The 115,343-nt window shown below is 56.6% G+C and carries 98 protein-coding genes and 8 pseudogenes (1 of these 106 running past the window's edge); 52 read left to right on the top strand and 54 right to left on the bottom strand.

What is annotated here, in order from left to right:
* The 4 genes from SOP85_RS01820 to SOP85_RS01805 all read right to left on the bottom strand — a co-directional run.
* Positions 1-155, bottom strand: the 5' end (the start) of a protein-coding gene (locus tag SOP85_RS01820; RefSeq protein WP_323625879.1) for an OprD family outer membrane porin. 1,186 nt of this gene lie to the left of the window's left edge; the window shows 155 of its 1,341 coding nt (coding positions 1-155); its start codon is at positions 153-155; the stop codon falls past the left edge of the window.
* Between the two features lie 202 nt (positions 156-357).
* On the bottom strand, positions 358-1,536 hold the full coding sequence (locus SOP85_RS01815) for an amidohydrolase (protein WP_323625878.1): 1,179 nt from the start codon (positions 1,534-1,536) through the stop codon (positions 358-360).
* A gap of 4 nt (positions 1,537-1,540) precedes the next feature.
* Positions 1,541-2,830 (bottom strand): MFS transporter, encoded by a 1,290-nt coding sequence (locus SOP85_RS01810; RefSeq protein WP_323625877.1) that lies wholly within the window; start codon positions 2,828-2,830, stop codon positions 1,541-1,543.
* A 335-nt stretch (positions 2,831-3,165) separates the two neighbouring features.
* A complete protein-coding gene (locus SOP85_RS01805; protein WP_323625876.1) occupies positions 3,166-4,089 on the bottom strand; it encodes a LysR family transcriptional regulator in 924 nt (307 codons plus the stop codon).
* Between the two features lie 338 nt (positions 4,090-4,427).
* Here SOP85_RS01805 and SOP85_RS01800 point away from each other — a divergent pair, with 338 nt between their 5' ends.
* Positions 4,428-5,696, top strand: coding sequence for an OprD family porin (locus tag SOP85_RS01800; protein ID WP_323625875.1), 1,269 nt, complete (start codon positions 4,428-4,430; stop codon positions 5,694-5,696).
* Between the two features lie 494 nt (positions 5,697-6,190).
* A pseudogene (locus SOP85_RS31310) lies at positions 6,191-6,583 on the top strand (methyl-accepting chemotaxis protein); the annotation flags it as partial.
* A 20-nt stretch (positions 6,584-6,603) separates the two neighbouring features.
* Here the strand turns inward: SOP85_RS31310 and SOP85_RS01790 are convergent.
* On the bottom strand, positions 6,604-6,831 hold the full coding sequence (locus SOP85_RS01790; RefSeq protein WP_323625873.1) for a DUF2790 domain-containing protein: 228 nt from the start codon (positions 6,829-6,831) through the stop codon (positions 6,604-6,606).
* 119 nt (positions 6,832-6,950) lie between these two features.
* Here SOP85_RS01790 and SOP85_RS01785 point away from each other — a divergent pair.
* Positions 6,951-7,891 (top strand): annotated as a pseudogene (locus SOP85_RS01785) (LysR family transcriptional regulator).
* A gap of 72 nt (positions 7,892-7,963) precedes the next feature.
* On the opposite strand, the gene SOP85_RS01780 reads toward SOP85_RS01785, so the two are convergent.
* From SOP85_RS01780 to SOP85_RS01765, 4 genes are all read right to left on the bottom strand, one after another.
* Complete coding sequence (locus SOP85_RS01780; RefSeq protein ID WP_323625872.1) at positions 7,964-8,875, bottom strand: helix-turn-helix domain-containing protein; 912 nt, start codon at positions 8,873-8,875, stop codon at positions 7,964-7,966.
* Between the two features lie 166 nt (positions 8,876-9,041).
* Positions 9,042-9,584: a VOC family protein gene (locus tag SOP85_RS01775; RefSeq protein ID WP_323625871.1), complete on the bottom strand. Its 543-nt coding sequence runs from the start codon at positions 9,582-9,584 to the stop codon at positions 9,042-9,044.
* Positions 9,581-11,476, bottom strand: coding sequence for an oxidoreductase (locus SOP85_RS01770; RefSeq protein WP_323625870.1), 1,896 nt, complete (start codon positions 11,474-11,476; stop codon positions 9,581-9,583). The genes SOP85_RS01775 and SOP85_RS01770 overlap by 4 nt, the downstream gene beginning before the upstream one ends.
* A 130-nt stretch (positions 11,477-11,606) precedes the next feature.
* Positions 11,607-12,509 (bottom strand): LysR family transcriptional regulator, encoded by a 903-nt coding sequence (locus SOP85_RS01765; RefSeq protein ID WP_110753616.1) that lies wholly within the window; start codon positions 12,507-12,509, stop codon positions 11,607-11,609.
* Between the two features lie 323 nt (positions 12,510-12,832).
* On the opposite strand from SOP85_RS01765, the gene SOP85_RS01760 reads away from it, so the two are divergent.
* The 8 genes from SOP85_RS01760 to SOP85_RS01725 all read left to right on the top strand — a co-directional run bounded on the left by SOP85_RS01760 (position 12,833) and on the right by SOP85_RS01725 (position 23,583).
* A complete protein-coding gene (locus SOP85_RS01760; protein WP_323625869.1) occupies positions 12,833-14,251 on the top strand; it encodes an alginate export family protein in 1,419 nt (472 codons plus the stop codon).
* Positions 14,252-14,299: 48 nt separating this feature from the next.
* On the top strand, positions 14,300-16,021 hold the full coding sequence (locus SOP85_RS01755; RefSeq protein ID WP_323625868.1) for an arylsulfatase: 1,722 nt from the start codon (positions 14,300-14,302) through the stop codon (positions 16,019-16,021).
* Positions 16,005-16,913: a formylglycine-generating enzyme family protein gene (locus SOP85_RS01750; protein ID WP_323625867.1), complete on the top strand. Its 909-nt coding sequence runs from the start codon at positions 16,005-16,007 to the stop codon at positions 16,911-16,913. Before SOP85_RS01755 ends, SOP85_RS01750 begins: the two co-directional genes overlap by 17 nt.
* Before the next feature lie 180 nt (positions 16,914-17,093).
* A complete protein-coding gene (locus tag SOP85_RS01745) occupies positions 17,094-18,431 on the top strand; it encodes an MFS transporter (protein WP_323625866.1) in 1,338 nt (445 codons plus the stop codon).
* A 176-nt stretch (positions 18,432-18,607) separates the two neighbouring features.
* Positions 18,608-19,894, top strand: a complete 1,287-nt coding sequence (gene salA / locus SOP85_RS01740) for a salicylate 1-monooxygenase (RefSeq protein WP_323625865.1) — start codon at positions 18,608-18,610, stop codon at positions 19,892-19,894.
* A gap of 77 nt (positions 19,895-19,971) precedes the next feature.
* Positions 19,972-20,910 (top strand): catechol 1,2-dioxygenase, encoded by a 939-nt coding sequence (gene catA / locus SOP85_RS01735; protein ID WP_323625864.1) that lies wholly within the window; start codon positions 19,972-19,974, stop codon positions 20,908-20,910.
* Positions 20,911-20,958: 48 nt separating this feature from the next.
* Positions 20,959-22,104 carry an NAD(P)-dependent alcohol dehydrogenase gene (locus tag SOP85_RS01730; RefSeq protein WP_323625862.1) on the top strand — a complete coding sequence of 382 codons (1,146 nt, stop codon included), beginning with the start codon at positions 20,959-20,961 and terminating at the stop codon, positions 22,102-22,104.
* 27 nt (positions 22,105-22,131) lie between these two features.
* On the top strand, positions 22,132-23,583 hold the full coding sequence (locus SOP85_RS01725) for an aldehyde dehydrogenase (RefSeq protein WP_323625861.1): 1,452 nt from the start codon (positions 22,132-22,134) through the stop codon (positions 23,581-23,583).
* A gap of 82 nt (positions 23,584-23,665) precedes the next feature.
* Here the strand turns inward: SOP85_RS01725 and SOP85_RS01720 are convergent, their stop codons facing one another.
* The 3 genes from SOP85_RS01720 to SOP85_RS01710 form a co-directional block, all read right to left on the bottom strand.
* Positions 23,666-24,940, bottom strand: coding sequence for an MFS transporter (locus SOP85_RS01720; protein WP_110753630.1), 1,275 nt, complete (start codon positions 24,938-24,940; stop codon positions 23,666-23,668).
* 63 nt (positions 24,941-25,003) lie between these two features.
* Positions 25,004-26,158: an acyl-CoA dehydrogenase family protein gene (locus SOP85_RS01715; protein WP_323625860.1), complete on the bottom strand. Its 1,155-nt coding sequence runs from the start codon at positions 26,156-26,158 to the stop codon at positions 25,004-25,006.
* Between the two features lie 58 nt (positions 26,159-26,216).
* Positions 26,217-27,083, bottom strand: a complete 867-nt coding sequence (locus tag SOP85_RS01710; protein ID WP_323625859.1) for an IclR family transcriptional regulator — start codon at positions 27,081-27,083, stop codon at positions 26,217-26,219.
* 238 nt (positions 27,084-27,321) lie between these two features.
* Between SOP85_RS01710 and SOP85_RS01705 the strand changes: the two genes are divergently transcribed.
* From SOP85_RS01705 to SOP85_RS01680, 6 genes are read left to right on the top strand one after another with little or no spacing between them, the layout of a single operon-like run.
* Positions 27,322-28,107, top strand: a complete 786-nt coding sequence (locus SOP85_RS01705; RefSeq protein WP_323625858.1) for an enoyl-CoA hydratase — start codon at positions 27,322-27,324, stop codon at positions 28,105-28,107.
* A 3-nt stretch (positions 28,108-28,110) separates the two neighbouring features.
* Positions 28,111-29,640: a 3-hydroxyacyl-CoA dehydrogenase gene (locus SOP85_RS01700; RefSeq protein ID WP_323625857.1), complete on the top strand. Its 1,530-nt coding sequence runs from the start codon at positions 28,111-28,113 to the stop codon at positions 29,638-29,640.
* 24 nt (positions 29,641-29,664) lie between these two features.
* Positions 29,665-30,867, top strand: coding sequence for a 3-oxoadipyl-CoA thiolase (locus tag SOP85_RS01695; RefSeq protein WP_110753640.1), 1,203 nt, complete (start codon positions 29,665-29,667; stop codon positions 30,865-30,867).
* A 26-nt stretch (positions 30,868-30,893) separates the two neighbouring features.
* Positions 30,894-32,132: a CaiB/BaiF CoA transferase family protein gene (locus SOP85_RS01690; protein ID WP_323625856.1), complete on the top strand. Its 1,239-nt coding sequence runs from the start codon at positions 30,894-30,896 to the stop codon at positions 32,130-32,132.
* A gap of 60 nt (positions 32,133-32,192) precedes the next feature.
* Positions 32,193-32,942, top strand: coding sequence for an electron transfer flavoprotein subunit beta/FixA family protein (locus SOP85_RS01685; protein WP_323625855.1), 750 nt, complete (start codon positions 32,193-32,195; stop codon positions 32,940-32,942).
* Positions 32,943-32,944: 2 nt separating this feature from the next.
* Positions 32,945-33,874 carry an electron transfer flavoprotein subunit alpha/FixB family protein gene (locus SOP85_RS01680; RefSeq protein ID WP_323625853.1) on the top strand — a complete coding sequence of 310 codons (930 nt, stop codon included), beginning with the start codon at positions 32,945-32,947 and terminating at the stop codon, positions 33,872-33,874.
* 42 nt (positions 33,875-33,916) lie between these two features.
* Here the strand turns inward: SOP85_RS01680 and SOP85_RS01675 are convergent, their stop codons facing one another.
* Complete coding sequence (locus tag SOP85_RS01675; RefSeq protein WP_323625852.1) at positions 33,917-35,785, bottom strand: sigma-54-dependent Fis family transcriptional regulator; 1,869 nt, start codon at positions 35,783-35,785, stop codon at positions 33,917-33,919.
* Positions 35,786-36,098: 313 nt separating this feature from the next.
* Between SOP85_RS01675 and SOP85_RS01670 the strand changes: the two genes are divergently transcribed.
* From SOP85_RS01670 to SOP85_RS01645, 6 genes are all read left to right on the top strand, one after another.
* On the top strand, positions 36,099-36,899 hold the full coding sequence (locus tag SOP85_RS01670) for an SDR family NAD(P)-dependent oxidoreductase (RefSeq protein ID WP_323625851.1): 801 nt from the start codon (positions 36,099-36,101) through the stop codon (positions 36,897-36,899).
* Between the two features lie 126 nt (positions 36,900-37,025).
* Positions 37,026-38,705 carry a flavin-containing monooxygenase gene (locus tag SOP85_RS01665; protein WP_323625850.1) on the top strand — a complete coding sequence of 560 codons (1,680 nt, stop codon included), beginning with the start codon at positions 37,026-37,028 and terminating at the stop codon, positions 38,703-38,705.
* The gene (gene gabD / locus SOP85_RS01660; RefSeq protein WP_323625849.1) at positions 38,702-40,150 is read left to right on the top strand and encodes an NADP-dependent succinate-semialdehyde dehydrogenase; all 1,449 of its coding nucleotides are present in this window, start codon (positions 38,702-38,704) and stop codon (positions 40,148-40,150) included. Before SOP85_RS01665 ends, gabD begins: the two co-directional genes overlap by 4 nt.
* 112 nt (positions 40,151-40,262) lie before the next feature.
* Positions 40,263-41,594 (top strand): carbohydrate porin, encoded by a 1,332-nt coding sequence (locus tag SOP85_RS01655; protein WP_323625848.1) that lies wholly within the window; start codon positions 40,263-40,265, stop codon positions 41,592-41,594.
* A gap of 59 nt (positions 41,595-41,653) precedes the next feature.
* Positions 41,654-42,436, top strand: coding sequence for a (S)-acetoin forming diacetyl reductase (locus SOP85_RS01650; RefSeq protein ID WP_323625847.1), 783 nt, complete (start codon positions 41,654-41,656; stop codon positions 42,434-42,436).
* Between the two features lie 74 nt (positions 42,437-42,510).
* Positions 42,511-43,635 carry a glycerol dehydrogenase gene (locus SOP85_RS01645; protein WP_323625846.1) on the top strand — a complete coding sequence of 375 codons (1,125 nt, stop codon included), beginning with the start codon at positions 42,511-42,513 and terminating at the stop codon, positions 43,633-43,635.
* A gap of 128 nt (positions 43,636-43,763) precedes the next feature.
* Here the strand turns inward: SOP85_RS01645 and gfa are convergent.
* The 8 genes and pseudogenes from gfa to SOP85_RS01605 all read right to left on the bottom strand — a co-directional run.
* A pseudogene (gene gfa / locus SOP85_RS01640) lies at positions 43,764-44,336 on the bottom strand (S-(hydroxymethyl)glutathione synthase); the annotation flags it as partial.
* 66 nt (positions 44,337-44,402) lie between these two features.
* On the bottom strand, positions 44,403-45,512 hold the full coding sequence (locus SOP85_RS01635; RefSeq protein ID WP_060765978.1) for an S-(hydroxymethyl)glutathione dehydrogenase/class III alcohol dehydrogenase: 1,110 nt from the start codon (positions 45,510-45,512) through the stop codon (positions 44,403-44,405).
* Positions 45,513-45,579: 67 nt separating this feature from the next.
* Entirely contained in the window at positions 45,580-45,855 is a 276-nt protein-coding gene (gene frmR / locus SOP85_RS01630; RefSeq protein ID WP_103408668.1) for a formaldehyde-responsive transcriptional repressor FrmR, read from the bottom strand.
* Between the two features lie 185 nt (positions 45,856-46,040).
* The gene (locus tag SOP85_RS01625) at positions 46,041-46,391 is read right to left on the bottom strand and encodes an ArsR/SmtB family transcription factor (RefSeq protein WP_323625845.1); all 351 of its coding nucleotides are present in this window, start codon (positions 46,389-46,391) and stop codon (positions 46,041-46,043) included.
* A gap of 26 nt (positions 46,392-46,417) precedes the next feature.
* On the bottom strand, positions 46,418-47,401 hold the full coding sequence (locus tag SOP85_RS01620; RefSeq protein WP_323625844.1) for an LLM class flavin-dependent oxidoreductase: 984 nt from the start codon (positions 47,399-47,401) through the stop codon (positions 46,418-46,420).
* 35 nt (positions 47,402-47,436) lie between these two features.
* On the bottom strand, positions 47,437-48,243 hold the full coding sequence (locus SOP85_RS01615) for a TIM barrel protein (protein WP_323625843.1): 807 nt from the start codon (positions 48,241-48,243) through the stop codon (positions 47,437-47,439).
* A 15-nt stretch (positions 48,244-48,258) separates the two neighbouring features.
* Positions 48,259-49,059, bottom strand: coding sequence for a sugar phosphate isomerase/epimerase family protein (locus SOP85_RS01610; protein WP_323625841.1), 801 nt, complete (start codon positions 49,057-49,059; stop codon positions 48,259-48,261).
* Positions 49,056-50,072, bottom strand: coding sequence for an LLM class oxidoreductase (locus SOP85_RS01605; RefSeq protein WP_323625840.1), 1,017 nt, complete (start codon positions 50,070-50,072; stop codon positions 49,056-49,058). The genes SOP85_RS01610 and SOP85_RS01605 overlap by 4 nt, the downstream gene beginning before the upstream one ends.
* A gap of 158 nt (positions 50,073-50,230) precedes the next feature.
* Between SOP85_RS01605 and SOP85_RS01600 the strand changes: the two genes are divergently transcribed.
* Entirely contained in the window at positions 50,231-51,112 is an 882-nt protein-coding gene (locus SOP85_RS01600; protein ID WP_323625839.1) for a LysR family transcriptional regulator, read from the top strand.
* A 76-nt stretch (positions 51,113-51,188) separates the two neighbouring features.
* Here the strand turns inward: SOP85_RS01600 and SOP85_RS01595 are convergent, their stop codons facing one another.
* Genes SOP85_RS01595 through SOP85_RS01580 form a run of 4 tightly spaced genes read right to left on the bottom strand, consistent with a single transcriptional unit; the run spans position 51,189 to position 53,797 of the window.
* Positions 51,189-51,590, bottom strand: coding sequence for a DoxX family protein (locus SOP85_RS01595; RefSeq protein WP_323625838.1), 402 nt, complete (start codon positions 51,588-51,590; stop codon positions 51,189-51,191).
* A 17-nt stretch (positions 51,591-51,607) separates the two neighbouring features.
* Positions 51,608-52,279: an alpha/beta hydrolase gene (locus SOP85_RS01590; protein ID WP_323625837.1), complete on the bottom strand. Its 672-nt coding sequence runs from the start codon at positions 52,277-52,279 to the stop codon at positions 51,608-51,610.
* Positions 52,272-53,114 carry a DODA-type extradiol aromatic ring-opening family dioxygenase gene (locus SOP85_RS01585; protein WP_323625836.1) on the bottom strand — a complete coding sequence of 281 codons (843 nt, stop codon included), beginning with the start codon at positions 53,112-53,114 and terminating at the stop codon, positions 52,272-52,274. Before SOP85_RS01585 ends, SOP85_RS01590 begins: the two co-directional genes overlap by 8 nt.
* A 20-nt stretch (positions 53,115-53,134) precedes the next feature.
* On the bottom strand, positions 53,135-53,797 hold the full coding sequence (locus SOP85_RS01580; RefSeq protein ID WP_323625951.1) for an NADPH-dependent F420 reductase: 663 nt from the start codon (positions 53,795-53,797) through the stop codon (positions 53,135-53,137).
* Positions 53,798-53,873: 76 nt separating this feature from the next.
* On the opposite strand from SOP85_RS01580, the gene SOP85_RS01575 reads away from it, so the two are divergent.
* A complete protein-coding gene (locus tag SOP85_RS01575; RefSeq protein WP_323625835.1) occupies positions 53,874-54,773 on the top strand; it encodes a LysR family transcriptional regulator in 900 nt (299 codons plus the stop codon).
* A 19-nt stretch (positions 54,774-54,792) separates the two neighbouring features.
* Here SOP85_RS01575 and SOP85_RS01570 read toward each other — a convergent pair whose 3' ends face one another.
* Positions 54,793-55,746, bottom strand: coding sequence for an alpha/beta fold hydrolase (locus tag SOP85_RS01570; protein WP_323625834.1), 954 nt, complete (start codon positions 55,744-55,746; stop codon positions 54,793-54,795).
* Between the two features lie 105 nt (positions 55,747-55,851).
* Between SOP85_RS01570 and SOP85_RS01565 the strand changes: the two genes are divergently transcribed.
* Positions 55,852-56,760 (top strand): LysR family transcriptional regulator, encoded by a 909-nt coding sequence (locus tag SOP85_RS01565; RefSeq protein ID WP_323625832.1) that lies wholly within the window; start codon positions 55,852-55,854, stop codon positions 56,758-56,760.
* A gap of 139 nt (positions 56,761-56,899) precedes the next feature.
* Positions 56,900-57,694 (top strand): SDR family NAD(P)-dependent oxidoreductase, encoded by a 795-nt coding sequence (locus SOP85_RS01560; RefSeq protein WP_323625831.1) that lies wholly within the window; start codon positions 56,900-56,902, stop codon positions 57,692-57,694.
* A gap of 87 nt (positions 57,695-57,781) precedes the next feature.
* Here the strand turns inward: SOP85_RS01560 and SOP85_RS01555 are convergent, their stop codons facing one another.
* Entirely contained in the window at positions 57,782-58,654 is an 873-nt protein-coding gene (locus SOP85_RS01555; RefSeq protein ID WP_323625830.1) for a LysR family transcriptional regulator, read from the bottom strand.
* A 103-nt stretch (positions 58,655-58,757) separates the two neighbouring features.
* Here SOP85_RS01555 and SOP85_RS01550 point away from each other — a divergent pair, with 103 nt between their 5' ends.
* The gene (locus tag SOP85_RS01550) at positions 58,758-60,149 is read left to right on the top strand and encodes an MFS transporter (protein WP_323625829.1); all 1,392 of its coding nucleotides are present in this window, start codon (positions 58,758-58,760) and stop codon (positions 60,147-60,149) included.
* Positions 60,150-60,158: 9 nt separating this feature from the next.
* Here the strand turns inward: SOP85_RS01550 and SOP85_RS01545 are convergent.
* The 4 genes and pseudogenes from SOP85_RS01545 to SOP85_RS01530 form a co-directional block, all read right to left on the bottom strand.
* Positions 60,159-60,385: pseudogene (locus SOP85_RS01545) on the bottom strand (arsenical resistance protein ArsH); the annotation flags it as partial.
* Between the two features lie 131 nt (positions 60,386-60,516).
* The gene (locus tag SOP85_RS01540; RefSeq protein WP_323625828.1) at positions 60,517-61,131 is read right to left on the bottom strand and encodes a nitroreductase family protein; all 615 of its coding nucleotides are present in this window, start codon (positions 61,129-61,131) and stop codon (positions 60,517-60,519) included.
* Between the two features lie 70 nt (positions 61,132-61,201).
* A complete protein-coding gene (locus tag SOP85_RS01535; protein WP_323625827.1) occupies positions 61,202-61,555 on the bottom strand; it encodes a putative quinol monooxygenase in 354 nt (117 codons plus the stop codon).
* A gap of 86 nt (positions 61,556-61,641) precedes the next feature.
* Entirely contained in the window at positions 61,642-61,839 is a 198-nt protein-coding gene (locus tag SOP85_RS01530; protein ID WP_323625826.1) for a tautomerase family protein, read from the bottom strand.
* A gap of 166 nt (positions 61,840-62,005) precedes the next feature.
* Here SOP85_RS01530 and SOP85_RS01525 point away from each other — a divergent pair, with 166 nt between their 5' ends.
* The gene (locus tag SOP85_RS01525; protein WP_323625825.1) at positions 62,006-62,908 is read left to right on the top strand and encodes a LysR family transcriptional regulator; all 903 of its coding nucleotides are present in this window, start codon (positions 62,006-62,008) and stop codon (positions 62,906-62,908) included.
* Positions 62,909-62,933: 25 nt separating this feature from the next.
* Here SOP85_RS01525 and SOP85_RS01520 read toward each other — a convergent pair whose 3' ends face one another.
* The 4 genes from SOP85_RS01520 to SOP85_RS01505 form a co-directional block, all read right to left on the bottom strand.
* Entirely contained in the window at positions 62,934-64,454 is a 1,521-nt protein-coding gene (locus tag SOP85_RS01520; RefSeq protein WP_323625824.1) for an MFS transporter, read from the bottom strand.
* Between the two features lie 12 nt (positions 64,455-64,466).
* The gene (locus tag SOP85_RS01515) at positions 64,467-65,654 is read right to left on the bottom strand and encodes an efflux RND transporter periplasmic adaptor subunit (protein ID WP_323625822.1); all 1,188 of its coding nucleotides are present in this window, start codon (positions 65,652-65,654) and stop codon (positions 64,467-64,469) included.
* Complete coding sequence (locus SOP85_RS01510) at positions 65,651-67,159, bottom strand: efflux transporter outer membrane subunit (RefSeq protein WP_323625950.1); 1,509 nt, start codon at positions 67,157-67,159, stop codon at positions 65,651-65,653. Before SOP85_RS01510 ends, SOP85_RS01515 begins: the two co-directional genes overlap by 4 nt.
* Before the next feature lie 122 nt (positions 67,160-67,281).
* A complete protein-coding gene (locus SOP85_RS01505) occupies positions 67,282-67,902 on the bottom strand; it encodes a TetR/AcrR family transcriptional regulator (protein ID WP_323625821.1) in 621 nt (206 codons plus the stop codon).
* Positions 67,903-68,103: 201 nt separating this feature from the next.
* On the opposite strand from SOP85_RS01505, the gene SOP85_RS01500 reads away from it, so the two are divergent.
* On the top strand, positions 68,104-68,571 hold the full coding sequence (locus tag SOP85_RS01500; RefSeq protein WP_323625820.1) for a MarR family transcriptional regulator: 468 nt from the start codon (positions 68,104-68,106) through the stop codon (positions 68,569-68,571).
* Positions 68,572-68,676: 105 nt separating this feature from the next.
* Here SOP85_RS01500 and SOP85_RS01495 read toward each other — a convergent pair whose 3' ends face one another.
* The 7 genes and pseudogenes from SOP85_RS01495 to SOP85_RS01465 form a co-directional block, all read right to left on the bottom strand.
* Positions 68,677-69,933: an OprD family porin gene (locus tag SOP85_RS01495; protein ID WP_323625819.1), complete on the bottom strand. Its 1,257-nt coding sequence runs from the start codon at positions 69,931-69,933 to the stop codon at positions 68,677-68,679.
* A 453-nt stretch (positions 69,934-70,386) separates the two neighbouring features.
* Positions 70,387-71,031, bottom strand: a complete 645-nt coding sequence (locus tag SOP85_RS01490; protein WP_323625818.1) for a trimeric intracellular cation channel family protein — start codon at positions 71,029-71,031, stop codon at positions 70,387-70,389.
* A gap of 7 nt (positions 71,032-71,038) precedes the next feature.
* On the bottom strand, positions 71,039-72,295 hold the full coding sequence (locus tag SOP85_RS01485; protein WP_323625817.1) for a M20 family metallopeptidase: 1,257 nt from the start codon (positions 72,293-72,295) through the stop codon (positions 71,039-71,041).
* A 50-nt stretch (positions 72,296-72,345) separates the two neighbouring features.
* The gene (locus SOP85_RS01480) at positions 72,346-72,774 is read right to left on the bottom strand and encodes a MarR family winged helix-turn-helix transcriptional regulator (protein ID WP_323625815.1); all 429 of its coding nucleotides are present in this window, start codon (positions 72,772-72,774) and stop codon (positions 72,346-72,348) included.
* 170 nt (positions 72,775-72,944) lie between these two features.
* Positions 72,945-73,226: pseudogene (locus SOP85_RS01475) on the bottom strand (CoA-transferase); the annotation flags it as partial.
* Positions 73,227-73,453: 227 nt separating this feature from the next.
* Positions 73,454-73,903 (bottom strand): antitoxin Xre/MbcA/ParS toxin-binding domain-containing protein, encoded by a 450-nt coding sequence (locus SOP85_RS01470; protein ID WP_323625814.1) that lies wholly within the window; start codon positions 73,901-73,903, stop codon positions 73,454-73,456.
* Positions 73,904-74,103: 200 nt separating this feature from the next.
* On the bottom strand, positions 74,104-74,358 hold the full coding sequence (locus tag SOP85_RS01465) for a helix-turn-helix domain-containing protein (protein ID WP_323625813.1): 255 nt from the start codon (positions 74,356-74,358) through the stop codon (positions 74,104-74,106).
* Positions 74,359-74,469: 111 nt separating this feature from the next.
* On the opposite strand from SOP85_RS01465, the gene SOP85_RS01460 reads away from it, so the two are divergent.
* From SOP85_RS01460 to SOP85_RS01445, 4 genes and pseudogenes are all read left to right on the top strand, one after another.
* Positions 74,470-75,051 carry a hypothetical protein gene (locus tag SOP85_RS01460; RefSeq protein ID WP_008059057.1) on the top strand — a complete coding sequence of 194 codons (582 nt, stop codon included), beginning with the start codon at positions 74,470-74,472 and terminating at the stop codon, positions 75,049-75,051.
* Positions 75,048-76,433, top strand: a complete 1,386-nt coding sequence (locus tag SOP85_RS01455; protein ID WP_323625812.1) for a DEAD/DEAH box helicase — start codon at positions 75,048-75,050, stop codon at positions 76,431-76,433. The genes SOP85_RS01460 and SOP85_RS01455 overlap by 4 nt, the downstream gene beginning before the upstream one ends.
* 202 nt (positions 76,434-76,635) lie before the next feature.
* Positions 76,636-76,929 carry a hypothetical protein gene (locus SOP85_RS01450; protein WP_323625954.1) on the top strand — a complete coding sequence of 98 codons (294 nt, stop codon included), beginning with the start codon at positions 76,636-76,638 and terminating at the stop codon, positions 76,927-76,929.
* Positions 76,890-77,051: pseudogene (locus SOP85_RS01445) on the top strand (histone-like nucleoid-structuring protein, MvaT/MvaU family); the annotation flags it as partial. The gene SOP85_RS01450 and the pseudogene SOP85_RS01445, both read left to right, overlap by 40 nt.
* 272 nt (positions 77,052-77,323) lie before the next feature.
* Here the strand turns inward: SOP85_RS01445 and SOP85_RS01440 are convergent.
* Positions 77,324-77,743 (bottom strand): VOC family protein, encoded by a 420-nt coding sequence (locus SOP85_RS01440; protein WP_323625811.1) that lies wholly within the window; start codon positions 77,741-77,743, stop codon positions 77,324-77,326.
* 305 nt (positions 77,744-78,048) lie between these two features.
* Here SOP85_RS01440 and SOP85_RS01435 point away from each other — a divergent pair, with 305 nt between their 5' ends.
* The 6 genes from SOP85_RS01435 (at position 78,049) to SOP85_RS01410 (ending at position 85,409) form a co-directional block, all read left to right on the top strand.
* Positions 78,049-78,882 (top strand): FAS1-like dehydratase domain-containing protein, encoded by an 834-nt coding sequence (locus tag SOP85_RS01435; RefSeq protein ID WP_323625810.1) that lies wholly within the window; start codon positions 78,049-78,051, stop codon positions 78,880-78,882.
* Positions 78,872-80,080, top strand: a complete 1,209-nt coding sequence (locus SOP85_RS01430) for a CaiB/BaiF CoA transferase family protein (protein ID WP_323625809.1) — start codon at positions 78,872-78,874, stop codon at positions 80,078-80,080. The genes SOP85_RS01435 and SOP85_RS01430 overlap by 11 nt, the downstream gene beginning before the upstream one ends.
* 35 nt (positions 80,081-80,115) lie before the next feature.
* Entirely contained in the window at positions 80,116-81,654 is a 1,539-nt protein-coding gene (locus tag SOP85_RS01425) for a 3-hydroxyacyl-CoA dehydrogenase (protein WP_323625808.1), read from the top strand.
* Positions 81,655-81,795: 141 nt separating this feature from the next.
* Positions 81,796-83,109: an MFS transporter gene (locus SOP85_RS01420; protein ID WP_323625807.1), complete on the top strand. Its 1,314-nt coding sequence runs from the start codon at positions 81,796-81,798 to the stop codon at positions 83,107-83,109.
* Between the two features lie 38 nt (positions 83,110-83,147).
* Positions 83,148-83,918: an SDR family NAD(P)-dependent oxidoreductase gene (locus tag SOP85_RS01415; RefSeq protein WP_323625806.1), complete on the top strand. Its 771-nt coding sequence runs from the start codon at positions 83,148-83,150 to the stop codon at positions 83,916-83,918.
* 144 nt (positions 83,919-84,062) lie between these two features.
* Complete coding sequence (locus SOP85_RS01410; protein ID WP_323625805.1) at positions 84,063-85,409, top strand: OprD family outer membrane porin; 1,347 nt, start codon at positions 84,063-84,065, stop codon at positions 85,407-85,409.
* Between the two features lie 56 nt (positions 85,410-85,465).
* Here the strand turns inward: SOP85_RS01410 and SOP85_RS01405 are convergent, their stop codons facing one another.
* The 3 genes from SOP85_RS01405 to SOP85_RS01395 form a co-directional block, all read right to left on the bottom strand.
* Positions 85,466-86,257 (bottom strand): IclR family transcriptional regulator, encoded by a 792-nt coding sequence (locus tag SOP85_RS01405; protein ID WP_323625803.1) that lies wholly within the window; start codon positions 86,255-86,257, stop codon positions 85,466-85,468.
* A 438-nt stretch (positions 86,258-86,695) separates the two neighbouring features.
* Positions 86,696-86,983, bottom strand: coding sequence for a GlcG/HbpS family heme-binding protein (locus SOP85_RS01400; RefSeq protein WP_323625802.1), 288 nt, complete (start codon positions 86,981-86,983; stop codon positions 86,696-86,698).
* A gap of 614 nt (positions 86,984-87,597) precedes the next feature.
* Positions 87,598-88,575 (bottom strand): tyrosine-type recombinase/integrase, encoded by a 978-nt coding sequence (locus SOP85_RS01395; RefSeq protein WP_323625801.1) that lies wholly within the window; start codon positions 88,573-88,575, stop codon positions 87,598-87,600.
* A 196-nt stretch (positions 88,576-88,771) separates the two neighbouring features.
* Between SOP85_RS01395 and SOP85_RS01390 the strand changes: the two genes are divergently transcribed.
* From SOP85_RS01390 to SOP85_RS01380, 3 genes are all read left to right on the top strand, one after another.
* The gene (locus tag SOP85_RS01390; RefSeq protein WP_323625800.1) at positions 88,772-89,842 is read left to right on the top strand and encodes a DNA-binding protein; all 1,071 of its coding nucleotides are present in this window, start codon (positions 88,772-88,774) and stop codon (positions 89,840-89,842) included.
* Positions 89,843-89,845: 3 nt separating this feature from the next.
* Positions 89,846-90,046: a hypothetical protein gene (locus tag SOP85_RS01385; RefSeq protein WP_323625799.1), complete on the top strand. Its 201-nt coding sequence runs from the start codon at positions 89,846-89,848 to the stop codon at positions 90,044-90,046.
* A gap of 449 nt (positions 90,047-90,495) precedes the next feature.
* Positions 90,496-90,807 carry a hypothetical protein gene (locus tag SOP85_RS01380; protein ID WP_323625798.1) on the top strand — a complete coding sequence of 104 codons (312 nt, stop codon included), beginning with the start codon at positions 90,496-90,498 and terminating at the stop codon, positions 90,805-90,807.
* A gap of 64 nt (positions 90,808-90,871) precedes the next feature.
* Here SOP85_RS01380 and SOP85_RS01375 read toward each other — a convergent pair.
* Positions 90,872-91,318, bottom strand: a pseudogene (locus SOP85_RS01375) (IS66 family transposase); the annotation flags it as partial.
* A gap of 149 nt (positions 91,319-91,467) precedes the next feature.
* On the opposite strand from SOP85_RS01375, the gene SOP85_RS01370 reads away from it, so the two are divergent.
* The 8 genes from SOP85_RS01370 (at position 91,468) to SOP85_RS01335 (ending at position 101,899) form a co-directional block, all read left to right on the top strand.
* On the top strand, positions 91,468-93,072 hold the full coding sequence (locus SOP85_RS01370) for an ATP-dependent nuclease (RefSeq protein WP_323625796.1): 1,605 nt from the start codon (positions 91,468-91,470) through the stop codon (positions 93,070-93,072).
* Complete coding sequence (locus SOP85_RS01365; protein ID WP_323625795.1) at positions 93,065-94,132, top strand: UvrD-helicase domain-containing protein; 1,068 nt, start codon at positions 93,065-93,067, stop codon at positions 94,130-94,132. Before SOP85_RS01370 ends, SOP85_RS01365 begins: the two co-directional genes overlap by 8 nt.
* Positions 94,133-94,447: 315 nt before the next feature.
* Positions 94,448-95,053: a class I SAM-dependent DNA methyltransferase gene (locus SOP85_RS01360; protein WP_274075190.1), complete on the top strand. Its 606-nt coding sequence runs from the start codon at positions 94,448-94,450 to the stop codon at positions 95,051-95,053.
* A gap of 485 nt (positions 95,054-95,538) precedes the next feature.
* Positions 95,539-96,015, top strand: coding sequence for a 2,4'-dihydroxyacetophenone dioxygenase family protein (locus SOP85_RS01355; RefSeq protein WP_323625794.1), 477 nt, complete (start codon positions 95,539-95,541; stop codon positions 96,013-96,015).
* A 159-nt stretch (positions 96,016-96,174) separates the two neighbouring features.
* On the top strand, positions 96,175-98,541 hold the full coding sequence (locus SOP85_RS01350) for an arylsulfatase (protein WP_323625793.1): 2,367 nt from the start codon (positions 96,175-96,177) through the stop codon (positions 98,539-98,541).
* A gap of 82 nt (positions 98,542-98,623) precedes the next feature.
* Positions 98,624-99,652, top strand: coding sequence for a hypothetical protein (locus SOP85_RS01345; RefSeq protein ID WP_323625792.1), 1,029 nt, complete (start codon positions 98,624-98,626; stop codon positions 99,650-99,652).
* Positions 99,653-99,696: 44 nt separating this feature from the next.
* Entirely contained in the window at positions 99,697-100,530 is an 834-nt protein-coding gene (locus tag SOP85_RS01340) for an SDR family NAD(P)-dependent oxidoreductase (protein ID WP_323625791.1), read from the top strand.
* Positions 100,531-100,630: 100 nt separating this feature from the next.
* On the top strand, positions 100,631-101,899 hold the full coding sequence (locus SOP85_RS01335; RefSeq protein WP_323625789.1) for an anaerobic sulfatase maturase: 1,269 nt from the start codon (positions 100,631-100,633) through the stop codon (positions 101,897-101,899).
* Positions 101,900-101,996: 97 nt separating this feature from the next.
* Here SOP85_RS01335 and SOP85_RS01330 read toward each other — a convergent pair whose 3' ends face one another.
* The 7 genes from SOP85_RS01330 to SOP85_RS01300 all read right to left on the bottom strand — a co-directional run bounded on the left by SOP85_RS01330 (position 101,997) and on the right by SOP85_RS01300 (position 114,774).
* Positions 101,997-104,432 carry an efflux RND transporter permease subunit gene (locus tag SOP85_RS01330; protein WP_323625788.1) on the bottom strand — a complete coding sequence of 812 codons (2,436 nt, stop codon included), beginning with the start codon at positions 104,430-104,432 and terminating at the stop codon, positions 101,997-101,999.
* Positions 104,433-104,468: 36 nt separating this feature from the next.
* Positions 104,469-105,545: a WD40/YVTN/BNR-like repeat-containing protein gene (locus tag SOP85_RS01325; RefSeq protein ID WP_323625787.1), complete on the bottom strand. Its 1,077-nt coding sequence runs from the start codon at positions 105,543-105,545 to the stop codon at positions 104,469-104,471.
* A gap of 72 nt (positions 105,546-105,617) precedes the next feature.
* Complete coding sequence (locus SOP85_RS01320; protein WP_323625786.1) at positions 105,618-106,979, bottom strand: DUF1329 domain-containing protein; 1,362 nt, start codon at positions 106,977-106,979, stop codon at positions 105,618-105,620.
* Positions 106,980-107,011: 32 nt separating this feature from the next.
* Positions 107,012-108,838: a DUF1302 domain-containing protein gene (locus tag SOP85_RS01315; RefSeq protein WP_323625785.1), complete on the bottom strand. Its 1,827-nt coding sequence runs from the start codon at positions 108,836-108,838 to the stop codon at positions 107,012-107,014.
* A 65-nt stretch (positions 108,839-108,903) separates the two neighbouring features.
* Complete coding sequence (locus tag SOP85_RS01310; RefSeq protein WP_323625784.1) at positions 108,904-110,067, bottom strand: thiolase C-terminal domain-containing protein; 1,164 nt, start codon at positions 110,065-110,067, stop codon at positions 108,904-108,906.
* 226 nt (positions 110,068-110,293) lie between these two features.
* Positions 110,294-112,957 (bottom strand): helix-turn-helix transcriptional regulator, encoded by a 2,664-nt coding sequence (locus SOP85_RS01305; RefSeq protein ID WP_323625783.1) that lies wholly within the window; start codon positions 112,955-112,957, stop codon positions 110,294-110,296.
* A 176-nt stretch (positions 112,958-113,133) separates the two neighbouring features.
* The gene (locus tag SOP85_RS01300; protein ID WP_323625782.1) at positions 113,134-114,774 is read right to left on the bottom strand and encodes a 3-(methylthio)propionyl-CoA ligase; all 1,641 of its coding nucleotides are present in this window, start codon (positions 114,772-114,774) and stop codon (positions 113,134-113,136) included.
* A gap of 358 nt (positions 114,775-115,132) precedes the next feature.
* Here SOP85_RS01300 and SOP85_RS01295 point away from each other — a divergent pair.
* Positions 115,133-115,343, top strand: a pseudogene (locus SOP85_RS01295) (acyl-CoA dehydrogenase N-terminal domain-containing protein); the annotation flags it as partial.

Here is a 115,343-nt window from a genome sequence, read left to right as displayed (position 1 = left end):
TTATGGCCAACTTCGTGTGAATACCAGTGTCGGGTATTAAGTGTCAGTGAACTGTCTTCCAGAACCCCTTGTTCCCGGGCATTGACCTGAGAAGTAGAAACTGCGGCCGCCAGCGAGCCAGCGGTGAAAAGCGCCAAATTACCTTTGCGATACATAGACTTTGCCTGTTGTTGTTTTTAGGGCAGATAAGAAAAAAGTCGCCGAGTAATCGTTATGAAGTTATTGCACGGGCAGGGCGTGGCCCGACTTGTCCAGCAGGCCGCAAGCGGCTTGCTGGTGGTCGTTCGGATATTGGGTTGTTGGTTTAGCGGTTCGAGTCATCAGGCATCGATGAAGACGCCATCCGAGCCTGCGGCATCAGTCGAGATAATCCTTCACAAGTTTCAGCCAGCAGTCAGAGCCAATGCGAATCAGCTCGTCATTGAAGTCGTAGTGGGGGTTATGCACTGAGCAGCCATGAAACTCGCCTTCACCGTTACCCAGGAAGAAGTAGCAGCCGGGAACCTCGGTCAGCATCCAGGCGAAATCTTCTGTCGCCATGATCTTCGCCGCGTGTGGCAACAAGTGGCCGGGCTTGAACAGCGGCGCCAGGCTTTGGCGAAGCATCTGCGTTTGCGTCACGCTATTGACGAGTGCTGGCGCCAGTTGCGTGGTTTCAAGTTCGACTTTGACGCCGAACGTTAATTCATGACCTTGGGCGATTTGCGCCAGGCGCTGATTGATTTTGCCTTCGGTCTGCGCAGTGTCGGTACGCACGCTGATCAGCATCGATGCCGTGTCGGGAATGATGTTGTAGACACTGCCAGCTTCGACCATGCCGATGCTGATCACGGCGTGTTCATCGACGCAGAGATTGCGCGACTTCACTGTCTGGATCGCGTTGATCATGCTGGCCAGCACGGGTATTGGATCGACGGCGCGCTCGGGCATTGCGCCATGGCCGCCGCGACCTTTGATCAACACGCGCACGCATTCCGAAGAGGCCATGGTCGGACCTTCCTGGGCCACAGCGGTGCCCACCGGTATTCCCGGCAAGTTGTGCAAGGCAAAGATCGCGTCACAAGGAAAACGGGTGAAAAGGCCGTCGTCCATCATGGCCTTGGCTCCACCCAGACCTTCCTCGTCAGGTTGGAAAATCAGGTTAAGCGTGCCATTGAAGTCCGACGACTGAGCGATTCGCCACGCGGCTGCCAACAGGATGGCGGTGTGGCCGTCGTGGCCGCAGGCGTGCATGCGGCCCTCGATCTGGCTGGCATGGGCAAAGCGGTTTTTCTCCTGCATTGGCAGGGCATCCATGTCGGCACGCAAGCCCAAGCGGCGAGTTCCGTTGCCTCGGCGCAGTACGCCGACCACGCCATGCCCACCGATACCGCGATGTACTTCGTAGCCCCAGCTTTCCAGCTTGCTGGCCACCAACTCGGCGGTCAGCGGGGTATGCGCGCCCAGTTCCGGTTTCTGGTGGATGTCCCGGCGCAATTGGATAAAAGCGTCCAGGTCCAGTTCGGCAAGGGGCCGGGTTTGGTTTATTGCATTCATCAGGTCACTCCCGACCAGGGTTTTCGGGGAATACCGCCAGGCACGCCAGACTGAGAGCGCCGCCGGCGAGCAGGTACAGCGCCGGTGCCTGGGGGGTATCCAGGGCCGACGTAAGCCATGTGGCGATCAAAGGGGAAAAACCACCGAACAACGTGACGCCGAAGCTGTAGCTGACGGCGGTGCCCAGGGCCCGACGATTTTTCGGAAAGGCTTCCATGATCAGGGCGAAGAAGGCACCCGAACCGATACAGCCAGGCAGTACCAGAATCGCTATGACGAACATCGCCACAAACAAATCGGTGCTCAAACTGAGTACATAGAATGCTGGCCACGCCAGCAACACGGGCAAGGTGATCGTCCAGGCCAGCAGTTTCTTGCGCAGGCCGTGGCGATCGGCAAAACGTCCTGCCAGAGGCGTAATGACTGCCAGGCAGGCACTTGCCACGCAGGCGATAGCCAAGGCACTGCGTTGCGGGTAACCCAGGGTGACCGTCAGGTAGGCGGGCATATAGAAAATGAACAGGTAGATGCCGATGGTGGCGCTGGCCATCAGGCCGATCGCCAGCAGGGTGTGACGCAGATCGATGTGATCGCGCAGTCGACCGTCGCGCTTGGCCGGCTCGGCTTCATGGGTTTCCGGCAGGCAGCGACGGATGTACCAACCTAGCGGTCCGATGAGCAACCCCAGCACAAAGGGGATGCGCCAGCCCCAGCTTTCAAGGTCTTCTGCGCTCAACGCGTTGTTTAGCAATAAACCCAGACCTGCGCCTACCATGGCCGCGTAGCCCTGGCTGGCAGCCTGCCAACTCACATTGCGACAGCGATTTGCCGTAGCGCTGGATTCCATCAGGTAGACCGACGCAGTGCCGATTTCACCACCCGCCGAAAACCCCTGCGTGAGGCGGCCAGCCACTAGCATCAAGGTGCCGAACAAGCCTATGTCCTGGTAGGAAGGCGCGAAGGCAATCATCGCTGTGCCGAAAGTCATCAAACTGATCGTGAGGCTCAAAGCGGCCTTGCGGCCACGGCGGTCGGCAAAGCGACCAATCACAAGCGCGCCGACCGGCCGCATCAGAAAGCCGACGCCAAATGTAGCGAGGGACATCAGAAGCGATGCCATTGCCGACTGTGCGGGGAAAAAGTTCTTTGCAATCACCACGGCAAAGAAGCTGTAGATCGTGAAGTCATACATTTCCAGGGCATTGCCCAGAGCGCAGGCTACGGTAGCTTTCCTGGACCCGATCACGGATGGCGCAGCGGCGCGGGGGAGAGGGGGCGCTTGCAGAGTAGTCATCGATATTTCCTGTGACAGTTTTGTTGTGGGCCGAATATCCGGCAAACACTGTCACTGCGCACTTGCGCTTTTCTTCGATGATTAACTGTTGGTTATGATGTCCAGCCGTTCCAGTGAAACTCAGTGCCAGATCGGTGCGGTTTGGCCCGATTATCGAACACACGCACTGTTTGACGACAGCGACACGGTCGCTGTGCCAAGCAATTCAGGCTTCAAATACGGGGTTTGGCCCGATGTTCTTAAGGTTATGGTGGTCGGTCCCAAGGAAAAGGAACAGACTTAACCGTTGGGCATATCATTGCGTTTTTCTTAAGTCTCTCAGTTGCCGCTGCGCTCTAGCGTGACGCATCCATTGGCTGGTTCTTTGAGAGCACGTTCCTGATCGCGTAGTAAAGATCTCGGGCAGTCGTTGTCAAAGCATGGCGATCAATGCAGACCAGATAGATGGGGTACTCCGGGATGCTTTCTTCGATCATGACCTGCATCAGGTCTTCATTGAGTCCTTTGAGCAATGTGTTTTCCATTCCGGCTTCACTGAGCGTCATGAACGCACCGGCATGGTGTAACAGATCAAGCGCCAACAAGACTGATGAACACTCGGTTATCCGCTGCGGCGCAGGTATCTCGTTGTCTTCAAACATTTGATAGAACTGCGACGAGTGATCGTCGATGGCATCGAGGCTGATCCAGTTTGCGAACTGCAACTGACGCAGCGAGTGGGAGTGGCGAAGAGGATTGTTTTTTCGACAGACTACCAGGCCCCGCATGCGGCTCAACGCCTCCCAATCCAGGTTTAGCCTCTGGGTATGCTGCTGCGAGGTTATGGCGAAATCCAGGGTACCGTCCCGGAGCCGCTGCAGCATCTGGTTGGGACGAAGATTCACCAGGCGAATGCGAACACGCGGATTCTTCGCCTGGAACCCGGCAATGCATTCTCCCAGTCCTTTGAGGACTGATGTCAGGGACGTGACACCGATGGTGACCTCACCGACTTGCATATCCTTGATGTTTTCAGCCTCCAGTTGTAGGCGTCGCATGCTCTCGACGGTCAACTGTGCATGGCGAATGATGCGACGGCCTTCGTCGGTGAGCGACATTCCCCTGTGGGAGCGCTGCAGCAGAGTCAGACCCAGTTCACTTTCCAGATCCTTTATCGATCGGCTGATGGCAGGTTGAGTGACGTGCAGTACCTGCGAGGCTTCACTGATGCTTCCGGTTTGGTGGATGGCTACCAGTGCCTTGATTTGATGGAGTTTCACGTACGGACAGGTCCTTGCGGTGCGATGAAGATTCAATCGCTTGCATAGTGTCATGCCTGTCACTGCCGCAACAATGCGGTGGCAATCTGAAGAACCCCGGAACCAGTCGCTGGCGGACGCTCGTTACTGTAAGACCTATGAGCCAAAAAACCAGGAATCGTTTCTCTGGCGACATCATCCTTTGCACAAAGCGGATAGCGATATGCGCAAAGCGGATATTGCTGCTCTTAAGGTCTCAATACCCTCGATTTGCATCCTGCGTAACAGTGCTTTACATGGCGCGCAACAGTTCTTCCGCCACGCCTTGCCTTGTACATAACAACAATAAGAGCACATCGATGAAGCCTACCATTCATGCAACGCATACGCTGCTGTCCATGGCTGTTGCCGTGGGCATTTCTAGCCAACTGATGGCCGCCGAAAGCGGTTTTATCAATGATGCCAGCGTTACCTTGCAGGCACGCAATTACTACTTCAGTCGTGACTACTCGGACATTGCCGGCGCTAACCGACAGTCGAAGGCCGAGGAGTGGGCCCAGGGTTTTATCCTCAACGCCAAGTCCGGTTACACCCCAGGGCCGGTCGGTGTCGGCGTCGATGTCATCGGCTTACTTGGGCTCAAGCTCGACAGCAGCCCGGACAGGGTCAACACGGGCCTGTTGCCGGTGCACAGCGATGGCCGTGCGGCCGATGACTACAGCCGTATGGAAGGCACCCTGAAGTTGCGTTACTCGAAGACCGAACTGCGCATCGGCGAGCTACAACCCAACTTGCCGGTGCTGGTTTTCAGTGACATCCGCCTGCTGCCGCCCAGTTACCAGGGGGCGAGCATTACCTCCGCTGAGGTCAATGGCCTGACGCTGCAAGGCGGCCATCTGAGCTCCACGCACCTGCGCAACGAGGGCGGTGACGAGAAGATGCAGGCCATGCTCGGCTACGTGCCCCAGCGCCAGGTCAGCAGTGACGCCTTCAACTACGGTGGCGGCGATTACGCCTTCAACGAAAAACGCACCAGCGTCAGTGCTTGGTACGGGCAACTGGAAGACATCTACCATCAAGGCTTCCTGGGCCTGAAGCACAGCGAACCCTTGGGCAGTTGGACCCTGGGTGCCAACCTCGGCTATTTCGACGCGAGAGAGGATGGCAAGAAGCTGTTGGGCAACATCGACAACCAGGCGTTTTTCTCCCTGCTGTCGGCCAAGCACGGCGGCCATACCTTCTATGTCGGCTACCAGGGGATCTTCGGTGAAAGCGCGTTTCCTCGGGTATTTGCCAACATCTCGCCGCTGGGCAACGAAGTACCGACCTATGAATTCGCTTCCACCGACGAGCGCTCCTGGCAGGCGCGCTACGACTATGACTTCGCCGCCCTCGGCGTGCCAGGCCTGACAAGCACCGTACGCTACATCACCGGCAACAACGTCGACACCGGCAAGGGCTTCGAAGGCAAGGACCGCGAGCGCGACCTTGACCTCGGTTATGTCGTGCAGAGCGGCACCTTCGCAGGGCTTGGCGTCCGGGTGCGCAATGCCATGGCGCGCTCCAATTACCGCACCGATATCGATGAGAACCGACTGATCCTGAGCTACACCTGGACGTTGCTGTGAGTGACCTGGAGACGAGTATGAACAATAAAATCTGGGCGCGATTGGCCCTGGTTGCAGCTGGCAGCGCAGTGGTGCTGCTCGCCGTCGGCAATGACATGCACCTGATGTATGCCTGCATCATCGACCTGTTGCTATTGGCGGCGGCGGTGCTTTATCACCATCAGCCAGTGCGGGTGGTTGAAGTGCTCGTACAGCGGGAACCGGACCCGGTGATGTCCACTACGGTGGTCCCGCTACCGTCGTTGCCCGTGACGGAGCCCACTTGGCCGGGCGCTCAAGTAAAGCTGGCACTTGAACACTTGATTCAAGTGGTGCTGCAAACTGAAGAAGACATGCGCTTTGCCAACCAGTTGGCGCGTGGCGCGGGCGAGCGGGTACAGGCCAGTGCCGTGAGCATGCAGTCTTCGGCTGCCGTGCTTGGAGATCTCGATCAGTATCTGCAGCGCCTGGATCAGGTGTTCGATGAGCTGGGCAGCCAGTCGGTACGCATCGGTGCGATTGTCGGCAGCATTCAGGACATCGCCCGGCAGACAAACCTGCTGGCACTCAATGCGGCGATCGAGGCCGCACGGGCAGGTGATCATGGGCGCGGCTTCGCAGTGGTGGCGGACGAGGTACGTAATCTATCGCGTCAGGCAGCGGACTCCAGTGCGCAGATCCGGCAGATCGCCACTGGCCTGGAAAAATCCGCAGAGGATGCCCGTCAGGGACTTGAGCAGCTTACCGATTCAACGCGTTTGGGCCTGGACAGGGCCGAGGTCGCGTTGCAGTCGATGGGGGAGTTACGCAGTGGTGCGGTCGCCAGGTTGGAAGTGGTCGAGCGCGTTATGCAACGTTTGGCCAGTTTGCATGAGTTGGCACTGCAGGCAACCCGGATAGCGGTCTGAACAAAGGGCGTCCCGGTATCTCAAACGCCCGAGCACATGCCCATCACCTGGTAGGTAACTTTATGGCTTTCACCCTGGTGGTCGATGTAGACCATCGTCGCCGGCACGACGTCGCATGCAGTCGAGGTATCGGTTACCGAAATGACCTCTGCGATATCCAGGGTTTGAGGTGCCGGGGCCGGATTGCTCTCGGCAGCCATTACGGCAGTTGTGGTCAGGGCCAGCAGTACGCTCAATAAGGTTTTCATGCTTTGTTCTCCGTCGTTGTTTGATGAGTCAATTTTATTCCTCTACCGATATGGATAAAGAGGGCAGTACTTGATGCAGCGTTACATCAGATGCAACAGTCGTTGCCGCCGGCGGGTTCATGGACTTGCTTAGCAGCCTGCGTGTTTTTGTGCGTGTAGCCGACGCAGGCAGCTTTACCACCGCCGCACAGGCGCTGGACTTTTCCACCGCGCAAGTGTCTCGGCTGGTGGCTGATCTTGAGCAGCACGTGCAGGCTCGTCTGCTGCAGCGCACAACCCGACGCTTGAGTCTTACCGAAGCGGGTGAACGCTTTCTGCTGCGGGCGCGGCAAATTCTGGACGACATGGCCGAGGCCACCGCGGAAGCGCGTGGCGCTCACCTCAAGCCCAGTGGCCGCTTGCGACTGCATTGTTTGAACGGGTTGGGCGTTTTGATGACGCCACTGAATGCCCGCTACTGCGAGCTCTACCCGGGCGTGGTGGTTGAATTGACCTTGTCACAGCGAAACCCCGATCCCCTTGAAGACGGACACGACGTGGTCATCTCCATTGCCCAGGAGTTGGAGGATTCACAATTCGTTGCCCAAACGGTAGGACGTATTTTTCAGCATGCTTTGCGCATCGCCCGCGTACATTGCGCGTCGGAGCCTGCCCACTCACCCGGAACAACTGAATCAACATAGCTGCCTGCGCATGCTTGACCCATTGTACGGTGACGAGTGGGTGTTCCGTGACAAGCAGGGTGAGCATTCAGTGGTGCCCGGCAACACCTTTCAGAGCAACGTACCCGAGGCGATGGTGAATGCGTTGGAGGCCGGGATGGGGATCAGCCTGTTGGCCGTTCTACACCGCAACCCGATCGCTGCGCGAGGGCCCGTTGCTGCGCCTGCTGGGCTCCTACCGGCTCAGGGAGCGAAACGTCTATGCACTCTATCCTTCCAAGCGGTTTCTGGATGCCAAAGTGAAGACCTGGGTGGATTTTCTCAAAGCGGAGTTGCCCGGGCTTTTTTCCGGGCATGAGGTCACTGCCAATGATGTTCGGTATTGGGGAGTGGGCTAGCTGATAAGGCCAACATTCACGGACAGTGTCTGGGTGATTGGTCGACGCGCGGCTTCGTTACTGCAAGGCCGATTAGCAAAAAAGCCTGGAGGCGTTTTTCTCGCGATACTGTTTGGGCGTCATGAACAGTTTTTCCTGAAACAGTCGGGTCATATGGCTTTGGTCCGAGAACCCGCAATCCATGGCCACAGCTTTCAACGGAATATCGCGCACCGTCGACAAGATGCGCTCGGCCTTTTTCAAGCGGCGCGACTGAACGTACTGATGGGGAGATACGCCATACACCGCCCCGAACACTCGTACAAAGTAGGACGGACTCAGGTCGACGATGGCGGCCATGTCTTTGACCGAAATGGGGCAGGACAGATTCGAATCGATGTATTGCTGAAGCTGGTCGCGTTTGAGGTTTGTCAGGCGAGACGCTTGATCGCTGTCTCTGAGGTCACACCGCACGTACTGACGCAGCAGATGGATGCACATCTGTATTTCAAGCGTCTGGGCGAAGATGCTGCTCCCCGGTTCGCCACTCAGACACTCCATTTCATAGGTCGACATGAGTCTGGAGAGCTTCGCGTCGTTGACGAGCGGGCAGTGGTCCACAAAAACACCGTCAACATCCTGTTGAAAGACTTCATTGGCGACTTTGGCCATCATGGCTTGCGAGATGTAGATATGACTGACTTCGATATCGTTCATCCAGTACCACCTGGATGATTCGCCTCGGGTCAAAATGGTTACGTCGTTATCGCCAACGGACCATTTTTGCCATTGCTTGCCATCGTGGAAGCCCAGATTTGACGTGCCCGATTTCCATTTCACCAACTCGTAATCGCGCATGCACGGGATGCTGACTTCGGTTTTGTCAAAGCGGTAGCCCCGAATCGACACGCCGTTATCAGACGCGCTCTCAACGGTTCCCTTGATCGTTACTTCACCAGGGATAACGTCCAGCATTTTTTCGGGCGTTAGCAGGATGGCACTCATCACAACTCCCTTTTTATTTGTATTGGCTGTGGAGTTTTATCGGCTTTTGAACGTTGAAGGCATCGAAAACACAGATTTGAAAACTAACACATCCTTCAAATTTGTACGCAAAACAGGCTTGCCATCGATCGGGGGAATTTCCACCGCTCGTCTGGCAAGCCTTTTCTTACTGCGCCTGGATTTCGTGGTCACCCGGCCCGGTCAAGTCCGGTCGCCAGCGGCGCAGGTGAGTGTGACGCTCATAGGCTTGCGATGAGGGGTAAGTCACCAATTCAATCGTGCTTCCCCAAGGGGTGCGGGTGTACACGTAGCGATTACCAGGCCCTGCGTCCCCGCCCGGGAGGTCGCCGGGTCGGCTGAGCAGAATGCCACCGGCCTTCTCGAGGCGATCGGCGGCGGCATCAATATCATCAACGTAGATACAGATGTGCTGGATACCAAAGTCGCTCGGAACGACGGGCTGCAACTGCTGGACGCCAGTGTAGGAAAACAGCTCCAGGTTGGGGCCGTTGCCCAGACGCAGCATCCGGATTGAGGCAATCACTGCACCTGGCGGAATGCCGAGTCCCGCTTCTACCTCAGGCCCTCCCAGGGGCGCGTCGAGCATGTCGTATAGTTTCTCGGCACCAAAGGCATCGATGAAGAATCGGGTTGCCGCTTCCATATCGGGAACGGTAATACCTACGTGTTCGATTGCGCGAACATTCATGACAACTCTCCTATTTTCGCCGCCGCCCAGAAACCGGATTGGGTCGCCTCATACATCCGCCCACCACGGGACCTTGTACCGATGCTGTGGACGCGAATGTCATCGACCGACTCCTTTAGAACCGTTGAAGGCGCGCGTGCGGTCGCCATTACTACGAAACCATCATCAGGCACCTTTGCTGCTGTGTTGATCGATACGTCCAGATTCTTGAGAAGGCCGGCGAGATGCTCGCGCTGCATATCATTGGTATCGATACCCACGCTATCGGCGGGTGAAACAAGGCTGACCTTTTTGCCTTGCTCCGCCAGCCAAAGGGCAGCGAACATTGCAGTCTCGGTTTCACCAAATACGGTGACCTCGTCAGTCACAGGCAAGTTGGCGCTTGCCAGCATATCGGCAACATCCGGCCCGCGATCCTGCGCAACGGTACCGGTCGCAAGCAGTACGGTGTCCCATGGGGTCAAGTCCAAGTCAGCCGCATCTGTATTGAGTTGCACGTCGACGCCCAAGCGTTCGAGTTCGCTCTCGTAAAACTGGATCATGTTCTTGACCTCCATACGAAACGGGCTCGCAGCTGCCCACGCATGGAGCTGGCCGCCGATGCGATCCGCTCTCTCGACCAACCTCACACTATGTCCACGCTCGGCAGCCAGTATCGCGGCCTCACAACCGGCCGGTCCGCCACCGACAATCAATACTCGCTCCTGTCTGGAAGCAGGGCGGCGAGCATCACTTGCGCGACGCTCCTGTCCGAGGGTCGGATTGATCACGCACTGGGTACCTTTGCCGTTGAACATCCACCGCGAGATGCACTCATTGACCGCCAGGCAGCGGCGGACACTTTGCGGCTGCCTGCGCCGTGTCTTGTTGACTGTTTCGGGGTCCGCCAGACCCGATCGACCCAAGGCCACGAAGTCGAGTTCGCCGTCAGACACCGCTTGTGCCATCTCGTCGAACAGCCAGGTGAGCCGACCGACACCGATCACCGGGATCGATACACGCTGTTTCACTAGCTTGGCGTAATTGACTAATGATCCTGGCGGTACCATCGGCAGCAACGTCAACGCGGTGTCGTAGTTCCCGGCACTGACATCCAGGGCGTCAACGTAAGGCTCGAGCATTTCGCAAAAGGCCAGGCCGTCTTCCAGCGAGAGACCACCCTCGTAAGGCTCCATCACGCTGAGCCGATACAGAATCGGATAATCCGCACCGACCTGTTCACGGATGCCACGCACGACTTCGAGGGCGAAACGGGCACGGTTTTCCAGGGAACCGCCCCAGCGGTCAGTGCGTTTGTTTGTGAAAGGGGAGAGAAACTGGCCGAGCAGATAGCCATGAGCACCGTGCAGCTCAACGGCATCAAAGCCAGCGGCCACCGCACGTCGGGCACCCTGGACATACTTATCGATCAGTCCTGGTATTTCATGTTCTTCGATTGCACGCGGTGGGGTGCCGAATGCGCTGGTGATACCGGCTGTCGGTGCCAGTGGTGGCTCGTTGCGCTCTGTGTTGCTTTGGGAGTTCTGGCGCCCGGTATGGTGCAGCTGCACGGCAATCTTCGCGCCTTCACCGTGGACCGCGTCGACCAGGTTGCTGAGTGCGCCAATGAACCTGTCATGGTCGATTCGCATCGGGTGACCCGCGGTGCGCCCAACTTCCCAATCGATAGAGGTATTCTCGGTGATGATCAGACCAACGCCGCCTCGGGCGCGGGCTCTATGGTATTCGATGAGCTTATCGTCAACCTCACCGAAGGTGCTGGCGAACTGAGTGAAGATCGGTGCTTGCACGAAGCGATTGCGCAACTGCAAGGTGCCAATACGTCCGGGTTGGTAAAGCGCCGCGGCAGGGCCGTCTGAAATCACAAGGTTTCGGATGTCTGGGTGTGCCATTGCCATCTCCTCATTATTTTTTTTGTTTGAGGTTCTAGCATGGAATGAGCGTCGGCATGAGTATTGAACATTCATGCCGAGGCGTTGAAGAATCCTGCCTTGGCGTCGTAGCGGTACTTGTTCAGGTGGCTTAGTCCGAAAACAACTCAAACATCAGTTGGCGAAGCCAACGATTGGCCGGATCTTTGTTATAGCGTGCGTGCCAGAAGAGGTTGATTTCGATGTTCGGCAGTTCCACAGGCGTCGGTAGAACCGCGAGGCCAAAGGGTTGTTCGCAACTGCTGGCGAATCGCTCAGGCACTGTTGCCACTAAGTTGGTGCGTTGGAGGATGTGGCCAACCGCTACGAAATGGGGCACCTCCAGGCGTATGTTTCGTTCGATACCGGCCCGCGCCAGAAACGTATCGACTTCACCGTGTCCCGTGTTGGCCGCTACGACGCGAACGTGCTCATAACTGCAAAAACGCTCAAGCGTTAACGGTTCCCGGGTTGCGGGGTGATCCTTACGGCACATGCACACGTAGCGATGGTGAAACAGGCGCTGTTGAAAAAAACCGGCTTGCAGGTGCGGCAGTAATCCAACGGCGAGGTCGATCGCACCGTTTTGCAACCCTTCGGCCAGGGTATCGGAAGTGTTGCGCAGTGTACTGATCGAGCACCCCGGGGCGCGTTCAGCCAGCGCGTCCATTAGCCGTGGCATGAAGTAGATTTCGCCAATATCGGTCATTGCCATGGTAAATCTTCGATTGCTGCTGAGCGGGTCGAACGTGTCCTGTCGGCTCAGTGCGTCGCGTAAGGTCTGAATGGCCAGTGCGACGGGTTCGGCCAACTGCCGGGCATAAGGCGTGGGCTCCATTCCCTGATAAGTGCGCACGAAAAGCTCGTCGTTCAAGGTGACACGCAGGCGTTTCAACGCGTTGCTGACAGCGGGCTGGGTCAGATCGAGATTATCCGCCGCGGTCGATACCCGCCGGTCAACCAGCAGTTGGTTGAATACCAGCAGAAGATTGAGGTCAAGCTCACGTAATTCCATAACGCCTCGTGCAGATTGCGCGCTCATGAGGGCAATAGATCTTTGCCCATTATTGGGTCTGCACCGCTCTGAAATCGCCGCTGCAAGTCCCCAAAGCCTAACAAGTGCCATACGGCCGCGTCCATCGCGAGATATACGGGGCTTCTGCTCGCCCTCGATCTTTATTCACGTTCGAAATAGCGGGTATTCGACTCGCTGCATTTATCACGGCAGATGGCTTGGCCATTATCGATTCTGCAGGAGCGCAGAGTGAAATTCACATTGGCTGAATGAAAGGACGCGGACATCCAAAAATGCAATAACTAAAATAATAAAGGCTTGGCATGCACAAAAATACAAGAGCGTTTGCTAACGGCTCATTCCCTTGCTTGCTGATAGCAGCCTCTGCGTCAGTTGCGCAAGCTGATAACTTGGTTCTTCCACCCGCCGCCAGTATTCCATGGGGAGATAACCCCATTTATCTCGCCGATCCTGAAATACGTGAATCGGATTTCCTCGGCCGCATTCGTTATATCCCTCTTTCGGATAATGCCAAGGATTACCTGTCTATTGGTGGTGAGATTCGCTACCAATACCAAGACTATGAACATGCATTATTAGGGGTTGGAGGAGCGAGTAACCCCAACAGCATGCTTCAGCAGCGTTTGCGAATCAGTGGTGACCTCAACTTGAGTAATGGCTTGCGGGTGTTTGCTGAACTTGGCGATAACCGCGAGTTTCAGGCAGAACGCGAAAGTCGATTCAATCGAGATAAGACGGATATTCAGCAAGGGTTTGTCGAACTGACCACCGGTGACCCTGCTTACGGTACCGTTCAACTGCGTGCCGGCCGATTCGTGATGCCACTTGGCAGCGTCCGCCTGGTCGGCCTGCGCGAAGGGGCCAATGTTCGCTATACCTATGACGGCGCCAAGTTAACCTGGTCCACGCCGAGCAAGTCGCGTTGGGAGTTATTTTCCGTCAGCCCTACGCAGATTGATCCGTTGGAATTCGATGATCAGCGTGACAAGACCCAAGATTTTTCCGGACTGTATGGCACCAATGTATGGAGCCCGGCGGGCGGCCAGGTCGACCTGTACGCCTATACCTTCGGGCGCGACAGGGCGACCTACACCAGTAGCTCAGGCAGCGAACGACGCAACAGCTACGGCGCTCGTTTCTACGGCCAGCAGTCGCAATGGGATTATGACGTCGAAGCCGTTTTGCAAGGCGGTAGCAGCGCCGGGCAAAGCATTCGCGCCTGGGGAGTGATGTCTCAGGCCGGGTACACCTTCAATGACATGAAGTATTCGCCTCGACTTGGGTTTCGGGCAAACGCGTTCAGTGGCGATGATGATCCCAAGGACAACACATTGGGCGACTTCGTGGCTCCTGCACTTGCCTCCGGCCTGGTATTCACTGATGCAAATTGGTTCACCGCCACCAACATGATCAATATTGCACCTGCTGTACTTTCTTTAAAGTTTTCCCCGAATGTCAAAGCTGAAGTCAACGTCGACTACTTGATGCGAGAGAGCACCAGCGACGGTATTTATTATTTGCCGACCAGCGCTCCTTATGCGCCAGCTCAAGGTGATGCGCGGCATGTGGCAACCAATACCAACTTCATTTTCGATTGGCGACTTAATCGATTCACTACTGTGCATGCCATGTATACCCATGTGCAGGCGGGGCAAGCGCTGGAGGATATTGGCGGAAAAAACTCTGATTATTTCGGGGTCTACACCCAGTTTGTATTTTGACGGGTGCACAGACTGTGCGGTCAAAAAAAATAATAATGGAGAGATGCAATGCGTGAAGTATTCAAACCAAATTTAATCTGCTCACTGGCTTTGGCGGGTGGCATGAGCCTTCTCGCTGCTCCTGCAAGTAACGCCGCTCCCATCGACAGAGGCCTGCGACCCAACATCGTTTTGATTGTCGCCGATGACATGGGGTATTCCGACCTGAGTGCCTTCGGTAGTGAGATTAAAACGCCTAACCTGGACGCTATAGCCAATCAGGGCGTAATCCTGAGTAATTACCATACGGCGCCCACTTGCTCCCCGACGCGCTCCATGTTGATGAGCGGAACCGACAACCACATCGCAGGTGTCGGCACCATGGCTGAGCTGGTACTGCCTGAACAAAAGGGCAAGCGCGGTTATGAGGGCTACCTGACCGATCGGGTGGTCGCTTTTCCCAAACTGCTACAGGCCAATGGCTACCGGACAATGATGGTCGGCAAATGGCATCTGGGCAGAACCCCTGAGCTAAGTCCCGACGCGCGGGGATTCGACCAGTCCTTTGCCCTCATCGAAGGATCGGCCGACCACTTCACCCAAGGCGGAACAACGGATAAGAATCCCAAGGCCACCTATCGACTCAACGGCCAAGAAATAGAACTGCCGAAGGATTTCGGTTACTCGTCTGATTACTTCACTTCTACTGCAATCAAACAAATCGACTCAGGTAACAGCGATAAACCGTTTTTTGCATATTTGGCTTACACCGCTCCCCACTGGCCATTACAAGTCCCGGCGGCCTATCAAGAGCGATATCGAGGGTTTTACGATAAAGGGTATGCCTCCATCGCGCAGGCCCGACTTGAGCGGATGAAGGCCAAGGGTCTGGTTGCCCGGGATGTGCATATCAACCCGGGACCCGATGTCTGGCCTGGCTGGGAGAAACTCTCGACCAAAGAACAACAACTGGAAGCTCGCCGGATGGAAATTTATGCCGGCATGATCGCCAATCTTGACGACAACGTCGGGCGGCTGGTCAAACACTTGAAAGACACCGGCCAGTACGACAATACCGTATTCGTGTTTTTTTCCGATAACGGCGCGGAAGGAAGCAACCCCGAAGACGTAACGCCAAACAATGGCAAATGGATTGCCGAACACTTCGACAACTCACTCAACAATATTGGCAAGCCCGGGTCATTCAGCGGCTACGGTCCCAACTGGGCGCGAGTGAGCTCAACACCTTTCAGAATGTACAAGGCATTCACCTATGAGGGGGGGATTCGTACTGCTGCGTTCATCAAGGGGCCAGGCATGCGTCACGGAGAAGTTTCCGATACCTACATGAGCGTCAAAGACATCGCCCCTACGTTTCTGGAGCTTGCTCAGATCAAGCACCCCTCCACTGAGGATGCGAGCGTTGCGAAAATGCAGGGAAGCTCAGCCCTGAGCTTTCTGAGGAAGAACCAGACCAGCGTACATCCTGCAGATGAAGTCCAGTGCACTGAGCTGTTTGGCCGGGTCTCGCTGCTTCAGGGGAACTGGAAGATGACCTTCAGTAATGCGCCCTGGGGTACAGGTCAATGGGAACTGTTCGACATCCGGAAAGATCCCACCGAGTTACACAATCTTGCGGCTCAACAGCCACAGGTCACTCGCTCGCTGTTGAACCAATGGCAACAATGCCAGGCCCGCAACGGGATCGAATGGGATACCGAACTCGCCACAAAAATTCGATTCGGCAATGAAATCAAGCATTACGAGACGGCAGATGAACAATCACGTTGACTCCGGTCTGGTTGATCGCAACGGGGCCGTCCTGATCAGAATTCCTGAGGGCCGATTTCTGATGGGATCTCAAGATCACTACCCTGAAGAAAGCCCCGTGCGCTGGGAGGAGGTCATTGGATTTTTCATGCATGCCACTCCCGTCACCAACGCCATGTTCGCAGCGTTTATTGCTCGAACAGGTTATGTGACTCAAGCAGAACGGTGTCTGGCGCCAGAAGACTATCCCGGCGTCGCACCGGATCTGTTGCAGCCGGCATCGCTGGTATTCATGCCGCCCGACGGCCCGGTTCAACTGGACGATGTGAGCCGTTGGTGGTCATTGGTTCCGGGCGCCGACTGGTGTCACCCGCTGGGGCCCGACTCGAACCTGCAAGGTCTCGACCAGCATCCGGTGGTCCATGTTGGCCTCGAAGATGCGCATGCTTATGCCCAGTGGGTGGGTTGCGAGCTGCCCACCGAAGCGCAATGGGAATTTGCCGCGTGGGGAGGGCGAACAGGCAGCGAGTTTGTCTGGGGCGATCAACTTGTGCCGGATGGACGCCATATGGCCAACATCTGGCAGGGAAATTTTCCCTGGCGCAACCTTGCTCTGGATGGGTACGACCGGACCTCGCCAGTGGGCGCATTTCCTGCCAATGGTTACGGGCTGCAGGACATGATCGGTAATGTCTGGGAATGGACAATCACGCCATTCAACAATCCCGGACGGGGTAGCGGTAAGCCTTCCTGCTGTGCCAAAGGCGGTGGCGAGAAAAACATGAGGGTGCTCAAAGGCGGTTCCCATCTTTGCGCTCCGGATTACTGCCAGCGCTACCGCGCGCCGGCCCGTTCACCCCAAGCCCCGGATACCACCAGTTCGCATATTGGTTTCAGATGCGTACGCCGATGAGCTTTATTCACGATCGAAATAATCAGTATTCGCCTGGCTGCATTTATCCCGGCTGTGGGTTTGCCCATGATCGAGCCAATGCCCGGGTATGGGCGCATCTGCATTTCACCCTTAGGCACGTGCAGTAACCGGAGGCGCCAGATCCTCCGGCTCTATAACAATGACAAGAAGAGCGAAGCCATGCGTACGATAGATGTGTCAGCCCTGATTGACGGGGCACGGTTCAATGCCTTCCATGCGCGCGTACTGTTCTGGTGCGCGCTGATTATCATTTTCGACGGATACGATCTGGTCATCTATGGGGTCGTGCTGCCCTCATTGATGTCCGAGTGGGGCCTCAGTTCGTTGCAGGCTGGTGCGCTGGGCAGTTGCGCGCTGGTGGGCATGATGCTGGGGGCGTTGTTTTTCGGTTCACTGTCCGATCGTATAGGTAGACGTAAAACCATCATGATGTGTGTCGCCATCTTCAGTGGCGTCACAGCGATCAACGGCTTGGCGCAGAGCCCCGAGGCGTTTGCGTTGTGCCGGTTTATCGCCGGTCTTGGGATCGGTGGGGTGATGCCCAACGTTGTGGCGTTGATGAACGAGTACGCGCCAAAGAAATCGCGCAGCACCCTGGTGGCGATCATGTTCAGCGGCTACTCGTTGGGCGGAATGCTATCGGCGGGCCTGGGCATGGTGCTCATCCCGCAATGGGGATGGCAAGCGGTGTTCTATGTAGCGCTGATACCTCTGTTGGCCTTGCCTTTTTTAATACGCCAACTGCCGGAGTCGATGGATTTTCTACTGCGCACCGGGCAGTCCGTGAAGGCTCAAAATCTATTGGCACAAGCCGAGCCGTCTTACGTACCCACTCCCAATGACCAGTTGAACCAGATGGTCGCCAAAGGCACGAAAGTGTCGATTGCGCAGCTGTTCCAGGACGGCCGCAAGGTGAACACTTTCATGCTGTGGTTGGCGTTTTTCTGTTGTTTGCTGATGGTTTACGCGCTGAGTTCCTGGCTGCCGAAACTCATGACGGCCGCAGGCTACGGATTGAACTCCAGCCTGGCGTTTTTGCTGGCGTTAAACATCGGCGCGATAATTGGCGCGGTGGCGGGTGGATGGTTGGGGGACCGTATCGGGATCGCCAAGGTCTTGTTCGCGTTTTTCAGTTGCGGAGCGTTAGCCCTTAGCCTGTTGGCGCTCAAGGCGCCGTTACCCGTTCTTTATCTGCTCATCGCCATTGCAGGGGCGTGCACCATTGGTACGCAGATCCTGGCCAACGCCTGCACGGTGCAGTATTACCCCGCGCACATAAGGTCTACCGGGCTTGGTTGGGCGATGGGTATCGGGCGAACCGGTGCCATTATCGGTCCGCTGCTGGGTGGGGCACTGCACGCTTCATCACTACCACTGCAGGCCAGCTTTCTCATCTTCGCCATACCAGGATTGATAGGGGCCATCGCCATTCTGGTGTTTCTGATTCAGAACGCTCCAGGCCGTCAGGCTGCTTTATCCCGGCAACCCGCGCAGTAACTTTTGCAGAAAAAGACGAGCCCGGGGGAGGGCTCGTCTGACCGATGCCTGGCCGATCTGAAGAATAATATTCACACCCATGATGGAATGTATGGGGGTTGCGGTATTTATCAATAGCGCTCGGATGGCGATGATTTGCTTACTCCAATAACAATCAGCCTCATGGGTAACTTGCTATGCGTACTTCTCAATCCAAACTGCAAATCGGCATTGTTGGCGGCGGTATCGCCGGCGTGGCTCTGGCTTTGGACCTTTGCCGTCATTCCCACCTCGACGTGCAATTATTCGAATCGGCGCCTGCCTTTGGCGAGGTCGGAGCGGGTGTCTCGTTCGGCGCCAACGCCGTTCGTGCCATCGCGGGCCTGGGTATTGCCGAACCCTACCGCAAGATTGCCGACCAGACGCAGGATCCCTGGCAGGACATCTGGTTCGAATGGCGTCGTGGTGAAGATGCCGGTTATCTGGGCGCAAGCCTGGCCGAAGGGGTAGGGCAGTCATCGGTACACCGTGCTGACTTCCTCGATGCGCTGGCCAGCCAGTTGCCGGAGGGAATCGCTCAATTCGGCAAGCGCGCCGTCAGTGTCGAGCAAGATGCCGAACAGGCTCGCGTGGTGTTCACCGATGGCACAGAGTATCGCTGCGACTTGTTGATCGCCGCGGACGGTATCAAGTCATCGATTCGTGATCATGTTCTCAACGGTCTTGGCCAACCCCTGGTTGCGCCGCGTTTCAGTGGTACCTGCGCCTATCGCGGGATGATCGACAGCCAACAGCTGCGCGAGGCCTACCGGGCCCGGGGTGTCGATGAACACTTGATCGACGTCCCGCAGATGTACCTGGGGCTTGATGCTCATATCCTCACGTTCCCCGTCAAACAAGGCCGGCTTATCAACGTTGTAGCCTTCATTTCCGATCGCAGTCGTCCTGATCCAACCTGGCCAAGCGATGCTCCGTGGGTACGCAATGCCAGCCAGGAAGAAATGCTCTCTGCCTTCAACCATTGGGGAGACGCTGCTCGGGTGCTGCTCGAATGCATTCCATCCCCCACCCTTTGGGCGCTGCATGAACTCGATGAGTTGCCAGGTTACGTGCACGGCCGCGTGGGTCTGATCGGCGATGCTGCGCATGCGATGTTGCCACACCAGGGCGCCGGCGCAGGTCAAGGCCTGGAAGACGCCTGGCTTCTGGCGCGCTTGCTGGCCGATCCGCAGGTCCTGGACAGCCAGCCACAGGCGGTGCTCGAAGCTTACGACGCCATCCGTCGTCCCCGTGCCTGCCGTGTGCAGCGTACCTCCTGGGAAGCCGGGGAGCTGTATGAAATGCGTGATCCAGCTGTGGCCGATGACGAACAACTATTGAGCAAAACCCTCGCCGAGCGCTTCGACTGGCTATGGAATCACGACATGCAGTCCGACCTTCAAGAAGCCCGTGGCCAGTTAGGCTGGCGAGCAGTCGCGGAATGATTTGAACCGACACGAGCGAAGGGAGCACCCAGCGGCTCTCTTCGTGGGTGCATACCAATAAGATCAGGTGAATCGAAATGACAGTGAAAATTTCTCAACTGCCGCAATTGCAGCAATTCTTCCGAGAAGCCTCTGGGCTGGACAACAATGCAGGCGATCCGCGCCACAAGCAGATAGTCTTTCGGTTGCTGCAGGAAGTCGCCAGAGTGATCGAAGATCTGCAGATCAGCGACGATGAATTCTGGGGTGCCGTGGACTACGTCAACCGCCTGGGCGCCAAAAACGAAGCAGGTTTGCTGGTCGCCGGGCTCGGCATCGAACACTTCCTTGATCTGCTGGCCGATGCCAAGGACGCCGAAGCGGGTCGTACCGGTGGCACCCCACGGACAATTGAAGGCCCGTTGTACGTCGCCGGCGCTCCGCTGTGCGAGTACCAAACTCGAATGGATGATGGAACCGAGGATGGCACAGCAACGGTGATGTTTCTGGAAGGGCGTGTAACCGACCTGAACGGCCAGCCGATCGCTGGGGCCACCGTGGATTTGTGGCAAGCCAACACCCAGGGCAACTACTCCTACTTCGACAAGAGCCAGTCTGAATTCAACTTGCGTCGCCGGATTCTCACCGACGCCAATGGGTGCTACCGGGCTCGCAGCATCGTGCCTTCGGGCTACGGTTGCGATCCAGCCGGCCCGACTCAGGAATGCCTCGATCACTTGGGCCGCCACGGTCAGCGACCCGCGCATATCCACTTTTTCATTTCTGCCCCTGGGCATGAACATCTGACCACCCAGATCAATCTGTCGAATGACAAGTACCTGTGGGACGACTTCGCCTACGCGACTCGTGACGGGCTGATTGGTGAAGTTCGCTTTGTGGAAGACGAGGAACGAGCCGCCGCCATGGGTGTGGCAGGGCGCTTTGCCGAGATGACTTTCAATTTCAGCCTGCGTCCGGCCGCCAGCGAACAAGCAACCCATCGCAGCCAACGCCCGCGTGCGTTGCAGTCTGCCTGACAAACCGACGTTTTCTCGGCTTTGACGAACCACACCAAGGAGACAACGATGTCCCGGACCGATGCACAATCGATGAACATCCGTGCCGCAGTACTACGCACCTCGGGAGCCCCATTGCAAATTGAGGATGTCCTTCTCGAGGCTCCTCGTCCAACCGAAGTGCGCGTGCGTGTGGTCGCTACAGGTGTTTGCCACACTGACATGGTGGTGCGTGATCAGCTGTTTCCCACTCCTCTGCCCATCATCCTCGGTCATGAAGGTGCCGGTGTCGTCGATGCAGTCGGTTCTGCCGTGACGACCGTGCAACCAGGCGATCACGTGGTCATGACGTACATGTCATGCGGTCTTTGCCTGCCTTGCGAAACAGGTCACCCGGCACATTGTACGCACATGCACCCGCTGAACTTTGGTGGCGGCCGCCTCGATGGCAGTACCTCCGCTTGCTCATGTGGCAACGACCACGCCATCCACGACCATTTCTTTGGCCAATCCTCATTTTCCACTTACACGATCGCCAATGAGCGCAACGTCGTCAAAGTCCCAAAGCAGGCACCATTGGAACTCTTGGGGCCGCTGGGTTGTGGCATTCAGACGGGCGCAGGATCAGTTCTCAACGCTCTCAAGGTTGAGGCAGGATCGAGCTTCGCCGCCTTTGGTGCAGGTGCGGTCGGACTGGCAGCGGTAATGGCGGCGAAGGTCGCTGGCGCTACGACCATCATTGCTGTGGACGTCACTCCGAGTCGCCTGGAACTGGCTCTCGAACTGGGAGCGACCCATGTCATCAATAGTCGCGAAGAGGATCCGGTTCAACGCATTCAGGCCATCACCCAGGGCGGTGTCAATTACAGCCTTGAATGCTCCGGTCGCTCCGAGGTATTGCGCCAGGCGATCGACTCAGTCACCACGCTCGGCACCTGTGGCATCGTCGGCGCTACCAAAGTGGGTACCGAGGTTGCCTTCAATATCAACGACGTGATGATTCCCGGCAAACGGATCATGGGCATCGTGCAAGGCGATGTCGTTGCCAATGCCTTTATTCCGAAGCTGGTTGATCTCTTCCTGCAGGGCCGATTTCCCTTCGACAAGCTATGCAAGTTTTATGAGTTCGATGAGGTGAACCAGGCGATGGCCGATAGCGAGCGCGGTGTCACCATCAAACCGATTCTTCGCATGCCAGTCCCTGCTTCGGTCTAACTTTTTCGATTTCCCAAGGAACCAGCAATGACCGTTCAAATCGTAATAGACAATCAAAAGCTCGACGCCTCCAATGGCAAGACTTTCCAGCGTATCGACCCGCTCAGTGCCGCGACCGTGAGCGTAGGTGCAGCCTGCAGCGTCGAGGACGCCATCCGTGCTGCCGAGTCTTCCCAACGCGCCTTCCGGACATGGTCAAAAACCGGCCCAACCGAACGTCGTCGCATACTGCTCGCGGCAGCCGATGCCCTGGAATCGAAAATGGCGCAGTTCTGCTCGGTCATGGCCGAAGAGATTGGCGCTTCGCAACTCTGGGCACAATTCAACGTGGGTGCATCGGCCAACCTGCTGCGTGAAGCCGCGGCCCTGACCACACAAATCAAAGGCGAAACCATACCTACCGACAAGCCCGGTGCACTGTCGATGACGTTGCGCCAACCGGTGGGCGCGGTACTGAGCATCGTGCCTTGGAACGGGCCGGTCATTCTCGGCGCACGGGCTATCGCCTACCCACTGGCGTGTGGCAATACAGTGATCTTCAAGGGTTCTGAAAGCAGCCCACGTACGCATGCGTTGCTGGCCGAAGCCTTTTACGATGCCGGTTTGCCGGCCGGGGTATTGAACTTTCTGATCAGCGCGCCAGAGGACGCGTCTGCTGTGACGGAAGCACTGGTAGCTCATGACGTTGTACGTCGAGTGAATTTCACCGGCTCGACCAAGGTTGGCCGCATGATTGCTCAGACTTGCGCCAGTCATCTCAAACGATGCCTCCTGGAGCTGGGTGGTAAAGCACCTTTTATTGTTCTGGATGATGCGGATATCGACGGAGCAGTCAACGCGGCCGTTTTCGGAGCGTTCCTTTATCAGGGTCAAATCTGCATGTCGACCGAGCGTTTCGTGGTCGATGAAGCGGTTGCCGACCAATTCGTTTCTCGTTTTGCGGAACGCGTGAGATCGCTGGAAACGGGCGTTCCATCGACGTCGCCAAGTTGCGTGATTGGTCCGATGATCGGCCAGGGCTCGGTACAACGGATCAATCATTTACTCGATGACGCCATCGGCAAGGGCGCTGACATCGTGGCTGGTGGCCTGGCGGAAAATGCTTTGATGGGCCCGACACTGGTCGATCGGGTTACCCGTGAGATGTTGATTTACGACGAAGAGACCTTTGGACCCGTTACAACGATCGTACGGGTGAAGGGGGCCGAGCAAGCTCTGGAGGTCGCCAACGACACCGCGTACGGTCTTTCCTCTTCAATCTTCAGTCGCGATGTCACACGGGCATTGGAATTGGCGGGCCGACTGGATGCAGGCTGCGTACACATCAATGGCGCCACCGTACAAAACGAACCGCAGGCCCCTTACGGCGGAATGAAGAAAAGCGGCTACGGACGCTTCGATGGCAGCGCGGTCATCGAGGAGTTTACCGAGGTCAAGTGGGTCACGGTTGAACCCTCCAACCAGCCTTATCCCTTCTAAATGTGAAACCGGCGCGTAATGCGCCGGTTTTTTTCGCCACTGCGATGCCAAGCAATAGCAAGCCTGCAGGGCTTACAAAGCTCTACTGCTTTTGCGGGTCAAACTGCTTGTCCCTGATAAACAGCGCCGGAATCACGCCACAGATGAAGTAGGCCGCGCCCATCACCAGGAAGCCCACGCCGATCGAACCATGGGAGGCGAGGAACCCGATTGCGGCCGGCGCAATCGCTGCGCCCAGGCGCCCGATATTGTAGGCACCGCCGACGGCGGACCCACGAAACTTGGCCTCGAAGCTTTCGGTCATGTACGTGGCATTTACACCGTATGGAATGCCGTACAAAAAGCCGAACACCACCAGCATCCACAAGATGTTTTCCGGGCTTTGGAAAAGCACGATCACGGGGAGGAAGATCGCAGTCCCCAGGGCGCCAAAGGCGAATACGGTACGACGTCCGATACGATCAGCGGCCAGGCCAGCGAGAACCTTGCCCAGGATCATGGCGGTGTAGGTGCCGACCATGTAGCCGGTCATGGATTTGAGATTCAGGCCCAGTTCGCTTTCCAGGTACGTCGGCATCCAGTTGTTCACACCGTAGTAACCGAACTGCAAAAAGCCGGCAGTCATAGCCCAGAAGAGGAACATGCGACGAGCCTGAGGGTCACTGAAAATCAGTTTGTACATACCCTCACGCTTTTCTGAAGCCCGGCTGTGGATACCAGCAATTTTCTGCCGGGCACGCTCAGCCTGAGCGTTGATCCAGGCTTGTGGCTCCGGCACGAAATGCTGCATCACCACGGCCAGGATCACCGGGATAATCGCGACGTAGAACAGCCAGCGCCAGCCATGGCTCGGCAGTATCCAGCCCGCCAGCAGCGTCGCGACGATATAGCCCACGGACCAGCCTGCCTGCAGGGTACCGAGTACTGTCGTGCGGTAGCGGGTGGGCACGTATTCCGACATCAGGGTGTTGCACGCCACATACAGTGCGCCGATCCCCAACGAGGCTATGAATCGGGTGATCGCGAATTGCCAATAACTATGCGTAAGGCCCAGTACCGCCGTGCCTACGGAAAACAGCGTGATACTCCAGACCACCGTTTTCACCCGACCGAAACGATCGCAGGCCCAGCCACCGTAGATGCCACCGATGGCCATCCCGGCCAAGGTGAAACTTCCCAGACTGCCGGCCTCAACGTTGCTCAGGCCGAACTCGGCCTTCAGGCTGCCGAGGCTGTAGGAAAGCAGCATCAGATCGGCACCGTCGATCAGCAATCCAAGAAAACAGAAGATGAAGACCAGCACCCAGGTACTGGTTTTGGCGTGCGTAGTCACGCTCGCCTGAGCTGCAGCGTCCATGGTGTTACCTTTTTGTATTTATTGGAGGAGGGCACTTGAACCGGAAATTGAAAGCCCGTGACCTCAGCTTTGAGCGTCGCGAATCATGTTGCGCGCGATAACGATTTGCTGGATCTGGGTCGTGCCTTCGTAAATGCGAAACAGACGAACATCCCGATAGAAGCGCTCGATGGCGTATTCACTCACATAGCCGGCGCCACCATGAATCTGCACGCAGCGGTCGGCGACCCGCCCACACATTTCCGTGGAGAACATCTTGGCGCAGGAGGCTTCAGTGCTGACGTTACGTCCATCGTCACGCTTGCGTGCCGCATCCAGCACCATGCAACGACTCGCATAGATTTCAGCCTTGCTGTCAGCGAGCATGGCCTGGATCAGTTGAAACTCGGCGATCGGTTTGCCGAACTGTTTGCGCTCCATTGCGTAGCGCAAGGCGTCGTCGAGCATTCGCTCAGCAGCACCAATACTCAGGGCTGCAATATGCAGGCGCCCCTTGTCGAGCACTTTCATGGCTGTCTTGAAGCCTACGCCTTCGACACCTCCAATGAGTTGGCTGGCGGGGACACGTGCATTTTCGAATATGACGTCGCAGGTGTGTGCCCCCTTGTGACCCATTTTGTGGTCAGGCTTGCCTAGGGAAACACCGGGTGTGCCGCGCTCGACAATAAACGCGCTGATGCCGGCGGCGCCTTTGATCTCAGGATTGGTTCGAGCCATCACCGTATAGATTCCGGCGTGCGGGGCATTGGTGATGAAGCGCTTGGTACCATTGAGAATGTAGCTGTCGCCTTCACGCACCGCGGTGGTTTTGAGTGAAGCGGCGTCCGAGCCCGCATCTGGCTCAGTCAGGCAGAAGGAGCTGAGCAGCTCACCGCTGGCCAGTTTTGGCAGGTAGTGATGCTTCTGCTCGTCAGTGCCATCCAGGAGGATACCGATTGAGCCGATACCGTTATTGGTTCCGATGTAGGAGCGAAACGCCGGCGAAGTGCGACCCAGTTCGAAGGCAATATTGACCTCTTCCTCCATCGTGACACCCAAGCCACCAAACTCTTCCGGAAGCGTCAGGCCAAACAGGCCCATTTCCCGCATCTGCTCGACGATGTCCTGGGGGATTGCGTCGGTGTCAGCTACCTCATTTTCCCGGGGAATCAGCACTTCGCTGACGAACTGACGAAGGGAATCCAACAGAATCTGCAGGGTTTCGGTATCACGGATCATGTGCGCTCCTGAGGCTCGCAAGCGAGCCGTTTTGTTAGAGCGCCGTTACTCCGTTGCGTCAGCGAGCAGCGGCGCCAATGTTATTGACCATGTTGATCAGGCGAGGCCCGATATCGTCCATGAGCTGTTCACGGGGAAGCTGAAAGCTCGGTCCACCGCAGTTGAAGGTCAGTAACCCGTACTGCGGGTGCAGCAATGGCACTGCGACGGAGTTGACGTCGCGGTGCCACTCACCGATCGACAGGCAGAAGCCGTAGTCGGCGAAATCCCTGAACGCTTTGTCCAGCCCCTTACGAATGGCTGGCCACTGCTCCGATTCGCGCTGGCGAATGTGATCGAGCAGAAATTCCCGCTCGGTTTCCGGCATTGCAGCAAGGCAGGCGCGACCCACCGAACTCTGTGCCAGGGGCAAATAACTGCCGATCTGACGACGCATGGTCATGTTGCCCTGGCCCTGGACTACATCCATGTACACCATCTGCAGTCGATCGCGGGCGGCCATGGCGACGGCGGCCTGAGCGTGATTGGCCAACTCTTCCATCAAGGGATGAGCCACCGTGCGGATCGCCAGATTCGACAACATGGCGTAGCCGAAACCCAATACACCCACGTCCAACTGATACTTGCCTGAATGCACTTCACGTTTGAGGCAGCCCAACCGCATCAACGTATTGGTCAGACGCGTCACGGTCGGTTTGGGCAGCCCGGTCATTCGCGCCAGGTCCTGATTGCCGAGTACGTTTTCGCGTGGGGTGAAACACCTCATCAATTCAAGCCCGCGAGCTAACGCCGTTACGAACTGGCCACTGTTTTCGTCTTCGCTCAGCGCGCTGGCGGGATCGAGCATGCCCATTTTCAACAAGCCGATTTCATCTGTTCCTTTCGACTGGCCCACGGCCTGGTGATCTGCCTTGTTGCGACCCATGGTAGAACCTCGCTTTCAAGAAATGCAAGAAAATAAAATACAGTTTCGCTAGACGAAATTATATTTGCTGCCTTTAAAAAAACCAATCTATTTTATTTTTAAGGCGTAAACACCTGTAAACAAAGGACTAAAACAGATTTATTGGTTTTCCTGTTTACAGCGATTTAGAAGCGTATCTATGATTGATCGTAATTACGGTATTCAGTTTCGTATAGCGAAATACAAATAAGAGGTAGCTATGGACTCCCGACTCAACGCTGTAGTGGATCTGCACATTCGCGATGATGCCGTCGCTGTCGTACAGATCCAGCGGCCCGAGGCCAGGAACGCGCTCAACAGCGCAGTGCGCGAACAGCTGGCAGCAATCTTTCGCTCATTGACCAGCAATGAGCAGGTGCGCGCGATCGTCCTCACCGGTGGTGAACTGTGCTTTGTCGCCGGGGCCGACATCCGCGAGTTCGCCGAGGCCAGCCCTATCGAGATGTATCGCCGTCACACGGAGTACTTGTGGGAGGCCATCGCTCGTTGCCCTAAACCTGTGATCGCAGCGGTGAATGGTTTCGCCCTGGGAGGCGGCTGCGAATTGGCGATGCACTGCGACATCATCGTTGCCGGACAATCGGCGCGTTTCGGTCAACCGGAGGTCAAGCTTGGCCTCATGCCGGGAGCGGGTGGCACTCAGCGCCTGATTCGTGCCGTCGGCAAATTCCAGGCGATGCGTATCGCGCTGACGGGCTGTTTGGTCCCAGCCCCCGAAGCGCTTGCCATAGGCATGGTCAGCGAAGTGGTGAGTGACGAACGCACAGTACCGCGAGCACTTGAACTGGCTGCTGAAATAGCCGCCTTGCCGCCGCTGGCTGTCGCACAGATCAAGGAGGTGATGTTGCTGGGTGCTGACTTGCCCCTGGACAGCGCGCTGGCGTTAGAGCGCAAGGCGTTTCAGTTGCTGTTCGATTCCAGGGATCAGAAAGAGGGTGCCAGTGCCTTCCTTGAAAAACGTAAAGCCACCTTCTCGGGAGAGTGATTCATGACACGCGAGATCAACCATATGGCGGTTGTCGGGGCTGGCATCATGGGCACCGGCATTGCCCAGATTGCAGCCCAGGCTGGTATTGAGGTCCTGCTGTTTGATAAACGCGAAGGCGCTGCCCAGTCGGCTCGCGATAACCTGGAACAGACCCTGGAAAAACTGGTGGGCAAGGGCAAGGTCCTCGCCGCGGATGCACAGGCCGCACTCGACCGCCTGCGTGTAGCGACCGATATGACCGAGCTAAAGGATGTCGACCTGGTCGTCGAAGCGATTATCGAGCGCCTTGATGCCAAGCAAGCCTTGCTCGCACAACTTGAAGCAGTCGTCGGTGACGATTGCATTCTGGCAACCAATACCTCATCGCTGTCCGTGACCAGCATCGCGCGGGAATGTCGGCGCCCTGAGCGTGTCGCCGGGTTTCATTTCTTTAACCCGGTGCCACTTATGAAAGTCGTTGAGGTCATCGACGGGCTGGCCAGTGATCCGCAAGTAGGTGATCGCCTGCAGGCGTTGGCATCGCGCATGGGCCATCGTGGAATTCGGGCCAAGGACACACCTGGTTTCATCATCAACCACGCGGGACGAGCCTACAGCACCGAGGCGTTGCAAATCCTCAAGGAGGGCGTGACTGAGCCCGCCGAAATCGACCGAATCCTGCGTGAAGGACTGGGTTTTCGCATGGGGCCGTTGGAGTTGTTCGACCTTACGGCCCTGGATGTCTCGCATCCGGTGATCGAGTCTATCTACAACCAGTTTTACCAGGAGCCTCGATATCGCCCGGCAGCGCTGACGCGTCAGATGCTTGAGGCTGGTTATGTCGGTCGCAAGGTTGGGCGTGGTTTTTACCGATACGCCAACGGGCAAATGGTTGATGCCCCCCCGGCGCAGTCAGTGCCAGTCGTGGAGACTCTACCGCCGGTGTGGTTGGGTACCGAGAACGAGGTCGATCGTGCCAATCTGACTGCTTTGCTTGAGAAGTTAGGCGCGGAGGTAGAGCAGGGCGCCACACCGTCCAGCAAAGCACTCTGCTTGCTGGCGCCCTACGGTTTGGACGCGACCGGTGCCGTGGAACACTTTGACACTGACCCGACCCGCACGGTGTGCATCGACCCGTTGCTAGACAGCGCTCGCTACCGCACGTTGATGTTGAACCCTGCAACCCAAGTCGACATGCGCAATGCCGCGCATGCATTGCTCGCTCGCGATGGCGTAGGCGTGAGCGTGATCAACGACAGTGTCGGCTTCGTCGCCCAACGTGTACTGGCAATGATCGTCAACCTGGCAGGCGATATCGTCCAACAGCGCATCGCCAGCGTCAAAGACCTGGATGAAGGTGTTCGCCGGGGGCTGGGCTATCCGCAGGGACCGTTGGCATGGGGCGACAGTGTCGGCAGCAAGCGCTTGCTGACCATCCTGCAGCGCATGACCGAATTAACCGGGGATCCTCGTTACCGGCCGGGCCCTTGGCTACGCCGACGCGCGACCCTCGGCCTGTCGCTGTGCCACACAGAATCGACACTTACCTGACCTTTTAACGCCTAGGATACTTCCATGCTCGACGCCTATATCTTCGCTGGGTTGCGCACCCCTTTCGGTCGTCACGGTGGAGCACTAGCACCCGTGCGACCCGATGATCTTGCTGCTCACGTGATTCGAGAATTGCTTGCGCGATATGCCATTCCTGGTGACGCCATCGAGGACGTTATCCTCGGCAATACCAATCAGGCGGGAGAGGACAGTCGCAATATCGCCCGCCATGCAGCGCTGCTCGCCGGCTTACCGGTGACGGTACCAGGTCAGACGGTCAATCGGTTGTGTGCCAGTGGTCTGGCCGCCGTAATCGACGCGGCTCGTGCGGTGACCTGCAAGGAAGGTGAACTGTTTATCGCTGGCGGGGTGGAAAGCATGTCCCGCGCCCCGTTTGTCATGGCCAAGGCTGAAGCGGCATACAGCCGTGAGTTGACGGTGTTCGACAGCACCATTGGTGCACGCTTTCCCAACCCGAAAATCATCTCCGAGTTTGGCAATGACAGCATGCCCGAAACGGGCGACAACGTTGCCCATGAGTACGGTATTGACCGAACACAGGCCGATAGTTTTGCCGCAGCCTCGCAGGCGCGTTACGAAGCAGCGCGCAAGTCAGGCTTCTTCGATGACGAACTTCTGGCGGTGAGTGTACCCACTGGCCGGAAGACTCCACCCAGCCTGATCGAACAGGATGAACACCCGCGCCCGCAATCGGATCTCGCGGCCCTGGCTCGTTTGCAGCCTTTGCGCGAAGGTGGTGTGGTGACAGCAGGCAACGCTTCCGGGGTGAATGATGGCGCCGCCGCACTGCTGATTGGCTCTTCTGCCGCTGGCGAACGCCATGGGCTGGTACCCATGGTACGAATCCTGTCTGCAGCCGCGGTGGGTGTGGCGCCTCGCATCATGGGTGTGGGGCCCGTCGAGGCTATCCATAAGGCTTTGGCGCGAGCCGGACTGAGTCTGGCGGACATGGACATCATCGAAATCAACGAGGCGTTCGCCAGCCAGGTTCTGGGCTGTCTCAAGGGGCTTGGCCTTGCTTTGGACGATCCTCGCGTGAATCCCAATGGCGGTGCCATCGCCGTCGGGCATCCGTTGGGCGCTTCTGGCGCGCGATTGGCGTTGAGCACCGCACGAGCATTGCAACTAAGTGGCAAACGCTACGCAGTGGTCAGTTTGTGTATTGGCGTTGGCCAAGGGCTGGCGATGGTTATTGAGCGCGTTTGAGTGCGCGCAAACAAAGGTGGTATGAAATGGGTGCTTTGACTGGATACCGCGTACTCGATTTAAGCCGTGTGCTGGCCGGTCCCTGGTGTGGTCAGACCCTGGCCGACCTGGGAGCCGAAGTCATCAAGGTTGAACGACCGGGTGCGGGTGACGACACCCGTGGCTGGGGGCCACCATGGATGAAGGGCCAGAACGATGAGGCTACAAACGAAGCCTCCTATTACCAATCGACCAACCGTGGCAAGTTGTCGGTGGCGCTGAACTTGGCGAGCGCCGAAGGTCAGGAACTGGTGCGTGCGCTGGCTACTTCCTGCGATGTGTTGATCGAAAACTATAAAGCCGGCTCGTTGGCCAAATACGGGCTGGATTATGCCTCTTTGTCCCAGCTCAATCCGCGCCTGGTGTACTGCTCGGTGACCGGCTTCGGACAGACCGGGCCTCGGGCTGCGGAGCCTGGTTATGATTTCATCATCCAGGGGATCGGCGGGCTGATGAGCATCACCGGGGAGCGTGATGACCTACCCGGTGGCGGGCCGCAGAAAGTTGGCGTGGCGTTCTCTGACCTGATGACAGGGCTTTACTCGACGGTCGCTATTCAGGCTGCATTGCTCAGTCGCGGGAAGACCGGCGTCGGTCAGCACATCGATATGGCGCTGCTCGACGTTCAGGTCGCCACGCTGTGCAACCAGAGCCAGAACTACTTGGCATCCGGTAAATCACCAGGCCGTTACGGTAATGCCCACGCCAACATCGTGCCGTATCAGGTATTCCGCGCCAGTGATCAGGATTTCGTTATTGCCTGCGGTAACGACTCCCAGTTCGTTGCATTGTGCGAGGCTATCGGTCTGGCGGACCTTCCTTCAGAGCCTCGCTTTGCGCGCAATGCGGACAGAGTGACGAATCGGGAGGCGCTCATCGAGATGCTTGCGCAGCATTTTCTCGGCGCCACCGCCGATGAATGGGTGCGACGAATTCACCCGCAAGGCGTACCGATAGGTGTGATCAACAGTATTGCCCAGGCGCTGGATGAGCCGCAGGTGAAGGCGCGCAATATGCTGGTGAACATCCCCCATCCGCTAAAGGCGGATTTTGTTACGGTGGGCAGCCCCATCAAGTTGTCCGGCACGCCGGTGGAGTATCTGCGCCCGGCACCGATGCTGGGTGAGCATACCGATGAAGTCCTCAAGCGTCAGTTGGGACTGGACGATGAGCGCCTGGCCGAGTTGAAGGCGCGCGGTGTCATCGAGCAACTGGGTGAACGCTGATATGCATAACCTCGCACGCCACCTGAGCTGCCGGGGCAATTTTTACCATTGGAGCCTGTCATGAAAGTCCTCGTAGCCATCAAGCGCGTGGTCGACTACAACGTGAAAGTTCGCGTCAAGGCGGACAATTCCGGCGTCGATCTTGCCAACGTCAAGATGTCGATGAACCCGTTCTGCGAGATCGCCGTGGAAGAAGCCGTACGCCTGAAAGAAAAGGGTGTTGCGACTGAAATCGTCGTCGTCTCCGTGGGCCCGTCCACCGCTCAAGAGCAATTGCGCACCGCGCTGGCTCTGGGTGCCGATCGCGCCATCCTCGTCGAGTCCGCCGAAGACCTGACTTCCCTGGCCGTTGCCAAGCTGCTCAAGGCTGTTGTCGACAAGGAGCAGCCTCAGCTGGTGATCCTTGGCAAACAAGCCATCGACAGCGACAACAACCAGACCGGCCAGATGCTCGCTGCATTGAGCGGTTACGGTCAGGGCACGTTCGCCTCCAAAGTTGAAATCAGCGGCGACAGCGTAGCGGTCACCCGTGAAATCGACGGCGGCGCACAGACAGTTTCCCTGAAACTGCCAGCCATCGTCACCACCGACCTGCGTTTGAACGAGCCGCGCTACGCGTCTCTGCCAAACATCATGAAAGCCAAGAAGAAGCCTCTCGAGACGCTGACTCCGGACGCTTTGGGCGTTTCCACCGCCTCCACCAACAAGACCGTGAAAGTCGAAGCGCCTGCTGCACGCAGCGCGGGTATCAAGGTCAAGTCGGTGGCTGAACTGGTCGAGAAACTGAAAAACGAAGCGAAGGTAATCTGACAATGACTATCTTGGTAATCGCTGAACACGACAACAAAGTGCTGGCCCCGGCCACGCTGAACACCCTGGCTGCCGCTGCCAAAATCGGCGGCGACATCCACGTGCTGGTTGCAGGCCAGGGCGCTGGCGCCGTGGCAGAAGCCGCTGCGCAAGTCGCTGGCGTGAGCAAAGTATTGGTAGCTGAAAACGCTGCCTACGCGCATCAGCTGCCGGAAAACGTCGCTCCTTTGGTGGCTGAATTGGGCAAGGGCTACAGCCACATCCTGGCTGCCGCCACTTCCAACGGCAAAAACATCCTGCCGCGCGTTGCCGCTGCACTGGACGTTGACCAGATCTCCGAGATCATCTCGGTGGAAAGCGCTGACACTTTCAAGCGCCCGATCTACGCCGGTAACGCCATTGCTACCGTTCAGTCGAACGCTGCAGTCAAGGTGATCACCGTGCGTGCTACCGGTTTCGACCCGGTGGCCGCTGAAGGCGGTTCGGCTTCGGTTGAATCGGTTGCTGCTGCTCACGACGCTGCGATCTCCAGCTTCCTTGGCGAAGAACTGGCCAAGTCCGATCGTCCGGAACTGACCGCTGCCAAGATCGTCGTTTCCGGCGGTCGCGGCATGCAGAACGGCGACAACTTCAAACACCTGTACGCCCTGGCCGACAAGCTGGGCGCTGCCGTGGGTGCTTCGCGCGCCGCGGTCGACGCAGGTTTCGTACCCAACGACATGCAGGTCGGTCAGACCGGCAAGATCGTTGCGTCGCAGCTGTACATCGCGGTTGGTATCTCCGGCGCGATCCAGCACCTGGCCGGCATGAAAGACTCCAAAGTGATCGTTGCGATCAACAAGGACGAAGAAGCGCCGATCTTCCAGGTGGCCGATTACGGCCTGGTGGCGGACTTGTTCGAAGTCGTCCCGGCGCTGCAGCAGGCTTTGTAAGGATCCATCGGCAGGCGCGCAAAGAGCTCGCCTGCCGCAGGCTCAGTCGTAAGATCCTTTGCCGGGCATTTTGATGCCATGCACGTTCACTTTGCGGTATAGCGTTGCCCGGGAGATCCCCAGCTCGCGCGCGGCCAACAGGGGTTTCCAGCGGTTACGCACAAGCGTGTCGATCAACGCCTGGCGTTCCGGGCTGCCGCTGACGGTCTCCAGGCCTTTTACAGGCGCACTCGCGCTGAGCGTCACTGGCAGATCATCCACTCCGATCACCGAGCTTTTACACACGGCGCACGCGTAACGCAGCACGTGATGCAGTTGTCGCATGTTGCCCGGCCAGCTGTAATTCAAAAGCATTTCCAGCGCTGATTCGCTCAGTTCCACACGCTCGCCCGAGCGCTCGCATTCGTCGTCCAGCAGTATGTTGATCAACGCCAGTTTGTCTTTGCGTTCGCGCAGCGGCGGTATATCGAAGCGTGCGCCGCTCAGGCGAAAAAACAAGTCTTCACGAAAGCTGCCGGCTTCAACCAGCGTTGCAATATCGCGGTGACTGGCACACACCACCTGAATATCGATGGCCTGGGTGCGGGCGCCACCCAGCGGAGCCACCTCACCTTCGCTGAGTACTCGTAATAGGCGGGTTTGCAAGGCCAAGGGCATGTCGCCGATTTCATCGAGAAACAACGTGCCGCCATCAGCCTGCTGCAACAGACCCCGCATGCCTTTGGTTGAAGCGCCGGTAAAAGCGCCAGCGGCATAACCGAACAATTCACTCTCTATCAGGCTCTCGGGTATCGCCGCGCAGTTCACTGCGACAAAGGGCTTGTCTCGACGTTTGCTGGCGGCATGCAGTTGCAGGGCAAAAAACTCTTTGCCCGCACCGGTCTCACCATGGATCAGTACGGGCAAACCGCGATCCTTGACCCGTACCGCCAACTCCATCGCCTGCGCAACCTTGGGGTCCAGCGCTGATGCCGGGTTGCTGGCCAGTGGCGAGCTGATGGGGCGGCGGGGCGCCTTGAGGCGCACGTGCAACCCCATCGACAGCAGAAAGTGGATGCTGTCATCCCCAGCGGCGGGCAGCTTTGCTGAGGCGAAGGCTTCGTCAATATGGGCGGGGATTCGGCCGCAACGCTGTAACAGCAGGCGCCGCGCTGCGGGGTTAAGCGCTTCTATGCGGCCATCCCGGTCCCATGCGAACAGGCATTGCGGTTGGCTGTCGACGTAACCCGGCAGGGGGTGCGCCCGTAATACCCATAGATCTTGGGTGCTGTACATGAAGTACGCATTTTCGAGTTCGGTAGCGCTTTGAATGACCATTTGCCGAATCAAATGCTGACTACGCCGGTCATCTGGGGCACGTACTGAAGAAACGTCCAATACCGCCAGGATCTCGCCGCTGGGTGAAAATATCGGCGCCGCGGAGCAGGTATTGCCAATGAATGCCGCACGGAAATGATCGAGTTTGTGCACGGTGACCGGCAATTTGTCGATTAACACCGCGCTGACAGCTGTCGTGCCTTCTTCTTTCTCCGACCAGCATGTGCCGACGTCCATTCCGGAGCGGCGGTACTCGCCGCGCAGGGCCGAGTCGATCCGGTAGTCGACGGTACAACCGAGCGTATCAGTGAGCATCACGCAGTAGTCGGCGTCGCGAACGCGGCTGTGCAGCCGTGACATTTCATCACCTGCCAGGTGCAGGAAATCGTCAACACGCTGGCGGTGCTCATTGATCTGGTGAGCCTCCAGCACCCTAGGCCCCTGTAAGGACCCCGGGTCGAGCTTGTAATACTGTACCGAGCGACGCCAGGAATCGAGGATGGCGTTGGGCACCGGCAGAGTCGGGGCATTCTGGGCAGTGCGCAGTACGCGACTCACGTGTTCCACATGAGTCTTCGAAAAACCAGAGGACATGGTACCTCCGAAGGTTAGATCTTATTTTTCTGTTGATGGCCATTAAAGGCGGCTTGGCCAATCCCTTCAAGCTGAATTCGTCAGCCGGTGCCGGTGAGACATAACCGCTCAGCATTCGCAGCGTCCCGCGGGAGACGCGAGCGGTTATGTCTTGCGGTGGCGGGCGTGGTGGTTGTGAACAATCATGCGTTTAGCGCTCTATTCCGGGCGTTGTGGCCGAGTATCAAAATGTTGGCACCCGACTTGCTCTGTCAGTCTCAGCAGGCCGCATAGAACGGTCGCATCTCAACAACAATAAAGACAGAGGCAGTACATGAGCGAATTCAACGCTGTGAATTTCTCCCTGAACGGCAAGGTTGCCCTGGTAACAGGCGCTGGCCGTGGCATTGGCCAGGGTATTGCGCTGAGCCTGGCCCAGGCGGGCGCAGACCTGGTGTTGGCCGATTACGACTTGGGGATCGCGCAAGAGGCTGCCGCCTTGGTCCAGGCCCTGGGTCGTCGGGCTGTGGCCCTGCAAGTTGACGTCAGCAAACCCGAGAGTGTCGCCAGCTTGATTGAGCAGGTCAGGGCGCAATTTGGCCGCTTGGATGTGGCGGTCAACAACGCAGGCGTGGTCAGCCTCGGTCGGGTCGATGAGTTGGCCGTCAGCGAGTGGGACCGCATCATGAACATCAACGCCCGTGGCGTATTCCTCTGCTGCCAGGCCGAACTCAAACTGATGCGCGAGCATAACTTCGGCCGCATCATCAACCTGGCCTCGATTGCCGGCAAAGTCGGTTTCCCGGACCTCTCCCACTACAGCGCCTCCAAGTTCGCCGTGATCGGTTTCACCAACGCCTTTGCCAAGGAAGTTGCCCGCGAAGGCATCACGGTTAACGCCCTTTGCCCAGGTGTTGTGGGCACCGGCATGTGGCGAGGTGATGAAGGGCTTTCCGCGCGTTGGGCGCAACCCGGCGAAACCGAAGTGCAATCCTGGGAGCGCCATCAGTCCAGCCTGCTGCCTCAAGGGAAAGCGCAAACCGTGGAAGACATGGGCCAATTGGCCGTTTACCTGGCATGCGCGCCTCACGTTACCGGGCAGGCGATCGCTGTTGATGGCGGCTTCTCGCTCTAACTGACCCCGTTCACTTACCAAGTTTATGTCCGCTGAGTCCTAATTCAGGGGAGCGGATAAGTCTTGCCTGCAGCTTTGCTCTTGAGTTGAAGCCTGCAGGCGCACTGATCGAAACAGGAGAACATAATGACAACTACAGTTCTGGCCAAACGTTCCGTTGGCACCGACGTTATCAACTACGACGCCATTGTGATCGGCGCAGGTTTCGGCGGCATTTACATGCTCAAGAAATTACGCGATGAATTGGGCTTGAAGGTGCGCGCCTTCGACAAGGCCGGTGGCATCGGCGGTACCTGGTTCTGGAATCGCTACCCCGGCGCGTTATCCGACAGTGAATCGTTTGTCTATTGCTTCTCCTGGGACCGCGAACTGTGCCAGGAATGGGACATCACCACGCGCTACCTGACCCAGCCGCAGATCTTGTCCTACTTGAACCACGCAGTAGATCGCCACGACTTGCGCCGCGATATCCAGCTTGAAACAGGGATTAGCGCCGCCGTGTTCGACGAGCAGAGCAGCCGCTGGCTGGTCACGGCCGATGACGGTCATCAATACAGTGCCAAATACCTGGTGACGGCGCTGGGCCTGTTGTCGGCAACGAATGTGCCCAAGATCAAAGGCCTCGATCAATTCAAGGGGCACATGTATCACACCGCCAACTGGCCGGCAGATGCTGTGCTGGAAGGCAAACGCGTGGGTGTGATCGGCACGGGTTCGACGGGTTGCCAGGTCATCACCGCGATCGCACCAACCGTCGGCCACCTGACCGTGTTCCAGCGCTCTGCGCAATACACCGTGCCGGTGGGCAACGGTCCGGTCAGTCGCGAATACGCCGAAGACATCAAACGTAACTATGACGCAATCTGGCAAGAGGTGCGTTCCTCGCGCTTGGCGTTCGGCTTCCCCGAAAGCGACATTCCCACCATGAGTGTGGATGCTGCTGAACGCAAAGCCATCTTCCAACGCGCCTGGGAAGGTGGCGGCGGTTTCCGCTACATGTTCCAGACCTTCAACGATATCGCCACCAGTGAAGAGGCCAATATCGAGGCGCAAAACTTCGTTCGCGAGAAAATCGCCGAGATCGTCACCGACCCGCAAACCGCACGCAAGCTCATGCCGCGCGACCTGTACGCCAAGCGCCCGCTTTGCGACAGCGGCTACTACGCCACCTTCAACCGGCCCAATGTGTCGCTGGTCGACGTCAAGGCAAACCCGATTGACGAGATCACTGCCAAGGGCATTCGTACGGCAGATGGCGTCGAGCACGAGCTTGATGTGCTGGTGTTTGCCACCGGTTTTGACGCCGTAGACGGTAACTACAAGCGCATCGACATTCGCGGCCGCGATAACGTCTCGATGAGGGATCACTGGGCTGACGGCCCATCGAGCTACCTGTCGGTGGCCACCACCAAATTCCCGAATATGTTCATGATCCTGGGGCCTAACGGTCCGTTCACCAATCTTCCGCCGACGATTGAAACCGAAGTGGAGTGGGTCTGCGATCTGGTTGGCTTCATGGAGCAGAACGAGTTGGCCTGCGTGGAACCCTCTGCGCAAAGCGAGCAGGAATGGGGCAAGACCTGCCAGGACATCGCCGATCAGACGCTGTTCGCCAAGACCGATTCGTGGATCTTCGGCGCCAATATCCCCGGCAAAAGCAATAAGGTTTATTTCTACATGGGTGGTTTGGGCGCGTTCAGCGAACAACTGGAAGCGGTCAAGAACGATGACTACAGGGGCTTCAAGTTCAAGGCCGTGAGTATTGATCAGGCGCAATTGCGCCGCGCTACGGAGCACCTGAAATGAAGTTGAACAACCCTCAGCTCTTGCGTCATCAAGCCTATATCGACGGTGAGTGGCTCGCCGCTGACAACGAAAGCATTATCACCGTGGTCAATCCATCGACGGGCGTGACCGTCGGCCAGGTGCCGCGCATGGGCAAGGCTGAAACACGCCGTGCCATCGAAGCGGCCGAGCGCGCGCTGCCGGCGTGGCGTGAGCTTTCTGCCAAGGCCCGCGCCAATGCGTTGCGGCGCTGGTACGACTTGATTATCGAAAACCAGCACGATTTGGCTCACATCATGACCCTGGAGCAGGGCAAGCCGCTGCCTGAAGCGCTGGGTGAAATTGTCTTCGGCGCGTCCTATATCGAGTGGTATGCGGAGGAGGCGAAGCGGGTCTACGGCGATATTATTCCGGGCGCAACGGACAAACGCTTGCTGGTCATCAAACAGCCCGTGGGTGTTTGCGCCGCCATTACGCCGTGGAATTTCCCCAGCGCAATGATCACCCGCAAAGCCGGGCCGGCGCTGGCCGCGGGTTGCACCATGGTCATCAAGCCGGCCTCCCAGACGCCGTTCTCGGCATTGGCGCTGGTGTACCTCGCCGAACAGGCGGGCATCCCCAAGGGGGTGCTGTCGGTGGTCACGGGCGCCGCTGCAGAGATTGCCGAAGAGCTGACCGGCAACCCGGTCGTGCGCAAGATTTCCTTCACGGGGTCCACCGAGATCGGGCGCCAGATCATGGAAAAATGTGCCCACGACATCAAGAAAGTCTCCCTGGAGCTTGGCGGCAACGCGCCCTTTATCGTGTTCGAAGATGCCGATCTGGATGCTGCCGTTGAGGGCGCACTCGCTTCGAAGTTTCGCAATGCCGGGCAGACCTGCGTCTGCGCCAATCGCCTGTATGTGCATGACAACGTGTACGACGCCTTCGTCGACAAACTCGCATCAGCGGTGGCCGCTCTGAAGATTGGCGATGGTTTCACCGATGGTGTCACGCTCGGCCCACTGATCGATGGCAAGGCCGTCGCCAAGGTGCGCGAGCATATCGAGGATGCCTTGGCCAAAGGGGCCAAGGTGGTCCAGGGCGGCAGTGCGCATGCCCAGGGCGCCAATTTCTTTGAGCCCACCATCCTGGTGGACGTGCCGGACACCGCTCGGGTCGCCAAGGAAGAAACCTTCGGGCCATTGGCGCCGGTCTTCCGCTTCTTCGATGACGCCGAAGTCATCGCTAAAGCCAACGACACCGATTTCGGCCTGGCGGCTTATTTCTACACCGCAAACCTGAGCCGGGTGTTTCGTCTGGGGGAGGCGCTGGAGTACGGGATCGTCGGGGTCAACACCGGGATTATCAGTTCCGAAGCCGCACCGTTTGGTGGGGTGAAGGCATCGGGTGTCGGCCGGGAAGGCTCCAAATACGGGCTGGAGGATTACCTGGAGATCAAATACCTCTGCCTGGCTGGCATTTGATCTGTAGCTGCCCACTCTTCGACTGATTGCTTTCTTGAGTGACCGCTAGGGCGCTGCCTTGCGGTCCAGTCAACGCTGTGTCGTAAACATAAAAACAATAGGGTAAATCGACATGAACATCGCTTGGAAATTGCCGATGGGGCTCGGGCTCCTGTCATGCATCGCCGTGCCTGCCTCTGCCGACGATGCTTCCTCGAAATGGGGAACCGGAGATTGGGGAGGGGTTCGTAGTGAGCTACTGGAGCAGGGCGTTGACGTGATTGTCGGTTACGTCGGCGAAGCTGCCACCAATGTCCACGGAGGCTATAACCATGACCGCACGGCGCGCTACACCGCGCAATGGGCACTGGGCACTCACCTGGACCTGCAAAAGTTGCTTGGCTGGAATGACGCCGAGTTCCAACTGCTGGTAACTGAACGCAATGGCAACAACCTCTCCAACGATCGCGTTTCTGATCCACGCGCGCCGCAACTCAGTTCGGTGCAAGAGGTGTGGGGCAGGGGGCAGACCTGGCGCCTGACCCAGATGTGGTACCGCCAGAAATTTTTCGACAGTGCCCTGGATCTCAAGTTTGGCCGCGTGGGCGTCAACGAAGACTTCGCCAGTTTCCCATGCGACTTCCAGAGCCTGTCTTTTTGCAGTGCACCCATCGGCAACGTCGCCGGTGATGTCTGGTACAGCGGGCCTGTGAGCCAGTGGGGCGGGCGGGTGCGCTACAACCTCGATGAACACTGGGCGGTGCAGGTCGGGGTGTATGAGCAGAACCCGTCGAACCTCAGCACCGGCAATGGCTTCAAGCTCAGCGGCAGTGGCACCAAAGGCGCGTTGGTGCCGGTGGAGGTTATCTGGAAGCCATCAGTCGGCAAAGAAGCCTTACCCGGTGAATACCGCCTGGGTTACTACCACAGTAGTGCCAGCGCCAACGATCTATTCGACGACGTCAACGGTAACCCGCAGGTGTTGACTGGCCAGGCGCCAAAGTCGCGCAGCAGCAAACACGGCGCATGGATCATTGGCCAACAGCAGGTCACTACCCATAACGGCGATGCCTCACGCGGCCTAAGCGTATTTGCCAGCCTGACCGTGCATGACAAGGCCACCAGCGGTATCGAGAGTTTTCAGAACATCGGTGCGGTCTACAAAGGCCCGTTTGATGGGAGGCCCAAAGATGACCTCGGCGTGGGCGTCGCACGCCTGAAGGTTAACGATAACGTCACCAAGCGCCAGCACCTGATCAATGACAGCACGGGCATCAGTGACTATGACGACCCACAGTACGTTCCAGTGCAGCACAGCGAATACAACATCGAACTCAATTACGGCGTACACGTGACCAACTGGCTAACCGTGCGCCCGAACGTGCAGTACGTGCGCAATCCAGGCGGCGTCTACGAGGTGGACAATGCCTGGGTTGCCGGTATGAAGCTCCAGGCGAGCTTTTGAGCCGGGGCATTGTGTGACCAGTCTTTAACCCCCCATCACGAATAAGAAGGAACACCAGAATGAGTAAGTCCTTGGGAAAAGTTGCTTTTGTAACCGGTGCCGGCCAAGGGATCGGAAAGGCCATTGCCTTACGCTTGGCAGCAGATGGTTTTGCAGTAGCCTGCGCCGATATGAATCTTGAAACAGCCGATCAGGTGGCTGAAAACATCAGGAAAACGGGCGGCAAAGCCCTGGCGATAAAGGTCGATGTTGCCGATCGCGAGGATGTTTTCAAGGCCGTGCAGGCAGCGCTGGAGGGCTTGGGTGACCTGCATGTGGTCATCAATAACGCAGGCATTGCGCCCATTGCTCCAATCGAAGCGATTACGCCAGAGATCTATCGGCGAACGTTCGACATCAATGTGGGTGGTGTTCTCTGGGGCATACAGGCGGCAGTAAACGCGTTCAAGGCGTTAGGTCACGGCGGCAAAATCATCAGTGCTTCGTCGCAGGCCGGTCATATCGGCAATCCCGACCTGGCGGTGTACGGTGGGACCAAGTTTGCCGTGCGTGGCATCACCCAGACCGCGGCCCGGGAATTGGCTCACCTGGGTATCACGGTAAACGCCTACTGCCCTGGCATCGTGAATACACCGATGATGCGCAAGGTCGCCCAGGACGTGGCCAATAACGCGAGTCAAAGCATTGAATGGGGGATGGAACAATTTGCCCAGCACATCACCTTGAAGCGACTTTCCCAGCCTGAAGATGTGGCGGCCTGCGTTTCCTTCCTGTCCGGCCCTGACTCCGACTACATGACCGGTCAGGCCGTGATCATTGATGGCGGAATGGTATTTAACTGATTCGTCATCAGCGCAGGGGAACGCTCAAGCGTGCACACGGTGAGCGTTTTGCGCATGCGACGTGAGGGAATGAGATGACTATTACCAAAGGCATTGCATCGCCGGCCAAATTTCTGGTCCAGGCCGATGCACTGGTGGATTTAGCGATACATGGCAAAGCCTTCGGGGCCAATGCCTATTTGATCTGCGATCAATTTATCGTCGGCCGGGTTCATGAGAAAGCGATGCAGGGGTTCAAAAACGAACAACGCGCCGAGTTGGCCGTGTTTGGCGGGCAGTGTTCCGATAGTGAAATTAACAGGCACGTGGAAGCGGCGCGTGGGGCTGATTATGTCGTCGGGATAGGTGGTGGAAAAACCTTGGATACCGCCAAGGCGGCGGCACACTTCCTGGAAAAACCCGTGTTGATCCTGCCTACGTTAGCCTCTACGGATGCTCCCTGTACGGCGATTTCGGTTATTTACAACGACGACGATACGTTTAATCGCTATTTGTTTTTATCCAAAAACCCGGACGTTGTTTTAGCCGACACACGTATTCTGGCCGAACAACCCCCGCGCTTTTTTGCAGCGGGCGTGGGTGACGGTCTGGCCACGTATTTCGAGGCTCGGGCGTGCTTTGCCGCGCAACGCGACAATCTGATCTTGGGCAATGACGGCAGGATGCTCAAACCCACATTGATCGGGTTTGCGATTGCCAAAGCGTGCTACGAGACCATCAAAAAGTATTCGGCCCAGGCGGCCTTCGCGGTGCAGAAGAAAGCCATTACTGCCGCCCTGGAGAATACGATTGAAGCCACTATTTACATGTCCGCTGTCGGGGCTGAGTCGGGTGGTTGTGCCGCTGCGCATGCGATCCATAACGGGATGACCAACGTGCATGATCTGCACAGCGCACAACACGGCGAAAAGGTCGTGTTCGGCCTGTTCACCCAGCTCGTGATGGAAGCTGCGCCCATGGCTGAAATTGAGGAGGTGGTGGATATTGCAATGGCAGTCGGTTTGCCACTGACGCTCGAAGACTTGGGGCTCAAACACTTCAAGGAAGCGGAGTGGAGAAAAGTGGCCGAGTTGGCCTGCGATAAAAACGACACGATGCACAACATGCCTTTCACGGTGACGCCGGACCTGGTGTATGACGCGATCGTGGCGACTGACGCATTGTTGCATGGCTTCAAGAGACAAAAGGCTGTGCATTAGCCCCTTGATTGAGTACCCGTTTTGAGGCGTCCGTAGCGCTCAAACGGTTTGGCGCCGTCAATCGTTCAAACGGATTGGCGGCGCCTTTTTTTGAACATGGCACTGAGGGTGCCAATATTACCTGGCCTGGCCTGCGCTGCGCCTTTGAGCTTGGCGACTTGGGTTGCCAATACATCCATCAAGTCCGGGGACAGGCAGTCGTAGGTCTCCAGTCCGATTGACCGCAGACGCGTGCGGATGCCCTTCATCTGCTCAGGAGGCGTGCCGGTTTCTATGATCGAAGAAACGAACGCCGCGAATCCCGGAGCAGACCAACCAGCCTGTGGCGACAGTTCAGTATGAACGAAGTCCAGGCCATAGAAAGCGTGGTCCTTGTTCTCGATACGCCCGTACATGTGCGCATGACACGCGGTGCAGGCGTGGCGCTGAATGCCCGCGTTCTTGTCGACAATAGCGAGCTTGTCTGCATGTGCAGTGACGCTGACGGTGTCACGCGGTACCACCGCAATGACGGCAAATGTAGCGCCCGCCGGTTTCCAGCATTTGCTGCAGCCACAGGCATGGTTATGCAGGGTCTGGGCCGCGATTGTCACCTCGACCTTATCCGCAGCGCACAGGCATTGCAGTGTGCCCCCGGTAAAGTCAGAAGCAGTAGCGGATAGGCCGTTATCCAGTGACGGATGAAGTTTGATATCGCTCACTGTGTATCTCCAGATCAGTAAGGAACTCGAAATGACCCGAGGGGCTTTGCGCCCCTGGGCTTCACGTCAGTACTTGATGACGGTGCGGATCGACTTGCCTTCATGCATCAGGTCGAACGCTTCATTGATGCGTTCCAGTGGCATGGTGTGGGTGACAAAAGGCGCCAGTTCGATTTCACCTTTCATGGCGTCCTCAACCATTTTCGGCAGTTGCGTGCGGCCTTTGACGCCACCGAACGCCGAGCCTTTCCAGGTGCGTCCGGTAACAAGCTGGAAGGGACGTGTGGAAATCTCCTGGCCCGCGCCAGCGACACCGATGACGATGGATTGCCCCCAGCCACGGTGCGAACTTTCCAGCGCAGCGCGCATGACATTCACATTACCAATGCATTCAAACGAGTGGTCGACGCCCCAGCCGGTCGCTTCGATGATGACCTGTTGGATCGGCTTTTCATGATCTTTCGGGTTGATGCAATCGGTGGCACCGAAGGACTTGGCGAGTTCAAACTTGCCCGGGTTGGTGTCCACGGCAATGATGCGGCCGGCCTTGGCCTGGCGCGCGCCTTGAATAACGGCAAGACCAATACCGCCGAGACCGAATACTGCAACGGTGTCCCCCGGTTGTACCTTGGCGGTGTTGTGCACCGCACCGATCCCCGTGGTTACGCCGCAGCCCAACAGGCATACATGCTCAGGGTTGGCGTCAGGGTTGATCTTCGCGACAGAGACTTCTGCCACCACGGTGTACTCGCTGAACGTCGAGCAACCCATGTAGTGATAGAGCGGCTGGCCATTGTAGGAAAAGCGCGTAGTGCCATCGGGCATAACGCCTTTGCCCTGGGTCTCTCGAACCGCGACGCAAAGGTTGGTCTTCCCGGACTTGCAGAACAGGCATTCGCCGCATTCGGCGGTGTACAGAGGGATAACGTGGTCGCCTGGCTTGAGGCTGGTGACGCCTTCGCCCACTTCCACGACGATGCCAGCACCTTCATGGCCCAGGACCACAGGAAACAGGCCTTCAGGGTCATCACCCGACAAGGTGAAGGCATCGGTATGGCACACACCGGTATCGGTGATCTTGATTAGCACTTCGCCTTTGCGGGGTGGCGCAACATCGATCTCGACGATTTGAAGTGGCTTGCCCGGTTCAAATGCAACTGCAGCACGTGATTTCATAAAGGTATTTCTCCAAGTAGTAATGCTCGTATGGCTGGTGAAACGTAGGGCCCGAAAGGTTCGGTGTTTACTTGAGGTAAGTGCGCACCAGTGAAACCACTTCATCGATCGAGGCACGCTGTGCCTGCGACGTGTCGGTTAGCTGTGAAAACTCTTCCCTGAGATGGCTCTCTAGAACGCCAGCCATCAAGCCGTTTACCGCGCCACGCAGCGCTGCAATCTGCTGCAGAACGGGGCCGCATTCAGCGCCTTGTTCAAGTGCAGCTTGCAGGGCATCCAGTTGGCCCCTGACCCGATTGACTCTGCCTAATACACGTTTTTTTTCTGCCGGCGAATGTGGCATTGAGCGTCTCCAGTATGGGCGTGGTGGTAATCGTACGCCGGTACGGAGGGGAGCATTTGAATATACTGACCGGGAGTATATTGGCCCGCCTTGCAAACAAACATCGGCATTTTGTTTGGGGACTGATCGCAATCTGTTTCTAATGGCTCGCGGTGCGCCGGCTGCAACGGCCACGGAGCGGGAGTCTAGAAGGGGCGACCAGGCTGAATCTGGAGTTGGTCTCGTAGCGAGATCGCCAGCGCTTCTACTGCCGTCTCGTTGCGCCGATAGAAGTGAAAGGTGCCTGTCCGACAGACATCAACCAAGGCTGCCTCCCTGAGTACGGCTAAATGTTGGGACACGGTCGATTGGGACAGGCCGCAACGTTGCGTGATCTGGCCGACACTGATTCCCCGTTCAACGTCCCACTCCTGCTGGGGGAAATACAAAAGTGGTGCCTTTAGCCACTTTAGGATTTCCCGCCGCAGCGGGTGGGCAATCGCGCGCACAGCGGCATCGACGTCAGGCGAGGGGCATTTTTGCTGTTTCTCACACATGGACTGTCCCATCGCTCCAGGCTGGATCAACTCGCCATGTCGGCCAAGGATTCGGCGATGAGTTGGTAGGATCGGCAGCGAGCCTTGGCGTCATAAATGCGCGCATCAATGATCACTTCATCCACCTGGGTCGTTGTAATGAACTGGCGCAGCCAACTGCTGACGTCGTCCTGGTCACCAGTCGCGGTGCACTGCATCGCCTGATTAAGCGTGTGCCGATCAATATTTGTAAGCGTATCCATAAAGCCCTCCGAGGGACGTGGTAACGGGCCTGCTTTCCCGGTGTACAGGTTGCACACCCACTGCCGGTGAGAGCTCGCGATGTAATCGGCTTCGGCCCGTGAGGGGGCAGCAAAGACATTGACGCCCGCGATCACATAGGGCTGCTTGAGCGCCGCAGATGGGCGAAACGAAGTACGGTAGTGCGTAATCGCATCCATCAAGAAGCGCGGTGCGAAATGTGACGCGAAGGCATAGGGCAGCCCGAGCTTGGCGGCAAGGTCTGCGCTGTTCATGCTCGAGCCCAGGAGCCAGAGTGGCACGTGGTGGGGACCGGGAATAGCCCGCACCGGCTGATGCCCGTTGTCCGCCAGGTAATCCTGCACGTGTTGAATGTCCTGCGTGAAGTCACGCTCTGAAGCGTCACCGCGCAGGGCGCGGATGGCCGCCCCCGCTGAACCTGGTGCTCGACCGATACCCAGATCGATGCGGCTAGGGAACAAGGTGGCCAATGTGCCGAACTGCTCGGCCACCATCAATGGGGAGTGGTTGGGCAACATGATGCCGCCGGAGCCCACGCGCAGTGTGTTGGTGGCCGCTGCCAAATGCTGGACGAGCAGTGTGGTGGCGGAGGACGCGATGCCCGGCAGGTCGTGATGCTCGGCGACCCAGTAACGTTTGTAACCATGGGCTTCCACATGCTGCGCCAGTGCGACAGCGTCATCCAGGGTGTCAGTGAAGGTTTTACCTTCGCCAATCATCATGAGGTCCAGCACAGAGAGGGCAGTCATTGCAGGCTCCTTTTTCATATCAGGTGGAGAGGGCGTTACAGCGATGTAAAGTCAGACCAGTGCGGATGACGTTCCAGGCGACGATCAACATCGCGAAGAGTCGCCAGGCAGCGTTGCAGTTTCAGGTAGATATCGCCGCCGTAGTCCCAGCCGAGCACGCCAATGCTGCCTGTGTAGCCGACGCTGTTCAGCGCCGCGACCACAGCAAAGTTGTCCAACTCTCCGCGGTCAACCGGCTCCATCGTGGCCACGCCGCCCCAGCCCAGTTCGCTGAGCGCGCTGCCTGAAAGTACGACTTGCATCAACCAGGGTTGCATGGCTTCAAGACGCTGCTGAAGTTCGCCTTCCTGACTGGCGTACCAGTGATAGCCGTTGAACGATGCTCCCAGGCGCGGGTGAGCGAAGTATTCGCAGATCTGCACCACTTGAGCCGTGGTCTGGGTGACGTGGTGAAGATGGGGATACAGAGCGATTCTTAAGCCGCGGCGTTCTGCGATGGGCAGCAGCGACTCGATGAACCGCAGGATGGCCGGGCTGCCGTTGACTGAGGTCTGGACCGCCAGTTCGATGAGTTCGACCCCTTCAACGCTTTCGATGATGCGCCGTACAAGGTGATCATTGCGCCCTTCGTGCAGCACCAGGTACAGGCCTTCGACGCACAGGCCGTGCTGTTCACCAACGCGCGGCAGCAAACGTAGGTCGGTCAGCGGCGTGCCGCCCCAGGCCGAAACAGTGAGACCGTCATAACCGAGTTCGGCGAGCATTTCGCACTGTGACTGAAAGGCATAAACGCCCATTGAAGAGTAAAAAAATGAATCGAGTGCATGGACACGATGGGCCACGGTCTATCTCCTCGCCTAGCGTGGCGTCTCGGTCAATATGGCCCATTCAGGGTGTGCGGCCAGGCGTTGCTCCATGGAGCGATATGCCGTGGCTGAACGGCGCAGGTTGCCGTAGACGTCGCCTCCCATACTTTGCCATCCCAGCACGCCGACACGACCCGTAAAGCCGCGGCGTTCCAGCGCGCCCAGCAGGACGAAATTATCCATCTCGCCTTCATCAAGCGTTTCGATGGTCGCCAGCCCGCCCCAACCCAACGGAGAACGTCGAGTGCCGGCAATGTTCACGTGCTGGAGCCAAGGCCACATCGCATCAAGGCGTTGCTCCAAGGCTTGTTCTTCAGTGGCGTACCAGTGATAACCGTTGAACACGATATTGAGCAGGGGATGGTTGAATTCCCGGCACAGTGCGACGGCTTCCGACGTCGTTTGCATGCCGTAGCGTGCGTGCGGATAAAGGTTGATGTGCAGGCCTCTGCGCTCACAGATAGGCAACAGGCGCTCAAGCATGCGGCGGTCAAAGCTCGTGACTTCATCACCTGAATGCAGCGCCAGTTCAATGGTGGTGCAACCCTCAATGCTCTCGAAAACCTGGGTCACGAAAGATTCGAGGCCCTTGCGGTAGATCAAGTAGACCGCGCCTACGTCAAGGCCCCAGGTCGGTTTGACTTGGGGAATCGACTTCAGGTCTTGGCTCCACGCAGACATCGTCAAACCTTGGTAGCCAAGCTCGGCGAGCATTTCGCACTGTGCGGCCAGGGGATAGGTGCCCATGGCGGTCTGGAAGATGAAATCCATGTGGTGAAGGGCGTGTTTCATTGGGCGGCCTGCATAGGTTGAGGGTCGACGGGGAGGGCGATGCCTGGAAAATGAGGCAGCAGGTATTCAGCCAGCTCATCGATGACCTCAGCGGCAGGGCGGCGTTGTGGTTTGAAGTGCAGGGCGACATGACCTACCCCCTGATCCTGCTGGCGTTTCCAGTGCTCGATCAGCGCATTGCGCCCAGCGCGCAGTACGCGTCCCGCCTGCACGGGATGGTTCGGATCGCGATCCAGATCAAACAACGTGCCGTAGCCGTAGGGTTTGTGCACCTCGTTGCCACAGACCGCACGCCAGCGCTCGATCACCTCGGGAATCAAAGCGGGGTTGGAGGTGTAGGAAAGAATCCCGTCAGTGTTTTCACCGATCCATTCCAGCGACTGACCCGCGTGGCCGACGATAAGGGTGGGCAAGCGCGCCCCGACAGGTTTGGGGATCAGGTCAATGTCACCGTTCAACTGGCCATAAAAACGCGACGTATGCTTTGCCCAATGGCTTTGCGTGGTTGCGCGGATGATGCCCAGTGCGTCCCGGAAGCGTTCGGCACGGTTGTCAAAATCCAGCCCGAAAGCCGGGTATTCGATCGGCCGGTCGCCGGTGGCCAGCCCCAGTATGAATCGCCCGCCGAGCAGTTGGTCCACGCTCGCGGCCTGCTTGGCAACAATCAGAGGATCGCGCAACGGCAGGACGATACCCGCCGTGCCAATGGCAATTCGCTTGGTCACGGCAGCCAGGTAACCCGCATAGACCAGTGGATCGAGGATTTGGCCGACGTCCCCGAAATTGGGGTCATAAAATGGCACATCGCGCAGCCAGATCGCGGAAAATCCGGCTTCGTCTACGCGTTGAGCCATCTGCGCGTGATCCTGCAAAGTAGGGCCTGGGCTGTTGGGGTAGCTTTCCAGCGGGGCAATGAGACCGAAGGTCAAATGCCCCGGTTTGAATACGCGGGCATAGCCAGGGTGTTGCTGAAGCTCTTGGGCGATTGCGCGCGCGCGAGGTTGAGAGGTCATCGGGGTACGCTCGTAGTAGCGGATGGCGGTGACGTTGAAGGCTAGAAGCGCTCCATTTAGTCACGATGGAGGGGACTATAAGCGGTATGATTGGAAAGAAAAACAGGATGAAGTTCCGATCATTTGTGAAAATAACGCTCAAATAGATGAGGCTGTTCATGGACCATTTCGGCGCGCTCAGCGCATTTGTGCAGGCGGCGCAGACCCGCAGCTTTACTGAGGCCGGGCGCAGGATCGGGGTGTCTTCCTCGGCCGTTGGCAAGGCCGTCGCGCGGCTTGAGGAAGAGTTGGGCGTGCGGCTATTTCATCGCTCCACGCGGGCGATTACCTTGACGGCCGAGGGCAGTCTTTTTCTGGAGCGTTGCCAGCGGATTTTTGCCGAATATGAAGTCGCCAAACGCGAGCTTACGCAGGCTGCAGGCAACCCCCAGGGCAAGTTACGCCTCGGTTTGCCACAGCTCGGCATGCGGTTGATGCCTCATCTGATTGCGTTTCAGCAAGCGTATCCAGAAGTGGAATTGGAGCTGGAGTTCAGTGATCGCTTGGTCAATGTGATCGAGGAGGGCTTCGATGCGGTGATGCGCATCGGCGAAGTCGACGATTCCCGACTGATGATGCGTAAGCTCAATGGCTACAGTCACCGGTTGGTCGCATCGCCAGACTACCTCTCGCGTCGCGGTGTCCCTTCGCGGCCGACGGACCTTTCGAACCATGCTTGCCTGCGATACCGCTATCCCACCAGCGGTAAGCTTGATCCCTGGCCGCTGGTGACAAAGAAAGGGCAAGACACGCTGGAGCTGGGGCAATCAGCGACGTCCAACGCGATTGAAGCTTTGCTGGCAATGGCGGAGGCGGGGCAGGGTATCGCCTGCCTGCCCGACTTTTTTATCGAGGATGCCATCGCGACAGGGCGCTTGGTGCCGGTGTTGGACCGGTATATCAGTGATCACCGCACGTTCAGCATTCTGTGGCCGTCCAGCCGACAGCCGCTGCCCAAGATCAAAGCGTTTGTCAGCTTCATGGCGTCACGTCTGACGTGAGCCCGTGTTGTGCCCCAAACGCAGCTGCCAGCGCTCTGGGTTCCCAGGGCGCCGGCAGCTGTTGCGTGGGGTTCAATCAAGCATTGTTGGATGGCTTGGCTGCAAAGGCGCCATCACCCAGCATTGCAACAACCAGTGCGGTCATGCTCAGGTAGATCGGATATTCCCAGCCGCCATTGGCGTTGGTGAAGCTCCAGCCGTTACCGAAGTGTACGGTCGCCGCGACGAACAGTTGGACCACTGCCAGTGCGGCTACCCAGCGTGCATAGACACCTAATACCAGCATCAAGCCGCCGATCACTTCGAAAGCCATGATCGGATAGGCCAGGAAGCCTGGAAAACCGATGGACTCGAAAAAGCCTGCGGTGCCCGCCGGGGTGAATACCAGCACTTTGGTCAAGCCGTGGGCGATGAACATGATGCCCAGCGCTAGGCGCATTACGAGTGCAGCGTAGGGTGCAGTGCGAGAATCAATCATGGTGTAGCTCCTTTTATTTAGTTGGGAAGGGACAGCGTGTGGCGCAGCCATTGAGAAAAGTCGGCCAGTTCTTCACCGATAATCTCGTGGGCCATGTTGTAGAAATGGGTTTCGTGCTTGACGCCGATGCGATCCAGCCAGGCATCTGCCTCGTTCGCCCAGTCCACCGGCAGGACGGAGTCCTGGTGACCGTGGGCAATGAAGGCCGTGACCGGCTTGAGGCGCTCGGCTGAAGCAATCCTTGGGGCAATCTCGCGCAGCATGCGGCCGCTCAATATTGCAAAGCCAGCCACCAGTTCCGGCTCGGTGACGCCCAGGCTCGCACTCATGATGCCGCCCTGGCTGAAGCCTGCGATCACGGTTGGCAGGGCGGGCAGCGCTTCGATAAAGCGCTGCAAAAGCTGGCGGCTGGATTCCGCCTGTTCCTGGTTGAAGGACGGACCGTTGCTGGTGAAGCTCACCTGGTACCAGGCAAAGCCTTGCGGGCCGACCTGCAAGGGGGCGCGAACCAGAATGACTTCCAACTCTTCGGGAAGCGATTCGGCCAAGGCAGCAAGATTGCCCTCGTTCGAGCCCACACCATGCAGCAGGATCAGGCGACCTTTAGGCGTGAAGGTGCTGCAGCCTTTGCGGAAAAACAGACCTGTTTGTGGTTCGCGGGCTGCGTCGGAAAATGTAGTGTCACGCATGGTCGATAGTGCCTTGAGTTTGTTGAAAAGGTTCGCCGCCATTGGACGGGGCCGAGGAGAACAAGTAGCTGTCCATTGCCAGCACGCCGTAGGTCACGCCGCCTTCCAATACCTGCGTCTCGTAGCCTTCCCCGGCTGCGCCCAGGGCGATCAGCAAGGGCAGAAAGTGTTCATCGGTGGGGTGAGCCCGCTCAGCCGACGGCGCATACTGCTTGAAGTCCAGCAATTGCCCGGTGTTACCGTCTTGCAGGGTCTGAGCTGTCCACGCGGCGAACGCATCGACATAGGCGGCGCTCTCGCGGGTGGCTCCGCGGAACTCGTACAAGTTGTGGGTCAAGCTGCCTGACGCGACGATCAGTACATTCATATCTCGCAGCGGCTTGAGTGCATCGCCCAGCTTCCAGGCCTGATGGGTATCAAGACTGGATGGCATGGATACCTGGACCACCGGGATTTCCGCCTCGGGTGCCAGGTACAACAGCGGTACCCAAGCGCCATGGTCCAGGCCGCGTTGAGCGTCCAGTCGCGATTGCCAGCCGGCTGCCTGCAACAGGTTTACGATGTGCCCAGCCAGGGCGGGAGCGCCCGGTGCGGGGTAGCTCAGTTGATACAGTGCGTCGGGAAACCCTCCAAAATCATGGATGGTCGCAGGAGCGGTGCTCGCAGTGACAAGGACTTCGCCGCGCGTCATCCAATGTGGAGAGAGGACGACGATGGCGTCAGGTCGCGGCAGCTCGCGACCGACCTGTGCCAGGCGGGGACCCGCCAGGCCAGGCTCGATGGCGAACATTGGAGCACCATGAGACACAAACAGCAGGGGGAACGGGGTGTTCATGGTGGAATGCTCCGAAGGGGTTACTTGTTAAGCCAAACAGGGGCGATGGATGTGCCCAGGCCAGCGCCGTAGCCGAGGTAGATGTTCAGGCCTGCCAGCGGCTCCAGGTAGCGAGCGTTGATCAGTCCGCCGGTATCGACGGTGTTCCAACCCAGGCTGCGAGCCAGAGCCGTTGCTGTCTGCTTGGCGCGTTCACTGTCACTGGCCACGAATACGCTGCCACGCTGTTCATCGGCGAATGTAGGTCCATCGCCCAGCACTTGAGCAAACAGGGTGTTGAAGGCTTTGACGACCTGGGCCTGTGGGACGGCCTTGGAAATTTCTTCGCTGGCGCTGGTGACATGGCCGATGGTCAGCGACATGTAATCGGCGCTGAGCGGGTTGGTGATATCGATGATGACCTTGCCGGTCAGATCGCCAAGGCTCTGCAGCGCTGCGACGGCGTCTGCGTAGGCTGTGGCCAGCACCACCACATCGCTGTCGCCCAGCGCCTGGTCGGCGGTAAAGGCGGTTACCTGTTCGAACCGGGCTGCCAGCGCTTCTGCCTTCTGGATATCACGGCCCGTAATACGGACAACGTGACCGGCGCCAGACAACTGCTTGGCGAACGCTGAACCCATGTTGCCGGTCCCCACTACTGTAATTTTCATATCGACCTCTTTTGCGTTGGTTTGTGCTTCGATGGGCTCAGTTTATAGATTGTAAATCTGAGATAAATAAGGCCGAATGTGATGCATAGTTCCAGTAGGTGAGACAGTCATGGACAGAGCGTTGGAAATGCAGGTGTTCTGCACAGTGGTAGATAAAGGAACTTTTGTAGGCGCGGCCGAACCGCTCGAAATGTCTAAGGCCGCTATCTCGCGGTATGTGAGTGCCCTTGAGGAACGATTGGGCGCACGGCTGCTGCATCGCACCACACGCAAACTTTCGCTTACCGAGGAGGGTCGGCAGTTCTACCATCAGGCACGAGAGGTGCTTGCCCTGATGGATCAGGCAGAGGAGGCGGTAACGTCCGCAGCGCCGGAACCTAGCGGGGTTTTACGGGTGAATGCGCCAGTCAGTTTCGGCGTTCTGCACCTTGCGCCGCTGTGGGGGGCGTTCATGAGCGCCCACCCGAACGTCGAGTTGGATATCAGCTTGAATGACCGTTTGGTGGACTTGGTGGATGAGGGCTTTGACGCAGCGATACGCATTGCGCGCATGGAGAATTCGTCCCTGGTGGGGCGGCGGCTGGCTGGCACGCGCATGTGCCTGTGTGCTTCCCCCGACTATCTGGCGAGTCATACCCCGCTACGCACGCTGGCGGACCTGGCTGAACATGGCGTCATTGCCTATACCAACTTTGCGACGGGCAATGAATGGCTGTTCGACGGGCCCGATGGGCGCGTCAGCGTGCGCACCCGCTCGAGCGTGCGCTGCAACAATGGCGATACGTGCCGCAGTATCGCCATTGCGGGTGGCGGCATTGCCCTGCAGCCAAGCTTTATGGTCGGTGAGGATTTACGCAGCGGAACCCTGGTGGAAATCCTGCCTGAATACCGCTCCATCGAGTTAGGCATTTACGTGGTTTATCCCACGCGCAAACACCTTGCGAGCAAAGTGCGGGCGCTGATCAGCTTTCTGACTGAACGTTTCGCCCATCCCGAGTGGGAGCGCTAAAGAGTTTAAGCGGCACGCATCAGGAACGTTGCAAAAAGCTGTGCAGGTCAGCGGCGAATTTCTGCGGATTCTTGAATGCCAGAAAGTGATCGCCCTGTTCGGCCTTGTCGTACACATACAGTACTGAGTCACGGATCACTGAATTCATCCACTTTTGACTGTCCAGCCAGTCACTGTATTCCCCGGTAAAAATCGCGGTGGGCAAGTCGATCTTGGTTTGGATGACATCTCGCCAGTCGTTGGTGACGTGATCGAAAAGCACCAACCCGGTAAACGCCATGTCGTCCTTTATGGCCGCCTGGACCAGGCTGATTGCATTGTGGAAGTAGGGGGAGTCGAGTGCCATTGCGCGCTCGAGCACACGAGTTCCTGAAATCAATTGGTTGGTCGGTTTCATGTTTACATAGGAATCGATCATGCGTTCCGGTGAGGTGGTGAACGCACCTGCATCCAGTCGCTGTTGTTCTGTCCAATCGGCGTGACAATAGACCGAAGGTGCCTGATCGATGATGCTCAAGGTGCGAATACCGCTGGTTCCGAACAGATCAATGTATGCCCACATCACCGAAGCACCCATCGACCAACCGCAATAGTGCGCGTCAGGCACACCCAGATGCTCGGCAAACTCTTTAACGTCCATGGCATAACGGGAAATGCGGTTGCCCGACGCCGTTTTTTCGGAGAATCCCTGGTTGCGCACATCCAACACGTAGACGTGATAGTGATTACTGAGGATGTGCATGAGGTGGAAATACATCGCCCCGTTGGCAGACCAGCCCGGGATGAAAATCAATGGCTGCCCTGCACCTGCTTCCCAATAAGCCAGATTTACACGGTCACTGGTTCGGAAGCTGCTGACTTTAAGGTCGGGAAAGTCCGAAACGCGGAATGCCTGGTCAATGATTTCGTGGGGAAAGTAAAAGTCTTCGCCGAGCATGGCCGGGAGCGTTTGATTAATCAGGGGGTACTTCACGGTCCAATCCTGTGTCGATTCAAATAACGTCGAGCGACGATAGAGCTTGGACAGTTCGAGGATAAATACTCAAAATGCCTGAACATTCGAAACGGATCATTGGTAATGGATCGTCTGAGCAGTATGGCGGCATTTGTCAAAGCCGTGGAAATGGGGACTTTCAGTGCCGCTGGTGATGCGTTGCAGATGTCCGCGCAATTGATCGGCAAGCATGTGCACCATCTGGAGCAGCACCTCGGTGTGCGTTTGCTCAACCGTACTACGCGCAGACAAAGCCTCACCGACTTCGGCCGCGAGTTTTACGAGCGTTGCAAACTCATCCTGGCCGAAGTTGAAACCGCCGAAAACCTCGCAGCCCATACCCAGGCGGCCCCTAGCGGACGGCTGCGCATCAATGCGCCCGTCAGTTTTGGTATGCAGTCCCTTGCGCCATGCCTGCCAGCGTATATGGAGGCTAACCCGCAGGTGAGCGTCGAGCTGAGCCTGGCCAATCGTGCTGTTGATCTTATCGATGAGGGCTTTGACGTGGTTTTCAGAGTCGGTGCGCTGGCCGACAGTGGCTTGGTTGCGAAGGCGCTGGCGCCCTACAGGCTAGTGCTGTGCGCTGCGCCGTCTTACCTCGAAGGCAAACCGCCGATTGAGACGCCGTGGGACCTGCAGAACCATGAGTGCCTGGGGTTTTCCCATACCGAGCTACGCACGCACTGGACGTTCGATGGGCCTGAAGGAACAGTCGTTGTCCCCGTCGGCAGTCGATTCATGGCCGATCACGGCGAACCGCTGCTGTGCGCCGCGCTGGCCGGGTTGGGGATACTGCTTCAACCGGTGGAACTGGTACGCAAATCACTGCTCGCCGGGGAGCTAGTCACGCTGTTGCCAGATTACCCGCCACCCAGTCGCCCCCTGCACGTGCTCTACGCGCCCGACCGCCGGCTCACGCCGAAATTGCGCAGTTTTCTCGACTTCGCCACGCAGACATTCGGTGCTGATTTCGTTGAGACTGAGCTCTTTTGAAACAGGCTGTTGTAGATGACCAACCTGAATCGACATTTTTCCAAGAGCGGCTAAGTCATACAGTGACCGCTTTGCTTTCTACGTAACGGTAGGAACTGATGGCGGGCATACCGGCCCGTACATTCTTGAAGGAGAAATGATGAATATCCAACTGAAGACGAAACGCGCACTGGTTACCGCCTCGACCGGTGGCATTGGTTTTGCGGTGGCTAAGGGGCTTGCCGAAGCAGGCGCCGCCGTCGTCGTCAATGGCCGCAGTGAAGGCTCTGTGAACGCAGCGGTTACCCGTCTGCTGGCTGAAGTGCCCGGTGCCAGTGTCAGTGGTGTGGCTGCAGACCTGAGCACCGCGCCAGGCGTTGCGACCTTGTTGGCCGGTGTCAGTGATATCGACATTTTGGTGAACAACGCCGGCATTTATGAGGCGCAGGATTTCTTCGAAGCCGGTGATGATGTGTGGGACAACTACTGGCATACCAACGTGATGTCGGGCGTTCGCCTAAGCCGTGCGTTGCTGCCAGCCATGGTTGATCGCGGATGGGGGCGGGTAGTGTTCGTTGCGTCTGAGTCTGCACGAAACATTCCGGCGGACATGATTCACTACGGCGTTTCCAAGACAGCCCAATTGGCACTGGCCCGTGGTTTGGCGAAACGGGTTGCGGGCAGTGGTGTGACCGTCAATAGCGTGCTGCCTGGGCCTACGCTGTCTGTTGGCGTCGCGGACATGATGAAGGGCGAAGTCGAACGCACCGGCAAATCACTTGAGTCGGTGGTCGCCGAGTTTGTCATGCAGCATCGCCCAAGCTCGATCATTCAGCGTGCGGCTAGCGTGGAGGAAGTGGCTAACATGATTGTTTATGTCTGCTCGACGCAGGCATCGGCTACCACTGGCGCTTCGTTGAGAGTCGACGGTGGCGTGGTAGACGATATCGTCTGACAGGCGTTCAACGCTGGCGTGACACCTATGGATTCACCGCGACGAATTACCACCCTCTGATCGAGCCTCAGCCGGGACCGCCGAGGCTCAACCTTTCGAGGGCAAGCCCAAGCCAAGGGGCTCCAGTAACTGCAAAATCAGCTCTGTGGTCTTTCGTACCACCTTGTCATTACGGCGGTCGGGGTGCATGGCGACCCAAATGTCGAGGTTGAGCATTTCACGGAGGCTGTCTAGCCTTACCAATCGATCGTCACTGTCTCCGATAAAGCACGGTAATCCTGCAACGCCGATCCCGGTGCAGGCTGCCTCATATTGGTGGCTTAAATCTGAGACCTCGCAGGCAACTCGCCTCGGACCGATTAACTCGTATAGCCAGCGCTTGTGGGCAAAGTCACCTTGCCGATCGGTATAACCGATGAATTCCCATTTTTCCTCATTCAGCGCATTCGCGTAGCCAACCTTCGCGTAAAGCGCAAACTGCATCAGACCCACCTTTCGAGTGATGTCGGTATCTTCGATAGGCGGCGAAAGACGCAATGCCAGGTCTGCCTCAAGCCGTGACAAGGTTGCGAAGTGGGGCTCGCTGAGAATAGAAAGCTGCACCAGCGGAGACAATCTGGCCAGTTCAGCCAGATTGGGTGTCAGGAAATGCCTGGCCAGGATAGGTGGGGCAGTGATGGACACCTTCGCCCGCACGGTCGACCTGGAAGACAAGCACTTGCGCTCAACGGCGAAGGCCTTTGCTTCAATATCCAAAACGTCCTGCATGATCTGCTGACCTATTTCAGTCAGGCGCGATTCACGCGGGAGTCGATCTACCAAGCGTACACTGAGTTGAGCTTCCAATGCGGCGAGCCGCCGGCTGACTGTGGCTTGATTAACATTAAGTTTACGTGCAGCGCCCGACAGGCTGCCTGCAGTTGCAATCGCCAAAAAAAATCGAAGATCTTCCCAGTCCATGTGCCATGCGTATTTGCATTGAATGTGTGCGGATATTAATATTTACGCATTGCTTGTCAAGCGCTACCGTTTAGCTATTGAAATAACACCGCGACCCCACATCATGTCCGCCACCGCACCCAAAACAATATCCCTGTCAGCGATCCATATCGCAGCTTGCCTTGGTTTTCTTGTCGTCCAACTCGACGTCAGTGTCGTCAATGTCGGTCTAGGTGCGTTGAAAGCCGCATTCGATACGGACCTGACCGGTCTGCAATGGGTCATCAACAGTTATGCACTTGCATTCTCGGCGCTGCTGATCATGGGAGGCGCGTGGGGTGACAAATTCGGTGCCAGAGAAATGTTCGCCTCGGGGTTTGTAATATTCACCATTGCCTCTATAGGTTGCGGACTATCCAACAGCATGAGCATGCTAATAGGGATGCGTATCGTCCAAGGCGTTGGAGCAGCCTTCTTGGTGCCTACCTCCCTGACGTTGATACGGCTGGCATTCGAGGATCCTGCCAAAAGGCGATCAGCCGTGGCCGCGTGGGGTGCTTGTGGAGGTATCGCCTTGGCTGCGGGGCCGGTCATAGGAGGTCTGCTGATCGAGTCGCTCGGCTGGCGCAGTGTTTTTTTACTCAACGTCCCAATCGGCCTAATTGCCACCGGATTAATCTTTCGGTATGCACCACCTTCTCCAAAGTTCGATAAGAAAGTGGATTTTCCGGGGCAAGTCAGTATCGGTCTTTGCCTGGCGTCACTCACTTACGCCCTGACTGAATCAAGTTCCCAAGGCTGGGGCATTGAAACGCTATCGACCCTGGCAATCGCCGTACTTTGCGCATTTGCATTCGTCTTGATTGAGCGACGCGTAAAGGCCCCTATGCTGCCAAGTCGATTGGCCCGAAACAGAACTCTGGCAACCACTGCATTGGCAGGTGCCACCATCAATTTCACTTTCTACGGCACCGTGTTCATATTCAGCATCTACTTCCAGTCGTTCCTGCATTACGACGCTTTCAGAACTGGGCTGGCGTTCATACCGCTAACGGCAGTGCTGACTATTTCCACGATGATCTCGTCTCGGATCGCCAGGCGCGTCAGCGCACAGCGCATCATTACTATAGGTTTCCTGATTCAGGCAGTCGGCTTTGTGGCGTTGGCGCGCGTCACCCCTGAGACATCGCTTTGGTACCTGAATATTGCCCTGATGGTAGTGGGTATTGGCAGTGCATCGTCTGTGCCTTCGATTACGAACTCGATGCTGTCGTCGGTTTCTACGCATGACGCCGGCATGGCGTCGGGACTGATGGCGTCCGCCAGACAGTTGGGCGGCGTGATCGGTGTGGCAGTGTTCGGGGCCATGATCACCAGCACCGAACCTGCTGCTTTTTCCCGAGGGTTATCGACTGCAATGATTGTCTCAGCGATAGTTTTGTTGGCCTGCATAGCGGTGAATTTTTGGGTCGGCCGAGCGTCCCAAGTGCCCGTCAACGCTGATACGCTTGAGTAAATCCTTAGCAGACTCTCTACTTCGGCAGAGCTGGATGACCGCAAGTTTTTACCCTGGGTCGGCCGCACAGCACCGATTGCCTGCGGCACCCAGTCCATCCGAGCCTTGAACGACGCGCTCATCGAACCGTGGCGCAGAGCACCACACGTGCCTTCCGGCTATTGCATCAGCTCCCGCAGCGCCGAAACCTTGGGGTGAGTGTCGGGAGCATCAAAAGCTTGAGCGTGCCCAGAAGGGAAGGGGGAAGGGGGAAGGGTATTGCAGTCGATGGCGGGGAGTTATAGGAGCAAATCTGCGGCAGTCTTGTTGCCAAATAGTTAGAAATCCACCCGCATGCCTGGATTAACCTGACATACGGGCCCGCAGCTTAAACAAACTGCAAAATGTCGTTCACGGCTTTACGCGGTTTCTGTGGCCAGTTGGCCAAGCCAGGGTAGCCGACGGTGATTAACATCACGGGCACATCTTCATCCGACAGGCCGAACTCTTTGGCGACCGCAGCCTGATCGAACCCGATCATCGGCGTCGAGACTAAACCCTGGCCCTTGGCGGCCAACATCAGGGTCATCGCGGCGAGCGAGCCAGAGCGGATTGCTTCGTCGCGCTGCAGCTGAGGATTCTCCTGGTACATGCCTTGAGCCGCACCCACCCACATGTCGTAGATCGATTGGTCAATGATCCCGGCATCAAGTGTCGGCTTCAATGCAGCAGGGAGGGTCGCATGCGGGTTCAGGGTACCGCAGACAATAAATGTCACAGAGGCGTCCATGACCTTTTGCTGGCCGAATGCCAATGGCAACAAGCGCGCTTTAGCTTCGGTGCTGCGCAGGGCCAGAAACTTCCAATTTTGCAGGTTAAAGGCGGAAGGGGCGTGGGTAGCCAGGTCAATCAGTTCGGCAATCTGCGCGTCCGTCAATGAACGTTCAGTGTCGTAGCTGTTGGCGGAAATGCGGGACTTGATAACTTCGGCGATTACGGACATGGCGGTCTCTGTGTGGGATATCGATGCGCAGGGAACGGTTGTCGCTCCTGAGCCTGCGCCTTGATTGAATTCAGCGGCTGAAGCCATCAAATGGGGTCATGTAGACGGCGCCGAAGGGGTCCAGGCGCTTGCGGATTTCGGCGTCGGGTGTGCCGTAGACCACCAGGCTTTTGATGGAGCACAGCTCCAGGAATCGCCGGCCGAAAGGCGCAAACGTGGTGTCTACGTGGCTCACCACAGCATCGACGTTATAACGCTCAAGGATATGAACGGTGTTGTTGTCTTCATTGACGCTGTATTCGTAAACCAGTGTGCCCGGCTCAGCACGGGTGGCAGCAACGATGGTGGCGATAAGTGCCTTGAACTCAGCGAATTCCGCGGGTTTGACCGCGAGAGAGAACAGGCAGGAAATATGCGGATGCATGGTGGTTTTCTCCAGCAGATTTTTAACAAATACCTGCACGGCAGTATCGCGGGTCTAGCCGATGCATGCGGTGCAGGTCGGGGGCGTCAGGACTTTTCGGGTGCTTCGCCGAAAAGCTTGCCGGCGCCGGCCCAATCCGATGCTGCTACATCTTCGAAAATCACGTAGATGTAATTGGCATCGGTACCGGTGTGTTTAACGATGCTTTCGGTGATTTCTGCGGCAACAGCGGCTTTTTGCGCGTGTTCCTTACCTTCAAACCAGCTCACACGTACTACAGGCATGATGTTGACCTACTAATAATTGATGATCGGGAGAAAGGTGCGCGACGTAGGATCACTATCGGCACCGTTGCATTGCTGGAACTCATCTTACTGTTGAATATTCTGGTGATAAATAATCTAAAACTATAATCTGGGTAGATCAAAACTCTACAATCGGCGAACTGGCATGGTACCTATCGATTCGTTTCAAGGCGTCATCACCTTCGTCGTCGCGGCGCGCTCGACCAGCTTCACCCAGGCTGCCGAGCGTCTCGGAGTGTCCAAATCCGCCGTGGGAAAAGCCATTGCACGCTTGGAGGAACGCCTGGGCACCCAGTTGTTTCACCGCACGACGCGCCGAATTTCCCTGACTGCGGATGGTGATGCTTATTTTGTGGCGTGCTCTGGCGCCCTTGAAGAAATTGGCGCTGCTGAGAGCGGCTTGGGGCCCGGTGGTGGCGAGCCCTCCGGACGCCTACGCGTCGACATTCCGGTCGCGTTCGGGCGTCGGGTCGTGGCCCCGTTGCTGTTTGAGATCGCCAACAAGTATCCGGCTTTGCAACTGAACCTGACGTTCTCCGACCACCTTGTTGATCCCTTCGAGGAGGGCATCGATTTGCTGGTTCGCTTTGGAGAACTGCAAGACACTAGCGGTCTGGTGGCGCGGCGTCTGACAAGGCAACGCTGGGCCATTTGTGCCGCCCCTGGCTATCTGAGACGTTTTGGCGTCCCAGAGACCCTGGAAGACCTGAGCCAGCACCGTTGCATTGTCGGGCATCGACGCGGCCAGCCGCTGTCATGGCGTGTCATGCAGGCGGGGCAGACCGTGCGTTACGCACCACCTTCGAACCATCAGATTGGCGACGGAGAGGCGATGATTCTCGCGGCGGTCGCCGGCACCGGTTTGTGCCAGATGCCACGCAGCCTGTTCCAGGACGATATTCAGGCGGGCAGGCTGGTGGAGGTTCTGCAAGTGTATGAACCCGAAGCTGTCGACGTACATGCCGTGTGGCCCAAGGTGTCGCATCTGCGGCCAAAAGTCAGGTATGTGGTCGATGAGCTGGTCAAGCTATGTGCGCATTGGCAGTGATTCAGTCTCACAAGCAGAAAAGGCCTCACTTGAAGGTTTTCTGAGTGATGGAAATGACAAGCGCAACACTGGCGACAATGATGACCGCCCAGAAATACTCCATGCTCGCGACCAGGGTTGATTGTTGGTGCAGCGATTGGGCAAGTGTCGCTACCGAAATCTGACTGGCTGGACCCGCACCTACAGCGGGTGTCAGTGCCTGAGTCAGTGTATGAGTCTGTTCCAGATAGAGCGGGTCGCCTGAACTGAAGTGATTGTTGAGGTTGTTGTATTGCAGCGTGGTGCGCCATTGCAGGAACAAGGTCGCGACCGTTGTTCCAAGGGCCATGGCGATCTGGGCCAGCATGCTTTTGATCTGATAGGCGTGGGCGAACAGCGTGTCGTGGTGTGTCACATCGCGAAATGTCTGCATGGCCGCCGTGGCGAGTACCAGCATCACGAAACAGCCGTTAAGCACCAGTGCAGGCAAGATGTTTGACCACATATTCGCGCCCGGCGTGAGGGATGAGGACAACCAGCCGAAGCCGAGCAACGCTGCGAACCCGGCCACGAAGAACTTTTTCGGTGCGGGGAATTTAGGAATGACAACGGACATGACGCCCCAGGTGATCAGCGCTCCCGCCAGGCCGAAAGCCTGAAAGGTACCAATTGTGTCCCATGAGTAGCCCAGCCCGGTCTGCAGAAAGTACGGCAAAATGTAGTTGTTGCCGCCCAACACTATGTAGGTGAAGCAGAAGAGGGCCACCCCTAGCATGTAGCGGGGTTGCATCAGGTCTTTTACCTTGAGAAAAGGTTCATGTTTACCGTGTTCGGTATGAAAAAAGATGTAGATGCCCAGCGCAGCCAGCAGCGCAAAGGCGATGAGAATGAATGACTCGTTGTAAAAGTCGTAGTAGGAGCGTTGCAGAACATAAAGCAGGAAAAAACTGCTGACCGATAACAAGAGGATGTTGGCTGGGCTGGAGGGCGTTCTTTCACCTTCCGGAGCGAGGGTGTTGGGCAAAAAACGCGTGCAAAGAAAAGCGGCTAGCAATGCGCCTGCGGCCAATATCGCGAAAATGGCGTGCCAGGTGTCTTCAACCACCACAAGTGACGAAAGAAATGGCGCCGAAGCCGTACCGCCCGCCAGACCGGTCGCAAATACCTTGACCCCGGCAAAACGTCCAGGGCCGGGCGGTAGCAGATTGACCATCAAGCGCGCGGATGTCATGAACGATGCCCCACCCAATGCCATGATGACCCGGCCGACTGTAAAGGTACTCAGATCAGTCCCTACACCACACACGAAAGCGCCCACGACGTAGATGCTGATTGAGCCTAGCATGAAGTTACGCCAGCCCAGCCGTTCGACCAGCCAGCGCTGCTTGGAAATCACCACAACGGCGATGCACGCATACAGCGCGGCGACAAGCGTGAACTCTTCGGGACTGGCGTCGATTTCTCCGCGGATTGGCGCCGAGGCGAATGCAATCATGCCTGCCTGCAAATATTCCAACGCGCATAACAGTCCCACTGTCAGCAATAAGGCGGCATTCTTTCTGTACATGGTCTGGCCCCGTTACAGATTCATATCTTTGGAGCCAGGACGATCTGCGTTAGCACTGATCACTTGCTCGACGATGTTGTTGGCATCTTTAAGCTCATTGTCAAAAATGTCAGTGCTGTAAGCAGGTTGCGGCGGTGTTCGAGTGTTAAGAACAGGGCCGCTGGTGTCAGAGGTGTCCACCGAAACGCGCATGGACAACCCAAGGCGAAGAGGGTTTTGTGCAACCTCTTGACGTTTCAGCGCAATGCGCACAGGAACGCGCTGGGTAACTTTGATCCAGTTGCCTGTAGCATTTTGTGCCGGCATCAGAGAGAAAGCGCTTCCGGTGCCCGCGTCCAGCCCAACAACCGTTCCGTGGAAATCCACATGGCGGCTGTAAGCATCGGCACTGAGGTGGACGGATTGTCCAATACGCAAATGTTCGAGTTGAGATTCCTTGAAGTTCGCGTTCACCCACACCTGATCCATGGGAACAACCGACATGAGCGCCACGCCCGGACTGATCCGCTGACCAACTTGTACGCTGCGTTTGGTTACGATGCCTGAGGTAGGGGAGTAGACCTGCGTGCGGTGCAGTGAGATGTAAGCATCACGCAGATTGCTTGCAGCAACGAGAACGTCAGGGTGAGTTCGAAGCGTCGTGTTGTCCACCATGGCCAGGCGAACTGCCAAGGCATGCCGCGTACCTTCCAGACCCGCCACGGCATTTTTGAGAACCTCTTCGGCATGGCTGATCTCCTCACGGGAAACGGCCCCACTGGAGGCAAGCTGATTGCGCCGGCGAACATCGTCCTGTGCCTTGCGCACGTCGTTTTGTCGTTGGTTGACCTCCGCCTGCAACTGCTGCACTTGATAATACTGAGTGCGTGCCTGACGAACAGCTCGGGCCAGGTTGGATTTCGTGCGCTCATATTGGATCTCGGCGTCCACGGCATTCAGTGTGACAAGCGGTGAATTAGCGTCGACGTGATCCGTATTGTCGACGCTGATGACCGTCACTGTACCGCTGACCTGAGACGTCACCTGGACGATGTTGCCGTCTACATAGGCATCGTCGGTGTTTTCTGTTCCCTGCTTAATGACGTACCAGCCTCCCAGCGCTACCACTAACAGCGCGATGACGAGAATCAAAAGTAGTTGAGGCCAGACAGGGGCTTTTCGGGTAACGGGTTCAGTTACGGGGGAAGTATTGGACGTCATGATTTATTGGCTACGGTAGAGTTTGCATTGGCGGTCATGGGCAGTTCCGGGCGGTACCCACCACCCAAAGCCCGGCTCAAGTTGGCTTGCAAGGAAAGCGCTCTGGATTGCAAGTCGACCAACTGGCGTTTTTCAACGAGCGTTGCGTTCTGCGTTGCCAGGACTTGCAGGTAGGTAGCCAGTCCCGCGGCATAGCGCTTGTCAACGAGATCTGCGGCGGCACCGGCGGTCGCCACGGCCTCGTTTTGTTGGAAAAGGCGTTCCTTCAACCAGCGCAGCGAAGACAATTGATCGGCGATGTCACGCAGCGCATCGATGACCGTCTGGTTGTAGTTTTCAACAGCGAGATCGTAAGCCGCGTCCTGAGCATCCAGGTTGCCGCGCAAGCGGCCGCCTTCGAAAATGGGCAGGCTGATCGCCGGCGCGACGCCCAAAATGCGGCTGCTGCGATCATTGAATGTGTCAAAAGCCAAGCTCTGCAATCCAATGAAAGCAGTCAGGTTCACATCCGGGTAGAAGCGTGCCTTGGCCACATCAATCTCATGACCGGAGGCTTCCACACGCCAGCGTTGAGCCACAACATCCGGGCGGTGGCCGATCAGCTCAGCCGGGATATTCGATGGCATCACGACCGTGTCACTTGCTTCCAGGTGAGGTCGGGTGATTGTGCGACCACGGTCAGGTCCTTTGCCCAGCAATGAGGCGAGCTTGTTTTGATTGAGTTCGATGGACTCCTTCAGCGCTGCGATATTGGCTCTGCTGGCAGGTAAGGCTGCTTGAGACTGCTTGATGTCAATTTCCGTACCGAGCTCGGCGACGAAACGCTTTTTGGTGAGTTCCTCAATCTGCTCCTGTTGGTTGAGCAGGGCCTGCGCAACGTCGATTTGTTCATAGACATTTTGCAAGGTGATATAGGTTTGTACGATGGACGAAGAGAGAATGAGAGACGCGGCGCGCTCATCGACTTCCAATGCCTTACGCCTGCCCACCGCCGCCTCGACTGAGGATCGGTTCTTCCCCCAGAAATCCAACTCATATCCGACATTCAAGGTCCCTTGGTGAACGTTCTGCCATGTGCCCTTGGCGGGCGCAGGGGTCGTACCATTGGAACTGAACCGCTCGCGGGTAACGCTCATGGACGCACTGACGTCAGGGAACAACTGGGCACCCTGTATCGCTTCCAATGCGCTGGCCTGGTGGACGCGCGCAGCGGCGGAACGGAGGGTAGGGTTGTTGGCCAGGGCTTCATGTATTAACTCGTCAAGTTGCGGATCCTTGAAACTGCTCCACCAGTTCTCGGCCGGCCACGAAGCCTCCGAGAGCTTGATTCCGCTGTTGACTAGCGTCTGGTTGACCTCGGAAGGCTGCAACATGTGTGATAGCGGTTTCAGATCGCTGAACGTGCATCCAGCAAGCATCACCAGCATCATCGCTAACGATACGTTCCTGCCTGATGTCGTGAAGGGCGGCCTGTCCTTTGCCCCCTGGGTAGATGGAATTTTCATTAACGATTTCTCTGAAGCCTGCGGTGAAAATGAATAAGGGCAGGTTGTTTCAATAAGAGTTGCAATAAACACTGTCAGTGTCGTTATGCTTATTAAAAAACCGCCGAAGCGGCATTGTCGGCTTATCCAGACCTCAAACCCTTCACGACAATGGCAACGGCACTGTCGATGTAGTCCAGGTTTTCGAGGTTTGCCGTGACCAGGTGAAGCCAGGACATACCTGTCAACATCGAGACAGCGCTATCAACGGCTGGACCATCGTGGATATCCCCTGCTTCCACCGCCCGGGCAAAAATCTTTCGCAATGTGCGCTCGCGACGTGGCAAAAACTCTTTCCTGAACTCCTCAAGCGTTTTGGGCTCGTGCTGGATCTCGGCAATCAAGCTGCGCAATGTTTCGCCCGCGCTTGAAGTGCGCCACCAGTTCCACAGGGAGCGCAAGTGAACGATCAGGTCTTTCTCCAGATTCCCTGTGTTCGGTTGTGTCACAAACGTCAGTGCAGTGCGTTCATACACATCCCTGAGCAAAGCGCTCTTGTTCTTCCACCAGCGATAGATCGTAGGCTTGCTCGAACCGGCACGTTCCACCAGCGCATCCATCGTGAAAGCTTGATACCCGCGCTCCTCAAGGATCGCCGCAGCGGCCTCAAGAATGGCTTCTGTGCTCTGAGGGCTACGTACGGCGCCAATGGAGGATCGGCTACGTGCTTTGGCAGGTTTGGGCTGGTCGGGATTGGAGGTCATACGTTGCTCTGACTGGTTTCTCGAACGGGAAAAGCGGCAATAGAAACTGTTGGTATTTATAAGCTCTAAAGCATATTCGGTCAATAAGAGACGTTCGTTTCAAGTATTCATGTTGTGAATAATGAGTATGGCATTTGAATATGATCTATTTGAGAACTTGCTGTTACAGTAATTAATCAGAGTATTCATTTGGAGGCATGAGTGGTTACGCATTTAATTGACGCATTTAATGTGCTTGAGAGCGTTAATAAAGCGATGGCGGAGTGGATGGAAAAATCCATTGCCAGCCACAACCTGACTGTTCTGGATTTTCGAATTCTTGATAGCTTGGCGCAGGGTGCGGTAGCAACTACGAGCCAGTGCGCCAGTCATTTGAATATCATTCCATCCAAAATATCCTTGAGTACTGAAAAGCTCGAAAAAGCAGGCTTTGTGCAACGTCGACGTGATCGGCCAGACAGACGAATGGTTGCATTGCAGTTATCAGACGAGGGCCTCGAAATATATGAGCTTGCCCTCCACGCGCTGAATGAGCGGTGGCAAAACCTGTTGGGCAATGTCGGCACCGATGTCATGCAGATGGCTGCACTTTTCGCTGGTCCGACACTAACCCCCATTGGGGCATTGATTAAGAAGTCGCTACGTGAAAGGAACTCAACCGTAAAATAGTCAGGACGGTGACACTCGCTTGGTCGCGGCGGCAGTTCAATCCCTATGCCGCCGCGCCACTCGCGCGAACCGTTCAGTCAAACCGCGCGATTACCTAGAGATTGCTCAGAGTATGTCCAGAGGGTATTCGATGAATGCCCGGACTTCATTCAGGTTAGGGCCGACATCTCGGTCTGCCCGGTAAATAGAGTTTCGCAGTTTGAATGACAGATCCTTGAATGAGCCTTCCTGCACCACGTATTTGACCTGATTGAAGAACTCACGCTCCGTACCGTCTTGCTCCCCCCCTGCATCGATGTTGCTGCCGCGCACGTAAGCAGTCTTGTACGTCAGACCCGGCATACCGAACTCCGCGAAGTCCAACTCATAACTCAGTTGCCAGGACTGCTCGTCTTTCAGGTTGAAGTCAGAGTAGTAGGAGTTGGCGACATAAATCGTGCTACCACCGTCGCCATAGTCATAGGCATAGCCGGCATCGCCGCTGTTACGCTGATGGGCGACGATAAACGCATGCGCACCGACGCTGTATTTAGCTGCCAGGCTCCAGATGGTGTTGGTATCGTTGACGCCATCGCCACCAAAATCCAACGCCGCTTGCGAGCCATTGTCATAGTCGGTGCGGTAGATGTTGAAGTCGAGGTTCAGCGCCTGGGTATCGGAAAAAGGCACTGTATAGTTTACGTTGCCATAGTACTTCTTGTAGGTGTCCTTCACGTCGGAATGATACGCCGCGATACTTAAGGCGTCGGTTACGCTGTAGGTGCCACCAATCACATCGATACTTTTGAGATGATTCGGGTCCCGTGCCGGATCGCCCATCGGGCTATCTGCGGTGAACCGTCCAGCATTCAATTCCAGACCTACGATTTCCTTGCTCGTGACAAGTGTGCCGGTAAATGCTTGGGGCAACAAACGCGAGTCGTCGTATGCCAAAACCGGCATGGACGGGAACTGGTTGCCGTGGCGCAAAACGGTATTGGAAAAGCGAAGTTTGAGTGTTGCCCCTGCCTCCGAAAGATCATCGACAGGGTGACCATCGCTGTCGGCGTCGAAAAAGGCCGTGTAGTTGCGCCCGCGACCGCTGTCGAGCTTCACACCGAGCAAGCCATAAATATCCAGGCCGACACCGACTGTTCCCTGCGTAAAGCCAGACTGGAACGTACCAATAAAACCCTGGCCCCATACCTTGGCGTCATTAGTGTCGTTCTTGTAGTCGCGATTGAAGTAGGCGTTGCGCAACAGCAGTTTCAAATCACTGTCTTCAATAAAGCCCTTGGCTTCGGACTGATCACTTGCAAACGCACAGGGCGTGCCTACCGACATCAACGTGCACGCGATCGCGACGTGTTTAGGATTAAACATCAGATACTCCCAATAGCTGTTTTCTTGATTTTGGTGTTGGCAGGAGGCTGCAAAAGTCGCTGATAACCACAATCAAAAAAGGGGTTATTGGCAGGAGAAATTGTTCGTCTAGGAGTTCCCACCCGTTGCAGCGGGACGATAAATACTATTGAAAGGACCTCAAAGATAAGTCCTATTTACGATTCCAATTATCTATGAAATCAATGATGTAGGAATCCGAAACACAGGTAAGCTGGCGGGGATGAATGCAGAGGGTGCGGCTCTCGCCCCTGGTGCAGGTGAATCTCCAATTCATCAATCCTTTGGTGCAATTTTTTTTGGCCCGCCCACGCGCGGGCCTTTTTTTATTTGCATGAAGCGCTGCGCGTTAGTGCAGCCGGGTTGGCTGCTGGCTCGCTGCATAAGTCAGGCTGCAACCATCCGAGGAATAATCGGGCCCGATTCGTGCGGGACCTAATGAGCACTGCCTGGGTTGTTGTCAGAATCATCGTCAATGGAAGGCAGCCGCCAACCGTAGTGAAGTGACGCTATCCGCAACACGGTACATCCCGCTGCGATCAGCCACGAGGTCACCACCGAATTAGCACCGATGTAGCTGAGCAAAACCTCGACACCTGCGCCTGCCAACGCGGCCGACGCGTAGATTTCCCGTTGCAGGATGCCTGGCACGCGTGACAGCAAAATATCCCTGAGTACGCCGCCTCCGACAGCGCTGACCATCCCCAGTACGATCGCGACCTCGGCACCAGCCTGAACGGCCAGTGCCTTTTTCGCGCCTGCCACTGCAAACAGTCCAAGGCCAATGGAATCAAACAGTTGAACGGGTGACTTCATTCGACACACCATCGGATAAGCACACACCACCCAAGCAGCAGCGATCAACGACACGACCAGATAGCGCCAACTCGACAGCCCGGCCGGTGGCAGCGTGCCCAGGCACAGGTCCCGAAGAATCCCGCCACCGCATGCGACAATGAAAGTGATGGTGGCAATGCCGAACAGGTCCAATCGCTGTTGGCGTGCGGCAACTGCGCCACTTACACCAAATGCAAACGTGCCGAGCAGATCCAGGACGGTGTATATCAGGTGAGTGTCCATTACTGTGCTACTCGGCGTGCCCGAACCAGGCGAATGCTGCGCAAAGCATCGTTTCGAGCCCGGTACGCAGAGTAGGGTGCAGTAGGGGCGCGAACTGGGGCGAGTGATTACTCGGGATGCTGTTTATTTTTCCCTTGGCCTTGGCCTGGTCGTACACTTGCGGATCTGTGCAACCTACGAACCAGAATACGTAGGGCACCTTCCATGCGCGGCCGAAGACACTGAAATCCTCACTCGCCGCGGCCGGCGCCGTTTCATAGGCTCTGTCACCAAACCAGGCGCCAAATGCATCAGCCAAACGGGTAGAGGCGCGCTCATCATTAACCGTCAACGGGTAGCGGTTGATTGTTGTGATCTCCGGGTCGCGTGGAGCATTGGATGCAGAGCATTCGGCGCAGCAGATCCGCTTGATGGCGCCGAGCATGTGCTCGCGCACGCCCTCGTCGTAGGTGCGCATATTGAGTTTCAAGGTTGCATTGTCCGGAATGATGTTCTCCTTGGTCCCAGCCTGTAACGAGCCGACAGTCAGGACTGCCTGATCCAGAGGGGAGATTTCCCTCGATACAATGGTCTGCAGGCGCAGCACCGTCGATGCCGCCATGATTACCGGATCTACCGAAGTTTGTGGCTGTGAGCCATGCGCGCCACGGCCGAACATCTTGATTTTCAGGCTATCACCGGCCGAAAGAATGGTGCCGCTGCGGTGTCCCACAGTACCGGCTGGCCCCACCATTACATGCTGACCAAGAATGATGTCCGGCTTGGGGAAGCGATCAAGCATGCCATCGTCGATCATGCTTTGCGCGCCCACACCCACTTCTTCACCCGGCTGGAAAACAGCCAGAAGCGTACCCCGCCAAATGCTGCGATTTTCGGACAGTATCCGAGCCACCCCCATCAACCAAGTGACATGCATGTCATGCCCGCAGGAGTGGCAGACAGAAACCTGCACACCGTCTTCGTCGCGGGTGACCACATCGCTCGCGTAGGGCAGGTCTGTGGCTTCCGCCATGGGCAACGCGTCCATGTCGGCGCGCAGCATCACTACTGGACCTTCACCGTTGCGCAATACGCCAACAACACCGGTTACGCCAATTTCGCACGTCACCTCGTACCCGTAACGTACCAAGTAGTCGGCGGCGATTTTCGCGGTGCGATACTCATGCATCGACAATTCAGGATGACGGTGCAAGTCCTTGTAGACCTCCTCCAGCTCAGGCAACAAGGCATCAAGATCGGGAATCAACTTTTCCAGGGACGACATGGGGTACTCCTTACATAAAAGAGGGCGTGAAAAGTGGGAGAGAGGTTGTGTCAGGAGGGCGGAAGAAGACTTTCCATAAGCTTTGAAAGCAGGCCATCAAGGGCCACGCGCTCCTTGGGCGTGAGCGCGCGAACCAGCTGATCTTCAAGTTCGGAGCCGACTACAGATGACTCGTCAGCGATCCGCGAGCCCTCGGTGGTTGTGCGCAAACCGACGCTCCGGCGGTCGACCGGGTGAGGGGCGCGCGAGATGAGCTCACGCGACTCGAGCAGCGCCAACGTCTTGGAGAGCAGTGTTTTTTCCAGGAAGGCGCGTGATGAAACTTCTTTTGGAGTGATGTCTGGGCAGGCCTGAATCAGACGCAACACCCGCAATCCGCGGACATCCAGATCCCAGTGCTGACGGTACACGGCGTTCGCGTGTTCCATCAGTAGGGCACTGGTCATATCCAGCTTGAAATTCAGAAAGTCGGAATACATGGCAGGCTCCAGTCGAATGGCTGAAGTATAGTCATTTAGTTGAAATATTCAACTATAATTACAGTGACTGGCCGCTCTCTGGCTTGAACCTTGGAGCCCTGACGACCTGTTGCCGGACAAGCTTGAAGCCGTCCGGCACATTGCTGCGTGACCCGGCAAACTCGATCTGGTTAACGGATCAACGGCACGCCACTGAGCGTTTGCAATGCCTCAAAGCTGATATCGGCGACAATCTCCCGGACCTTCAAGCCTTTCGGAGTGACGTCCAGAATAGCCAGGTCGGTATAAATCCGAGTCACGCAGCCAATCCCGGTCAGGGGGTAGGTGCATTGCGGCACCAATTTGCTTTCGCCAGTCTTGGTCAGGTGATCCATCATGACGAACACCTGACGCGCGCCTGTCGCGAGGTCCATCGCGCGCCCCACTGCGGGAATTGAACCTTCGGCGCCGGACTTCAGTACACCCTCGATGCAACCGCGCCGAGTACCGAAATGCAGCGAACACGGTCAGGCCACGAAACATTGGCTACAGGACTGCGGGTTTAACACCGCGACATTGCGCGTCGGCATGATTAGGGCCAAGGCTTCGAGGCCTGAACGCTCAGCAAGTACAAAAGCAACATCCCGCAGCACAGAAGTGAACCTAAGCAACCCGATATGTGTGCCAATGGCGTTTGCGATCAAAATGCAATGCCTTCTGCAACCTGTATAAGCATCTCCTCGACCTGATGGGAACCTGATTTAGTTGCGAGCATCGCTATTGGATCCTTTCCTGAAAAACGACTCTTGGGCTTCGAAAGCCACGACCGGGCTTTCTCTCCATTCCCAAACACCACTTCCGCCATAGCCAAGATATAGGCATTTCTGAATAGGCGGTCACTCTCATCTACTGTAAGTTTCTGCCCGCGCGACAACCGGAAGCTGAGTGTCTTGTGAGAGATAATGTGTTCACGTTGATGTGGGGGAATTTTGCCCAGCTCGCAAAAAATATTGAACCGGTCGATTGAAAAGCCTGCAAAGATCATCTCATGGAGATCAGAGTCTGAAGCATCAATGGGGAGATTGAGTAATTCTGACATCCGGCCCCGGAAGGCACGATAAAAATCCTCGTTTAGCACTTCGGCAAGCATGGTGCACCTTCATGGTTGGATCTTTGCCACTTAGTATCTGGCAGATCCGTCTCGCATGAAAGCGCGCAAATTTTGACGGCCTGTTCCGCATGGATCATTTGGAACTCGAGGGGCAGGGAAGCGCCCAGTCACTCGGGCGTTCGGTCGGGAACGAAATCCGATAAGGATGACTAAATCCATTTCAACGCATGCTCATTGGCTCAGTCGCTTGCCGTCAGATCAGAAGCCAAATCGTGGAGGGACAGCGATTCAGGCAATAGGAAATGAGGCTCGCATTGCAGCACGCTGGCTATGCGATATAGCTTTTCTACGGTGATGCTGACTTCACCGCGCTCAATACGCCCCATATAGCTACGGTCGAGGCCACAAGACAGCGCTAAAGCATCTTGAGAAAACCCTTTGGCCTTCCTTTGTATCCGTATTTTTTGACCCAATGCCTTTGCAAGCTGATGCATAACCGCCTCGGTTCCCACTGAGGCGGCACTATCGTGCGTTTGCGGATGAATCAGCCACGGATTATAATCCGCATTTTGGCTGTTCCGCGAATTTCCCTTCCAGGTGCCTGCATGAAACCCGATTCATTCATCCTCGACAGGCGGCTCTACGACCTGTTTCAGCAGGGGCATCTACGCCAGTTTACGACCCAGGATCTACGTGACGCCTACGCTGCGCACCTGACGGGTATGACTTTCAACAGCAGCGACTTGCGTCGATATGTCTATGAGCAGATCCGACGCATGCTGCGTACCGGATGGGTCATTCAGGATGAAAAACGACAAAAGCGGGGTCAGATCTATCACTGGCAGAGTATTCCGGCGAACTTGCAGGTGGAACTCATTGACAATGGGTACGAAAGCAGTGCTAAGCCGGCGAACAAACCGTCTCATCAACCCTTACAAAGCACTGATCCAGAGCAGCCAGGCCCGGGTGTGATCGAGCACCTGGAGTCGATACTCAAAGAGATTCGGCTCGACTTCCTTTCTTCAATGGGAGAGGCGGAGCGGTATAAGCAACTGCTCGACGAAATGCCGCATCTGAAAGACCAAGTCGAAGGCGAGTATCTGGAAGCTCGAGACCGAAGCTCTCGTCTTTTAGGGCATCTCCGAGCGGTCGAAAAGACGCTCAAGACAGTCACGTCCGCACGATGAAAGCATCGCCGAGAAAATGGCAAAGCCAATGCATTAAGATCGCTTTGGAACACTACACCTCAACTCCGCACTTTTTCTGTCAAGCCACCCCGGGGGCGGGGAAGACTCGGATGGCCGCGGAGCTTGCTCGACGTTTGTTAGAGCAGGGCAAGATCGATCTCGTGCTGTGTTTTGCTCCCTCGTGCCAAGTCGTCGACGGTTTTCGCACTACGTTCTCTGCTGTATTGGGGAGGCGTTTGGATGGACTTATCGGTGCCATTGGAACCGCAAGTACCTATCAAGCCATGGAGCACCAGGATGAGGCCTTCTGGAGACTTTTCGATGACTATCGCGTGTTTGCAATATTCGACGAGATCCACCACTGCTCAGGAAACGATCCGCTTTTGAGCAATGCCTGGGGGCAACAAATTCTTTTGAATATGCAGGACCGGGCCGCCTTTACCTTGGCTCTTTCGGGTACACCATGGCGCTCCGATGACAGAGGCATTGCTCTGGCTCGTTACTCCAACCCGGAAGGCCGATTGATTTGCGACTATCGATACGGCCTCAAAGAAGCCATTTCCGACGGAGTTTGTCGGTCACCTCGCATTGTCCTGCTAGATAACCAGATGCTGAGACTCCAGGAGGATTTCGCGAACGACAGTACCGTCAAGCTTTTTCCCAGCATCGCTAAGCTACTGCGTGAATCTCCGGTCTCATACGAAGACTTGATTTGTCATGACGAAGCGCTCAGCCAGTTGCTCGACCTGGGGAGCAAGAAACTCGATGAAGTGCGAATGCTTAAACCGAATGCCGCGGGCTTGGTTGTTGCCACAAATATTGCTCATGCACACCAAGTCGCTACGGCGCTGAAGGACAAGGGTGAAAGCTTCCAAGTCGTGACAACCAGAACCCCGGACGCACAACAGGTAATCAACGCGTTCAAAAATAGCGACTGCCGTTGGATTGTTGCAGTGGGAATGATCAGCGAGGGGACTGATATTCCTCGGCTTCAAGTTTGCTGCTACCTCAGTCGAATTCGTACTGAACTGCATTACCGTCAGGTGCTGGGAAGAGTCCTTCGACGTATGGGCGAGATTGACGATCTAGCTTGGTTGTTCGTCTTGGCGGAGCCGACACTGAAGCGATTCTCTCAGCGTATCGCCGATGATCTGCCGGAAGATTTGGCTGTCGTGTGCTCAGTAGGTACGCCTGCACCCCAGGCTTGTTCAATCGAAGGTGAGTTGGATTGTTCCGTTAACGCTCGCCCTGGGGACCAGGGAAGCTCAACACCTACCGTTACAGCGCAGAAATTTCTATCGCAGGTCGATTTGTCCCCTGCATCGACTTATCAAATAAGCTTTTCAAAGAATTATCGCCAGCAACTGCTGGCCGTTTTCTGATGTGCATTTTGTCCATTACAAGACCATATCAGTGCTGATTCAGTGGGGCCAAAGTTCCGCCTATGGAGGAACCTGTGATCCATCTCTCCGCCGAGCTCTGTCAGCTACCGCCCTTCTTTGGCATCTGATGGAGGAGGGAAGTAGCTGTTTGTGATCGGCACGACAGCAAACCATTTTGCTCATCAAGAGCGTGGGGGTGGTAATGAAAGGTAAGCGCAAAGCGAAAACATCAAAATGGGCCATGAAGCTTCAATTTGAAAAGGACGCTCAGCAGTCAATGTCCGCGAGGTCCGAAAAAGCGTCAAATCGTTTTCTTGATGCCGCGCTGTATTTGGGTTCAACGCACGAGCCGCTGGGCAGGCTCGCGGGGGCGCGAAACAACCCCCATTCAAAAAGTGCAGACCTGCCAGCGCTGCTTTCCTCCGTCATCAACATAGTTTGCCAGGCGGGACAGCCGTCGAGTCCAAATCTGCCAATCGCAAACCGCGTCAGGTAAAGGTCTACAAGAACCCGCATTCCGGCGAAGTCGTCGAAACCAAGGGTGGCAATCACCGGACGCTGAAAGAGTGGAAGGCCGAATACGGCTCTGACACGGTTGATTCCTGGCTGGCCAAGTGATTTTGGTTTGAGTACAAGAAAGGGCCCTTCGAGGGCCCTTTTTTATTGAATACGGTTAGGTTGATATGGTCGCAACTATACGGCCAGCTCTGGTTCATGTAGGCGACAAGAAGTGCCTCGATCTCGGATAGCGTTCGCTTCCATCTCTTCTCCTCTTTGACCTCTGGGGTCAAGACGGCCGACTTTGTGGTACCAACAAAGAAGCCCGTGATGCCCCTCGCACACATAAGCGAAAGGGCATGACGGGCTTTCTTGGTTACAGCTTGTGGTGCTTATTTGGATATTGGCTGGTGCACTTCGATGATGTTGCCGTCCGGGTCTTGCAAGAAGATCTGGTACCAGTTGGCCATGGCCCAAACACCGTAGTCCGCATATGGGATTTTCAGCTCTTCCAGGCGCTTTTTGAAGCCTTCGATATCGTCCGTGCGGAAACAGAAATGGCCGCTGTGCAGAGGGTTGATTGCCTGGTTCATGCGGAAGCTGAGGTCGATGTCCTTGGTCGCCAGGTGGAACTCAACAGCGCCGTCAGTCACGAAATCGACTTCCGCACTGTAGCCATGGGCCGTATCAGTGTTGCAACGCACGTGCTCCTCATCCTCGATACGGTCAAGGTCGAAAATGGAGCGATAAAACGACGAAAGGCGACCGACGTTTTCCGAGCAAAGGTTCATGTGGTGGAAATGAAATTTCATGGCTGATCCTTCGAATTGTATTTGGAAGTAAGGGGCTCATGCCTTGGTAAATCCCGCGCCAGTAGGGCAACTGCGGGACGGCTATGGCTTTGCTGACAGTCCTGAGACCTCCTTGAGAGGTGGGTGGTGACTGCCGACGACTCATATTAAACAGATTCAGATATGAATGGAAAGATGCATGGGTGAAATTTAATCGTGGAACTAGCTTTACACCCTCGGGATTCCTCGTGATAGGATGCATACACACAACAACAATTTCACCTACGAATCGTATTTACGATCGCTAGGTAGAGGAGGAAAACTCCATGCGTGAGCAAAACAAATCGGCGTCAGGTCGACTCGAAACCTGCTCCATTAGCAACGTACGGCGTGTAGCTGCAATGCTGGATCTGCCTTCTGAGGGTCTTGTAGAAGGTGCGGCTCTGCCTCGTGGTTGGCATTTCACGTTGCTAGGAGCGGATACTCTGAGGTCTCATCTGCGTGGAGATGGCTTTCCAGGTCTAGGGATTCCGCTTCCAGAGCTGGGGCTTCCTCGTTTGCTCCAGGCAGGACGGAATGTGACCTTCCATGGCGACATCCCCATCGGCGCCAATATCACTCGAAATAGCTCGATAGCCAGCCTCGAAAGGAAGTCAACTCGATCGGGCGAAATCGCTATCGTCGTCGTTGATCATCGCTTGGTCGTTGTTGGTGAGTCGAAGCCAGCTATCAACGAAACCCAAACGTTCTTTTTGTTGCCCGCGACCGCCGAGCGGCCCTCATATGAGGCTGAGCCAGAGCTCGTCACGTTGAGCCGACAGAAGTCCATCACCCCGGACGACACGCTGTTATTCCAATATTCAGCCTTAGGGTTCAACTCTCACAAAATCCACCTCGACAGGGCCTATGCGCGGGAAGTTGAAGGGTTTCCAGATCTCGTTGTGAATGGGGGCCTGACAACCTTGTTACTGACTGAGTATTTGCGAACCGAACTTAAGATCACGCCGAGGCAGCTGAAAATTAAGTACACGGCACCGTTGTTCAGTAGCCGCTCTCTGACCATCGCGGATGACAGCCAAGGCGATGTGTTGAACATCAAGGTGTTCAACAACTACGGAAAAGTGGCTGCGGAAATGGAGGTGGAAGCTTATGAGTATTAAGCCTCTTGAAGGTATCCGTGTGTTGGATCTCACCAGTGTCGTCGTCGGCCCGGCGTGCTCTGCTCGGCTTGCGCAGTACGGAGCAGAGATCATTAAGGTGGAGAGCCCAGAGGGTGACCTAATGAGGGGGTTGGGTGGTACTTCACCTACCGGCCAACACTCAGGTGCCTACCTTCATTTGAATCGCGGTAAGCGCAATATTTGCCTCAACCTGAAGCAGGCCGGTGCACGTGAAGTGATGGATCGGCTGGTTGAATCAGCGGATGTGATCATTGCCAATATGAGGCCTCAGGCCCTGGTCAAACTCGGAATCGATTCGGAGAGCATTCTGCAGGAGTACCCTGAAAAGGTTTATTGCCTGATAACAGGCTATGGCACCGACGGCCCCTACGCAGGCGAGCCGACATACGACAGCGTGATCCAGGCGGCTACAGGTATGACCGGTCTCTCGCTCGCACGTGATGGGGTGCCACGGTATGTCCCTATGCTGATCTGCGACCATGTCGTAGGCGAAATTGCGGCAGGTTCGATTGTTTCTGCACTTTATCATCGCCGTGAAACCGGTCTGGGCGCTAGCCTGGAGATCCCTATGTTCGAAACCATGTCCGCGTTCGTGCTGCAAGAGCACTTGGCGCAACAGAGTTTTGATCCTCCTGTTGGCCCTGCTGGTGATCAGAGGCTCTTAAGTCCCCATAACAAACCAGTACAGACCGCCGATGGGTGGATTTCATTTACGGTCAATACCGACGCTCAGGTCATAGCCTTTTTAGAGACAGTTGGGAAAGCAGATCTGATTGGTGATCCGCGGTTCTCCTCGGTCGCTGGGCGTGCAGAGAATGTGAAGGAGTGGTTTGAGATCCGAGGGGCACCTCTGCTTGATAAGACGACAGCGCAATGGCTCGCCGACTTTCGGACTGCAGACCTAGCAGCAAAACCCTGTCACACGCTCGAGACGCTCCCTAACGATCCTCATCTCCAGGCCGTTGGACTTATCGACTACGAGACGCATCCTACGGAAGGAAAGGTTGCTTGCATACGTTCCACGATCAGCTTCAACGGTAGTTACTTGGATGCCGGTGCCCCAAGCCAGCCGAAGGGTTGGGAGACCAGAAAGCTGCTTGAGGAGATGGGCTTCGATTCTGAGGCTATCGACGATCTGGTCTCGACCCGGGCGGCCTTGGTAGCTCAGAGAGTTTAGTGGTACCGAAAACAACAAGACGTGAAGGTGAAGCAATGAACGAATCACAGGCAGAAAACATCAGAACAATGGGTATTGTCGGTGCCGGCGCAATGGGGCGAGGCATTGCCCAGATTGGGGCGCTGGCAGGCGTCAAGGTACTGATGTTCGATACCAATCCCGAGACGGTGCAAGCAGCATATGACCAGGTGTGCTTGATGCTCGACAAGCTCACTAACAAGGGCAAGTTGGATGCGCAACACGCGGTGATTGCCAAGTCATGCTTGTGCCAATCGACTTCGATTGCTGAGTTGGCTGACTGTGACCTCGTCGTCGAAGCTGTGGTGGAGCGCATCAACGTAAAGCAGGAGATTTTTCAGAACCTGGAAAAGGTTGTGTCTGAAGCCTGCATTTTGGCTACAAACACCTCATCTCTATCCATCACCGAGATAGCCAGTGCCTGCGCCTATCCAGCTAGGGTCGCGGGGTTTCACTTTTTCAATCCCGTGCCGTTGATGAAGGTAGTTGAGGTCATCGATGGAGTGCATACCGATCCCGCAGTATCCAGCGATCTCATCGCTTTTGCTCGACGTCTTGGCCACACGCCGGTGCGAGCAAAGGACATGCCTGGATTCATCGTGAACCATGCTGGGAGAGCGATGAATACCGAAGGGCTGAAGATATTGGGAGAGGGCGTGGCTACCTGCGAGCAGATTGATGCAATCATGCGCCAACAAGCCGGGTTCAAGCTTGGGCCGTTTGAGTTACTTGACCTCACAGCGCTCGATGTCTCTCAGCCGGTGATGGAATCGATCTACCACCAGTTCTACGAGGAACCTCGTTTCCGCCCATCGCCCATCACCCGGGTCAGGCTCGCTGGTGGGCTGCTAGGCCGTAAAAGTGGTAGAGGCTTCTACAGCTATGCAGCGGGTAGGCAGGTAGTTTCTGATGATCAGCCGGCCCCCTCGGTGTTGCCACGCACCGTATGGGTTAGTAATCGATATCCTGAGGCTGCGGCTCAGGTGCGAGCCCTTATTGAGAGCGCAGGAATAGAGATCGATGACGGACAGCGGCCTGGGCCTGGTTCACTCATCGTAGTTACACCGTTGGGTTCTGATGCCACCACCTCTGCCGTAGCGGAGGCATTGGACGCGACTCGTGTTATTGCCGTGGACGCTTTGTATCCTTTTGAGCAAGGACGACGGCGAACACTGATGACGACGCCGGCGACTCATCAGTCAGCGTGGAATGAGGCTCATGCGCTTTTTGCTCATGATGAGTCACCGGTCACAGTGATCAATGATTCAACAGGATTTGTGGCTCAACGCATCGTAGCGCTGATTGTGAATGTCGGGTGCGACATTGCTCAGCAGGAAATTGCCTCTCCCTCGGATATTGACCTCGCTGTTGAGCTTGGGCTCGGCTATCCAATGGGCCCATTCAAGCTTGGAGATCATTTCGGGCCAAAGGTCATTCTTGAGATTTTGAGCAATATTCAGGACGGGCTTGGCGATCCCCGATATCGACCATCTCCCTGGCTTGCTAGACGAGCAATGTTGAACATTCCGCTGAGGAATACTGAAAGAGTTATTTGAACCGTTGCAAACGTGACGGTGCTTTATAGGGGATTAATGGAGCTGGAGGAGTGTGAACTTTACTGGCTATGTCCTGCCTGGATTTATTGCAAAGTTATAATCGAAATACTGTAAAAACGAAAATAATTACAAGAGGTTTTTATGAAAGAAGCTACGATGGATCAGGTTGAAACCAAACCAGAAAGCTCTATGGCTATAAGGGCTACGGTAGCAAGCTCAGTCGGTGCCGCATTGGAGTGGATTGACTTTGCTGCATATGGTGCTGTTGCTGCGACAATTTTTCCTAAATTGTTCTTCTCTGCAATGGATCCTAATATGGGGATCCTGGCAGCCTTCATTACATTTGGTATTGGCTTCTTCGCTCGACCTTTGGGCGGGATTTTCTTTGGAATGCTCGGAGACAAAATCGGTCGAAAAAATATTTTGCTTTATACATTGTGCCTGATGGGTGGTGCCTCATTCTTAATAGGATGTCTGCCTACTTATCAAACGATAGGAATAGCTGCTCCAATTTTTCTGGTGGCGTTACGCTTCTTCCAAGGCTTTGCGTTGGGAGGTGAGGCCACTGGGGCGCAACTGATGACGATGGAACATGCTCCGAAGTCGAAGCGGGGCCTCTATGGATCGTTCATTAATATCGGATCATCGTTTAGCTCAGCCTGCGCCAACGGGATGATGTTCGCTCTTATCGCTATAATGGGTATTGTCGAATTTGAGTCTTGGGGCTGGCGTATCCCGTTCTGGATGAGTTTTCTCCTGGTTATCGTCGGCGTCTACATTCGTATGCGTGTTACGGAAACACCAGCCTTTCAGAAAGCTCAGAGTCAGGGTGTTACTGAAAAGGTTTCTGCATTCGATGTTTTCAAACAATATCCAAGAACCATTCTGCGACTTCTGATTATCTGGTGTGCACCGACTGCATGCTTCTATGTTATTACCGTTTTCTCACTCAGCTACTTGACTAAAAACTTAGGCATGGACAGCCAAAGCGCTTTCTTGTGCTTGGCTGGCGCAAACCTGTTAGCCGTAGTGATGGTGGTTTCTGGGGGAGCATTGAGCGATAAGTTCGGTCGTAAGCCCATCATGTTGATCTCGTCAGTCTTGATGTTGATCGTTTCTATGTTCTATTTCTCAATGCTGGATACGAAGAACTGGTACGTGATTTTTGCCGCTATGGCAATGTTTGTAGGTTTCCTGCAAATCCAGTCGGGCGTGCAACCTGCTTTCTTCGCCGAACCGTTTCCTACAAAGGTCCGTTACTCTGGATCTGCAGCTGCCTATACAGGCGCGAATTTAGTAGCTGGCGGCCCAACACCTTTCGTTGTGGCCTGGTTGCTACAAAACGGAGGCGGATCGACGTTGCCCGTAACTATTTTCTGCGGGGTAATTATCTGTCTGGCTCTCGTTGCAATTATCTGCAGCCCGGAAACTCGCCATCTTGAGATGTCTCGATAGTTCTCTTTAACAATTAATTACTTAGTGGAGCTTTAATCATGATCCTTAAAGATAAGGTGTGTGTAATCGTCGGAGCCGCGTCTTTACGAGGGATTGGCTACGCGGCTGCTGGCCTTTTCGCAAGTCAGGGTGCAATCGTTGTGGCAGTCGATTTGGCGATGAATGACGATGTCGCATCTACCATCAAGCATTCCATTGATGAAAAATATGGGATTGACAGTGTTTTGATTGGGCGTAAATGCGATATCTCTAGTTCAGCTGAGTGCGCTGATCTCTTGGATAGTGTAGCTGATCAGTTCGGCAGAGTTGATGCTTTGGTTAACTGTGCGGGGATCGTGCAATCGCTTTCAGTGTTATCCATAAACGAATCCGACTTTGACCGGATGATCAGTGTGAATCTGAAGGGCGCTTTCAACCTTGCTAAAGAAACATTGCGAGTAATGAAACCGCAAGGCTTCGGCTCTATAGTGAATGTCGCCTCTGTTGCTGCTCAGCGTGGCGGTGGCTTGGTGGGTGGCGCCCACTACGCGGCCTCTAAGGGGGGGGTCATCAGCCTTACCAAAACGATTGCGAGAGAGTTTGGAGTTGACGGTATTAGGGCGAATACCGTGTGCCCATCAATGACCGAAACAGGGATGATTGATGGCATGAACCCGGAAAAATATAAGGAGATAGTCTCGGCCATTCCCTTGCAGCGGGCTGGGCATGCTGAGGATATCGCCGGCGCCTGCCTATTCCTCGCTTCTGACTTTTCCTCCTATATCACGGGGACAACATTAGATGTCAATGGTGGTAGTCACATCCACTAATAGGCTGTGAACATAGTTTAATAACGCTCTCTTTTAATTGTTAATTCAATAGTTTGGCTATTGCGATGGCGTATACCTGTGCGCGTAATAGTCAAACTAGCGTCGCCTGAAAACAAAAATAATGGTGATCGAGGGGCTTCACGAATGAAAAGTAACCAGGTCGTTGCGGCTGCATCCATTTCTTTGCTGAGCTTGAATTGTTTGGCTGCGGGGTTTCTTGAGGACTCAAAGTCTTCAGTCGGGTTGCGGACTTTGTATTTCGAAAATGACAATAGAGAAACTGGAGGCGCCGATCAGCGGCAAACTGCCCAAGGAGCGAGAGTTGATTTCGTATCGGGATTTACGCAAGGCACAGTTGGCTTCGGTTTGGATGTCCAAGGGCTCCTGGGCTTAAGTCTTGGAGGTGGTATAGATCACCAGTCTCCGTCGACCGTCAACACGGTAACTCCCGTGGATTCGGACGGTTCGCCAGTGTCTAGTTGGACGCGCGCCGGCGGGAATGTCAAAGCCAAATACTCTAAGTCTGAGCTTGCAGTAGGGACGACAATCGCTCCCAATCTACCTATTTTGGTCGCCAACGACTCCAGAGTTATGCCTCAAAATTTCGAGGGTGGAATGCTAACGTCCAAGGAGTGGGATGGATTGACATTGACTGGGGGTAAGCTTACGCAAGGTGCCAGTCGAGCTTCCAGTAACTATTCGGGGCTTGCTGTCAGTGGCGGCAGTGAAGGTTCGAATGACTTTACTTTCGTGGGAGGTGATTGGAAGCCGAGAGCGGATCTGCTAATGCAGTATTACCACTCTAATTTGGAAAACTATTACTCGCAGGAATTTTTTGGCTTGGTGCACGTTTTTAATATAGCCGAAAATCAATCTTTAAAGTCAGATCTAAGATACTTTAAGAGTGACTCGGATGGTAAAAATGGTTCAGGCGGGTATTTGTTCAATAACGCTGGGGGATACGCCGATACTCCAGGTAAAGTCGACAACAGAACATGGTCGGCGATGTTCACATACTCTCTAGGCTCCCACGCTTTGATGTTGGGTCATCAGAGGGTAAGTGATGATGGTGCAATGGTGTATGTTAGTAGTGGAAATGTCCGTGGCGGGAACGGCAGCCTAGAAGGGCAAGGGGGAGCCAGTGTCTACTTGTTCACTGACTCATTAATCAACGCGTTTGTCAGGGCAGGCGAAAATACTACTTTTGGCCAGTATTCATATGACTTCGCTGGCGCTGGGGTGCCGGGGCTAAAGGCATATTTTGTCTACCTCAGGGGAGATGACATCAAGGACGCAAAAGGCAGTGGCAAGGAGTATAGCGAATGGGAAAGGGACATGCGCTTAGACTACGTTTTGCAAAGCGGCCCGCTCAAAAACCTCGCGTTTTCTCTACGTCGAGGTAATTTCCGAACTGAGGTGCCAAACTCTCAGGGTGGCATCGATTATGATCAAACCCGTTTTTACGTAAACTATACTTACCCTTTTAAGTAGCTGGCAGACAGGCTGCGTCGGTTTCATTGATCGACGCAGCAGAGCCTTGGTTGATATTAATGAATCCCACTAACTCTATTCGATAGCAGTAGCGCGGCAGTTTCCAGTGAACTTTGAACCTCTGCTATAGATTTTCGCTTTGACTGATCGATTCGTTCTGCATAGGGAACTGTTAAAGCGGCAATAGCATGTTTTTGCGAATCCAGGATTGGAAAGCTAACGGCGTACAGCCCGCGAACCTGGATACTATGCGCAGATTCATAGCCATTCGCAGCAATGCGATCAAGGATATGGTCTAGCTGAGGGTCGGCATGATCTGGGTTACGGGATAGGGACTCTTCAATCCGTAACGCCCTAACGCCTTTATCTTGGAATGCTAAAAGCACTCGGCCTGAGGCGGAAATAATAACGTCGAGTTCGGCGCCGACACGTACACTGAACCCCATTCCACTGGGCACATCTACTTTAGCGATAACCATTTGCTTGCCTTGACCATATAGGGTCAGGTGGCAGGACTGGTCAAGTTCGCTGGCGAGCTTGTGCATAATTGGTCTGGCTTCGTTTAGCAGCCGGTGAGTTGGCGGATTCTTGTGGGCCAATTCAAAAATCTTATTGGTGATGCTGTAGGTGTCCTCTACTAGGGCGACATAATTTCTGCCAACTAAGCAGTTGATCATTCGGTAAACTTCACCGACACTTCTACCTAATTTTTGAGCAATTTCTCGCTGAGATAAAGGTTGTTCTGTCTCGCACAGCATTTCCAAGATATCCAGACCCTTCTCGAGAGCGGGGGCTGCGTAAGCTTTGCTATCAGATTCTGAATTCTTGTTCGTGTCGTCGTCTTTCATTGTCTGTTCGCCTAGGGCTTTTCTCAGGAGCGATTGGGTTAACCCGCAGTCAAGAAAGGATTATACATTTTTAGTGGGTGTTCGAAAGCCAGAATGTCATCTGTGCGTGAGGTTTTTGTCGTTCTTGGTGGTTGTCAGAGGCTCAATGAGCTACAGAGTCTTTTTCGTTGGAGCTAAACGCGTAGGGCGCTTTAACTAAGGGCTGACATTAGATGGCCGCTTTTACTTTTATTAGTTTTTATTGAGTTTTTGCCTTGACTGATATCTCGAATGGAGAAGTTGGCTTGCAATATATAAATCTGCACCTTGGTTAAATATTTCATACAAGATAATAATTGAATTTTGGTGCTGGGATGGGTGCGTATCCTACGTAAGGATTGAGAAAATGGCGATATCGGTGTGTGTGCTGTCCATGCCAAGTTATCGCGTTTGGGAGCGTTAGTGTTGGGCAGCGGGCTTCGTAATCACTGCCGATCCCTTTTCAGCGACGACACCATCATCAGGTGACAAACCGCCTGCGACACCGACGGCACCTGCGATCTGTCCGTTAATCACCACCGGAACGCCACCCTCCATTGGGAGAATGTCCGGAAGATTCTGGAAGCCTGGGTGCCCCTGCACGATCTGCTGTTCCAATGCCTTTGTCGCAAACCCACAAATTGCAGATGCGCGAGCTTTCCTAATGGAGGCTTCAACCATCCCACTTGCTACGTTGTCTGAGCCCATCGTCTGGTCAACGGTACTTAGCGTCCGTGTAGTGGGAATCCAGTCCTCTTTCCGCCACTACGACTTCACTTGGGCTAAGAATTGGTGGGCCGTTGCTCAACTGCTCGAGCAGGTTGACGAAAGGCTGCTAGCGAAGTTCGAGCGAGCCTTAATCGGTCTCCCTCTGCCTGACCTGATCTCATCGACCAAACTTAGCTTCCGGCGGTTTGGCGGTAGCGCGTAAAACGCTTGGATCGTCGGCATGGTCAAGATTACCTTTTGCCAAATTTTCCTGTTTAAGTTAACCAGGCTTTTGGGGTGTAGGAGGTTATGGGGAGCGGGGCGACAGGTACTCATGTCTTGGGAAATTCAGAAAAGGGTACAAGATTACGAATAAGTCGAGACTCGGGTGCGTGATCATCCCAAGCTTTAACCCTCGTATATCAACCTCTAGGCTTCGCCTGGCACGTACAGTACTGGAGGTTAAATCTATTTGGGGCTGGTGAACTTGGACTGTCGAGCTTATCAGGGATGCTGCAGACGAATTTTCCGATTACTCCATCGCGCTCAATGACTGCCTTCATGGCTTTCTGAAAGACCTAAGCAGGTTTGAGGCTTAGGTGCCGATAGTGATGCTAGTTTCTCCCGGACACCCCCTTGCTTTCACTGGGTGCCCCACTGTCTCGTTGGGCCGCACGCAGGGCAATCCCGCCGAACGAAATGCTCGAATCCACATATCTCAATGCCGACTTCATGTCCTTCCAGCCCACATAGCTCATCAGCCCTTTGATGTCCCACCCATTAGTGGACGCCCAAGTTGCAAAACCCCGTCGCATCGAGTGGCTGCTATACAGCTGCGCTGGCAATCCTGACTCCTTGAAAATGCGGCGCAGCACAGGGATAAGGCTATGCGGCTGCATGGCTTTGCCTGACAGATTCCCCCAGCGATCAATCCGCTGGAACACAGGGCCTTTCGCGATCCCGGCAACTGTAATCCAGTTGATGTAGGCCTCCACGGGGCAAAGAATGGTGAGCGCCGGCGTTTGGAAAGTAGTTCCATCATGCTGGCGGTCACCTTTGGTGTAAGGCAGGAAAAAGGTAATACCTTCACCGCTTACGGCTTGGGTGTCCTCCACCATAAGCCTGGCCAACTCGTCGCCTCTAAAGCCCCGCCAGAACCCAATCAGAATAATCGCCACCGAGCGACGATGACGCACCAGCGATTTGTAATCTCCCCGTTCAATCGCAGCTGCCGCTTCCCCTTCAAGCCATGTGACCGCTTGCTCCAGGTCCTTCAGCAGCAGTGGGGTGGCCTGTTTAACCTGTGCTGGGTGCACGACCCTGATGCCTTTGATCATCTGGCGAACGTCAGGGGTCTTGGTTGGATCAGGGAAACCTTGAGTGATGTGCCATTGCGCAAGGGCCGCCAGCCGCTGCTTCAGCGTGTTTATGGAGAGTTTGTCGGCGTACTCCGCAAGGTAACGCACGACACCCGCGCCGGTTGTGGGCAGGTAACCGCCCCAAGTCACCTCGAAGTGTTCGATCGCCGCCCGGTAACTCTTTCGCGTGTTCTCCCGGGTGCCGGCGTCGAGGTACCGATCTGCCTTTTCCATCGTACTTTGCCTTCAAAGTCGGAGCGTTTCTGCCTGCTTAAGGCTCTTGGAGGTTTTCTGAGCGCCACAAAGAGTCAAGAAGCCATAAAGTACTATTATGTGCTTCTAGAAAATCAAGATCAAACGGGGTAAAGTCTGCTAATAGTGTTATGTACCTACATGACATGTAAAACAGTACAAAATCGTAGGAGCCCCCATGGCCCGAGGCGGAATCAATAAAGCTGTTGTGCAAGAAGCACGTCAGGCGCTACTGGCCAGGGGAGTCAACCCTAGCATCGATGCAGTGCGCGTAGAACTCGGAAATACGGGCTCCAAGACAACGATTTCTCGGTATCTGAAAGAACTTGAGCCCTCCAGCCCAGAGCCCGTGGCAGCACGGGAACGTATGGGCGACATGCTCAACGGCATTGTGCAAATGCTGCTGGATCAGCTTATGGAGGAGGGACAGGAAGTTATCTCCCAGGCGACCGCGGCTTTTAACGTTCAGCGGGCCGCGCTGGAAAATCAGATCATCGAGCTCAGATCGGAGTTGGCTACCGCTCAAGGTAATTCGGCCACCCAACAGGCCGCGATAGAGACGCAGAGCGCTGAACTTGTGACTACCCAGTCCTCACTTCAGGCGGAGCTGACCCGCAACGCAAACCTCAATAACCGCTGTACCAATCTTGAGTCTTTGGTTGCTGAAAAGGACAAACACATCCAATCCCTGGAGGAGAAGCACGTTCAAGCCCGTGGGGCGCTTGAGCACTATCGGGAAGCGGCGAAGGAACAGCGAGATCAGGATCAACGTAAGCACGAGTCTCAACTGCATGAGATGCAGGTTGAGCAGCGCAAGCTGCGGGAGACTATCGCTGTGAAACAGGACGATTTGACTCGACTGAATCGTGACAATGAACGCCTGCTAGGCGAAGCCAGGCAGCAAAGTAAAGCCCTGCACACTCAGGAGGCCTTGGTTCAGTCTCTCAACTCTCAAATTCAGGGACTACGCCAGAGTGAGGCCAAGTCCGTTGGGGTGGCTGAGCACCTCAAGGAGCAGATCTCAGCTCTGCGCGAGGAGGTCAAGGCACTCCACAGGGCAACAGCTATAGCCGATCTCCGCGAGCAAGAGACCGTGGCGCTGCTGGCGACTGTGCAGAAAGAGAATGAGCATCTGCGGCAAGTTAAGATCGAGAGGTTAGGCCTGGAGGAGGGTAGCGATGCTTCTTCAGGGGCAGAAGATAAGCAATTTACCGGGCACGCCAAGCCTTCGAAACGACCGAGGAGATGAAGCATGGATCAGATCACGGGAAATCCACGCAACCATGATGAAGGCACTTCAGGTTGGAAATTCGCTCATCAGCGTCTATCCCAAATGCTCATAGAAAGGGTTGAGCCGTTCGGCTCTCCATTCCGGTACGTCCAGCGCCTGGCTGAAATCGAACGTGAACACCCGGCCCTCACTTGCTGCAAACAAGCAGCGCCTGAGCGCTAGAGATAAGCTCAGTGACTCAGACTGAAGCCAGCTCACCACCCACTTGTCCAGGACCGCAGCGTCTCCGCTCTCAAGCTCATGCAGAACGGAAGTGAACTGAGTAAATGGTACAGCGGGATCGCCGAGGATAAATTTTTCAACCACACTGCTGAAACAGCCATTTGCGAGTGACACATCGATCAAAATTTTTGATCTTTGCAGGGCCTACGCCATCCGTAAGCGTTCCGCCAACTCACCTTGCGTGGTTGGGGTATTTGCGCAGACTCACCCATCCAATTGCATTCGACCTGACCAGCCATTTGCATAGAATTGACCACCACATTTCATGACCTTGACCGGCAGAGAACGACTGTGGATTCAAACGGTGGATGTAACAATAGCCAGCCTACTCTCCGTCCTGGAGCCTGTATGCTGAAAGCAAAAGTCAGAGCCGTTTGTAGGAGTCAACGATGAAAATAACCGGAAGAGTCGAAGTCGAGACCGTCACGGACGTCGTGTGCGATGTGTGCCGTTGCTCCACCCGCTTGGATACTGGTGGGCATCAGTTCGGCACCCTACAAGCACACTGGGGCTATGGCACTGCCCATGATGGGGCGCGCCATGAACTGCACCTGTGTGAGGAATGCTTCTTCCGAACGTTGGCTTACCTCAAGCAGGAGCGGCGAACTCAACATCTGCTCAGCGAGGATGGCCAGGATCTCACCGATAATCTCGGCCTGGTCGCGAAGGATGATTATTTTGGTGACACTGGGAGCCGATAGATAGTCTCTGCAAATCGCAAGCGGTCGGATAAGAAGTAGCGTTTGCCCAGAACCCCTTGCATGGTTAGACGGGCCCCCACTTATGCGGCAGTAGCTCGATCTCACTCGCCCGCTGCGCCGGCAACCGAGTTAGCACATCTTTGAGATAGGCATACGGATCATGCCCATTCATGCGCGCCGACTGGATCAAACTCATGATCGCCGCCGCCCGTTTTCCGCTGCGTAGTGATCCAGCGAACAACCAATTCGAGCGTCCAAGAGCCCACGGCCGTATCTGGTTTTCGACCGCGTTATTATCTATGGGCACTGCGCCGTCCTCGATATATCGAGCCAGTGCGCCCCAGCGCTTTAGGCTGTAATCCAGTGCTTTGGCGATAGCCGATCCTTCGGGCACAAGATCGCGCAGGGCCAGCATCCAGGCATGCAGTGCATTGAGTATTGGCGCCGCTTTTTCCTGACGTATTCTACAGCGATCTTCATCAGTCATATCTCGCGCTTGCCGTTCGATATCCTGTGCGCTGGGTTGTCTGGTGAAGCAGTGAAAATAGGAGGCGTACAGCGGAGCACGACGGAGTCGACAACGTGCCGCTTCGCTTATAGCATCAGGCAACACGGCCATCAAAGCGCCATATAGCAGCAATTCGCCAAGGAACGTCGAACGTGATCACCAAGATCCGCATCCGTGGGTACCGCATCTACAAAGATTTCCTGCTAAAGCCCAACCCGGCCGTGAACATCCTGGTCGGAGACAACGACGCCGGTAAATCCACCTTAATGGAGGCCATCTCACTGGCGCTCAACGGACGGATTGGTGGGAGAGGAATCCTGGAGGAGCTGAATCCTCACTGGTTCAACACCGAGACGGTGGCTGAGTTTCTTGCACTAAGAAGGGCTGGAATGAAGCCGGCATTACCACAGATTCTCATCGAGCTCTATCTGCAGGACACGGAAGATCTCCAGGGACTGCTGGGCGCAGTGAATGCCGATGTTCCAACGAACGCTTGTCCTGGTGTCTTTCTCTCCGTCTTCCCCAACGAGGAGTACAAGGATGAGCTGGATGAATGGTTAAAAAATCCATCTTCGCTACTCCCCGTTGAGTACTACACCTACGAATGGCGATCGTTCGCTGATAATGAGCTCACACGACGGCCGCGAGCGCTCTCGGTGGCCACCATCGACTCCCGTACAGTCAAATCCGCCGCCGTCGTCGACTACCATCTTCGCCAAATCCTAAGCGATCACTTGGAGTCATCCGAGAAAGCAGAGATTTCGCTGGACTACCGCAATATCAAAGCGTCCATGACAGATGGCGTGCTGGCACCTGTGAACAAGCGACTTTCGGGTCTAGGCGCAGCGCTCCAAGAAGAGCCCATGGCGCTGGCCATGGATCAGACATCCCGCACATCTTGGGAAAGCGTGGTCACTCCACACGTCGACGGGCTACCGTTTGCGATGGCGGGCCAAGGTCAACAGGCTGCGATCAAGATCTCTCTTGCAATGAAGCGTCATTCCTCTCGGGCGAATATCGTAATGATCGAGGAGCCCGAAAACCATCTATCTCACACGAGCTTGACGACACTACTCAATCGTATCGAAGATCTGGCCACGGAAGAGCAGCAGCTATTCATTTCGACTCACAGCACATACGTTTTGAACCGCCTCGGCCTCGATGCGTTGTTGCTTCTTCAACGCAACAGCGCATCCAAAATTACTGAACTTCATCCAGATACAGTGAGCTATTTCCAAAGGCTACCTGGCTACGACACCCTCCGCCTAGTGCTAGCGAAAAAGGTCGTCTTGGTCGAAGGCCCATCTGATGAAATCATCTTCGAACGCGTCTATCAGGATTGCTTCAGTGCACGCCCGATGGCCCACGGTATAGATGTCATCAGCATGCGTGGACTGGCTTTGGCGCGATGCTTGGAGCTTTGCGCAGCGATCAACAAGCCCGTTGCTGTGATGCGCGACAACGACGGCGTTGATCCAGCCGAGCTACGGGAACCGGTTGAAAAGTGGCTGGACGCGAAGCGAAGAGAGCTGTTCATTGGCTTAGTCGCCGACGGCACCACGCTCGAACCACAACTCATTACGGCGAATGGCGAGCCTCACTTGCGCACGATGCTTGGCATCACTGCGGCAGCGACGTTATTGACCTGGATGGCACGAGGGAAAACGGAAGGAGCAATTCGACTAGCTCAGTCGGATGAGATACTGAGCCCACCGGCCTACATGAAGGCCGCGGCGGAGTTCATCCACTATGCCTAGCATTCTGACCTTGGCTGTCGCCGGTGGTAGAAAAACTCAAGGACTGGTCGATCACTGCAAAGCCATACCTACCGAACGGCGCGTGCTTGTTGTCACGTTCACCCAGACCAACCAGCAGGAACTGATCCATCGCCTCGGCTCCCAAGCTGGCGATCGCCATAACATCGAAGTTCTTGGCTGGTACACATTCTTGCTTCGCCACTTTGCAAAGCCGTTCCTGCCATTCAAATTCCCGGGTGAGCGGGTAGGGGGCTTCAACTTCGAAGGTCGTCCCAGCATGTACGCGAGCGGCAAGCAGAGATTTATGGATGGTAGCAACCAGATCTACGCATGCGAGCTCGGCCGACTCGCGCGGGAGCTTATGGCGGCCACCCCAGCGTTGATACGCAGACTTGAATGTCTTTACGACGAAATACTGATCGACGAGGTACAAGATCTCAGTGGCTACGATTGGGAAATCGTCCATGAATTACTTGAGTCGAGGATCGACGTCCGCATGGTTGGGGACGTGCGCCAGGCGGTGCTCTCGACCAATCCGCGAGGACAGAAAAACAAGCAGTATGGATACGCAGGTGCGCTTGAGTGGTTTCTTGTGCGCGAAAAGGCAGGGCTGCTTAGCATTGACTATGCGACCACGACTTACCGCTGCCGAACTGAAATCGCGACGTTCTCTGACACCATTTTTGATGCGTCATGGGGCTTCCCAGGAACCGCGTCAGAGAACCACGCGGTGTCTGAGCATGATGGCGTGTACTTAGTGCATTCCAAGCATGTTCATCAATACGTTGAACAATACCGACCTCAGTGCCTTCGCAGCACCATAGCTTCTGGTAAGGAGTTCGCTTTGGACTTCATGAATTTCAAGGTATCAAAAGGCGCCACGTTCGAACGTGTGCTAATCATGCCAACCGCGCCGATCAAAGCTTTCATCCAGAAGCAGACGTATCTCGAGTCCACGCCAGCGGCCGCCTTTTATGTTGCAGCTACGCGGGCAAAGCAAAGCTTAGCGATCATCATCGATAAGCCTGGCAACTCGAAACTGCCGGTGTGGGTGCCTTGATCAAGAGGCAGACCTGGCAGCTTTCGTTATCTATGGTCACCCGATACACAGATGACAGCGGAAGCGGACGGTGAAGCACAGTAATTGTGGAAAACGGGGAACGCTTTCCCGGTTTTCCACAATTACTAGTATGGATTTCTCAGAATTACTTCGGGGTAGTCCAGGTGCAGCTCACATAAAGCGGGGAACCCTCTAATACACGATTTAACATAATATACATTATGCGTACCCATAGGTATTCCACACAGGGCGTCTCCAAGGTACATTTCAAACCCCAGCCACATCCCTCGACCACATCCCTCAGGATTGTCCCTCATGCATGAAGCAGCCCATCAAATCATCGATCTCTACGAGCGTCACGCTCAAACATGGGACCGTGTTCGCTCGCGGCGCCTGGTCGAACAATCCTGGCTGGATCGTTTTCGTCAGGCCATGCCTGTTGCTACTGGTGATGTTCTCGACATCGGCTGTGGCTGTGCCGAACCCATGGCCGCTTACTTGATCGACGCCGGACACAGCGTGTGTGGCATTGATTCGTCCATGGCGATGATCACCTTGTGTCAGCAACGTTTCCCACAGCACGACTGGCATGTTGCCGACATGCGCCAGTTAGCGCTTGATCAGCGTTACGCGGGTATCCTGGCGTGGGACAGTTTCTTTCACCTGACGCCTGAGGATCAGCGCCGAATGTTCCCGATTTTCCAGGCCCATGCCCAACCTGGTGCCGCATTGATGTTTACCAGCGGAACGGCCCATGGCATCGCGTTGGGCAGGTTCGAGGGTGAAACGCTTTATCACGCCAGCCTGGACCACGATGAGTATACTGCGCTGCTCAATGCCCATGGTTTTAGCGTCGTTGAGCAAGTAACGGAAGATCCGGATTGTGGTGGGCATACTATATGGTTGGCTGTTTTCGGTTAGAAACGTCCCTTTGCCCTGCATGTTTATATAAAAAATTCTTATAACTCAACTAAACATCCATTTAGTTGAGTTAGTTCTATTTTGCTCCTAAGGTACCAACCAGCAAAGATCGGCACACCAAGTGGCCAACAAAATATGGGAAGGCCTAGCGCTATCTAACAATGTGTAGCGAATTTTGCCAGACATCGCTGGATATCGCTAAATTCTCGCATCTACATATCCTTTCTTGAAGGCACCAGCGCGTCATCACCCTCCTCGCTCCATGAATCCTCGATTCATGACCGTTCTAGTGCGGCTCTGTCAATGCCCCCCACTGTGGGGGGGCGTGACGGAGGTCGAACTTACTACTTTTGCGCAGTGCCGAAGTTTCTCACTTCACCGACGCTCCCCCCTCGCCGCCGGGGGGGTAATAGTTGCTCGACATCTTCAGGATGGCCCTCAGAGTTTTCACCTTGCCGCTATTGGCAGTCCAGAGGAGCATCACCATGTTGTACGAGAACATCGATACTGCCGTCATAAACGATAACGACCTGCCGTGGGTCCCCTTCACGCCTTATGACGATAATGTCTTCATCAAATACTTCAAGTGCGACCCGGTTCGCGGTGAAACCATCACCCTGCTCAAGGCCCCGGCCGGCACCAGGCTGCTCAAGCACCACCACTCTGGCACGGTAATCGTCTATACCATCAAAGGCAGCTGGAAGTACCTCGAGCACGACTGGATCGCCACACCCGGTGGCGTGGTGTTCGAAACCGCTGCTACCAGCCACACCCCGATTGCCCTCACCGAGTACGGTGACGAAATCATTACACTGAACATCACCATGGGCGACCTGGTGTATTTCGACGAGAACAACAACGTCTGCGCCATCGAAAACTGGAAAACCGGTGTTGAGCGGTACCGAGCCTTCTGTGAAGCCAACGGTATCGAAGCCAAGGACATCACCAGCTTCTCGATATGACCCAGCCCTTGCGATCCCCTCCCCCTGAAGGGATCGCAACGAATTGCAATCCGCGCAGGATTAACGCTGCCGCGGCAGGTATCAGATTGATACAGGCCCAGCCTCCATACCCGGCAACAGCGTAACCTCTTCAGAAAAACAACAATTGATGGAGACACTATGTCCCAGAAGATGCCACGCTCCGGGCACTTCGCGCTGAAGCTGTGCATGCTGCTGTCCAGTTCGATCGCCGCCGCCGCACAGGACACACTGCCCTTCCCGCCTACGCCTTCGGCCAGTGACGCCAAGCCGACGCTGCAAGAGTCCAGACACCAGAAGCGCCAGCAGCAATCGCATTTACCGGCCGACGCACCGAACATTCTGGTGATCATGCTCGACGATGCCGGCTTCGCGCAGTCGGACACCGTCGGCGGCGCCATCCATACGCCGACCCTGAGCCGGATTGCCGATAGCGGTGTGCGTTACAACGCCTTTCATACCACGGCGATCAGCTCGGCGACTCGCGCCGCGCTGTTGACCGGGCGTAATCACCACCGGGTTGGCAACGGCGTTATTGCAGAACTGGCGACTGACTGGGATGGCTATACAGGGGAGATCCCGAAGAGTTCGGCAACCATGGCCGAGGTGCTCAAGCAGTACGGCTACAGCACCGCCGCCTTCGGTAAATGGCACAACACTCCGCCGCTTGACACTACGGCTGCCGGCCCCTTCGACACCTGGCCGACCAGTTATGGCTTCGAACATTTCTATGGTTTTCTGGCGGGCGAAACCTCCCAGTACGAACCGCGCTTGTACCGCGACACGACACCAATCGAACCACCGCGCGATCCGAAATATCACCTCAGCGAAGACCTGGCGAATCAGGCGGTGAACTGGCTGCAGGATCAGCAGACCTATGCGCCGAACAAACCTTTTTTCCTCTACTGGACCCCCGGTGCCGTGCATGGCCCGCACCAGGTGAACGCCGAGTGGGCAGACAAGTACAAAGGCAAGTTCGCTGGCGGTTGGGATGCCTATCGTGAGCAGACCTTCGCCCGCCAGAAAGAGTTGGGCTTCATTGCGCAAGACGCCAAGCTCACGCCTCGTCCGGCGGAACTGCCGGCCTGGGAAAGCCTGACGCCGGAACAACAGCAATACCAGGCACGCTTGATGGAAGTCTATGCAGGCTTCATGGAACATGCCGATACCCAGGCAGGGAAAGTTCTCGATGAACTGGAGCGCGAGGGTAAGCGCGACAACACTTTGATCTTCTATGTGTTCGGCGACAACGGCGCGTCAGCCGAAGGCATGGAAGGCACGATCAACGAATTGCTGGCTCAGAACGGCATTCCGGTGCCCAAAGAGCAGCAACTGAAAACCCTCAACGATATGTACGGTGGCCTGCCGGCGCTCGGTGGACCCAAGCTGGAAAGCATGTATAACGCCGCCTGGGCCTGGGCTGGCTCGGGGCCGTTCCCCGGGACCAAACTGGTGGCCGGTTATTTCGGTGGTACCCGAACTCCGCTGGCGGTGTCCTGGCCAAAGCAGATCAAGCCTGATGCCCACGTCCGCAGTCAATTCCACCATGTCAACGATATCGCTCCGACGGTCTACGACATCCTGAACATCACCGCGCCCAGAGAAGTCAATGGCATCGTCCAGGATCCGTTGGACGGCATCAGCATGCGCTACACCTTCAACGACGCCGAGGCGAAGTCGAAAAAGCCGGCGCAATACTTCGAAGTGCTCGGCAGTCGCGGCATTTACAAGGATGGCTGGATCGCCTCGGTATTCGGGCCACGCAAACCCTGGGTTCAAGGCTTTGCACAGTTCATGGGGTGGAATCCTGCGAACGACCAGTGGGCGCTTTACGATCTCAGCCACGATTACTCGCAAGCCACTGATGTGGCGGCCAGCCACCCAGAGAAACTCGCCGAGTTGAAGGCCGAGTTCGACGTTCAGGCCAAGGCCAACCATGTTTACCCGATTGGAGCCGGCCTCTACCCGTTTCTCGATCCGACAGCGCGTATCGCCACTAGCCAACGTGAATGGCATTTCAGCGACCGAACCAAGCGTATGCCGGAGTTGACTGCGCCGAACCTGCGCAACCAGAACAACAAGGTTGTGGTAGACGCAGTCGTACCAGGCAACGCTAATGGCGTACTGTACGCCCTGGGTGGTATTGGCGGCGGTGTGAGCCTGTATCTCGATGATGGTTACCTGGTTTATGAGTACAACGCGCTCGCCGTCGCCCGGGTCAAGTTGCGCTCGGAGCAGAGAGTGCCGGCCGGAAAAGTCAGTATCGAGGTGCTCACCAGCATGACCGCGCCTAAACCTGGCTCACCGGCGAACCTCAGCCTGCGCCTCAATGGCCAGGAAGTGGCCAAGGGAGTCACGCCTTTCACACCACCGATACTCTTTACCGCAAGCGAGACCTTCGATGTAGCCGAGGACCTCGGCTCACCAGTGGCCCTCGACTACTTTGACCGCGCACCGTTTGCCTTCAACGGCAAGATCAACGATGTGCATGTCGTCTATATGCCCTAAGTGGTAACGACCGTCCCGGGCTCCCTGGGACGGCTTTTGCAACGGTTTGGCAACCCCTGTTTCCTGAACGACGGATACCGACATGCGTTTCGTTCCCCCACTCAATCAGATTGCCCTGTCCGTAGTCGATCTGCGCCTGACCGAACGCTGGTTCCGTGAAGGTGTTGGCCTGCTGCCCGCCGGAGGTCGTCGATGGATGATGCGTGGCCCCCTGGCTTCAAGGGTACAAGGATTGCCCAAGGCAGCCTCGACCTGCTGGTGGCTGGTGGGCAGCAACCCTTGGGCGCAACTGGAACTGTTTCAGTTCGAGCGTCCGCTGGCGCGTCCGTTGCCGACTGACTTTCGCCCCTGCGACATCGGCTATACGCGCATTGGTTTATGGGTGGCTGATTTTGATGAGACGCTGATCCGTCTCGCCCGACTCGGCTCGCAACCGCTGTCCACCGTGCAGGGCCAGGCTGGCGAGCGCCGGGCCTGCGTGCGTAACCCCGATGGGGTTTATGTCGAAATCATGGAAGCGGATCCACTGGCCGGCCATGTCACGCCGGGGCATAACAGCCCTGTCGCGATCCGGTCGGTAACCATGTCCGTCCCTGATCTGCAATCAACCTGCGATTTCCTGCGGGACGGCATGGGACTGGCTGAAACCGAGACGTCGCTGCACAGCCCTCTACACGAGGCGCTTTGGGCCCTGCCCGGCGCGACGAAGAAAAGTTGTCTGTTTCTTGCCGGTGACGTGTTGCTGGAAGTCGTGCAATACCTGGAACCACGCGGCAAGGCCTGGCCCGAAGGCTATCGCCTCAGCGACCAGGGCATCCTCAATGTGGCCTTCGGTGCGCACAACAAACAGGACATGGTGGCCGTTTACCGTCGTGCCTGCGCCGCTGGCGCACAACCGAACTGTCGCCCCGTGCACCTTCCGCTATTCAATGTCGGCGTGGTTTACCTCAACGATCCGCAAGGATTTTCTTATGAGGTCCTTTGGCTGAAGCCTGGCAAGGCTGACCGTGCCTGGGGTTTCGAGCCGCTGCCGCAAGCGCGTCGGCCTGCGCCGGGCGCGCTCGGAGGGACGCTGGTCAAGCGCCTGAAACCTTACATCGAACGTTGCTGAGTCGCGCGCCCCGACTCACTCTAATTAATTACACAGGTGTTTGCATGGCCATCCCTGAACTGAAAAACAAAAAAATCCTCATCACCGGAGCCGGCTCCGGCATTGGTCGGGCGACGGCGCTGGCGTTCGCCCGGCGTGGCGCCTACATCATCGCCACCGACATCAACCCGCAAGCGTTGAGTGCCGTCGAGCTGGAGATGACCGACCTCGGTGCATCCTGCCTGGTGCAGGTACTGGACGTTTCGAGCGAAAGTGCGATGAAGACGTTTGCCGAGCAGGTGCATCTGACCCTCGGCCCTCTCGATGTACTGATCAATAACGCGGGTATCGGCTACCTCGGCCAGTTTCTCAAGAGCGATCTGGCCCACTGGCAACGGGTGATGGATATCAACCTGATGGGGGTGGTGCATGGTTGCTATCACTTCATCCCGCAGATGATCCAGGCGGGTGGCGCGCGCCATGTACTGAACATCGCCTCGGCGGCCGGCATTTATCCATCGCCGACCATGGCCGCTTATGCCGCCTCGAAACACGCCGTGTTCGGCTTCAACGAAGTGCTGAAGATGGAACTGGCCGGAACTCAGGTAGGCGTCACCACGGTGTGCCCGGGCATCATTAATACGCCCATCACCCAGTCGCGCAGCAATATCTCGCCTTCGGTCAGCGATGCCCAGCTCAACCGGCTGCAAGCCTATTACAAGGCCAAGGGCTGCGCCCCGGAGCTGGTCGCGGAAGGCATGGTGCGCGCCGTGCAAAAAGGCCAGGACCTGTTGCTGGTCGGGCCATTCGCCAAACTGATTTTCAACATCAAGCGTATTTCCCTTGGGCTGATGCGCCGGATCGTTCTCAACGACGCGCGCAAAATCGGTTATCTGTGACCCTTGGTTGCCCCCCGGCCATGGGGGGCGCCGCATTATCGAGAGTCCTCTAGCCTGTGAGCCTGACCGAACTCGGTCGGCACAGCACGAGGCCTCCTGTATGTTGACTTTCGACCCCAACTCCCAAGGCTTGCACCTTATGGCCAAGCCGGTCGGGCCGATCTGCAACCTCGATTGCAGCTATTGCTTTTATCTGGAAAAAGAACAGCTGTTCCCGCCCCGCGAGCGCTTCCGTATGCCCGACGAAGTGCTGCGTGCGTATGTGCAGCGTTACATCGCGGCGCAGAACAGCTCTGAAGTGGAATTCACCTGGCAAGGTGGTGAGCCGACGCTGTTGGGGCTGGATTTTTTTCAGCGGGCGGTCGCTTATCAGCGTCAGTTCGCCGATGGCAAGATCATCCGCAATACCCTGCAGACCAATGGCACCCTGCTCGATCACGAGTGGTGCGCCTTTCTCGCCCACGAAAACTTCATGGTCGGCCTCAGCCTCGACGGGCCGCGCGAGGTCCATGACCTCTATCGGCCAGACAAACGTGGCCGCTCCAGCTTCGACGACGTGATGCGCGGTCTCGGACTGCTCAAGCAGCATGGAGTGGAATTCAATGTGCTGGTTACCGTAGCCCGTGATGTTGCGAAGTATCCATTAGAGATTTATCGCTTTCTCAAGGCTGAAGGGGTCCGGCACATTCAGTTCAACCCGGTGGTGGAGCGCCAGCCCGGCGCTCCTGAAATCAAGCAAGGTATGAGCTTCGCCACGCCACCGGAACTGCGATTACACGCCGTTCCCGAAGTTTCTGTGGTGACCTCGCAAAGTGTCGAGCCCGACAGCTATGGCGATTTCCTCATCGCGATCTTCAACGAATGGGTATGCAAGGACGTTGGCGACATCCATGTGATGAACTTCGAGTGGGCGCTGGCTTCCTGGTGTCAGTTGGCGCCGTCGGTGTGCCTGTTCAGCCCGCGTTGTGGCAAGGCCGCGATTGTCGAGCATGACGGCAGCGTGTATTCGTGCGATCACTTCATGTACCCGGAATATAGACTGGGTAACATCCAGACCGACGATCCCGCCACCCTGCTCGCCTCCCCCGCCCAACAAGCATTCGGCGCGGCCAAGGAGCAAACGCTTCCGGCCATGTGCCTGCAATGCGACTACCGTTTCGCCTGCCATGGCGAGTGCCCGAAGAACCGCTTCATGACGGCGCCCAATGGCGAACCCGGGTTGAACTACCTGTGCCCGGGCTACAAGAAGTACTTCCGCCATTTGACGCCCTACATGAATGCCATGGCCCAATTGATCAGCCACAACCAGCCGGCTTCGCTGATCATGCAGGCCTTCAGCGGCCCACTCCTCGTACCGCTTGATCGCTAAAACACCGCAGGTCTCAATCTTGTTCAGGACGCGACAACCGTCGAAAAAAAAGCCCGGCATGCAGTGCACTGCATGCCGGGCTTCTTTTTGCGTTGAATCAGTTGGCTTTTCTGAGCAGGAAGTGCGATAGCGCCGGGATCAGCACCAGTGCACCGATCATGTTCCAGATGAACATGAAGGTCAGCAGGATGCCCATGTCGGCCTGGAACTTGATCGGCGACCAGGCCCAGGTGATGACGCCCGCTGCCAGCGTGATACCCACCAGGGCCACGACTTTGCCGGTGAAGGCGACGGAGTTCTTGTAAGCCTCGGTCAAGGACAGACCGGCACGTTGCTGCGCCAGTTGCACGCTCAACAGGTACAACGCGTAGTCCACGCCGATGCCCACACCCAGGGCAATCACCGGCAACGTGGCCACCTTCACCCCCATGCCCAGCCAGACCATGAGAGCCTCGCAGAGAATCGAGGTCAGCATCAACGGCACCACCGCCACGACCACGGCACGCCAGCTGCGGAAGGTGATGAAGCACAACACGATGACCGCGCCGTACACGTAGAACAGCATGGTGCGGTTGGCTTCGCGCACGACGATATTGGTCGCCGCTTCGATCCCCGCACTGCCAGCGGCGAGCATGAACTGGCGATCGCCATTGCTGTGTTCCCGGGCGAACTGATCAGCAATCTTCACCACATGATCGAGGGTTTCGGCCTTGTGATCGGCAAGGTAAGCCACCACTGGCATCATCGAGCATTCGTTATTGAACAGCTCAGGGTTGTTGACCGAGGCTTGTTGCGCGCCGTAATTAAGTACGTCCTGATTGCGCGCGATGGTCAGCATCTTCGGGTTGCCCTCGTAAGAGCCCGCCGTAATCTGCCGCACGGCATTGACCAGCGACACCGTGGTTTGCACGCCCGGCTGTTGCTGCAGCAACCAGCCGAGGCGGTCGGCCTCGACCAGGGTTTCGTACTTCAGGCAGCCTTCGCTGGCGGTTTTGATCATCACGGCGAACTGGTCGCTGGAGAGCGAGTAATTGGCGGTAATGTAAGCGTTGTCGCGATTATAGCGCGAGTCCGAACGCAGCTCGGGTGCGCCGGGGTCGAGGTCACCGATCTTCAGATGAGTGCTGACCATAAATCCGCCGACTGCCAGCAGGCCCGCCACAACGACTGCACCGGTTGCCCAGCGACGCTCGGTGAAGCGGTCGAGGAAACTCCAGAGATTGCCCAGGCCCTTGCCCTGTAACTCCTTGCCTTCCTGGCGCAGGGTACGGGCTGCCGCCTTACGGCTCACCCCGCAATAAGACAACAGCACCGGCAACAACACCAGGTTGGTGAAGATCAGCACCGCCACGCCAATGCTGGCGGTAACGGCCAGGTCCTGGATCACCGGAATGTCGATCAGCATCAGCACGGCGAAGCCGACGGCGTCAGCAAGCAGTGCGGTCAGGCCGGCGAGGAACAGGCGGCGGAAGGTATAGCGTGCAGCTACCAACTGATGGGTGCCGCGTCCGACGTCCTGCATGATGCCGTTCATCTTCTGCGCGCCGTGGGACACACCGATGGCGAAGACCAGGAACGGCACCAGGATCGAAAAAGGATCAAGGGCATAGCCCAATAGCGTGACCAGGCCGAGCTGCCAGGCCACCGCGATGACCGAACAGAGGATCACCAGCGTGGTGCTGCGCACGCAGCGGGTAAAGAAGAAAATGATAGCGGTCGCGATCAACGCGGCGGCGGCGAAGAACATCATCACCTGCACCAGACCGTCGATCAGGTCACCGACCAGCTTGGCGAAACCGATCACACGGATCTTGATCGGGCCTTTGCCCTCTTCAGCGGCAACGTGTACCGCGCTGTTGCCAGCAAACTCAAACCTAGTGCGCAGCTGCTCTTCGAGCACGCGCGAAAAAGCATGGTAGTCGATGGCTTCGCCCGTGACCGGGTCCTTCTCCAGCAACGGTACAAAGATCATGCTCGACTTGAAGTTGTTGCCGACCAGGCTGCCGATGATGCCCGAGCGGGTAATGTTTTGCCGCAGTTGCTCGACGCCCTTGGCCGAGCCGTCATAGGCGTCCGGCATCACCGGCCCGCCCTGGAAACCCTCCTCGGTCACTTCAGTCCAGCGTACAGAGGGGGTCCACAACGACTTCATCCAGGCCCGGTCAACGCCTGGGGTTATGAACAAGGTGTCGTTGACTTGCTTGAGTACCTCAAGGTATTTCGGATCGTAGATGTCGCCTTCGCTGTTCTCTACCACCACCCGCACCGCATTACCCAGCCCGCGCAGGGACTGACGGTTGTCCAGGTAGTTCTGGATAAATGGCTGGCTCTGCGGCAGCATCTTTTCGAAGCTGGCCGTAAGCGTCAGCCGGGTGGCCGCGAAGTAACCGAGCAGGAGGGTTACCACCAGGCAGGTCAGCACTACCAGCAAGCGATTGTTGAAGATCAGGCGTTCGAGCAGGTTACCGGAGCGTGCATCGAAGCCCTTGAGCTCCTTGACCACCGGCATCGTATCGAGTTCGTAGGTACCCATATCGGTTCTTGTCTCTTTTGTTATACGCAAGTGGGCTTATTCGAGAGGCAGTTGACGCAGGCCACGTGCACCGGCGAGCACCAGTGCTCCCGAAGCCGATACCTGGGCCGCGGCCACCGGTGCCAGGCCATTTTGTGGCTGCAATTTGAAACTGACGCCGTCGTCAACGCTGACCAGCACGTGACCGGCCTGGCTGAGCAGGACGATTCGCCCATCGGTTGTAACGGTACTGGCGGTGATGCTCAAAGGCAGGCCGAGCTCGACCTTGCTCCAGCTGACGCCGCCATCGACACTGCGGTACGCATTTCCGCGCAGGCCGAAGACCAGCACTGCACCGGGTTTGCCGGTGACGCCGAAAAAGGTGCCGTTGTACGGTGTAGGGATGGCGTTGAAACGCTCGGCTACCGGGTCGAGCTTGAGCACCAGGCCTTGTTCGCCGACGATGAACAGCTCATTGCCGACGGGACGCAACGCATACAGGTTCAGCGCAGCAGGATTTTCTGTGCGATCAAGCCAGGGGCTCCAGTGTTGACCACCGTCGTCGGTGCGAAAAATCAGGTTGAAGGCCCCGACGATGTAGCCGACGCGATCGCTTTCGAACCAGACATCGAGGAACGGTTTATCCGCGCCCTCGTCGCTCATGCGCTGGGCCTCGGCGACCCGTGTTTGCAAGTCGCTGTTCTCAGGCTGTGCGGCGGCCATTCGCTGGTAGTACGCGAGCATAACCGGGCCGACCTGACGCCCATCAAACTGGCGGATCCAGGTTTGGCCCGCGTCACTGCTATGCAGCACTACCCCGTCATGCCCAACGGCCCAACCTTGGAGTGGCGTTGGAAAATGCACGGCAACCAGATCAGAGCTGACCGGTACGTTAGCCTGCTGCCAGTGCACACCGGCATCGTCAGAGTAAAAAATATGGCCGCGTTGACCGACGGCAATCAAACGCTCTCCGGCAGCCGCCAGCCCCGTGAAAATATCGTGCACGGCCTTTTCCGTCTGGATCGCCGGTTTGTCGAGCGTATCGATAAAGTCCGCCGCGACGACAGCTTTGCCAAAAGGCAGTGTCAGCGCCGAACCCAGTGCAATGAGCTTTATCCAATTCGAGAATTTCATAGGGGGTTCCAGGATAAAAAAGCCACCGGAAGGCGTACTGCCTCCCGATGGAAATACCTCTATGGCGGTCGGTTAACGGATACCCGCGCCGGCCAGCGACTCCGGTGCCCACTGGGCTTTGGAAAGCGGCTCGATGTACTTGACGCCGCCATAGGGGCCATAGATGCCGAGGATGTTGTAATTCCCGGAGACGAAGTCGTAGAACATGTGGTTGTCCGAGTTAGGCGCCTGCACGTCATAGCTGTAGGCCATGTGCGCGAAAGCACCGCGGTAGAGCTTGCCATTGGCGTCGTATTCGTCAGAGGCCAGGGCGATCCAGCTGTCTTCGTCGAGGTAGAAGGTGCGCTTGTTGTAGATGTGGCGCTTGCCCGGCTTCAGCGTCGCCTCGACCACCCAGACACGGTGCAACTCCCAACGTACCAGGTCGGGGTTGACGTGGTTCGGCGTGGTGATGTCGGCCGCCTTCTCGTGATAGTTGAGCTTGTAGGTGTTGTACGGAACGATCATCTCCTTCTTGCCCACCAGCTTGAAGTCGTAGCGATCCAGCGCCCCGTTGAACACCCAGGCGTCGTCATAGGTCGAGCTGCCGGCCGAGCCCGGGTTCGGGGTGTCATAGGCAATGTCCGGCGCCAGTTTCACCCGCCGTTGACCCGGCAGGTATTGCCAGCCGCGACGCTCCTGCTTCAACGGGTTGACCGCGTCCTGCACCAGGATCGCTTCACCGGCGCGACGGGCCGGTCCCTGGTAATAGAGTTTGGTCTTGAAGTAGATGTCGCTCTCTTTGGCCGGCGTGGTACGGGCCGGGTCGTACAGCGGGTACTCGAGATACGCATTGCCGGTGGTGGCCAGGCTCGCGTGACCGGAAGAGTCGACGTTCCAGGAATCGTACTTCAAGTTCGTGGCGTGCCCCTGGTAGCGCAACAAGTGATTCCACATGGCTTCATAGCCATCGTTGGGGATCGGAAACGGCACGCCCGGCAAGGAATTTTCCAGGGCCACACCGCCCTCGAGGGACTTGGTTCCTACGGCATTCTTCGCAGTGTTATCGAGCAGTCTTTGCGGCAAGGCCACGGTGCGATGGGTCGGGTAGACATCGACGCGGAACGTCGGATAACGCTTAAGCAGTTCCTGGGTTGAAGCCGTCAACTTGCTGGAAAACTCACCAGCATTTTTCCCGGTGATCACCACCTTCGGCTTTTCCGCCTCGAACGGGTCGGGACGCATGGAACTGCCCTTCTGAAACGAGGCCGGCGGCGTGGTCAGGCCGCCGGTGTAGGCCGGGATGCTGCCGTCGGCGTTGCCTGCCTTCTCGGCGCCAACGCCGGTCAGGGTGGTACCGAGCTTCGCCGCCTGGTCAGGGGATACGGCCGCGTGCGCGCCGCCGGCGACGGCCAGCGTCAAAGTGGTGGCCAGTAAAGTTTGAGCGAATTTCATAGGGTCTCTCCTGTTGCTGAGCAACGGTTCGATCAGATAGTCGTTTTGAATGTGAAAGTGACCATGCCGCGATCCTTGAGCTGCGATGGAGTGCCGCCGAAGGCGGTGGTTTGACCGGGCACGCAGTTGTATTGCCCGTTGGCGCCCGGTGCGGCGCCGTCTCCCTGACTGCCAGCGTTGCCTGGCGAACTGCAGGTATCGAAAGGACCGAAGTTGTCCACGTACTTCAGGTCGAAGCGATACTGGCTGCGCACATCCATGCCGACGCCGACCGAATAGCTGCCAGCGTCCTCATTACCGCCCAACTGCACGGCGGAGTTGCCATTGAGGCCGACGTTGTAGGTCATCGGCATGTACATATCGATGCCAGGGAACACCTGGTACCAGGTCGGGTTGAAGTTGACGCCGAGGATGTAGTTGTCCTTGGTGACCTTGTCGGTGCCGTGGTACCAGTCCTCGCCCTTGAACAGTTGCTTGTTCTCGGTCACGTCCAGCCAGCGGCTATAGCCGAGCTCGACCAGCAACGATGAACTGTCCCACAGTGGCGTGTCGCCAAAGGTGGTCAAGCCGTTGAGCACCGCATGCACGGTGTTGCCGCGGGCCACACCGTTTTCGCCGTTGAAACTGCCGATGAATCCTGGCAATCCCGCGGCGGCCGCCGCCGGGCTGACACTGCCCGGCACGCTGGCCAAGGGCATGTTTTCGCGGTAGTTGAGGTCGAACCCGACGCTGACCCCGGCGATGCTTTTCGACAGGCTGATGCCATAGATATCGATGTCATCGACGTAGAACTGGTTGTAGCTGCCGATGTTGCCCGAGATCAATTGCGCCGGGCCGACAGCGGTCGGCTGCAGGGCCAGGTTCGGCAAGATGTCGGAGGTGTTGCGGTAGTAGAAGCCGAGGGTGCCGTCCAGCCATTCCGGGCTCCACTTGGCCATCAAACCGAAGTCGCCATGCTTGTCCGGAGTGAAGGTATGGCCATTGTTCAGGCGCAGAAACTGATTGGCGCCCAATGGACCGGGCGTACCAAAGCGGGGATTTTGTGCACCAATCAACGACAGGTTGTGCCCACCATTCTGAATGCCATCGTTGAAGCCAAGGTACGTGCCGGACTCCGGCAGGCGTGCGGCATCCCAGTCGAGGAAGTACTGCGCCGCGAGAGTCAGTTCAGGGTTGACCGTGAAGCTGGTGGACAATTGGTTACGCGGAATGAACAACTCCTTGGCCTCGGTGCCTGGCACCGTCAGCGCTTTAGTAATGTCCAGACCGGACTGGCCGTAGCTGTTGCCATGGGCAAAGGACAGGATGCTTTCACCCCAGTACTGGGTGTGCTTGCCGAGCTTGGCGCTGAGCATCGACTCTTCGCCGACTTCAGTGCTGCCAAACACAAAGGCATCGAGAATCTCGGCTGATGGACCGTTGTAGTAGCGATCGACGTAACCACTCACATGGCGTGAGTCTGGAACCCCGTTGTTGAGCTGGTTGGTCGCCGCGTTGTCGCTACCGACATTGTCATAGGCGTGGTCGTACCAGCTGTTGGCACTGACGCGAAAACCGGCCTTTTCCTTGTAAACCACGTCCAGTTCGGACAGCACATCCAGGCGCTGGGACACTGCACTGCCCGAAGAGAAGTTGCGGTCCCCGTCGTTGTTGTTCCATGAATTGGCCAGTTTGCCGTTGGGGCTTTCGACCCGCTGGGCATAGTTGAACTTGAAGGTATTGTCGAAACGCACCGACAGGTCTTCATTACCCGTATCGATTTCCACGGCATGCACCGGAGCGATTCCCAGCCCGGCAAGGATCGCGGACGCCAATAGCCCTTTACGCAGGTTTGCGTGGCAGATCTTATTGTTGTTCATCTAACTGGCTCACCTTCTCTATGGTTCACGAAAAAGTCATGCATTGCATCGACAGGGCTCTGTCCTCAGGTGCGCTGCAGAATGGTTACCGATACAGAGCGGCCAAGCGCCGCGCTGTGTTGCAGTGCCGTGCGGGCACCGTTCAATTGCCCGGCCGGGGCCGTACCACGCAGTTGCCAGACCAACTCGGCAATCTGTGCCAGCCCCGTTGCACCGGGTGCATGACCGCGACCGAGCAGCCCCCCCGAGGGGCAGACAGCAATCTGTGCGCCGCGGGCGTTGCGGCGTTCGTGCACGAATGTGTCGATCTGGTCTTCCTCGCACAAACCCAGAGCGGCGCTGCACACCATGAAGTCGCCGACACTCTGATCGTGCAACTCGACCACTTCGATTTCGTCGGCGCCTAGCCCGGCGCGCTCGTAGGCTTGTTGGGCGACGCGACGGGTTGCGGCACGGCCCAGCACATCAAGCACATTTGCGGACTCCTGTTCGCAAGCGGTATCACTGCCACGCACACTGGCCAGAACCGCAATTCCGCCACGGGCGCCATAACGCGCAATGAATGCCGGAGTACAGAGCAAGACCGCCGCCGCCCCGCAAGCCGGTGGGCAGAGATAGGGCGCCAGCCAGTCATCGCGATCCGAAGAGCGATTTGTTACAGCAAAGGGATTGCACCGTGCCTGAGCCCTGGCATGACTGATCACCCGCTCGAAGCTACTTTCGGCTATCGCCATTCGGGTCAACAGCCAGCTTGTCTGGGCGGCGAATAACGCGGCCGGATGCTGGCGGCGCTCGAGAAATGCCGTTGGAAGGCTTGCGTAGTCGGCGCTGCCCCAGTCCTGCACTGACATTTCGTCCAGGCCGAAGAAGGCCCGATTGGAGATTCCCACTGGCATGCGTTCGAAACCCAAGGCCAGTGCGCATTCGACCTCACCGGACAGCACGCTGTTACGGGCCAGTTGGAATGCGCTGCTGGCGGATACGCAGCCATCGCTGATAAAGAAAATCGGAATGCCGGTGAGGCCGATTTGCGCCAGCACTTGCTCTGCGCTGCCGGCCTCGTTGTGCACACAAGAACAGAACACCTGGTCGACCAGATCGAAGTCGATGCGCGCGTCTTCGAGCACCGAGCGAATCGCCCGGCCTGCGAGCGAAGCGGCGCTATCGCGAGCGCTCAACGGGACGAACGGGGCCATGCCCACCCCCGCAATCAGCACTCTTTGACTCATAGCCTGCTCCTCGATAGCCGGAACGCGCCGGCAAGTCTTTTGTCGATAGATGTTGTGACGCATCGCTACACCAGACGGGATAACCCCATCGGGAGCAGAACCTCACAACCTGGAACTCAGACTATTGCGTCACTGACAGCCAGCCGCCCCCATCGAAGAGGGGGGCATGGATTCAGGTGGGGGGGTTTTTGAGAGGAGGAGTTGTAGAAAGGGTGATGGCTGGGTGTTATCCAGCCGACTCGAGGATACCCAACATGTAAGCGCGGTCCACGACATGCTTGCGAGTGCCTGCCTGGAATTTTCCAAAGAGGTTTTTCAAGTGCCACTTCACGGTTTCTTCACCAACATGCAACGCCTGGGCAATCTGCTTGTTCGACAGGTTGCGTGCGAGCAGCTGCAAGACTTCTCGCTCCTTGGGTGTAAGCAGGCGGCTGGGTGAAACAGAGCTTGGTGGGGGCTCTGGGCGCACTACCGGACCTGCGTGAAGCGAGGCCTGCATTGCCGGTCTGGTCGTTTCGCTTGTGACCATTTTCGACCACTTGACCAGTTCGGGATGGGTATCCTGAACAATGCGCTGCAGGCCATATTCCTCGGCCAGACTGATGGCTTCCAACAAGCAGGAAAGTCCGTCCCCTCCTGATTCTCTGAGTGCCAGTGCCTTGAGCAGTTTGATCTGAACGATCTCACGACCACGCCGCAGGCTCTCGGCAGTCTTGTTAACATTGGACAGTGCATCGAGTAAGGTCTGCCAGTCGCGCTGCACAAGAGCGACATAGGCACCGGCCAGTCCGACCACCAAACCAAGCTCCGGCCCAAGCAAACCGCGTTGTTCACGGGCAACGTCCGGGACTGACTCGTCCAAACGTCGCCACAGAGCCTGACAGGTATCGACCCGGCCTTGCAGAGCGTGCATTCGAATCTGCTCACCCAGCGCCACCAGGCAGAAGCGGACAATGCCACGGTCCTCGCCGAGCGCGAACAGAGCGTCCAGCAAGTCTTCGCCACGATGAGGCTGGCTTTGCAGCACAGCCAGGCGCGCGGCAGTGAGAAAGCCCATCTCGATCGCATCCGGCGAAGCCAGCCGCTCGACGATATCCAGCCGGTTGGCCAGCACGGTCGCGGCCTCCTGAATTTCGTCGTGTTCGAGCAGCGCAGTGGCCAGACTGGTGGCCAGCGCAACCGCCACAGGGCTACGTCGACCGATGTCCTGCTCGGCACACAACAAGCTATTTCGCAGCGCGCTTATGGCTCGCAAGATGCGCCCTTCGCTCAGGTAGCTCATGCCCACCACCCATTCACCGAACCCGCGAATGGCATCGAGCCCTGGGGTCCAATCGTAGTGTGGCGCCCGCTGGACGATGCGCCGGGCTTTCTCCGGATGCCCTTGGAACAGCATCAGCCGGGCGATTTGATTGGCGATGATGGCTTGCAGTTTGATCGACACGGACCGCGGTGCCTCAACCCAAGGCCCTATGATGGCCAATATCTCATCGGGGCGGTCGGCAAAGTACGCCGCAGCGCCCGCTATCGCTGCAGCTTCGCAATGCGTTTCCGCATCGGCGGTCGGATCCTGCTGGAGATGTGCGATCAGCTTCGCCGCCTCGACATGTCGGTCGCTCATAGCCAGAGACCAGGCCGCAGCCAGACACATGCGCGGGCGGGATTCCACTTCTTGCGCCGGGAGCTTCTCGACCCACTCCAACACCCGGCTGAATTGGCCACGCAACATGATCTCGTACAGGCATTGTTCGACCATCTCGTAGGTCTGAGTGGTATGCCCGGCCAACAGGTATTGTCGCGCCGCTTCTTCGAACAACGCATGTTCCTCCAGCCAGATTGCAGCTCGCTCATGGAAAGTCTGGCGCTGCATCAGGGACAAATCGGAAAACCGCCCGAGGAGGAACTCTCTGGCCAAAGGATGAATACGCACCCATTCGCTGTTGACGCTTTCAACGAAAATTGGCGTCGAACCGCAAAGCTCGAGCAGCGTTTCGCCTGCCCGCTCATTGTGTGTGAGCGCAATGCAGAGAGAAGGATTAACCATCTCCAACAGGGCGATGCATGTGAGGAAGTCAACCTGTTCGACAGGCAGACGGACGACCAGGCTATCAACGAAATAACGCTGGATATCGCCCGAGCAGGCCGACAATTGTTCGACGGCCGCGCCCAGGTTTGGGCTTTTCTCGATCGCAGCAATCGCCAGCTGCAGCCCCAGTGGCCAGCCTTCGGTGATTTCCTGCAAGCGTACACAGAGGTCCGGGTCGATGCGCGCACCGAAACGGTTGCTGAGAATAGTCACGGTTTCCTCGGTACGAAAACGCAGCAAATCGGCCGCTATCGCGACGTACAAACCCCGTGCAAGCAGGTCTGCCACCTGCAGGCTCAAGCGACTGCGCGAGGCCATGATAATGCGCAAATTAGCCGGGGCGTTGTGCAGCAGGTAGGCCAGTGATTGACGAACGGTTACCTCGGGGAGTGCATCCGCCTCGTCGAGCATCAATATGGTTTCACTGCCAAGGTCGGCGACTTCCGCCAGCCAGCCCGTCAATCCTTCCAGCTCATCCCGGCCCGGCATGCGTTCGAAAGAACCGGCGAAAGACTGGCGGCCACTGCCGATGGCCATGGCTGCCATCAGCCCCTGGACAAAGCGGGGACCATCGTCATGACTGTCCAGCGTCAACCAGGCGACCACCGCCCCCCGCGAAAGGAACTCCCTGCGCCACTGGGTCAGCAGAAACGTCTTGCCGAATCCGGCCGGGGCATGGACCGCAATCGCCACCTTGTCCGAAAGCTCTGGGCCGCCAATGCTGAGTCGCTCACGCACCTGTGCAGTTTTCGGGCTTCGAGGTGGGGTGGTCTTGAGGACTAGCTCGGGCTCTATGCGATCCATATTGGCAATTCCTCTCTGCAGCCCAGCCCACTGCGAGACAGAGACGGGGAAGCGATGGCTACTGGCATCAATGCCTTCTCAGAGTGCTCTTGCATAGGTCATGAAAGAGGCATAAGCATTTTGCCGCTCTAACCAATGTAGTAGGTCGCAAGCGCGACGACTACTTCACTCCCCGCTTAACTCTCCTCTGCTAAACGATAGTCCCGGAACTGCTCGCGCAATTTCATTTTTTGCAGTTTTCCGGTTGCCGTGTGCGGCAATTCGCTAACGTAGGCGACATCCGAAGGCAACCACCACTTTGCCACCCGGGTTTCAAGGAAGTTCAGCAGCTCTTCCTTGCAGGCTACCTTGCCGGGTTTTAGCACCACTATCAGTAGTGGCCGCTCCTGCCATTTAGCATGGGGAATACCGATAACGGCCGCCTCGGCCACCGCTGGGTGACCGACGGCGGCGTTCTCCAGGTCGATCGAGGAAATCCACTCGCCACCGGACTTGATGACATCCTTGGCCCGATCGGTGATCTGCATGTAGCCATCTGGATCGATAGTGGCGATATCACCGGTATCGAGCCAACCGGCGTCATCGAGGATTGGCCCGCCCTCGCCCCGGAAATACTCGCTGGCGATCCAGGGGCCCTTGACTAGCAGATGACCGGAGGCCTTGCCGTCACGGGATAATTCGACGCCTTCTTCATCGACGATCTTCATGGAAACACCGAACATCGCCCGCCCCTGTTTGGCCTGCAGGTCAAGCCGTTCGGCCAGCGAAGCATCGCGGTGTCTGGGCAGCAGGTTGCAGACGGTGCCGAGTGGCGACATCTCGGTCATGCCCCAGGCTTGCATTACGCGCGCACCAAAACGGAGTTCGAAGAACTCGATCTGAGCTCTTGGTACTGCCGATCCGCCGATCACGACGCGGTTCAGGCAGAGGTCGGTCGCGGGGTCCAAACCACGGGTCTCGACGTGCTGCTGTAACATCATCCATACCGTGGGCACGCCCAGCGCCAGGGTCACCTGCTCGGTCCGCATCAGTTCGTAGATACTCTCACCATCCAGCGCCGGCCCTGGCAGAACCAGCTTGGCACCGCTCATAGCCCCGGCATAAGGCATGCCCCAAGCGTTGACGTGGAACATCGGCACGACCAACAGGGCTGAGTCCGCCACCGACAGACCAAAGCCGTCCTGAGTACACAGTGCCAGAGAGTGCAAAATTGAGGATCGATGCGAGTACAGCACGCCCTTTGGATTACCCGTCGTGCCCGAGGTGTAGCACAGTGACGAGGCCGTCATTTCATCAAGCACTGGCCAAGAGAACTCGCTACTCTGGCCCTGGATCAAGTCCTCGTAGCACAACAGGTTGGGCACCTCGATAGCCGGCATCCGGCTGCGATCGGTCAGGGCAATGAACGCTTTGACGGTCTTCATCTTCGGCGCAATCTGCTCGACCAGCGAGGCGAACGACAGGTCGAAAAACAGATACTGGTCTTCAGCGTGGTTGGCGATGAATTCCACCTGTTCCGGGAACAAACGCGGGTTGATGGTATGCAGAACGGCGCCCATGCCCGACACACCGAAATACATCTCCATATGGCGATAACCGTTCCAGGCCAGGGTACCGATCCGCTCGCCTGGCTGTAGGCCAAGCGTGGTCAGGGCATTGGCTAGCTGTTTGGCACGCCGGCCAATATCCGTGTAGGAACAGTTATGCATCGGCCCTTCGACCGTGCGCGAAGCAATTTCGCTGTGCGGATGAGCCCTGAGCGCATGCTCAAGAACCGATGAAATCAGCAGTGGTTGATCCTGCATCAAGCCCAGCATGGCTTTGTGCTCCAGTCATATTGTTGTTTGAGTGCAGCCAGACGGCATGACGTGTTCGCCAAAACCGCATCGCTTGTGGACCGGGTAAGAATAGGGGCTCGCCCCCATGGTTTTACCCCCAGTGACGAGGGGGTAGATGCAATTTGGTGACGGCTGGAATCGCCCCCCTCACCAAGAGGGGGGTATTTATTGCAAGGGCGTCCACTATGGGGGTAGCACTCAAACACCCCCTAAGGCGCACAGCTAGTCGGCAGTCATGATCTGCTTGTGAAAAAAATCACAAAAGGTATTACCCCTGGAGAGGTAGTACCGGACGAACGCCGATGCTGTGCCACCTGTATGACTACGAGGTATACACATGGCTGAATACAAAGCGCCCCTGCGCGATATGCGCTTCGTCCTCAATGAAGTATTCGAGGTCGCCAAACTCTGGGCCGAGCTGCCAGCGCTGGCCGAGACCGTTGATGCGCAAACGGTCGAAGCCATTCTCGAAGAAGCCGGCAAGGTCACCAGCAAAAGCATCGCACCCCTGAGCCGTGCCGCTGACGAAGAAGGTTGCCACTGGGCGG

The sequence above is a fragment of the Pseudomonas sp. YuFO20 genome (assembly GCF_035064975.1).
In the GTDB taxonomy this organism is placed as follows: domain Bacteria; phylum Pseudomonadota; class Gammaproteobacteria; order Pseudomonadales; family Pseudomonadaceae; genus Aquipseudomonas; species Aquipseudomonas putida_AE.
The sequence above is the reverse complement of the archived record's forward strand: the minus strand, read 5'-3'. Positions and strand labels throughout refer to the sequence as shown.

Coding starts and splice junctions, on each gene's coding strand:
- SOP85_RS01815 (WP_323625878.1), bottom strand. CDS start 1,536: ATGAATGCAATAAACCAAACCCGGCCCCTTGCCGAACTGGACCTGGAC.
- SOP85_RS01810 (WP_323625877.1), bottom strand. CDS start 2,830: ATGACTACTCTGCAAGCGCCCCCTCTCCCCCGCGCCGCTGCGCCATCC.
- SOP85_RS01800 (WP_323625875.1), top strand. CDS start 4,428: ATGAAGCCTACCATTCATGCAACGCATACGCTGCTGTCCATGGCTGTT.
- SOP85_RS01790 (WP_323625873.1), bottom strand. CDS start 6,831: ATGAAAACCTTATTGAGCGTACTGCTGGCCCTGACCACAACTGCCGTA.
- SOP85_RS01780 (WP_323625872.1), bottom strand. CDS start 8,875: ATGAGTGCCATCCTGCTAACGCCCGAAAAAATGCTGGACGTTATCCCT.
- SOP85_RS01775 (WP_323625871.1), bottom strand. CDS start 9,584: ATGAATGTTCGCGCAATCGAACACGTAGGTATTACCGTTCCCGATATG.
- SOP85_RS01770 (WP_323625870.1), bottom strand. CDS start 11,476: ATGGCACACCCAGACATCCGAAACCTTGTGATTTCAGACGGCCCTGCC.
- SOP85_RS01765 (WP_110753616.1), bottom strand. CDS start 12,509: ATGGAATTACGTGAGCTTGACCTCAATCTTCTGCTGGTATTCAACCAA.
- SOP85_RS01760 (WP_323625869.1), top strand. CDS start 12,833: ATGCACAAAAATACAAGAGCGTTTGCTAACGGCTCATTCCCTTGCTTG.
- SOP85_RS01755 (WP_323625868.1), top strand. CDS start 14,300: ATGCGTGAAGTATTCAAACCAAATTTAATCTGCTCACTGGCTTTGGCG.
- SOP85_RS01750 (WP_323625867.1), top strand. CDS start 16,005: ATGAACAATCACGTTGACTCCGGTCTGGTTGATCGCAACGGGGCCGTC.
- SOP85_RS01745 (WP_323625866.1), top strand. CDS start 17,094: ATGCGTACGATAGATGTGTCAGCCCTGATTGACGGGGCACGGTTCAAT.
- salA (WP_323625865.1), top strand. CDS start 18,608: ATGCGTACTTCTCAATCCAAACTGCAAATCGGCATTGTTGGCGGCGGT.
- catA (WP_323625864.1), top strand. CDS start 19,972: ATGACAGTGAAAATTTCTCAACTGCCGCAATTGCAGCAATTCTTCCGA.
- SOP85_RS01730 (WP_323625862.1), top strand. CDS start 20,959: ATGTCCCGGACCGATGCACAATCGATGAACATCCGTGCCGCAGTACTA.
- SOP85_RS01725 (WP_323625861.1), top strand. CDS start 22,132: ATGACCGTTCAAATCGTAATAGACAATCAAAAGCTCGACGCCTCCAAT.
- SOP85_RS01720 (WP_110753630.1), bottom strand. CDS start 24,940: ATGGACGCTGCAGCTCAGGCGAGCGTGACTACGCACGCCAAAACCAGT.
- SOP85_RS01715 (WP_323625860.1), bottom strand. CDS start 26,158: ATGATCCGTGATACCGAAACCCTGCAGATTCTGTTGGATTCCCTTCGT.
- SOP85_RS01710 (WP_323625859.1), bottom strand. CDS start 27,083: ATGGGTCGCAACAAGGCAGATCACCAGGCCGTGGGCCAGTCGAAAGGA.
- SOP85_RS01705 (WP_323625858.1), top strand. CDS start 27,322: ATGGACTCCCGACTCAACGCTGTAGTGGATCTGCACATTCGCGATGAT.
- SOP85_RS01700 (WP_323625857.1), top strand. CDS start 28,111: ATGACACGCGAGATCAACCATATGGCGGTTGTCGGGGCTGGCATCATG.
- SOP85_RS01695 (WP_110753640.1), top strand. CDS start 29,665: ATGCTCGACGCCTATATCTTCGCTGGGTTGCGCACCCCTTTCGGTCGT.
- SOP85_RS01690 (WP_323625856.1), top strand. CDS start 30,894: ATGGGTGCTTTGACTGGATACCGCGTACTCGATTTAAGCCGTGTGCTG.
- SOP85_RS01685 (WP_323625855.1), top strand. CDS start 32,193: ATGAAAGTCCTCGTAGCCATCAAGCGCGTGGTCGACTACAACGTGAAA.
- SOP85_RS01680 (WP_323625853.1), top strand. CDS start 32,945: ATGACTATCTTGGTAATCGCTGAACACGACAACAAAGTGCTGGCCCCG.
- SOP85_RS01675 (WP_323625852.1), bottom strand. CDS start 35,785: ATGTCCTCTGGTTTTTCGAAGACTCATGTGGAACACGTGAGTCGCGTA.
- SOP85_RS01670 (WP_323625851.1), top strand. CDS start 36,099: ATGAGCGAATTCAACGCTGTGAATTTCTCCCTGAACGGCAAGGTTGCC.
- SOP85_RS01665 (WP_323625850.1), top strand. CDS start 37,026: ATGACAACTACAGTTCTGGCCAAACGTTCCGTTGGCACCGACGTTATC.
- gabD (WP_323625849.1), top strand. CDS start 38,702: ATGAAGTTGAACAACCCTCAGCTCTTGCGTCATCAAGCCTATATCGAC.
- SOP85_RS01655 (WP_323625848.1), top strand. CDS start 40,263: ATGAACATCGCTTGGAAATTGCCGATGGGGCTCGGGCTCCTGTCATGC.
- SOP85_RS01650 (WP_323625847.1), top strand. CDS start 41,654: ATGAGTAAGTCCTTGGGAAAAGTTGCTTTTGTAACCGGTGCCGGCCAA.
- SOP85_RS01645 (WP_323625846.1), top strand. CDS start 42,511: ATGACTATTACCAAAGGCATTGCATCGCCGGCCAAATTTCTGGTCCAG.
- SOP85_RS01635 (WP_060765978.1), bottom strand. CDS start 45,512: ATGAAATCACGTGCTGCAGTTGCATTTGAACCGGGCAAGCCACTTCAA.
- frmR (WP_103408668.1), bottom strand. CDS start 45,855: ATGCCACATTCGCCGGCAGAAAAAAAACGTGTATTAGGCAGAGTCAAT.
- SOP85_RS01625 (WP_323625845.1), bottom strand. CDS start 46,391: ATGTGTGAGAAACAGCAAAAATGCCCCTCGCCTGACGTCGATGCCGCT.
- SOP85_RS01620 (WP_323625844.1), bottom strand. CDS start 47,401: ATGACTGCCCTCTCTGTGCTGGACCTCATGATGATTGGCGAAGGTAAA.
- SOP85_RS01610 (WP_323625841.1), bottom strand. CDS start 49,059: ATGAAACACGCCCTTCACCACATGGATTTCATCTTCCAGACCGCCATG.
- SOP85_RS01605 (WP_323625840.1), bottom strand. CDS start 50,072: ATGACCTCTCAACCTCGCGCGCGCGCAATCGCCCAAGAGCTTCAGCAA.
- SOP85_RS01600 (WP_323625839.1), top strand. CDS start 50,231: ATGGACCATTTCGGCGCGCTCAGCGCATTTGTGCAGGCGGCGCAGACC.
- SOP85_RS01595 (WP_323625838.1), bottom strand. CDS start 51,590: ATGATTGATTCTCGCACTGCACCCTACGCTGCACTCGTAATGCGCCTA.
- SOP85_RS01590 (WP_323625837.1), bottom strand. CDS start 52,279: ATGCGTGACACTACATTTTCCGACGCAGCCCGCGAACCACAAACAGGT.
- SOP85_RS01585 (WP_323625836.1), bottom strand. CDS start 53,114: ATGAACACCCCGTTCCCCCTGCTGTTTGTGTCTCATGGTGCTCCAATG.
- SOP85_RS01575 (WP_323625835.1), top strand. CDS start 53,874: ATGGACAGAGCGTTGGAAATGCAGGTGTTCTGCACAGTGGTAGATAAA.
- SOP85_RS01565 (WP_323625832.1), top strand. CDS start 55,852: ATGGATCGTCTGAGCAGTATGGCGGCATTTGTCAAAGCCGTGGAAATG.
- SOP85_RS01560 (WP_323625831.1), top strand. CDS start 56,900: ATGAATATCCAACTGAAGACGAAACGCGCACTGGTTACCGCCTCGACC.
- SOP85_RS01555 (WP_323625830.1), bottom strand. CDS start 58,654: ATGGACTGGGAAGATCTTCGATTTTTTTTGGCGATTGCAACTGCAGGC.
- SOP85_RS01550 (WP_323625829.1), top strand. CDS start 58,758: ATGTCCGCCACCGCACCCAAAACAATATCCCTGTCAGCGATCCATATC.
- SOP85_RS01540 (WP_323625828.1), bottom strand. CDS start 61,131: ATGTCCGTAATCGCCGAAGTTATCAAGTCCCGCATTTCCGCCAACAGC.
- SOP85_RS01535 (WP_323625827.1), bottom strand. CDS start 61,555: ATGCATCCGCATATTTCCTGCCTGTTCTCTCTCGCGGTCAAACCCGCG.
- SOP85_RS01530 (WP_323625826.1), bottom strand. CDS start 61,839: ATGCCTGTAGTACGTGTGAGCTGGTTTGAAGGTAAGGAACACGCGCAA.
- SOP85_RS01525 (WP_323625825.1), top strand. CDS start 62,006: ATGGTACCTATCGATTCGTTTCAAGGCGTCATCACCTTCGTCGTCGCG.
- SOP85_RS01520 (WP_323625824.1), bottom strand. CDS start 64,454: ATGTACAGAAAGAATGCCGCCTTATTGCTGACAGTGGGACTGTTATGC.
- SOP85_RS01515 (WP_323625822.1), bottom strand. CDS start 65,654: ATGACGTCCAATACTTCCCCCGTAACTGAACCCGTTACCCGAAAAGCC.
- SOP85_RS01510 (WP_323625950.1), bottom strand. CDS start 67,159: ATGAAAATTCCATCTACCCAGGGGGCAAAGGACAGGCCGCCCTTCACG.
- SOP85_RS01505 (WP_323625821.1), bottom strand. CDS start 67,902: ATGACCTCCAATCCCGACCAGCCCAAACCTGCCAAAGCACGTAGCCGA.
- SOP85_RS01495 (WP_323625819.1), bottom strand. CDS start 69,933: ATGTTTAATCCTAAACACGTCGCGATCGCGTGCACGTTGATGTCGGTA.
- SOP85_RS01490 (WP_323625818.1), bottom strand. CDS start 71,031: ATGGACACTCACCTGATATACACCGTCCTGGATCTGCTCGGCACGTTT.
- SOP85_RS01485 (WP_323625817.1), bottom strand. CDS start 72,295: ATGTCGTCCCTGGAAAAGTTGATTCCCGATCTTGATGCCTTGTTGCCT.
- SOP85_RS01480 (WP_323625815.1), bottom strand. CDS start 72,774: ATGTATTCCGACTTTCTGAATTTCAAGCTGGATATGACCAGTGCCCTA.
- SOP85_RS01470 (WP_323625814.1), bottom strand. CDS start 73,903: ATGCTTGCCGAAGTGCTAAACGAGGATTTTTATCGTGCCTTCCGGGGC.
- SOP85_RS01465 (WP_323625813.1), bottom strand. CDS start 74,358: ATGCATCAGCTTGCAAAGGCATTGGGTCAAAAAATACGGATACAAAGG.
- SOP85_RS01460 (WP_008059057.1), top strand. CDS start 74,470: ATGAAACCCGATTCATTCATCCTCGACAGGCGGCTCTACGACCTGTTT.
- SOP85_RS01455 (WP_323625812.1), top strand. CDS start 75,048: ATGAAAGCATCGCCGAGAAAATGGCAAAGCCAATGCATTAAGATCGCT.
- SOP85_RS01450 (WP_323625954.1), top strand. CDS start 76,636: ATGAAAGGTAAGCGCAAAGCGAAAACATCAAAATGGGCCATGAAGCTT.
- SOP85_RS01440 (WP_323625811.1), bottom strand. CDS start 77,743: ATGAAATTTCATTTCCACCACATGAACCTTTGCTCGGAAAACGTCGGT.
- SOP85_RS01435 (WP_323625810.1), top strand. CDS start 78,049: ATGCGTGAGCAAAACAAATCGGCGTCAGGTCGACTCGAAACCTGCTCC.
- SOP85_RS01430 (WP_323625809.1), top strand. CDS start 78,872: ATGAGTATTAAGCCTCTTGAAGGTATCCGTGTGTTGGATCTCACCAGT.
- SOP85_RS01425 (WP_323625808.1), top strand. CDS start 80,116: ATGAACGAATCACAGGCAGAAAACATCAGAACAATGGGTATTGTCGGT.
- SOP85_RS01420 (WP_323625807.1), top strand. CDS start 81,796: ATGAAAGAAGCTACGATGGATCAGGTTGAAACCAAACCAGAAAGCTCT.
- SOP85_RS01415 (WP_323625806.1), top strand. CDS start 83,148: ATGATCCTTAAAGATAAGGTGTGTGTAATCGTCGGAGCCGCGTCTTTA.
- SOP85_RS01410 (WP_323625805.1), top strand. CDS start 84,063: ATGAAAAGTAACCAGGTCGTTGCGGCTGCATCCATTTCTTTGCTGAGC.
- SOP85_RS01405 (WP_323625803.1), bottom strand. CDS start 86,257: ATGAAAGACGACGACACGAACAAGAATTCAGAATCTGATAGCAAAGCT.
- SOP85_RS01400 (WP_323625802.1), bottom strand. CDS start 86,983: ATGGGCTCAGACAACGTAGCAAGTGGGATGGTTGAAGCCTCCATTAGG.
- SOP85_RS01395 (WP_323625801.1), bottom strand. CDS start 88,575: ATGGAAAAGGCAGATCGGTACCTCGACGCCGGCACCCGGGAGAACACG.
- SOP85_RS01390 (WP_323625800.1), top strand. CDS start 88,772: ATGGCCCGAGGCGGAATCAATAAAGCTGTTGTGCAAGAAGCACGTCAG.
- SOP85_RS01385 (WP_323625799.1), top strand. CDS start 89,846: ATGGATCAGATCACGGGAAATCCACGCAACCATGATGAAGGCACTTCA.
- SOP85_RS01380 (WP_323625798.1), top strand. CDS start 90,496: ATGAAAATAACCGGAAGAGTCGAAGTCGAGACCGTCACGGACGTCGTG.
- SOP85_RS01365 (WP_323625795.1), top strand. CDS start 93,065: ATGCCTAGCATTCTGACCTTGGCTGTCGCCGGTGGTAGAAAAACTCAA.
- SOP85_RS01360 (WP_274075190.1), top strand. CDS start 94,448: ATGCATGAAGCAGCCCATCAAATCATCGATCTCTACGAGCGTCACGCT.
- SOP85_RS01355 (WP_323625794.1), top strand. CDS start 95,539: ATGTTGTACGAGAACATCGATACTGCCGTCATAAACGATAACGACCTG.
- SOP85_RS01350 (WP_323625793.1), top strand. CDS start 96,175: ATGTCCCAGAAGATGCCACGCTCCGGGCACTTCGCGCTGAAGCTGTGC.
- SOP85_RS01345 (WP_323625792.1), top strand. CDS start 98,624: ATGCGTTTCGTTCCCCCACTCAATCAGATTGCCCTGTCCGTAGTCGAT.
- SOP85_RS01340 (WP_323625791.1), top strand. CDS start 99,697: ATGGCCATCCCTGAACTGAAAAACAAAAAAATCCTCATCACCGGAGCC.
- SOP85_RS01335 (WP_323625789.1), top strand. CDS start 100,631: ATGTTGACTTTCGACCCCAACTCCCAAGGCTTGCACCTTATGGCCAAG.
- SOP85_RS01330 (WP_323625788.1), bottom strand. CDS start 104,432: ATGGGTACCTACGAACTCGATACGATGCCGGTGGTCAAGGAGCTCAAG.
- SOP85_RS01325 (WP_323625787.1), bottom strand. CDS start 105,545: ATGAAATTCTCGAATTGGATAAAGCTCATTGCACTGGGTTCGGCGCTG.
- SOP85_RS01320 (WP_323625786.1), bottom strand. CDS start 106,979: ATGAAATTCGCTCAAACTTTACTGGCCACCACTTTGACGCTGGCCGTC.
- SOP85_RS01315 (WP_323625785.1), bottom strand. CDS start 108,838: ATGAACAACAATAAGATCTGCCACGCAAACCTGCGTAAAGGGCTATTG.
- SOP85_RS01310 (WP_323625784.1), bottom strand. CDS start 110,067: ATGAGTCAAAGAGTGCTGATTGCGGGGGTGGGCATGGCCCCGTTCGTC.
- SOP85_RS01305 (WP_323625783.1), bottom strand. CDS start 112,957: ATGGATCGCATAGAGCCCGAGCTAGTCCTCAAGACCACCCCACCTCGA.
- SOP85_RS01300 (WP_323625782.1), bottom strand. CDS start 114,774: ATGCTGGGCTTGATGCAGGATCAACCACTGCTGATTTCATCGGTTCTT.